This window comes from Limnobaculum parvum (assembly GCF_003096015.2).
Classification (GTDB): domain Bacteria; phylum Pseudomonadota; class Gammaproteobacteria; order Enterobacterales; family Enterobacteriaceae; genus Limnobaculum; species Limnobaculum parvum.
On record NZ_CP029185.2, the window covers coordinates 3,224,604 to 3,307,500 of the forward strand.

General features: G+C 46.8%; 63 protein-coding genes, 2 rRNA genes, 3 pseudogenes and 1 riboswitch (2 of these 69 only partly in view). Of the genes and pseudogenes, 36 read left to right on the forward strand and 32 right to left on the reverse strand.

Features of this window, described 5'->3' with window-relative positions:
• The 7 genes and pseudogenes from yhdP to csrD form a co-directional block, all read right to left on the reverse strand.
• On the reverse strand, positions 1-2,731 hold the 5' portion of the coding sequence (gene yhdP, locus HYN51_RS13480) for an AsmA2 domain-containing protein YhdP (protein ID WP_108900496.1). 1,085 nt of this gene lie to the left of the window's left edge; 2,731 of the gene's 3,816 nt are visible here — the first part of the coding sequence; the start codon lies at positions 2,729-2,731; its stop codon lies off the left edge, out of view.
• Positions 2,732-2,777: 46 nt separating this feature from the next.
• Positions 2,778-4,246: pseudogene (rng, locus tag HYN51_RS13485) on the reverse strand (ribonuclease G).
• Between the two features lie 2 nt (positions 4,247-4,248).
• Positions 4,249-4,839: a Maf family protein gene (locus HYN51_RS13490; RefSeq protein ID WP_108900497.1), complete on the reverse strand. Its 591-nt coding sequence runs from the start codon at positions 4,837-4,839 to the stop codon at positions 4,249-4,251.
• 8 nt (positions 4,840-4,847) lie between these two features.
• Entirely contained in the window at positions 4,848-5,336 is a 489-nt protein-coding gene (gene mreD, locus HYN51_RS13495) for a rod shape-determining protein MreD (protein ID WP_108900498.1), read from the reverse strand.
• Positions 5,336-6,378 (reverse strand): annotated as a pseudogene (gene mreC, locus HYN51_RS13500) (rod shape-determining protein MreC). Before mreC ends, mreD begins: the two are co-directional and overlap by 1 nt.
• A 188-nt stretch (positions 6,379-6,566) precedes the next feature.
• Positions 6,567-7,610: a rod shape-determining protein MreB gene (mreB, locus tag HYN51_RS13505; RefSeq protein ID WP_108900499.1), complete on the reverse strand. Its 1,044-nt coding sequence runs from the start codon at positions 7,608-7,610 to the stop codon at positions 6,567-6,569.
• A 269-nt stretch (positions 7,611-7,879) separates the two neighbouring features.
• On the reverse strand, positions 7,880-9,817 hold the full coding sequence (gene csrD, locus HYN51_RS13510) for an RNase E specificity factor CsrD (RefSeq protein ID WP_108900500.1): 1,938 nt from the start codon (positions 9,815-9,817) through the stop codon (positions 7,880-7,882).
• Positions 9,818-10,184: 367 nt separating this feature from the next.
• Here csrD and acuI point away from each other — a divergent pair, with 367 nt between their 5' ends.
• The 6 genes from acuI (at position 10,185) to accC (ending at position 15,486) form a co-directional block, all read left to right on the forward strand.
• Positions 10,185-11,162, forward strand: coding sequence for an acrylyl-CoA reductase (NADPH) (acuI, locus tag HYN51_RS13515; protein WP_108902074.1), 978 nt, complete (start codon positions 10,185-10,187; stop codon positions 11,160-11,162).
• A gap of 165 nt (positions 11,163-11,327) precedes the next feature.
• Positions 11,328-12,329 carry a protein-methionine-sulfoxide reductase catalytic subunit MsrP gene (gene msrP / locus HYN51_RS13520; protein ID WP_108900501.1) on the forward strand — a complete coding sequence of 334 codons (1,002 nt, stop codon included), beginning with the start codon at positions 11,328-11,330 and terminating at the stop codon, positions 12,327-12,329.
• A 5-nt stretch (positions 12,330-12,334) separates the two neighbouring features.
• Complete coding sequence (gene msrQ / locus HYN51_RS13525) at positions 12,335-12,943, forward strand: protein-methionine-sulfoxide reductase heme-binding subunit MsrQ (RefSeq protein WP_407936352.1); 609 nt, start codon at positions 12,335-12,337, stop codon at positions 12,941-12,943.
• 221 nt (positions 12,944-13,164) lie between these two features.
• Positions 13,165-13,608 carry a type II 3-dehydroquinate dehydratase gene (aroQ, locus tag HYN51_RS13530; protein WP_108900503.1) on the forward strand — a complete coding sequence of 148 codons (444 nt, stop codon included), beginning with the start codon at positions 13,165-13,167 and terminating at the stop codon, positions 13,606-13,608.
• Between the two features lie 40 nt (positions 13,609-13,648).
• On the forward strand, positions 13,649-14,107 hold the full coding sequence (gene accB / locus HYN51_RS13535) for an acetyl-CoA carboxylase biotin carboxyl carrier protein (RefSeq protein WP_108900504.1): 459 nt from the start codon (positions 13,649-13,651) through the stop codon (positions 14,105-14,107).
• Positions 14,108-14,130: 23 nt separating this feature from the next.
• Positions 14,131-15,486: an acetyl-CoA carboxylase biotin carboxylase subunit gene (gene accC, locus HYN51_RS13540; RefSeq protein WP_108902075.1), complete on the forward strand. Its 1,356-nt coding sequence runs from the start codon at positions 14,131-14,133 to the stop codon at positions 15,484-15,486.
• Positions 15,487-15,703: 217 nt separating this feature from the next.
• Here accC and HYN51_RS13545 read toward each other — a convergent pair whose 3' ends face one another.
• Positions 15,704-19,879, reverse strand: coding sequence for an autotransporter outer membrane beta-barrel domain-containing protein (locus tag HYN51_RS13545; protein ID WP_157953048.1), 4,176 nt, complete (start codon positions 19,877-19,879; stop codon positions 15,704-15,706).
• Between the two features lie 631 nt (positions 19,880-20,510).
• On the opposite strand from HYN51_RS13545, the gene HYN51_RS13550 reads away from it, so the two are divergent.
• From HYN51_RS13550 to fis, 5 genes are all read left to right on the forward strand, one after another.
• Positions 20,511-20,756 (forward strand): YhdT family protein, encoded by a 246-nt coding sequence (locus HYN51_RS13550; protein ID WP_108900506.1) that lies wholly within the window; start codon positions 20,511-20,513, stop codon positions 20,754-20,756.
• A complete protein-coding gene (gene panF, locus HYN51_RS13555) occupies positions 20,746-22,194 on the forward strand; it encodes a sodium/pantothenate symporter (RefSeq protein WP_108900507.1) in 1,449 nt (482 codons plus the stop codon). Before HYN51_RS13550 ends, panF begins: the two co-directional genes overlap by 11 nt.
• A gap of 47 nt (positions 22,195-22,241) precedes the next feature.
• A complete protein-coding gene (gene prmA / locus HYN51_RS13560) occupies positions 22,242-23,132 on the forward strand; it encodes a 50S ribosomal protein L11 methyltransferase (protein WP_108900508.1) in 891 nt (296 codons plus the stop codon).
• Between the two features lie 351 nt (positions 23,133-23,483).
• On the forward strand, positions 23,484-24,491 hold the full coding sequence (gene dusB / locus HYN51_RS13565) for a tRNA dihydrouridine synthase DusB (RefSeq protein ID WP_108900509.1): 1,008 nt from the start codon (positions 23,484-23,486) through the stop codon (positions 24,489-24,491).
• On the forward strand, positions 24,473-24,769 hold the full coding sequence (fis, locus tag HYN51_RS13570) for a DNA-binding transcriptional regulator Fis (protein ID WP_029096993.1): 297 nt from the start codon (positions 24,473-24,475) through the stop codon (positions 24,767-24,769). Before dusB ends, fis begins: the two co-directional genes overlap by 19 nt.
• A gap of 226 nt (positions 24,770-24,995) precedes the next feature.
• Here fis and HYN51_RS13575 read toward each other — a convergent pair whose 3' ends face one another.
• On the reverse strand, positions 24,996-25,694 hold the full coding sequence (locus HYN51_RS13575; RefSeq protein ID WP_108900510.1) for an RluA family pseudouridine synthase: 699 nt from the start codon (positions 25,692-25,694) through the stop codon (positions 24,996-24,998).
• Positions 25,695-25,882: 188 nt separating this feature from the next.
• Between HYN51_RS13575 and HYN51_RS13580 the strand changes: the two genes are divergently transcribed.
• Positions 25,883-26,365: a cold-shock protein gene (locus tag HYN51_RS13580; RefSeq protein WP_108900511.1), complete on the forward strand. Its 483-nt coding sequence runs from the start codon at positions 25,883-25,885 to the stop codon at positions 26,363-26,365.
• Positions 26,366-26,620: 255 nt separating this feature from the next.
• On the opposite strand, the gene HYN51_RS13585 is transcribed toward HYN51_RS13580, so the two are convergent.
• Together HYN51_RS13585 and HYN51_RS13590 are read right to left on the reverse strand one after the other, a co-directional pair.
• Positions 26,621-27,988 carry an NCS2 family permease gene (locus HYN51_RS13585; RefSeq protein ID WP_108900512.1) on the reverse strand — a complete coding sequence of 456 codons (1,368 nt, stop codon included), beginning with the start codon at positions 27,986-27,988 and terminating at the stop codon, positions 26,621-26,623.
• Positions 27,989-28,218: 230 nt separating this feature from the next.
• A complete protein-coding gene (locus HYN51_RS13590) occupies positions 28,219-28,545 on the reverse strand; it encodes a 1,4-dihydroxy-2-naphthoate prenyltransferase (protein ID WP_108900513.1) in 327 nt (108 codons plus the stop codon).
• Positions 28,546-28,870: 325 nt separating this feature from the next.
• On the opposite strand from HYN51_RS13590, the gene kdpF reads away from it, so the two are divergent.
• The 6 genes from kdpF to kdpE are packed head-to-tail and all read left to right on the forward strand — an operon-like array spanning position 28,871 to position 36,728.
• Positions 28,871-28,960: a K(+)-transporting ATPase subunit F gene (gene kdpF, locus HYN51_RS16835; protein ID WP_108900514.1), complete on the forward strand. Its 90-nt coding sequence runs from the start codon at positions 28,871-28,873 to the stop codon at positions 28,958-28,960.
• Entirely contained in the window at positions 28,960-30,636 is a 1,677-nt protein-coding gene (kdpA, locus tag HYN51_RS13600) for a potassium-transporting ATPase subunit KdpA (RefSeq protein ID WP_108900515.1), read from the forward strand. Before kdpF ends, kdpA begins: the two co-directional genes overlap by 1 nt.
• A 29-nt stretch (positions 30,637-30,665) precedes the next feature.
• Positions 30,666-32,732, forward strand: coding sequence for a potassium-transporting ATPase subunit KdpB (gene kdpB, locus HYN51_RS13605; protein WP_108900516.1), 2,067 nt, complete (start codon positions 30,666-30,668; stop codon positions 32,730-32,732).
• A 23-nt stretch (positions 32,733-32,755) separates the two neighbouring features.
• Positions 32,756-33,334 carry a potassium-transporting ATPase subunit KdpC gene (gene kdpC, locus HYN51_RS13610; RefSeq protein WP_108900517.1) on the forward strand — a complete coding sequence of 193 codons (579 nt, stop codon included), beginning with the start codon at positions 32,756-32,758 and terminating at the stop codon, positions 33,332-33,334.
• Positions 33,335-33,342: 8 nt separating this feature from the next.
• The gene (gene kdpD, locus HYN51_RS13615; RefSeq protein WP_108900518.1) at positions 33,343-36,042 is read left to right on the forward strand and encodes a two-component system sensor histidine kinase KdpD; all 2,700 of its coding nucleotides are present in this window, start codon (positions 33,343-33,345) and stop codon (positions 36,040-36,042) included.
• Positions 36,039-36,728, forward strand: coding sequence for a two-component system response regulator KdpE (kdpE, locus tag HYN51_RS13620; RefSeq protein WP_108900519.1), 690 nt, complete (start codon positions 36,039-36,041; stop codon positions 36,726-36,728). The genes kdpD and kdpE overlap by 4 nt, the downstream gene beginning before the upstream one ends.
• On the opposite strand, the gene HYN51_RS13625 is transcribed toward kdpE, so the two are convergent.
• Positions 36,718-38,172: an aminotransferase-like domain-containing protein gene (locus HYN51_RS13625; RefSeq protein WP_108900520.1), complete on the reverse strand. Its 1,455-nt coding sequence runs from the start codon at positions 38,170-38,172 to the stop codon at positions 36,718-36,720. The genes kdpE and HYN51_RS13625 overlap by 11 nt on opposite strands.
• A 145-nt stretch (positions 38,173-38,317) precedes the next feature.
• On the opposite strand from HYN51_RS13625, the gene HYN51_RS13630 reads away from it, so the two are divergent.
• Positions 38,318-38,932 carry a LysE family translocator gene (locus HYN51_RS13630; RefSeq protein ID WP_108900521.1) on the forward strand — a complete coding sequence of 205 codons (615 nt, stop codon included), beginning with the start codon at positions 38,318-38,320 and terminating at the stop codon, positions 38,930-38,932.
• Here HYN51_RS13630 and HYN51_RS13635 read toward each other — a convergent pair whose 3' ends face one another.
• A complete protein-coding gene (locus HYN51_RS13635) occupies positions 38,933-39,706 on the reverse strand; it encodes an AraC family transcriptional regulator (protein WP_108900522.1) in 774 nt (257 codons plus the stop codon).
• Positions 39,707-39,836: 130 nt separating this feature from the next.
• Between HYN51_RS13635 and HYN51_RS13640 the strand changes: the two genes are divergently transcribed.
• Together HYN51_RS13640 and HYN51_RS13645 are read left to right on the forward strand one after the other, a co-directional pair.
• Positions 39,837-40,748 carry a DMT family transporter gene (locus HYN51_RS13640; RefSeq protein WP_108900523.1) on the forward strand — a complete coding sequence of 304 codons (912 nt, stop codon included), beginning with the start codon at positions 39,837-39,839 and terminating at the stop codon, positions 40,746-40,748.
• Positions 40,749-40,872: 124 nt separating this feature from the next.
• On the forward strand, positions 40,873-41,202 hold the full coding sequence (locus tag HYN51_RS13645) for a hypothetical protein (protein WP_108900524.1): 330 nt from the start codon (positions 40,873-40,875) through the stop codon (positions 41,200-41,202).
• A 51-nt stretch (positions 41,203-41,253) separates the two neighbouring features.
• Here HYN51_RS13645 and HYN51_RS13650 read toward each other — a convergent pair whose 3' ends face one another.
• Positions 41,254-41,763 (reverse strand): deoxycytidylate deaminase, encoded by a 510-nt coding sequence (locus tag HYN51_RS13650; RefSeq protein WP_108900525.1) that lies wholly within the window; start codon positions 41,761-41,763, stop codon positions 41,254-41,256.
• A 355-nt stretch (positions 41,764-42,118) separates the two neighbouring features.
• Positions 42,119-42,616: a single-stranded DNA-binding protein gene (locus HYN51_RS13655; RefSeq protein WP_108900526.1), complete on the reverse strand. Its 498-nt coding sequence runs from the start codon at positions 42,614-42,616 to the stop codon at positions 42,119-42,121.
• A gap of 554 nt (positions 42,617-43,170) precedes the next feature.
• On the opposite strand from HYN51_RS13655, the gene uvrA reads away from it, so the two are divergent.
• The 3 genes from uvrA (at position 43,171) to HYN51_RS13675 (ending at position 47,708) form a co-directional block, all read left to right on the forward strand.
• Entirely contained in the window at positions 43,171-46,002 is a 2,832-nt protein-coding gene (gene uvrA, locus HYN51_RS13665) for an excinuclease ABC subunit UvrA (protein ID WP_108900527.1), read from the forward strand.
• A 192-nt stretch (positions 46,003-46,194) separates the two neighbouring features.
• Complete coding sequence (locus HYN51_RS13670) at positions 46,195-46,812, forward strand: LemA family protein (RefSeq protein WP_108900528.1); 618 nt, start codon at positions 46,195-46,197, stop codon at positions 46,810-46,812.
• 2 nt (positions 46,813-46,814) lie between these two features.
• Positions 46,815-47,708, forward strand: a complete 894-nt coding sequence (locus HYN51_RS13675) for a TPM domain-containing protein (protein WP_108900529.1) — start codon at positions 46,815-46,817, stop codon at positions 47,706-47,708.
• Between the two features lie 159 nt (positions 47,709-47,867).
• Here HYN51_RS13675 and HYN51_RS13680 read toward each other — a convergent pair whose 3' ends face one another.
• Together HYN51_RS13680 and HYN51_RS13685 are read right to left on the reverse strand one after the other, a co-directional pair.
• On the reverse strand, positions 47,868-48,410 hold the full coding sequence (locus HYN51_RS13680) for a bactofilin family protein (protein ID WP_108900530.1): 543 nt from the start codon (positions 48,408-48,410) through the stop codon (positions 47,868-47,870).
• A 480-nt stretch (positions 48,411-48,890) separates the two neighbouring features.
• Positions 48,891-49,268, reverse strand: coding sequence for an MmcQ/YjbR family DNA-binding protein (locus HYN51_RS13685; RefSeq protein ID WP_108900531.1), 378 nt, complete (start codon positions 49,266-49,268; stop codon positions 48,891-48,893).
• Between the two features lie 564 nt (positions 49,269-49,832).
• Between HYN51_RS13685 and HYN51_RS13690 the strand changes: the two genes are divergently transcribed.
• Entirely contained in the window at positions 49,833-51,149 is a 1,317-nt protein-coding gene (locus HYN51_RS13690; protein WP_108900532.1) for a cation:dicarboxylate symporter family transporter, read from the forward strand.
• A gap of 57 nt (positions 51,150-51,206) precedes the next feature.
• On the opposite strand, the gene alr is transcribed toward HYN51_RS13690, so the two are convergent.
• Entirely contained in the window at positions 51,207-52,283 is a 1,077-nt protein-coding gene (alr, locus tag HYN51_RS13695; RefSeq protein WP_108900533.1) for an alanine racemase, read from the reverse strand.
• Positions 52,284-52,454: 171 nt separating this feature from the next.
• A complete protein-coding gene (gene dnaB / locus HYN51_RS13700; protein ID WP_108900534.1) occupies positions 52,455-53,873 on the reverse strand; it encodes a replicative DNA helicase in 1,419 nt (472 codons plus the stop codon).
• 147 nt (positions 53,874-54,020) lie between these two features.
• On the opposite strand from dnaB, the gene HYN51_RS13705 reads away from it, so the two are divergent.
• From HYN51_RS13705 to HYN51_RS13720, 4 genes are all read left to right on the forward strand, one after another.
• On the forward strand, positions 54,021-55,004 hold the full coding sequence (locus HYN51_RS13705) for a quinone oxidoreductase (protein WP_108900535.1): 984 nt from the start codon (positions 54,021-54,023) through the stop codon (positions 55,002-55,004).
• A gap of 53 nt (positions 55,005-55,057) precedes the next feature.
• Positions 55,058-55,549 (forward strand): YfbM family protein, encoded by a 492-nt coding sequence (locus tag HYN51_RS13710; protein ID WP_108900536.1) that lies wholly within the window; start codon positions 55,058-55,060, stop codon positions 55,547-55,549.
• 147 nt (positions 55,550-55,696) lie between these two features.
• On the forward strand, positions 55,697-56,080 hold the full coding sequence (locus HYN51_RS13715; RefSeq protein ID WP_108900537.1) for a MerR family transcriptional regulator: 384 nt from the start codon (positions 55,697-55,699) through the stop codon (positions 56,078-56,080).
• The gene (locus HYN51_RS13720; protein WP_108900538.1) at positions 56,077-57,048 is read left to right on the forward strand and encodes an aldo/keto reductase; all 972 of its coding nucleotides are present in this window, start codon (positions 56,077-56,079) and stop codon (positions 57,046-57,048) included. Before HYN51_RS13715 ends, HYN51_RS13720 begins: the two co-directional genes overlap by 4 nt.
• A 190-nt stretch (positions 57,049-57,238) precedes the next feature.
• Here HYN51_RS13720 and dusA read toward each other — a convergent pair whose 3' ends face one another.
• Positions 57,239-58,237, reverse strand: coding sequence for a tRNA dihydrouridine(20/20a) synthase DusA (gene dusA / locus HYN51_RS13725; protein WP_108900539.1), 999 nt, complete (start codon positions 58,235-58,237; stop codon positions 57,239-57,241).
• A gap of 210 nt (positions 58,238-58,447) precedes the next feature.
• On the opposite strand from dusA, the gene zur reads away from it, so the two are divergent.
• Positions 58,448-58,897, forward strand: a complete 450-nt coding sequence (gene zur, locus HYN51_RS13730) for a zinc uptake transcriptional repressor Zur (RefSeq protein WP_108900540.1) — start codon at positions 58,448-58,450, stop codon at positions 58,895-58,897.
• Positions 58,898-59,131: 234 nt separating this feature from the next.
• Here the strand turns inward: zur and lexA are convergent, their stop codons facing one another.
• Together lexA and HYN51_RS13740 are read right to left on the reverse strand one after the other, a co-directional pair.
• Complete coding sequence (lexA, locus tag HYN51_RS13735; protein WP_108900541.1) at positions 59,132-59,743, reverse strand: transcriptional repressor LexA; 612 nt, start codon at positions 59,741-59,743, stop codon at positions 59,132-59,134.
• A gap of 88 nt (positions 59,744-59,831) precedes the next feature.
• A complete protein-coding gene (locus HYN51_RS13740) occupies positions 59,832-60,209 on the reverse strand; it encodes a diacylglycerol kinase (protein WP_108900542.1) in 378 nt (125 codons plus the stop codon).
• A 120-nt stretch (positions 60,210-60,329) separates the two neighbouring features.
• On the opposite strand from HYN51_RS13740, the gene plsB reads away from it, so the two are divergent.
• Positions 60,330-62,798 carry a glycerol-3-phosphate 1-O-acyltransferase PlsB gene (gene plsB / locus HYN51_RS13745; protein ID WP_108900543.1) on the forward strand — a complete coding sequence of 823 codons (2,469 nt, stop codon included), beginning with the start codon at positions 60,330-60,332 and terminating at the stop codon, positions 62,796-62,798.
• A gap of 119 nt (positions 62,799-62,917) precedes the next feature.
• On the opposite strand, the gene HYN51_RS13750 is transcribed toward plsB, so the two are convergent.
• The 6 genes from HYN51_RS13750 to HYN51_RS13775 form a co-directional block, all read right to left on the reverse strand.
• Positions 62,918-64,408 carry a tryptophan 7-halogenase gene (locus HYN51_RS13750; protein ID WP_108900544.1) on the reverse strand — a complete coding sequence of 497 codons (1,491 nt, stop codon included), beginning with the start codon at positions 64,406-64,408 and terminating at the stop codon, positions 62,918-62,920.
• Positions 64,409-64,766: 358 nt separating this feature from the next.
• Positions 64,767-65,582 carry a 4-hydroxybenzoate octaprenyltransferase gene (gene ubiA, locus HYN51_RS13755; protein ID WP_230514069.1) on the reverse strand — a complete coding sequence of 272 codons (816 nt, stop codon included), beginning with the start codon at positions 65,580-65,582 and terminating at the stop codon, positions 64,767-64,769.
• Positions 65,583-65,630: 48 nt separating this feature from the next.
• Positions 65,631-66,134, reverse strand: a complete 504-nt coding sequence (gene ubiC, locus HYN51_RS13760) for a chorismate lyase (protein WP_407936353.1) — start codon at positions 66,132-66,134, stop codon at positions 65,631-65,633.
• A gap of 147 nt (positions 66,135-66,281) precedes the next feature.
• On the reverse strand, positions 66,282-66,692 hold the full coding sequence (psiE, locus tag HYN51_RS13765) for a phosphate-starvation-inducible protein PsiE (RefSeq protein WP_108900546.1): 411 nt from the start codon (positions 66,690-66,692) through the stop codon (positions 66,282-66,284).
• A 63-nt stretch (positions 66,693-66,755) separates the two neighbouring features.
• A complete protein-coding gene (gene pgi / locus HYN51_RS13770) occupies positions 66,756-68,399 on the reverse strand; it encodes a glucose-6-phosphate isomerase (protein ID WP_108900547.1) in 1,644 nt (547 codons plus the stop codon).
• 220 nt (positions 68,400-68,619) lie between these two features.
• Positions 68,620-69,525, reverse strand: coding sequence for a LysR family transcriptional regulator (locus HYN51_RS13775; RefSeq protein WP_108900548.1), 906 nt, complete (start codon positions 69,523-69,525; stop codon positions 68,620-68,622).
• 145 nt (positions 69,526-69,670) lie between these two features.
• Here HYN51_RS13775 and HYN51_RS13780 point away from each other — a divergent pair, with 145 nt between their 5' ends.
• From HYN51_RS13780 to HYN51_RS13795, 4 genes are all read left to right on the forward strand, one after another.
• Positions 69,671-70,117 carry a nuclear transport factor 2 family protein gene (locus HYN51_RS13780; protein WP_108900549.1) on the forward strand — a complete coding sequence of 149 codons (447 nt, stop codon included), beginning with the start codon at positions 69,671-69,673 and terminating at the stop codon, positions 70,115-70,117.
• A gap of 26 nt (positions 70,118-70,143) precedes the next feature.
• The gene (locus tag HYN51_RS13785; protein ID WP_108900550.1) at positions 70,144-70,779 is read left to right on the forward strand and encodes an NAD(P)-dependent oxidoreductase; all 636 of its coding nucleotides are present in this window, start codon (positions 70,144-70,146) and stop codon (positions 70,777-70,779) included.
• A gap of 304 nt (positions 70,780-71,083) precedes the next feature.
• Positions 71,084-71,343: riboswitch (Lysine riboswitch) on the forward strand.
• 115 nt (positions 71,344-71,458) lie between these two features.
• On the forward strand, positions 71,459-72,808 hold the full coding sequence (lysC, locus tag HYN51_RS13790; protein ID WP_108900551.1) for a lysine-sensitive aspartokinase 3: 1,350 nt from the start codon (positions 71,459-71,461) through the stop codon (positions 72,806-72,808).
• Between the two features lie 235 nt (positions 72,809-73,043).
• The gene (locus HYN51_RS13795) at positions 73,044-74,498 is read left to right on the forward strand and encodes a DASS family sodium-coupled anion symporter (protein WP_108900552.1); all 1,455 of its coding nucleotides are present in this window, start codon (positions 73,044-73,046) and stop codon (positions 74,496-74,498) included.
• 171 nt (positions 74,499-74,669) lie between these two features.
• Here HYN51_RS13795 and metH read toward each other — a convergent pair whose 3' ends face one another.
• Entirely contained in the window at positions 74,670-78,350 is a 3,681-nt protein-coding gene (metH, locus tag HYN51_RS13800) for a methionine synthase (protein ID WP_108900553.1), read from the reverse strand.
• Positions 78,351-78,453: 103 nt separating this feature from the next.
• On the reverse strand, positions 78,454-79,383 hold the full coding sequence (metA, locus tag HYN51_RS13805; RefSeq protein WP_108900554.1) for a homoserine O-acetyltransferase MetA: 930 nt from the start codon (positions 79,381-79,383) through the stop codon (positions 78,454-78,456).
• A 214-nt stretch (positions 79,384-79,597) separates the two neighbouring features.
• On the opposite strand from metA, the pseudogene HYN51_RS13810 reads away from it, so the two are divergent.
• Positions 79,598-79,894 (forward strand): annotated as a pseudogene (locus HYN51_RS13810) (molybdopterin dinucleotide binding domain-containing protein); the annotation flags it as partial.
• Positions 79,895-80,166: 272 nt separating this feature from the next.
• Here the strand turns inward: HYN51_RS13810 and rrf are convergent.
• Together rrf and HYN51_RS13820 are read right to left on the reverse strand one after the other, a co-directional pair.
• Positions 80,167-80,282: ribosomal RNA gene (gene rrf, locus HYN51_RS13815) — 5S ribosomal RNA — on the reverse strand.
• A 122-nt stretch (positions 80,283-80,404) separates the two neighbouring features.
• Positions 80,405-82,897, reverse strand: a 23S ribosomal RNA gene (locus tag HYN51_RS13820); it runs 413 nt beyond the window's last position.

The following is an 82,897-nucleotide window of genomic DNA, read 5'->3' on the forward strand; positions in this document are numbered from 1 at the left end:
AAATCCAGCGCGGCGGCATGGCAAACTTCCCCGTTTTTCCGCTAGTCTCAGCCAAACTCAGCGAACCAAGAGCCGCCATTAACTTCTCACCATCTAACGCCGGTAGTTGCATATCGAGGCGATCGTCAGAAGAGAGCGCGGGTATTTTTTGGCTATTCATCTGCCAGGCGAGGCGTGTTAACTTGGTTTGATCCTTAGTGAATACCCACTGACTGTTGATTGCCTGATTGCCCGCAATGGTCCCATCCATGCTAAAGCCTTTCAGATCACCACTGGCCTTCAGTTTTACCGGCAGCACCGATCCTGATGACTTATTTAGCGGAGCCGGTAAGCGACTGCTCACTCCTTTCAGGTCACCCGTAAACAACACATCATATTTCGCACTGCCTTTTGGTGGTAACGTGATGGCAACATCACTCTTCCAACTGGCATTACCCGCGACTTCTGAAGCAATCTCTTTTGGCAGCCACGGCAGATTGGCGACCGACCAATTGCCGGTTATGCCAACCTTAACACCATAATCTTTGGCATTTTGTTTAGTGGAAAAATTCAAACCTACTGGCTGATTAAACCACTGGGCAGTTAACGGTTTACTGATCAAATCGCCATTATCAAAACTGAAAGTGCCACTGACATTTTCCATAGTGGAATCAATCGGTTTAATATACAGGCTATTACCTTTCAGGGTAATGTCCCCCTTGGCAAGGGCATTTTTACCATCAAGGGGAATATCCAATTGTAAGCGCCCGCTAACATTACCCCCAACGTCAACCTGCTCCAACGCCGCGCCTACGGATGACTTTAACGGTGAGCCATTCATATAGTCACGAACGTCAGCACCATCCCCTTCCACCTCGGCGGTAATGGCTAACTGATGTTTGGCATAGTCCGCAATTATCGCTTCAATATTGTGACCATTCACTTTTCCCAGCTTCGCCGTTGGTGCATTCATCCATAGCCCGGCATTGATAAAATCCAGATCTATAGTCATATCGGTCAATGGCATCCAGTCAGGCTGGAATTTAAAGGTGGTTTCAGTTAATGGCGCATAAACTTCAAACAGACCATCTTTTTCCGGGTAAGGGAACTTATGGGGATTGCCGGAAAAAATCAGAGTGGCATTATCCGACTTACCGGCAATAATCGCGGAAGAAAGATAATTGACTAAATTGGTACCCATCAGCGGTTCAGGAAAATAACGCCAAGCATTACCAGCATCATACACCCGAATACCCGCCAAAATACTTAACCAAGGATCGCTTCCTTCAGGCTGAAGGTAATCAAACCCACCGTTGGCCCACAAAGATTTGGCCTGAACATCAATGTGGTCACTCCACAAACGAAATTCATTTTGGTTATTCAACCAGTTAAGCGTAGCGTTGGCCTTACTGACTTCTAAAGGAGCACGGAATACGCTGCTATAAGGTAACGTGCTGTTATTCAGAGTAATACTCATCGTTCCTTCGCTAGTACTTCCAGCGATAGTTCCCTGAGTGTGATCACTACCCGGAATTAACTCCCAAGGCTGCCATCGGGCTTCCCGCCACTCGGCCTGAAAGCGAGTCTTTTCCGGCTGCTTTAGCGGAATATCCAGTGCCAAAAGCGGCAAGTTGCCGTGAGGATCCATTTTAAACCAGATGTCCAGAGCATCAGGCGTCAGAAAACTAAAAATAGGCAATAGCGGATTGATATGGTCAAGACTCAGATTTTCCGCCCGAATGCGTAGCTGTTCTTCCCACTTATCACCGCCAGAAGTCATCCCTTCAGGTTGCCAGAACAGGCTGACTCGGCCGGCTGGCCAAACTACACCATCCGTCTTCAGGTTGAGCGATGGCACATCTAAGCGCCAGCCTTTCTCTTGTTGACTCAAATGTACTGATAGCTGGTTAACGTCTAACTGATGCATATTTTCATCGTTATGCCAGTTAGCTCGCCCCTGACTCAGTAGCACATCCCCGCCATCAATCACCCCTTTCTTAATATAAAGCCAAGAAGCCAGGCTGAACTGAGCATTATCGAATCCGGAATTAGATTTAAACCAGTGACTAAGCCACGGCAGCATATTGACGCTATCCGCCTGAAGGTAGACGGTACCGCTATCTAACAGCCCTTCTTCATCTCTGAGGTCGAGGCGAACTTCCAATAAACCACGTGGGCCGTTCTCCGTTGAAACCTGAACGTGTCCTTCTGCCCGGTGGCGGTTGCGACTGTTCAGCCAGGTTAATCTCGGGAGTTCAACCGTGACCCTATCGCCAGACAAGGCTAAAAAAGAGAGTTTGCTATCACGCAAAATAAAGTGGTCAAACTGCTCTAAAAAGATGTTTTCCAGCGTGGTTAAATCAGAAGCACCCTCGCTCTCCTTCGATTGGCCCACCATATAGTCAAGATTGCCGTTCACCTGATAAAAGGTCAGATCTCTAAATTGAAAACGAAAATGCAGCAAGGATTCCCAAACATCAAGGGCGACGGTGACCCGGGAGATATCAATCTTTCCAGCGGAGGTTTCTAATGAGATATTGCGTAAATCGAGCGCGGGGCCAAACATTTCCCATTTACCTTCCATCTGCTCCACTTGGGCAGGAATGCCGGTAAATCGGTTAACGGTATCCAAAATTGGCTGACGATATTCATTAATTCGAGGTAAGGCAAAGCGCAAACCACCGACAACCAGCGTAAGCAGCACTAATAGCAGTATCACTATTTTAAACAGCATGCGGCTCGTTCGCCTCATCCTTCCTCCTCTGGCTACTACACGGGTTTAATATTTCATCTGCCCACTACATCATCACCACATCAAACTGTTCTCTGTTATAAAGTGGTTCTATCTGAATTTTAACCTGTTTCCCAACGAAGAGCTCTACTTCTGCCAAAGAGTATGACTCCTCGCTCTTCAGCGCGTCGCCAACCGCAGGAGAAGCATAAACCAAGAAGCGATCTGCATCGTAAGCGTGGTGTACCCGCACGATTTCACGCAGAATTTCATAACAGACGGTTTCCACTGTTTTCACACGACCGCGACCGCGACAGCTTGGACACTCACCGCACAATACATGTTCCAGACTTTCACGGGTACGCTTGCGGGTCATTTCAACCAACCCTAATGCAGAAAACTCATTGGCGCTGGTTTTAACTCGATCTTTTGACAGTGCTTGTTCAAGAGAATTCAACACCCGGCGACGATGGTCTTCGCTGGTCATATCAATAAAATCAATAATGATAATCCCCCCAAGTTGCGCAATCGTAGCTGACGGGCAATCGCTTGAGTAGCTTCAATATTGGTATTAAAGATGGTTTCATCCAAGTTACGATGACCAACAAATGCACCCGTGTTGATATCGATGGTGGTCATAGCTTCCGTCTGGTCAATGATCAGATAGCCGCCAGACTTTAGCTCTACTTTTCGATCTAATGCCCGTTGAATCTCGTTTTCAACATCGTACAGATCAAAAATTGGCTGTTTGCCAGTATAACGCTCCAGTTTAGAGGTCATCTGCGGCATAAATTCTGCGGTAAACTCCACGAGGGAGTCATAGGTCAAACGAGAATCCACACGAATACGATCCAGTGATTCACCAACAAAATCGCGCAGTACGCGCTGAGTTAGCGCCAGCTCACCGTACAGCATATTTTTAGTGCCGCCGCGGCTTTTACGCTCAATCACTTTACTCCACAGGCGCTTAAGAAAAGCCGCATCCTGTGCCAGCTCTTCATCACTCACACCCTCTGCTGCGGTACGGATAATAAAGCCGCCCATTTCGTCACAATATTCCGCCACAATCAGCTTTAAGCGTTCGCGTTCTTCTTCACTGTCAATACGTTGGGAAACACCTACGTGGGCAGCGCCGGGCATAAATACCAGATAGCGAGAGGGGAGCGTAATATCCGTGGTTAAACGAGCACCTTTGGTACCCAACGGATCTTTAACCACCTGAACCACCAGATCCTGTCCCTGACGTACCAACTCAGTAATGTCACGTACGTGAAACTGCTTTTGTTCATTATCAGCAATACACTCGGTGTGCGGCATAATATCTGATGCATGAAGAAAAGCAGCTTTATCCAGCCCAATATCAATAAAAGCGGCCTGCATTCCCGGCAGTACCCGGCTAACACGACCTTTATAAATATTGCCTACGATACCGCGTTTAGATTCCCGGTCGATGTGAATTTCCTGCAAGATGCCACCATCAATAAAAGCAACTCGCGTTTCAGAGGGTGTGACATTAACTAACAGTTCCGCCGTCATTTTTATTCCTTATTTATGCACCCAGTCTGAGCTGCCAAAAAGGCATCTAGCAGCTCGCGGGTTTCAACCAAAGGTAAACCGACAACGGCATGATAACTACCATGAATTGTCCTAACAAAAGATCCACCAAAACCCTGAATACCGTAGGCACCTGCTTTATCCATCGGTTCGCCGCTGGCGATATAAGCAGCGATATCCTGCTCACTCAGATGACGAAAAATAACTTCAGTGCTAACAGAATAGCACATCACATCTTGTTGATTAGCAAAAGCAATGGCCGTAATCACTCGATGCTGACGACCCGACAGCATCTGCAACATGCACGCTGCATCTTCGGCATCTTTCGGCTTTTCCAGAACCCGCTCATCCAACACTACAATGGTATCAGCACCTAAAACTGGGTAGTCCTTTTCAGCCACCTGAACCCCAGCCAACGCTTTACTTTTTGCCAGACGACAAACATAGTCTAACGGCGTCTCTCCTTGCCGTTGGCACTCTTCAACTTCAGTATTTAAACGCTCAAAGGGGATCTGCAACAGTGTTAATAGCTCACGGCGGCGGGGAGAAGCGGAAGCCAGATAAATGGGTTGCATATGAAATCTCATCGGACAGCAAAGCGCCGACGCACTTTACGCATTAATAAAAATAGCCACGGCCATAATAATCCGTTAATCGCGCTGTTCCACAAAATATCTGGACGAAACGTTACACTATGCACCAGAAATTCAGCCCAAAAGACAATCACACTCATCACTAAAGAGAGCAGCACCACAATCAGCGCCTGCTGCCACAGCGCCATATTACGCAATAGCTGGCTGCGAAAAGCCACCACGTAAGCAATTATGCCTAACGCTAACCCTCTGACCCCCAGCGTAGCGCCGAGGGTTAAATCCCAGATCAAACCTAGAATAAAAGCCGTACCAACGTTAATTCGGTGCGGTAAAGCCATAACCCAATACACCAAAATCAGCATCACCCAAGAAGGTCGAAACTGGTGCAATTCCTCCGGCCACGGCATGGTTTGTAGCACCATGGCCAGCAAGAAAGAGAACCAGATAATCAGGCGACCGGAGCTATTATAACTACTCATCACCGCCCCCGATTAGCGGGCGCAGTTGTTGGTTGCTGTGTCGGCCCTATTGATGGCGTTGGCGGTTGAGCTACAGCACCGGGTACTGCGGACGATGGCGTTGAGTTCGCTGGCGGCACGGGTGGTGTTGTTTCCGGAGGCAGAACTTGAGGCATCATCTGACGCAAGCGCTCTTTTGCTATACGTCTTACTTCTTCCGAAGGCAGCGGCTGAAGCCCGTCACGATCGTTCGGCCACAACAGCAACAAATAACGTAAACGTTGCAATGCAACGGTTGGATGCGCCTGAATCACGGTATTAGCCCGTTGATCGTCAATCGTAACAGAAGAGACTACGGCTACCGGATACCCTTCAGGGAAACGACCGCCAAGACCCGACGTGACAAGAACATCACCCACGCGAATATCGGTATCTCGCGGTAAATATTCCAGTTGCAAATCTTCAGTACAGCCAGTCCCTACAGCAATAACACGAATGTCATTACGCAGAACCTGAATAGGTAAAGAGTGGGAGGTATCACAGATTAGCAAAACCCGACTGGTATTACGGGCAACAGCAACGACCTGTCCAACAACGCCTTTATCGTTAATAACCGGTTGGCCTTCATACACACCGTCTTGGAACCCTTTATCAATAACCACTTGGTAGCTATAAGGATCAGACTCCGTTGAAAGCACCTGAGTAATCATTTTATGTTCATCGCCGCGCAGCGGTGAACCCAGCAGCTCGCGTAATCGGTTATTTTCCTGCCTGAGTTGCCCCAATAGCTGAATGTCGCTGTTTCTCAGCAACAGTTCATTATGTAGCAATTCATTTTCTTTCTGCAGTTCTTCACGGGTAGTAAAGGAATTAGACACACCATCCAAAATGTCACGGGGTCCATTTGCCACAAAAAAGAATGGGCTAACGGCGGTGTCCAGATAACTACGTACTTTTGAAAAATACTTAACCGGCTATCGACAACAATCAGGACGATAGCAAAGATAACGGCCAGAAAAAGACGTAACTGCAGGGATGGCCCCCTGCTAAAAATAGGCTTCATAAATTGCATTATCCTTGTCGACAAGAAGGGGTGCGACCCCTTCTGGCAGGGACAACTTAATTTCTATCTGTGCTTACACTACAGTGACGTTCTGAAAGCAGAACCGCAAAGGCCTCATAATAATGGCCCCTATAACCTGCGGTCTCCCATCGAACGTTCACTGTCAGAGAAAGAGAACAAAAATGAAATTAGTCCTCGCTGAATAAATCACCGCCGTGCATATCGATCATTTCTAACGCTTTACCGCCACCACGGGCAACACACGTTAGAGGATCATCGCCCACAACAACAGGGATACCAGTCTCTTCCATCAGCAAGCGATCTAAATTACGTAACAGCGCACCGCCGCCCGTCAGAACCATTCCGCGCTCAGAAATATCAGAAGCCAATTCTGGAGGACATTGTTCTAATGCCACCATAACAGCACTAACGATACCCGCCAGAGGTTCCTGAAGAGCTTCAAGGATTTCATTTGAATTCAACGTAAATCCGCGCGGCACACCTTCAGCCAAATTACGACCACGGACTTCAATTTCACGGACTTCATCACCAGGATAAGCCGATCCAATTTCATGTTTAATACGTTCAGCAGTCGCTTCACCGATCAGTGAGCCATAGTTACGGCGCACATAGTTGATGATAGCTTCATCAAAACGGTCACCGCCGATACGTACAGAAGAAGAATAAACCACGCCATTCAGGGAAATAACGGCAACTTCAGTGGTACCACCACCGATATCTACCACCATAGAACCCGTTGCTTCAGATACAGGCAAACCTGCACCGATAGCGGCAGCCATTGGTTCTTCAATCAGGAATACTTCACGGGCACCAGCCCCTTGAGCGGATTCACGAATTGCACGACGTTCAACCTGAGTTGCGCCTACTGGCACACAGACCAACACCCGCGGACTTGGGCGCAGAATGCTGTTGCTGTGCACTTGACGAATAAAGTGCTGTAGCATCTTCTCTGTCACAAAGAAGTCTGCAATTACACCGTCCTTCATTGGACGAATCGCAGAGATATATCCAGGGGTACGACCTAACATCTGCTTAGCCTCATGGCCTACAGCAGCAACGCTCTTTTGCGAGCCAACTCGATCCTGACGAATGGCAACCACAGAAGGTTCATTCAATACGATTCCTTGTCCTTTTACATAGATCAGGGTATTTGCGGTACCAAGGTCAATGGACAGGTCATTAGAAAACATGCCACGAAATTTCTTAAACATTCTAGAAAGTAATCCTGAAAGCTGAGGCGGTATATTAATCCGCCTACTTTACCAACCACGAAGGACGGCGACAAGGCACAAAAAAGCGTTCATTTAATGAACGCATCCAACGTGAGCTCAATACGCATGTTTGGCTCAACCTCAACCAAACACACGCCACATAAACTTTTCCACTCGATTTAATGATTTACACGTATTGTTAATACAGGCAAACAGAAACCAATAAGGAGGGAACCCTATTCTACGTGAAAATCACCAATATTTCAGAGTTAATAATGACGATTTTTACCACTATTTTTCTCTTTGGGAGGTGGAATCAACACCGGTGAGGCAAAAAACTCACCCTGACCACCACCAATCCCACGGGAACGCAAGGTTTTCCATTCGGGATGAGTTCTTACACTCGCAGCCATCACCACCACATTAGTACCTTCACAGGCGCTAATAAGACTATCGACAAATAGCTGATTTTCCGGACGTCGATCGATATTACGCACTAGACCAGGATGAAGTTTGATCACTTCAATAGGCATGGTCTTAATATAAATAGTACTGACTACCGTTAATCCCGCCTGAACAATTCCCAAACGGCACCCTAACAGATGCAGTAATCGAATCACCGGACGCAATTGCTCGCTATATTGACAAACATCCGCCTCTGCAAGTTCAAATATAATTCGCTTCCGATACGATTTTTCTTTTTCCAACAGATTATGCCGCAGCCACACCTGAAAAGAGTGTTTTAGCAGGGAGTCGACGGTCACCGATACGGCTATCGTGTCATTCGGCCAACGATCGAGCAAATGCAGTGTTTTACTCAATACTAAACGGTCAAAACGTTCTGTTAAGCCAAATTGCTGTACCAACGGCATAAACTCCGCAGGTTGCAGCTCATCACTGCCATCATGAATACGATATAGTATCTCCCGATGGTTCAATTCACCTTTTACCGTCATCGCCGGCTTGTAATATATATCCGGCCCGCCCTTGTCCAACATCTGTTCTAACAGCGTTCTCCAGCGAACGCTGCCTCTGACAGTATTGGTTACCTGACTGTCATAGATAAACCAACCGTTGCTCCCCTGTAATACCGCCGTGCGGGCAGCCTGTTCGGCATTATCCATAATTTGTTCTGGTGTCTGTCCTACATGGTAAAGACAAATACCGATATGAATCAGAGACTCTTTTTCAATGTTTGATGATACTGGCAACATATCCACTGCATTAACCAGTTGAGCAGCGATAGCATCGGCTTCTTTTAGTGAGCGATGAGGTAACATGACGCTGAAATCATTGTCGAAATAACGAGCCAATAATGCTGCCGGATGGCGCATGATAAAGGTCGATAGCATATTCACCAACATATACAGCAAATCGTCAATCACATCTTTACCATGCTCGATCGCCATCAATTCTAACTCTGGCAAACGAATCATCATGACCACCCCGTGGGCATTAGGCTCTTCAAGCTGGGTCGCCAATTGATTATCAAAAAATAGGCGATTATTAAGTCCAGTTTGCGCATCCTGAGCGGCAAACGATCGAATCAGTTTATCCACCCTGACGCGTTCATTATTCATATTACTCAGCTCAGATAGCAACCGGTTAATCGCAGCGCTGGTATTCACCGGCCACTCTTTTTCATCCGAAACTTCGGCACCTTCCCTCTCTCCGGCTAAAATTCGTTGAGAGCGCTCCTCTAGTAACAGCAAGCCTTTAAACTGCTGCTTGAGCCAGTGAATCCACCAGAACATGATCAACCCAATAAAAACAGTGACCGCAAGAATGGCTAACAGAATGGGTAATGAAAAGAGTGTGCTAAGAATCGGGTTAACATAGAGGATCTGCATGCGATAGCCGGGATGCTGAGGTAACGCCAGATCGGTCTCGCTAAGGGTGTAAAACTTTTCCCAGAAACTGGGACGATTATCACTGATATGGGTATAAATGGTTTTATCTTTTTCGTCTTTAATCGTCAGGTGGCGTACGCTGGTCGCATGCATCACTACGGGAAGCCAACGGTCATAAGCACTTGGGGATTGGTAAATCAACGCCTGATCTACCGTAGTGGCAAGCGCATACCAATGCTTCTCCATTTTCTCCTCACCGACAAAATAGACACTTAACATACTGGTCATCAGTGCCAAAATCATAGTAAGAAAAACTAATAAAGAAATAAAAATAGATAATCTGGCGGTAAATTTCATTCCCATAGTAAATTGTTCTAATATGCTGGAAAGCAGTACAAAATTTGCAGAACAGATGCTCTACATCGCAACTTAACTTGCTGGTATTTTAGCAGACTTTATCAAAAATCGGGACTTAACGTCATATTTTAATAAGATCAACACACTCTTTTACCTACAAAAAGTGATAGTCATTTTCTGCACATGAAGCAATATAGCCGATAACGGCTTGGTTTTATTTCGGTCATCATAGCAAAAATGTCAGCACCTTATCGATTGCCGCTTGGGCAACAAAAGAGAATAATAACGGTAATGACAAGTTGCTCGAAATGAAATAGTGGTTATTTCATTTCCCTCCTTTAACTTTCGGATAAGAGTAAAAACAATGATTAAAGCTCTGGTTCTTGAACAACAAGATGGACAAACACGGGCATCAATCAAAGATGTCACCTCAGAACAATTGCCTGAAGGCAATGTCACCGTTGATATCAATTGGTCCAGTATCAACTATAAAGATGCACTGGCGATTACCGGCAAGGGGAAAATTATCCGTAATTTTCCGATGGTACCCGGCATTGATTTCGCCGGTATCGTTCATAGTAGTGATGATCCACGCTTTTTCCCTGGCCAAAATGTGATACTCACTGGCTGGGGGGTCGGTGAAACCCATTGGGGAGGATTAGCAGAACGGGCTCGTGTTAACGGTGACTGGCTGGTTCCTATGCCTGAAGGGTTAGATCAGCGCAAAGCGATGATTATTGGTACTGCGGGCCTGACCGCTATGCTGTGCGTCATGGCATTAGAAGAAGGTGGAGTTGTACCTGAAAGTGGTGAAGTGCTGGTTACCGGTGCCAGCGGTGGTGTGGGAAGTACCGCCGTTGCGTTATTGCATAAACTGGGTTATCAGGTTTCCGCCGTCAGTGGACGCCAGCACAATGCTGAATATCTGTTATCTCTCGGTGCGAAATACGTGCTGGAAAGAGAGAGTTTTAGTGAAGCCGCTAAACCGCTGGAAAAACAGCGTTGGGCAGGGGCCGTAGATGTTGCAGGCGGAGAACTGCTGGCTAAAATTATCGCGCAGATGAATTATAACGGTACAATTGCTGCTTGCGGTCTGGCGGGTGGATACCAACTGCCAACCACAGTTATGCCATTTATACTGCGTAATGTACGTTTGCAGGGTGTGGATTCCGTCATGATATCGACAGAACGTCGGATTCAAGCATGGAAACGTCTGGCAGAAATACTACCGGAAAACTTCTATCAGTTAGCCACCAGCGAAATTACATTGAAAGATGTACCTGCAACGGCAGATAACTTGCTGTCAGGCAAAGTGACCGGTCGTGTACTGGTGAATATCGCCTGATTCTTCTGTTTAATATTGATACCCCACGTTTTCAGCGTGGGGTCAATCGGGCGATGATCTCTCCTATATAAGAATATTCTCTATCCAATTTCTGGCAAAACATAACGATCGGGACAATGATTTGTCTAATCATCCATAATATCTTTTGTTAGCAGGGCCTCTATCATGGTCAGAAAAACACGCTTAACTGAAAGCTCAGTCACCCCTGAACAACTGTTTCACCAACGTCGCAGAATTTTACAGGCACTGGGTATTAGCGCGGCGGCATTAGCACTACCCCTTAATGCTCAGGCTGAACTACTCTCATGGCTGACCGGTGGAGATAAACCCAAAACGCCGACCGGTAAAGCATTGACATTTACCCCTTCGGCCAACTACCACCCCAATCTACCTTTGACGCCTGAAGAAAAAGTTATTGGATACAATAACTTTTATGAATTTGGTCTGGATAAAGCCGATCCGGCGGCCAATGCCGCAACGCTAAAAACCGAAGGATGGAAAATTCGCATCAGTGGTGAAGTGGCCAAGCCGATAACCCTAGATATGGATGAGATCCTTAAACGCTTTCCGCTGGAGGAGCGTATTTATCGTCTGCGCTGTGTGGAAGCCTGGTCAATGGTGATTCCATGGCTCGGTTTTGAACTGAACAAACTACTCAAATTGGCGGAACCAACCAGTAAAGCGCGCTATGTTGCCTTTCAAACCCTTTACGATCCAGAAAGTATGCCGGGACAAAAGAGCCGCTATATTGGCGGAGGGCTGGACTACCCTTATGTTGAAGGCTTGCGTATGGATGAAGCCATGCATCCGCTAACGTTATTAACCGTCGGGGTATACGGCAAAATGCTGCCAAACCAGAATGGAGCCCCCATTCGGCTAATTGTTCCTTGGAAATATGGTTTCAAAAGTATTAAGTCGATTGTTGAGATCAAACTGGTGGAACAGCAACCACCAACAACCTGGAATTTAAGTGCACCGGATGAATACGGTTTTTATGCCAACGTAAATCCTCAGGTGGATCATCCTCGTTGGTCTCAAGCAACAGAGCGCGTTATTGGCAGTAGCGGTTTGCTGGATGTAAAACGTCAGCCCACACTTTTGTTTAACGGATATGGCGATCAGGTTGCTTCTCTCTATCAAAGCTTAGACTTACGGAGTCACTTTTAGTGAAGATGACGACAGAGAATATAAAATGGTTCAAGCTGATACTGCATCTGCTGGCATTTATTCCTCTGCTATGGCTGATACTCTCCATTAATCAGGGATGGCTGAGTGCCGATGCGGCAAAAGACATTCAACATTACACGGGCAGAATGGCGCTCAAGCTACTACTAGCAACCCTGCTGGTTACACCGTTAGCCCGAATGCTCCATCAACCCATACTGATTCGCTGCCGACGGCTTCTTGGCTTATGGTGCTTTGCTTGGGCAACCTTACATCTGATTTGTTACAGCGTTTTAGAACTGGGTTTAGATATCTCACTATTGCTGCAAGAGCTGATTAAACGTAACTACCTTATTCTGGGTATTATCAGTTGGCTGATATTATTGATAATGACTCTGACTTCAACACAGAACTTCCAGCGAAAATTAGGTTCTAATTGGCAAACTATCCATAATTTTATCTATGTGATAGCAATATTAGCGCCAATACATGCCCTATTATCCACCAAAGTGCTGTCTCTGGAGCTGACAATCTATGCCGCAACCTCGCTGTTGTTGTTGGCATCTCGCTATAAAAAACTCAAAAAATGGTGGGAAAAGTATAAAAGAGGCAAATGATTTTTACCTGCCGAATGCTTATCCGCCAAGGCTTAGCCCGATATGGGCTAAACTATCTTCGCTGATAAGACCAGTAAACAGCTGCTAATTTCGGCGAAATAGTTATAATGGCGCACTTTAATTTGCTCCATTCATACAATTTCACAAGAAGAAGAGTGACAATTGGCTGACATCGAGTTATTTTTACCGATTATTGTTTGATTGCCGGAGATGTCAGCACAATGACGAAGAAAGCGCACATTTTGCTGTTAAATGGCCCTAATCTGAATCTATTAGGGACGCGTGAACCTGATAAATATGGACATACGACCCTGACTGACATCGTAACCAAATTAGAGAATGAAGCCCTGCGCTCAGGCGTGGCATTTTCTCATCTGCAATCAAACGCTGAATACGAGATTATTGATACGATTCATCAAGCTCGTGGCTCAGTCGATTTTATTCTGATTAATCCGGCAGCGTTCACCCATACTAGCGTAGCAATTCGGGATGCGCTGCTGGCCGTCAATATTCCATTTATTGAAATCCACCTGTCTAACGTCCATGCTCGTGAGCCATTCAGACACCATTCTTATCTTTCTGATATTGCAGTGGGTGTGATTTGTGGCCTCGGTGCCGACGGTTATGACTTTGCTCTGCAAGCTGCCCTGCGCCGTTTGCAATAACTTTTTATTCCACGTAACAAGAGAATACGGAATCACACCTATGGATATTCGTAAAATTAAAAAACTGATCGAACTGGTTGAAGAGTCTGGCATCAATGAGCTGGAAATCTCGGAAGGCGAAGAGTCAGTACGTATCAGCCGCGGCCCTGTTGCTGGTAGCTATATGCCAATGCAGCAATATGCTCTACCTCAGGCACCTATTGCTGCTCAGCCAGCACCTGTCTCTGCTGCGCCAGTTGAAGCAACGGCTCCAGCCGCTATCAGCGGTCACATCGTTCGCTCACCAATGGTAGGTACTTTCTACCGTACACCGAGCCCAGATGCAAAAGCGTTTATTGAAGTGGGTCAAACCGTTTCTGTTGGCGATACCTTATGTATCGTTGAAGCGATGAAAATGATGAACCAAATTGAAGCTGATAAATCAGGCGTGGTAAAAGCGATCCTGTTAGAAAGCGGACAGCCGGTAGAATTTGACGAGCCGCTAGTCATCATTGAATAACGAGGCGAGCTATGTCTAAAAAAATGGACAAAATCGAAAAAGTTGTTATCGCGAACCGGGGTGAAATCGCCCTACGTATTTTGCGTGCCTGTAAAGAGCTAGGCATTAAAACGGTAGCGGTTCACTCCAGCGCCGATCGCGATTTAAAACACGTACTGTTGGCAGATGAAACCGTTTGTATCGGCCCTGCTCAGTCAGTCAAAAGCTATCTAAACATCCCTGCGTTAATTGCCGCAGCCGAAATTACCGGTGCCGATGCGATTCACCCGGGATACGGTTTTCTGTCTGAAAACGCAGACTTTGCCGAGCAGGTAGAACGTTCTGGCTTTATCTTTATCGGCCCTAAAGCCGATACCATTCGTATGATGGGTGATAAAGTTTCGGCTATCCACGCCATGAAGAAAGCGGGAGTTCCTTGTGTCCCTGGTTCTGATGGCCCACTGGATGATGATATGGTAAGAAACCGGGGGCTGGCTCAGCGCATCGGTTATCCGGTCATTATCAAAGCATCTGGTGGCGGTGGCGGTCGCGGTATGCGCGTAGTCCGCAGCGACAAAGATCTAGAAGAATCCATTATCATGACGCGTGCTGAAGCAAAAGCTGCTTTCAACAACGACATGGTATACATGGAAAAATTCTTGGAAAACCCACGCCATATCGAAATTCAAATCATGGCGGATGGTCAAGGCCATGCCGTGTATCTGGCAGAACGTGACTGTTCTATGCAACGTCGCCACCAGAAAGTGGTTGAAGAAGCGCCAGCACCGGGTATCACTGAAGAGCTACGTCGCAGCATCGGTGAGCGTTGTACCAAAGCCTGTGTTGAGATCGGCTATCGTGGTGCAGGTACCTTTGAATTCTTGTATGAAAACGGCGAGTTCTATTTCATCGAAATGAACACCCGTATTCAGGTAGAACATCCGGTTACCGAAATGATTACCGGCGTTGACCTGATTAAAGAGCAACTGCGTGTAGCCGATGGTCAAAAACTGTCTATCAAGCAGAAAGATGTTCAGGTACATGGTCATGCCATTGAGTGCCGTATCAACGCGGAAGATCCGAATAACTTCCTGCCATCGCCGGGTAAGATCACCCGTTTCCATGCGCCAGGCGGTTTCGGTATTCGCTGGGAATCCCATATTTATGCCGGTTATAGCGTACCGCCATACTATGATTCCATGATCGGCAAACTGATTGCTTACGGTGAAACCCGTGAAGTCGCGATTTCGCGCATGAAGAATGCGCTGGCTGAGTTGATTATCGATGGCATCAAAACCAACGTTAGTCTGCAACTGCGGATTATGAATGACAGAGGGTTCGAGAAAGGCGGAACCAACATTCACTATCTGGAAAAAATGCTGGGTATTCAGGAAAAGTAATTTCTCTAAAACGGCTTGAAAGATCGGCGATTCTCTCGATGCCGATCCTTCATGTTCGACACGATAACGGCTCCCATAACAGGGAGCCGTTTTTATATTCTACCTACTGATGACCTGCATAGGCCGGGTAAATAGAAGGAAAAACCGACTGGAAGTTCCCAGCCGAAAGCAAAATTCATCTTGACGGCGCTGTCCCGTCAAGAAAGAAAAATGGTGCCTACCACGCGAATGATCCTCCAACTTGCCCGCCATAGCCGTAATAACGATCGCCAGTTTCACCTGTCACTTGTACCCAGAATGACCATTTTTTAGCATGTTCGCCAGCGATGCCCAGTTTAGCTTCGGCAGTATTAGCAGGTTTGTTCCAATCGATGATGTCACCGTTCATCTTAACGCCGTCTTTTGCTGGGGTATGCCACCAGTTGGCTTCAACATAAGGGCGTACGATTAACCCGCCTTCTACATCATACATACCTTGGAGCCGTCCACCCGCACGCGTGATAACACTATTGTCATCGGGAAAGCTTATGCGCGTTCCGCCGGTTTCAGTAAAGGAACTGGCACTGTAGTTTTGGTAGATGGCCTGAAGTTGCGGTTCAAAAGATAAGTGCCAGTTTTGCGACTGGGCAATACCGAAACCGTAACCCGCTTCAAGAGAAGCCGAGAAGGTATTGGCATGATAATTTTCCGATGCCAGACCATTACCGGTTACCGAGTTTGAGAACCAGCCATATTGCAGCCACGTATCCACATAAGGGCCGCTACTCCCTTTGGGATCCTCCATCCAAGTTGCGTAAGCACCAACGCTGCTGCCGTCAACATTCCCGTCGGCCGTCATGGAACTGTTCACACTCGATCGGGAATCGATATCAGCCCGGCCAAAACCGACCATCGCCCCGGTTTTAAAACGCCCCGCCGGCATGATGGAGTCAAACAAATCCACGCCAATTTGAGTGGCGACGGTCGTCGACTCGACAGACAGCGAATCGGAACCGGCTTTCGCCTTGGTTTTATACCCTATCACCCGCGCCCATGCTGCCCGATCGTTGTCTTGCATGGCGCTTAAGCCTTGCCCCTCTCTATCGCGGAAGGTCAACAGAAACATGGATTGAGCCGTTTGTCTGTTATCAATATAAGCACCGCCCTCAGGACGGAAAAACGGTGTTGGGGTGGAATCCGGTGAGGAATTTACGAATGAACTCAAGTACCAATCATTGATATTACCGCCAGTGCCATCAGTGCCGCCACGCAGCAAAGAGTAATCATAAGCGCCGATAGCCAATGTGCCCTGCCCTGCGCGATAACCACTAGAGAGAGGATCCACGATGAAAGCATCACGTCCAGTCTCCGCCCCATTGGTCGTTTCCACGATTCTGATGCCGGTGACGGTAGCCGCACCGGTTCCATTCGTATTTCTGACGATGACCGATGTGGTACCGGATGTGGTACCTCCATTCAGAATGAGCCTATCGGTCTGTGCATTATCCGATGCCAGCTCTGTGTTGATAAGCAATTTGCCGCCGTTGGAGGTCAAACCGTTGGTAACGGTAAGAGTATTTCCGGTGGTCGTACCCGCAAGCTGAATCACCCCGCTATTGGTTAATGAACCGATAGCCAGGTTGGAGACCGGGTCACCGCCATGTCCAGAAAGAGCGTTCAGCGCAGCAATGTTCCCTTGGTTATTGACGGGCCCCATGACGGTACCCGTGCCGGAAAGATAAGCGCCCGAAGCAATATGTACATTGCCTCCGATGAGACTACCCGTCATGGTCGCATCACCTGCAATCAAGGTGCCCGCCGTAATATCCGTTAGACCAGAGAAACCCGACAGTGCCTGATCCACCGTCAGGACAGAGGATCCGCTTTTCTGAACGCTGCCCGACCCGGTGACCGAGGTCGCTAGCTGCCAGTCGCTATTAGCAATAGCGTCGAAAATACCGTTAGCGCTGATTGTCGCACTGCCCAGCGCGGCCTGAGTATCAACATGCATCACTGCTCCGGGGGCTATATCGAATACCCCGCTGAACAGGCCATTGTTACCAGCAATGTATACATTGGCAGCATCCTGAAACCGCACCGTTCCCTCACCAACAAAAGAGGCTAACGAGGTACCGTTTGGAACCGCTGTCCAACCGCTATTAACGGCTGCATTGCTGCCAAAGGTGAATAGACCATCAGCATGGGTAAAGGCAATTTGCTGGGCAGCATCAAAAGCGGCTGCCGCATTGGCAATGATTTCGGTGGCATTACCAATATTCAAGCTTCCGGCAAAACCCGGCTGCGTGCCATTAACATGGAGAGTACTGTCAGCTACGCTAATGGTGCCAGAGCCGAAAAGCGTATTGGCTTCAATACCGCCGCCATAACGGTCACCGCTTACCCGTTGGCTGTCCGTGATAGATAGCGTAGAAGCACCTGAAATGACAATTTGAGCACCAGCCTCCGAGTTAAGGGCACCTACTGATTGTGAACGACCATTCATATCCACAACGGAGTTGGTAAATACGTCAAGATGGGAGCTGAGCCCAAGCACATTCTCCGCCATAAACTGTAGCGTACCGGTACGAGCGAAGGTTGCGCCCGTATAGTCATTCAGCGGATTAGAAAGCGAGACCAGCGCACCAAGGCCTGCCTCGATAGCAAGGTCACCCGTGCCGGTAATTTTTGCCGACATATCGGTGGCTGGGCCGGTCGCGTTGACCGCAGGCGTGAGGATCAGGGCATTAACATCGGTGCCGAACAGATCCAAGGTTTTCAGACCATAACTAATATAGAGCCCGTCGCCATCGCTGCCAGAGGACATACGATAATCGTAAGTACCGATGGCGACAGTCTGGCTATTTTGCTCAATCGGGAGCGTCTGTGCATTGGAAATCGGCAAGCCGTTCTGGTCGATTAATGCGAGCCCACCGCCTGAGCCAATGAGAGAGCCTTGTGCGATGACCAATTTTTTGATGACGGGTGCATCATCCTGCTGAAGCAGTGGCAGTTCAGTATTCACGGTCGGTGAACTGTTGGTAAAGCTGCTTGGGATAAACGCCTGCACCGTGCCAATACCGGAAATATCAAGAGGGCCGGTTGTGGTGATGGTCGTCAGCGCACTCGGGGCTCCGAGGACAGAAGCATCAAACAGGGCCGTCCCCCCGTTGAACGAAAGACCATCAATGGTCTGATTGCCATTACCAACCGTCGTTAGATTCCCACTGTCGATGCGTAACATAGCATGAGTCAGAGCCGCCGTATTAACACCGGAAAGATCAAAACGGCCAAGTCCAAGTGCGACAGTTCCGCTAAAATCCGTACCGGCGGATGGGCTAAAGCTGAATGCGTCCGTTGCCGTAGCCATCACCGCATGCAAAATACCGGTGCCGGTTAGCACATTACCGTAAGCAAAGCCGCCGTTTATTGGCAATAGATTAAGCGTTCCATTTATTTGCGTCGATGCCGGGCCAAGATTACTCTGGGCCGTAACGGCGGCGGAACCACCAGACGCGATATCCCATAGACCGGTGAAAGTACCATTATTACCGGCAATGGCGGCATTAGCCCCTGTAATCCGGTTGGTGCCAGCGCCATTGATATTGCTGGCTAACGTGTCGTTATGACCAGAGACGACCAAGATACCGTCATTGCTTATACTATTGCTAAAAGAGCTGCCGTTGAAGCTCAAATCCAGAACGCCAGCCGCATTGATACCAACAGCACTGGTACCAAGCGATGCTGCATTGGCGGCATTGAGCGTTCCCATTTGTACCGTCGTTGCACCGGTAATAATATTGGTGCCCTGAAGCGTCCAAGTTGAGCCGGCGGCATCCACCATCAGGCTTTCAAAACCGCTTCCCGTGAGCGAACTGACCAGAGTCCCTGTGCTGTTGATACCGCCCTGAAGTAGGAGGGTATTGCCAGAAGCCATCTCAGTTTCAATATCGCCGTTAATAACAGAGGACGTTGCCAGAATAATCGCGTTGTTCGCCCCCGCAAATTTGATAGCCGTACCATCTGTGCCAGTAATAGTACCTGCGTTAATGATTGTTCCCGTATTGGCTGGGCCGAGGGTTTCAATCCCGATATAGCCCGAAATCACAGCGTCAGCACTATTATAGATTTTCATGCCCGTTCCACCGGCATAAATGCCATCATAGAGAGATGACAGACCTATGATCGAGCCGTTGTTAATAATAGTGGTATTATTTGAGAAGTGCAGGTTCAACCCGCGCCCTGCGGTAATCGTACCGTTATTGAGCAACACATTATTATTGCCAAAAATACTAATGGAGGCATTATTATTATTTGCAAGCAACGTTACGCCGGGATTGATAATCAGGCTGCTATTATCCAGCATAGGGTGAGCAATGATGGCACTATTTACTGAACCGGTGAGATTGGAAGTCACAACGAAAACTGTACCAAGCGTGTTATTAAGGTCGCATGTAAAATTACACCCCGCAGACGCGGAGGGAAGGTCTAGAGCAAAGCTGGATGATATTGTTCCTCCCAAAGTAAGAATGATAGCGCCTATTAGCGCCTCAGTTTTTTTCCTAACCATATGCATTTTCCTCTGTTATTCAAGTTACAAAAGAACTCTTTGACTGGCTATCATGCTGAAAGAAATAAATATTCTTCAAATCCAGACAAGTGAGTCGTATTCCGTCTTCTATGAAAGAAGCGTAAGCAGACATCGTTTTGGATGCCGGCTTCAAACCCCCACACTCCCCAAATTTTTTTACACGCGTATACGCCGTTCTAACCCGTTCCATCCTCTACGCCATAAGCGTTATATAAGAAACGGAGTAGCTAAATTTGGAATAGCACCAATGAATGTGTGGTTATTTTTATAGAATAACTGTAGCTCATATATAAATATAAACAGGTGGGATCTCATGATTTTTAGGCAAGACTATAACCAGCGGGGTTTTATCCAGACTCTCCTGCTACACAAAAAAGTCCTAGGCAAACGTATTCGTTTCCGTACAATTCTATCCTCTAGCTCATAACCTCTGACTGTGACCGTGATGGAGTACACATTGGATCCTCGTTTTCTTCAAGCTCATAAAGAAGCGCGCTGGGCAGTGTGGCTAACCATAGCCTACCTGATAGCCTGGACGCTGGCGGCCTATTTGCCAGACTCCCAACAGGGAATAACCGGATTACCTCACTGGTTTGAGATGGCCTGTTTGCTGATTCCTCTGGTTTTTATTCTCTTATGCTGGTGTATGGTGCGCTTTGTTTTCCGGGATATTCCGCTGGAGGATAATAACGATGCAACTTGATATTGTTCTGCCTCTGGTAGCCTATCTGGTGCTGGTGTTTGGGCTGTCGATTTACGCCTATACCAAACGTCAGAAAGGAAATTTTCTTAACGACTATTTCCTTGGCGATCGTTCCATGGGCGGATTTATTCTGGCAATGACCCTGACAGCTACCTATATCAGCGCCAGTTCGTTTATCGGTGGCCCCGGTGCCGCCTATAAGTACGGGCTGGGCTGGGTACTATTAGCCATGATTCAGTTGCCTGCGGTCTGGCTGTCACTCGGGGTATTGGGCAAAAAATTTGCCATTTTGGCCCGGCGTTACAACGCCGTAACCTTGAACGACGTGTTGTATGCCCGTTACAAAAGCAAAACGCTAGTCTGGTTTGCCAGCATCAGTTTGCTGTTAGCCTTTATTGGTGCAATGACGGTGCAGTTTATCGGTGGTGCGCGACTGCTGGAGACCGCCGCGGGAGTACCTTATGACATCGGTCTGTTGATCTTTGGTGTAACCATTGCGTTGTATACTGCTTTCGGTGGTTTCCGCGCCAGCGTATTAAATGATGCGCTGCAAGGGATGGTGATGTTGATTGGCGCCATTCTGCTTCTGATTGCAGTAATCTATGCCGCCGGGGGATTAGGTACCGCAGTAGATAAACTACAACAAATCGATCCTAAGCTGTTATCACCAACCGGAGTCGATGACTTTTTGTCCCTGCCGTTTATGGCGTCCTTCTGGATATTGGTCTGTTTTGGCGTCATTGGCTTACCACACACGGCGGTACGCTGTATTGCCTATAAAGACAGTAAAGCGGTACATCGCGGTATTATCATCGGTACCATCATCGTTGCTATTCTGATGTTCAGCATGCATTTGGCGGGGGCTTTAGGACGGGCTATTTTGCCTGACCTGACGATTCCCGACCAAGTGATCCCAACGCTGATGATAAAAGTTCTACCACCTATGGCCGCCGGTATTTTTCTAGCAGCACCGCTGGCGGCGATTATGTCCACCATTAATGCCCAGTTGCTTCAGTCAGCGGCGACGTTAATCAAAGACCTTTACCTCAGCCTAAAACCAGAACAGGCCAGCAATGAACGCCGTCTGGCGCGCATATCCAGCAGTGTGACCTTTATACTGGGACTGTTACTGATTCTGGCAGCCTGGCGCCCACCGGAAATGATTATCTGGTGGAACCTGTTAGCCTTTGGCGGGTTAGAGGCCGTATTCCTGTGGCCATTAGTCTTAGGTTTATACTGGGAGCGCGCTAATGCTCAGGGAGCGCTGTGCTCAATGGTTTGCGGTGCCGTGTGCTACGCAGTATTGGCCACCTTGAAAATCCAAATTTTTGACCTTCATCCTATCGTTCCGGCCTTAAGCATCGGCATTATTACCTTCCTGATAGGTAATAAACTGGGTGAACGTTCGGTCAGTGCACCGGTAATACCGGCAAAATAAACATTACACAACCGGGATAACTTGCTTATCCCTTAAAGAGAATTGCTATGCCTTGGATACAGCTAAAATTAAATACCACCGGTGATAAAGCGGAAGAGATTGGTGATGCACTGGTTGAGAGCGGTGCGGTTTCTGTCACTTTTCAGGATACCCACGACGTACCGGTTTTTGAGCCGCTACCGGGAGAGACCCGCCTGTGGGGTGATACCGACGTTATTGGCCTGTATGATGCAGAAACAGAGATGAAGCAAGTGGTTGCCATGCTGGAATACAACCCACTATTGGGCAACAGTTTTGTTCATAAAATCGAACAGTTGGAAGATAAAGACTGGGAGCGGGAATGGATGGATAACTTCCACCCAATGCGCTTTGGTGAACGGCTGTGGATCTGCCCAAGCTGGCGCGAAGTTCCTGATGCGAATGCAGTCAATGTGATGCTTGACCCAGGTTTGGCGTTCGGTACCGGTACTCACCCTACCACGGCACTTTGCTTGCAGTGGTTAGACAGCCTAGATCTGGCCGGTAAAACGGTGATCGATTTCGGCTGCGGCTCCGGTATCTTAGCCATCGCCGCCCTTAAATTAGGGGCAGCAAAAGCCATTGGAATTGATATCGATCCACAGGCCATTCAGGCCAGTCGCGATAACGCGCAACGTAACGGTGTCTCTGAACGCTTATCCCTCTATTTAGCGAAGGATCAACCTGAAAACCTGCTGGCCGACGTTGTGGTTGCTAACATCCTTGCTGGCCCGTTGAGAGAACTGGCACCGATTATCAGCCAACTGCCCGTGGTTGGCGGACACTTGGGCCTATCAGGCGTGCTAGCCACGCAAGCGGAAGGGGTGACTCAGGCTTATCAGGCCATGTTCCAACTCGACCCTGTTGCGGAAAAGGAAGAGTGGTGCCGTATCACCGGTGTAAAAACTCACGCTAACTGATTTAATTAAAAATTTAACAGAAGCAAGGGGTTGTCTGGTTACAGGTGACCCCTTCTGCTTTTATTTACTTATAATGCATCCTCCCCAAAATAGAGCTAGAGTAAGTTAATCCTCAGTCAATCGCCACAAAAAGCGTTGGAACACCGTCCTACCGTGCTGAATTATTCCAAACGCCTCTGAAACAGAAATTAAAAATAACTCATTGTTAAATATGAATAATAATTTAATAATCACGGTGAGGTTTTCATTTCTTTGATTTTAGTCGTCGATTGTTCAAAGTTTGTCCTTTCATCTGGTTCAAAAAATGCGTAATATACGCGCCCTTGCAGACATATATGGTCTTCGTTGTCGATGCGCATTGGTAACCTTCAGCTAACAAATCGTTTAATTGCCGCGCCAATGGCGGGAATAACAGATCGTCCTTTTAGAACGATGTGTTATGCGATGGGAGCTGGAATGACCGTTTCGGAAATGCTCTCTTCCAACCCGGAAGTTTGGCGTACCGATAAGTCGAGATTACGCATGGTACACCTTGATGAGCTCGGTATTCGGGCTGTTCAAATCGCCGGATGCGATCCGGAAGATATGGCGGCAGCGGCGCGCATCAATGTGGAAAACGGAGCACAGCTTATTGATATCAATATGGGCTGTCCGGCCAAAAAAGTTAACCGCAAGCTGGCAGGATCTGCACTGTTGCAGTATCCGGAGCTGGTTGGGAAGATCCTTAGTGCTGTGGTGAACGCCGTTGACGTTCCGGTCACATTAAAGATCCGCACCGGCTGGGATCCGGAAAACCGTAACTGTGTTGAAATTGCCCAACTGGCAGAACGCAGTGGTATTCAGGCCATTACCATACATGGACGTACTCGTCGTTGTTTATTCAACGGTGAGGCTGAATATGACAGCATTCGATCGGTTAAGCAGAACGTAGATATTCCGGTTATCGCTAACGGGGATATCACCGACCCGCATAAAGCCAGAACCGTTTTGGACTATACCGGAGCCGATGCTCTGATGATAGGACGAGCGGCTCAGGGAAGACCTTGGATCTTCCGGGAAATCCAGCATTATCTGGACACTGGGGAGCTGTTACCACCAATGCCACTCGGCGAAGTGGAACGCTTGTTAACCTCGCATGTGAGAGAATTGCACGACTTTTATGGTCAGGGCAAAGGACTCCGCATCGCACGTAAGCACGTCTCCTGGTACTTGCAGGAACATGCCCCAAATGACCAGTTTCGGCGCACCTTCAATGCAATCGAGAATGCCAATGAGCAACTGGATGCACTGGGGGCATATTTTGAAATTTTGCCTAAACAGATAGAAGAGCTAACAGAACTATGTTCGAACAACGCGTAAATTCTGACGTATTAACCGTCGCTACCGTAAATTCACAAGACCAGGTCACTCAAAAACCTCTGCGTGATTCGGTTAAACAGGCATTAAAGAACTACTTTGCTCAGCTTAACGGTCAAGACGTTAACGATCTTTATGAACTGGTACTGGCCGAAGTTGAACAACCTCTGTTGGATATGGTTATGCAGTACACTCGCGGTAACCAGACCCGCGCTGCAACCATGATGGGTATCAACCGTGGTACTCTGCGCAAGAAACTAAAAAAATACGGTATGAACTGATACTAGTCAGTTAACTGATTGATAAGAAGGTGCTTATGCTGTTGGATAAGCACCTTTTTTATTAAAAGCGATCTGGCAGAAATTTGCATTTTTAATGCCGCAGTTTAAATTAACATCGACGAATGCCGAACTTTACGATCAAAACCATCCAATTAAACATTTCCGTATGAACTTCAGCACCACGTCAGACGTCTTCATAGCGACGTTATTACGGATACTTTTGCTTTCAGAACGGGCTGGCATGATGGGCTTTGACCCACTCTTCGCTGACGGGGTGAACAAAATGCAGCTCACTGGCGTGCAACATCAGCCGTGGCGTCAATTCGGGGCTTAGTTGTCGGTGCCCGCCATACAGGTCGCAGCCCAAAATAGGGTGACCCAACTGCTGACAGTGAATGCGGAGTTGATGAGTCCGTCCGGTCTCTGGGGTTAACGCTACCCGCGTCAATGGCAGTAACGCCCCGTCTTCCAACTTATGATAAAAGCGCTCAACGACCTGATAGCAAGAACGAGCGGGCTTGCCGTGGATGGCGCAAATTGACATCAGCGGGAACAACGCTGGGTCTTTGGCAATCGCAGCATCTATCACCCCTTCATTGTTGTCCAGATGTCCGCAGAGCAGTGCGCTATACACTTTGGTCACTGTGCGCTGGCTGAACTGTTGGCAGAGGGAAGCATTTATGGCCTTATTACGGGCAATCACCATCAGCCCAGACGTACCAAAATCAAGGCGGTGGACCAGAGTACAGCCGGGGAATATCTGTACCAGACGATGATGCACTGAATCGAGATTTTGCGGATTTTTCCCCGAGAGGCTGAGCAACCCAGCAGGTTTATTGATAAGCACCAGATGATCGTCCTGATAGAGAATCTCTATCTTGTCACGGCACGGCGGGGCAATAAAGGTATCGATAATCTTAGACATCAGGTTACCCAGATGGAGTGTGGGTGCAGATGATAACGAATTTTAAACCGACTGGCGAATCTGGTCATTCCCTACGCATCCCAGAAATTTGTCATCTAGACTTAAACCAAAGACGTAGTCTGCGGAGCAATTGTGCTTTACACTGCGCGTTGCAAAAACTGAGTTAATAAACGATTAAGCAGGCGGTAATGGCGATGAATGGAACGATCACAACGTGGTTTGAAGATAAAGGTTTTGGATTTATCAAAGATGAAAACGGTGATAACCGTTATTTTCATGTGATTAAAGTCGCCAACCCTGAGCTGATTAAGAAAGATGCAGCAGTCACTTTCGAACCCGGCACGAATAACAAAGGTTTGTCAGCTCATTCAGTGAAAGTCGTACCGGAAAGCAAATACATCTATATCGCGGGTGAGCGTCTTAAACTTACATCTATCAAATCTTATCTGGTTTACAGCGAGGAAGTGTCAGCCGATCGCCATATTGATAAAGATAATGTGGTGTTGTCTGTGGGTATACTGATGAATAGTATCAGGCCGAAATCAGCCGTTAAACCTGATGAAATGCGTACGCTGAAAAAACTCGCGATCACCACCTTTCAGGGAACCACGTTAATCTTCTCGGAAGATGAGATAGACGTGGATGCTACGGTGAAGCTGCTCAAGGTCTGAAATAATTCCGACTGCAATAAACCACCCGGTAATGAAATCAGCATAATAGGCGAAAGGGACTAAAAACCCCTTTATCATCTAAAAAACAGAGCACCGCAGGCTATTTGCATCAAAGGAAGAGGAATCTGGAAAGGCAACACTCGGTGCAGATTTGAACACATCGTTCTTACGATCAGAATACCCATTGATGCTGATTAATTAGACTTCGCTGATTTACCCCAGATGCAATAAAACAGCGAAGCCAGTCAAACAGCGTTAGATCGCCCAACCGCCAACGTAGAAAGTGACCAACGCAGCAGCAATTAACACAATACTGATATTCAGCTTTCTCCACTCACCTGAGCAGATACGCCCAATCACCAGCGAGGCGAAGCCCAGCATAATACCGGTTACAATATTGGTAGTTAATACGATAAATACCGCACAAATCAACCCTGCCATCGCATCAACGAAATCGTCAAAGTCCAGACGGGCAACGTTACTCAGCATCAGTAAACCCACATACATTAACGCAGGTGCGGTGGCATAACCCGGTACCAGACCGGCTAACGGAGAGAAAAACAGCAGCAGCAGGAACAGTACACCAACCACCAGCGCCGTTAACCCAGTGCGCCCACCCGCCGCGGTACCGGCAGCTGATTCAATATAGACGGCAGCAGGAGATGCCCCAACCAGACCCGATAACATGCTGCTAACGGAGTCCGTCGTCAGCGCGCGACCACCGTTGATGATCTGCCCCTCTTTATCCAGCAGGTTAGCCTGACCGGCAACAGCACGGATAGTCCCGGTTGCGTCAAACACCGCGGTCATGACTAACGCCAGAATGCTCGGCAGAACCGTCAGTTGAAGGGCGCCCATAATGTCCAGACTGAAAATCAGTGAGGTACCATCTTTTGCCACTAAGGATGGCATCGAGCTCATGCCTTTATAAGTGACCGCCGGATCGAAGATCAAACCTAATACAGAAATCGCAACAATCACCAACAGAATGCCGCCCGGCACTTTCAAACGCTCTAAACCAATAATCACGGCCAAACCAATAAAGGCAATCATCACAGGAAAAGACGAGAAATCACCAAACTGTACCGGTAAACCCGCGCCCGGGTTTTTCACTACTGCACCAATACCGCTGGTCGCAATCATCAGTAGGAAAAGTCCGATACCAATACCGGTACCATGAGCGATACCAATAGGAATATTACGCAGAATCCATGCACGAATACCGGTAGCAGAGATCAGCGTAAACAGTACCCCCATCAGGAACACTGCCCCCAGCACGACAGGAATAGAAAGCCCCTGCCCTAACACCAAGCTAAACGCGGTAAATGCGGTCAGAGAAATAGCACAACCTACCGCCATAGGTAAGTTCGCCCACAGGCCCATGACTAAAGAACCCAACCCCGCAACCAGACAAGTAGCAACAAATACGGTTTCAACCGGAAAACCCGCTTGCCCTAACAGACTCGGAACCACAACGATGGAATAAACCATCGCCAGAAAAGTTGTCAAGCCAGCCAAAACTTCCTGACGGACACTACTGTTCCGAGCAGAAATCTTAAAATAACGGTCAAGAGAACCTTTCTGATCGGAAGAACTCGTGTCCCGATCGTTAACATTCGACATTGGTGATGTCCTCAAAAGGAATAAAAAACAGTATAAATAGTTAAGGCAAACGATTATCTGAGCTTATATACCCCCATTTCAACTTTTATTATCAAATTTTGAGAGATTTTTACGTGGAAGGTAATTTGAGGAAATAAAAACCGCTTATTGTTGCGTTTTTTTATAAAAAAGCAGCAATAAGCGGACTAATAAACGTAGGACGGATAATGACTCTGAATGTTAGCCCAGAGTTAGTGCATCATCGACACACCCAAAAAGAACAGACAAATTAACAAAGGAAGACCTAAAAGTACCAGTTCAATAATTCTGACCACCGGATTAAGCTCCTCACCTTCCGGCAAACGATACAACGCAATGGCATTAGCCAAGACAGCGATAAATGCAATAGAGCCTGCCACAAAAACATCAACCAATACCACGCTTAATGTCCAGCCCAACTCATCACCAGCCAAACCAGATGCAAGCAATTTTTGATGCTGTGACCACTGCCATAGGTATAAGGCAAAAGGAACCAACAGGGATAAGATGCCTAAAATCCAGGAAATGCGTCTTAGCATAGCAAAAACCTTAAATTAGAATAAAAAATGAAATTAACTCAAAAGAAATCAATAATTGCTTAGAATTGGCCCTGTTACTACTGACTCTGAATTCTATGTTGAGAACCCCGCTACTATAACAACTAATAGCCCTTGGGAAATCCCCTGAAATGAGGAATTCGCTCACCACCGCCGCCAAGCCCCTTTCTACATACAGCTAACCTACCGTTATCTTGCTATTTTTATATTATTTTTACGCTTTTCAAATATCTTTTATCAAAATCTTTGCATCCTAACCGCTACCCTTTCTTAAACTACCAATAAATATTCCATTCAGGAAATGATCATGAGCCTAAGCCTTATTGTCGGGGTCATATTTGTTGTACTCCTCCTCGGCTACCTTATTTATGCGCTATTTCATGCGGAGGATTTCTAATGACCATCACTCTGCTACTCACTATCGGCGCATTTCTGGCCATATTAATCATTCTGTCCCTGCCATTAAGCCGCTTACTGGTCCGGCTAATTGACGGAGAGCTCCCTTATAACATCATGCAGATAGAAAAAAAGCTGTGGCGCCTCGGTACCGTTAAGCCGAAAGAGATGACTAAATATCAATATGCTCTCGCCATTGTGGTATTTAATCTCAGCGGGCTTATCTTGCTCTTTGTCTTGCTGATGACTCAAGCATGGCTCCCCCTCAATCCAGAAAAAATGCCCAACCTATCTTGGCATCTCGCGCTGAATACTGCCGTTAGCTTTGTCACTAATACCAACTGGCAGGCCTACAGCGGCGAAAATACCCTTAGCTATTTCAGCCAAATGGTTGGCTTAACGGTGCAAAACTTCTTATCCGCAGCAACCGGCATTGCCGTTGCGCTGGTATTTATCCGCGCCTTTAGCCGCAAATTATCGCCCAGTGTCGGTAATGCCTGGGTCGATTTGACGCGAATTGTTATTTATCTTCTGTTACCGCTCTCTTTGCTGCTGGCGCTATTTTTTGTCAGCCAGGGCGTTCTCCAAAATGTCAGCCCTTACCTTCATCTGACTACATTAGAAGGAGCATCTCAAGTTCTGCCGATGGGGCCAGTTGCTTCACAGGAAGCAATAAAATTATTGGGAACTAACGGCGGTGGATTCTTTGGCGCTAATTCTGCTCACCCATTTGAAAACCCAACCGCACTCAGCAACATGGTACAAATGCTGGCAATACTCCTTATCCCTTGTGCATTGTGTATGGCTTTTGGCCGCGCCGTTGGTGACACCCGCCAAAGTAATGCGCTGCTATGGTGTATGTCGTTAATCTTTATCGTGGCGGTTATTGCAGTTTTTTATGCCGAATTGAATGGCCCTGATTACCTGACGGCCTTAGGATTAAACAACAGCATTAATATGGAGGGGAAAGAGAGCCGTTTTGGTTTAATTGCCTCTGCACTATACGCAGTGGTCACCACGGCAGCTTCATGCGGAGCGGTTAATGCCACGCATGATTCCTTCACCGCACTTGGCGGGATGGTGCCTCTGTGGCTCATGCAAATTGGTGAGGTGATATTTGGCGGCGTTGGTTCAGGACTTTACGGCATGTTGCTGTTTGTTTTGCTGACGGTGTTTGTCTCCGGGTTAATGATTGGCCGTAGCCCCGAGTATTTAGGCAAAAAGATCGAAAGTTTTGAAATAAAAATGACCGCCTTAGCGATACTGGTCACACCAACGCTGGTACTGGTAGGTACTGCACTGGCGGTAAGCGTCGATGCAGGTAAAACTGCGATTCTCAACCCCGGTGCTCACGGTTTTACCGAAATTTTGTATGCCCTATCTTCCGCCGCCAACAATAACGGTAGCGCTTTTGCCGGACTTAGCGTCAATACCCCATTCTATAACCTGCTACTGGCGCTGGTGATGCTAGCGGGCCGTTTTGGCGTCATTGTACCAGTACTCGCCATTGCCGGGTCACTGGCAGAAAAGAAACAGCAACCGACCAGCAGTGGAACATTGCCCACTCACGGCCCCATCTTTATCTGCCTGTTAATTGGCACCATTTTGCTGGTCGGCGCGCTGACTTTTGTTCCAGCACTAGCTCTGGGGCCGGTTGCTGAATATCTTCAGTTTTAATTCCGCAGATAAATCAAAGAGAAATCATTATGACTCGTCAACACAACACATTATTTGCGGCCAAACTGGTACGGCAATCGCTGAAGGAAGCGGTAAAAAAACTGGATCCCCGCATTCAATGGCGTAATCCCGTGATGTTTGTGGTCTATTTGGGTAGCCTGATAGCCACAGTCATCTGGCTGGCGATCCTCGCGGGTGCCGCTGACGGAAATGCCCTCTTTACCGGCAATATTGCCCTATGGCTGTGGTTTACCGTGCTGTTTGCCAATTTGGCTGAAGCGCTGGCTGAAGGCCGTAGCAAAGCACAGGCAGAAAGCCTAAAAGGCGTGAAAAAAACCAGTTGGGCGACCCGATTATCGGAACCTCATCCTGACGCATCTTCTGAACAAGTCACCTCAGAACAATTACAAAAAGGGGATATCGTGCTGGTTAAAGCCGGGGAAACTATTCCCTGTGATGGGGAGATCCTTGAGGGGGGTGCATCCGTTGATGAAAGTGCTATCACCGGTGAGTCTGCCCCGGTGATTCGCGAAGCGGGCGGTGACTTCTCCTCCGTTACCGGAGGTACCCGATTGCTGTCTGACTGGTTAATGATTCGCAGTACCGTCAATCAGGGAGAAACCTTCCTTGATAGAATGATCGCCATGGTTGAGGGCGCAAAACGGCGTAAAACCCCCAATGAAGTCGCACTAAGCATTTTGCTGATTGCATTAACCATCGTATTTTTAGTGGCAACGGTCACTATCCTGCCATTTTCTATCTTCAGCGTTGAAAACAGCCATTCGGGAACGGCGGTTGGGATTATTACCCTGATTGCGCTATTAGTTTGCCTGATCCCTACCACCATTAGCGGTTTACTGTCTGCTATTGGCGTTGCCGGAATGAGCCGAATGCTGGAAGCCAATGTTATCGCCACCAGCGGCCGTGCCGTTGAAGCCGCTGGTGATGTCGATGTTTTACTGCTAGATAAAACCGGAACGATCACGCTGGGGAACCGTCAGGCATCCGAATTTTTACCGGCCCCCGGAGTCAATGAAAAAGCCTTGGCCGATGCCGCCCAGCTCGCCTCACTGGCGGATGAAACACCAGAAGGCCGCAGTATTGTGATACTGGCAAAACAGCGCTTTAATCTGCGTGAACGAGATATCAGCAGCCTGAATGCCTCTTTTATTCCTTTCTCGGCTCAAACCCGAATGAGCGGCGTTAATATTCAAGATAGAAAAATACGCAAAGGCGCCGTTGATGCCATTCGTAACTATATGCAGTCCAATCATGTGGCTTTTCCTGCTGAGGTCAACGAACTGGTAGAGCGAGTGGCTCGTACTGGTGGGACGCCGTTAGTCGTGGCGGATAACCTCACCGTTTTAGGTGTTGTGGCCCTGAAAGATATTGTCAAAGGCGGCATCAAAGAGCGTTTCGCCCAGTTACGACTGATGGGAATAAAAACCGTGATGATCACCGGTGACAATCATCTGACCGCCGGTGCCATTGCCGCAGAAGCCGGTGTAGATGATTTTCTCTCGGAGGCAACGCCAGAGGCGAAATTAGCCCTCATCCGTCAATATCAGGCAGAAGGTCGGTTGGTCGCCATGACCGGAGACGGCACTAACGATGCCCCTGCGCTTGCTCAGGCCGATGTAGCCGTTGCTATGAACTCAGGCACTCAGGCAGCCAAAGAGGCGGGAAACATGGTGGATCTGGACTCAAACCCCACCAAACTGATTGAAGTGGTACACATAGGCAAACAGATGCTAATGACCCGAGGCGCATTGACCACGTTTAGTCTCTCCAATGATGTTGCCAAATATTTTGCCATTATCCCGGCCGCATTTGCGGCCACTTATCCTCAACTTAATATGCTGAATATTATGCATTTGAGTACGCCAACCTCTGCCATTCTCTCTGCGGTGATCTTTAATGCTCTAATTATTATTTTTCTGATTCCGCTGGCATTAAAAGGCGTGAGCTATAAATCAATGACGGCTTCGGCATTGTTACGCCGCAATTTATTTATCTATGGATTTGGCGGTCTGCTGGTTCCGTTTATTGGTATCAAGCTGCTCGATATGTTGTTAACCCTGATTGGTCTGGCATAACGCCTCAAACTGGATACCTGTATATGAACTATTTACGTCCTTCTATCGTACTCTTGTTATTTCTAACACTGGCTACCGGCCTGATTTATCCTCTCGTCGTAACCGGGCTGGCTCACCTGTTTTTCCCTCAACAGGCATACGGTTCGTTAATCACGGTACACAACAAAGTCATCGGCTCTGCCCTGATTGGTCAGACATTCAACCAAGCGGGCTATTTCAGCGGTCGCCCTTCTGCCACCGGTACTGAACCTTACAATCCGCTCTCTTCTGGAGCCAGTAATCTGGCGGGAAGCAATCCGTTGTTGAAACAGCGCATTAGTAACGATATCCAACGATTACAGTTGGCTAACCCCGATGCAAAAATTCCGGTTCCGGCTGAGTTGGTACTGGCGTCCGCCAGTGGATTAGATCCACATATTTCTCCACAAAGCGCCTATTTTCAGGTACCAAGAATCGCATCTATTCGCCATTTCTCACCTGAACAAGTTAGACAATTAATTAAATTGCATACACAAACACCGCTGAGTATTCTCGGTGAACCAGTGGTTAATGTACTCGAGCTGAATGTAGCTCTAGATAACGCAACTCAGGCGGGGCAATAAACATCGTTATGCCTAATAATGAAATCCAGCGGCCCGATCCGGACAAATTACTTGCCCAAGTGAATGAAGATACCCGTGGCAAGTTGAAAATCTTTTTTGGTGCCTGCGCCGGGGTAGGAAAAACCTATGCCATGCTACAGGAAGCACAGCGCCTAAGAGCTCAGGGTCTTGATGTGGTCGCGGGAATTATTGAAACCCACGGCCGTGATGAGACAGCCGCACTGCTGGATGGTTTAGAAACGCTGCCATTAAAGCGAATTCAACTGCGTAGCCACCAGATCAGAGAGTTCGATCTTGATGCCGCCCTTGCCCGCCACCCTGCAGTGATGCTGATTGATGAACTCGCCCATACCAACGCGCCGAGTTCTCGCCACCCTAAACGCTGGCAAGATGTGGAGGAGTTGTTAAATGCAGGCATTGATGTTTTCACTACCATCAATGTGCAGCATCTGGAAAGTTTGAATGATGTGGTTGGGGGGATTACCGGTATTCGAGTACGAGAAACCGTGCCAGACCATATGTTTGATGATGCCACCGACGTTATTCTGGTGGATATTCCACCGGACGATCTGCGCCAGCGCCTGAATGAAGGCAAGGTATATCTGCCCGGACAAGCCGAACGCGCCATTGAGCACTTCTTTCGTAAAGGAAATCTGATCGCCCTGCGAGAGCTGGCGCTGCGCCGAACCGCCGATCGGGTAGATGAACAGATGCAAGCCTACCGAAAATCCGGCGAGAAAGAGCGAGTGTGGCATACCCGAGATGCCATTTTGTTGTGCATCGGCCGTCATTCCGGCAGTGATAAACTGGTGAGAGCCGCCGCTCGACTGGCCGCAAAACTGGGTTGCATTTGGCATGCGGTGTATGTTGAAACACCAAGACTGCATAAAATGGCTAAAAACCAACGGCGTGCAATTCTAATGTCCCTTAAGCTGGCACAAGAGTTAGGCGCAGAGACGACAACCCTCTCCGATCCCAATGAGGAACAGGCTATCTTGCGCTATGCCCGGGAGCATAACCTAGGGAAAATTCTAATCGGACGCCGCAGTGAACAACGTTGGAAACTGCGGGGTAGCTTTGCCGATCGTCTGGGGAAATTAGGGCCAGACCTCGACCTCGTGATTATTGCCGTAGAAGATACCCCTCATCCATCACCTACTAAAGAGAGCGACAGCCGCCCCGCTACGGAAAAATGGCGACTGGAACTGTGCGGTGGTGCCGTTGCCATTCTACTCTGCTCTTTAATTACGCTGTTGGCACAATGGCAGTTGCCTATGTTCGATCTGGCAAACATTGTGATGATCTATTTGCTGGGCGTGGTCATTATTGCTCTGCTTTATGGCCGCTGGCCCTCTGTGTTTGCCACGGTGATCAACGTTGCCAGCTTCGATCTGTTTTTTGTTCAGCCCCGCTGGTCACTGTCAGTCACCGATGCGCAATATATCGTTACTTTCTGTGTCATGCTTTGTGTTGGTCTGGTGATCGGTAACCTCACTTCCGGCGTGCGCTATCAGGCTAAAGTCGCCAGACTGCGTGAACAGCGCGCCCGGCATATGTATGAAATGTCAAAAGTTCTCAGTCAGGCGCTGACCATTGAGGATATTGCTAAAAGTAGCGAACGCTTTATTAACGGCAGTTTTAATGCCAAGAGTGCGTTATTGCTACCGAATAGTAATAACCGGTTGCAGGAAGTGAAGTCAGACAATCAGCCATCGATGACCGTTGATGAATCCATCGCTCACTGGTGTTTTGATAAACGTCTGCCCGCAGGCTCAGGTACCGATACGTTACCCAGCGTTCCTTATCAGTTGCAGCCGTTAATAAGCCAAAATAGAACGCTGGGAGTTTTAGCCATTGAACCCACTAGCCTGAGACAGCTTATGGTGCCGGAGCAACAGCGGCTGCTCCAAACTTACAGCGTACTCATCTCTAACGCCCTTGAACGACTCGACTTGATTCACGCCGCCGAAGAAGCAAAGCTGAGTTCAGAACGAGAACAGTTGCGTAATTCTCTGCTGGCGGCACTATCCCACGATCTGCGAACCCCACTAACCGTGTTGTTAGGGCAAACAGAAATGCTGGCTTCCGATCTGAAAAAAAGCCACCATCCTCACTATCAGCAGGCCGAAAAGATCCGTCAGTACATTTTGAGTACCACTCAATTAGTCAATAACCTGCTGGATATGGCCCGCATCCAATCTGGCGGTTTTACGCTGAAAAAAGAGTGGCAATCACTGGAAGAGATCGTCGGCAGTGCGCTACATACGCTGGAAGGGATACTAGAAGAGAATCAATTGGTTATCCACATTCCCGCAGATTTACCGCTGATTAACTGCGATTCATCTCTGCTTGAGCGTGTTTTTCTTAATTTGCTGGAAAATGCGGTGAAGTATGCGGGGCCTCAAGCCACTATTAGTATCAGTGCCACGATTCAGTCGGAACAACAGGCCATTGAAGTTATCGTGCGAGATAACGGTACCGGTATTATTCACGGGCAAGAGCTAGCAATATTTGATAAGTTTTCCCGGGGCAACAAAGAGTCCGCCATTCATGGTATTGGGCTTGGTCTGGCAATTTGTCAGGCGATTATTCATTTGCATGGTGGTCGTATCCGTGCAGAAAATAATCCCGATGGCGGAGCCTGGTTTTACTTCACTTTACCTCTCGAGCCCCAACCCGAAATCATAACCAGTATGGAAGAATCATGACCCAACCCTCACTATCGATTCTTATCGTAGAAGATGAAAAAGAGATAAGGCGTTTTGTCCGGGCAGCACTGGAGAATGAAAACTGCCGAATTTACGAAAGTGAAACGTTGCAACGCGGACTCATGGAGGCGGCCACCCGTAAACCGGATCTGATCATTCTAGACTTGGGTCTGCCCGATGGTAACGGCCTAGACTTTATTCTCGATCTGCGTCAGTGGAGCTCGGTGCCCATTATTGTGCTTTCTGCTCGTATCGCTGAAGAGGATAAAGTACATGCACTGGATGCAGGTGCTGATGACTATCTGGTAAAGCCTTTTGGTATCAGCGAGCTCATGGCGCGCGTGCGGGTTGCATTACGGCATCGTTCCAATAGCGGTAAAGACGAGCCCATTATCACTTTTTCGAATATCCGCGTTGACTTAATCAATCGCCAAGTGCTGAAAGATGGGGCGGCGATTCATCTGACACCCATCGAATTTCGTCTGCTGGCGGAGCTATTGGCGAATACCGGCAAAGTGCTAACCCAGCGCCAGTTGCTCAACAGCGTTTGGGGGCCTAATAGCGTTGAGCATGGTCATTATTTACGCATCTATATGGGGCATCTGCGGCAGAAGCTGGAGCAGGACCCTGCCCGTCCAAAGCACCTGTTAACTGAAATCAGTGTCGGTTATCGCTTTATGCCTTGATTACTCCGGGCTCCGACGCCATTTCGCAGGCCAATTCTCCTACCCGTTTGATAGCCGCAATATAGTGCTCACTAAAGGTGTAACAATAGGAAAGACGAAATGCATTCGCGTAACGGCCACTGGGTGAAAACAGCATTCCCGGCGTCAGGCTGATATGTTCAGCCAGTGCCGCATGAAATAACTTTACACCATCAACGTTCAACGGAAGCTCCACCCATATGACAAAGCCCCCCGAAGGCTGAGTTGCCCGAGTTCCCTCGGGGAAATAGCGGGCGATCAATCCACGGGCTTCCTGCATCTGAAAGGCATAGCGTTTTCTCAACCCACGTAAATGGTGATCGTACCCACCCGTGGTGAGAAACTGCCCCAGCGTTTCCGCCAGAATAGCCGGTTCAGACATGGATGAGAGCGCTTTTAACCGACGCAATTTTTCTGCAAAACGCCCACCCGACATCCAACCAATGCGAAAATCTGCCGCCAGCGTTTTAGTAAAACTGGTACAAAAGATCACCCAGCCGTCTTTATCAAAAGCCTTGACCGCCGGTAGCGGGTCACCGAAAAACTGTAATTCCGAGTAAAGTCCATCTTCAATCATTGGAACCTGATATTGATTAACCAGCTTCGCTAAACGCTGTCGGGCTTCTATCGGCATACTGCAACCTAGAGGGTTTTGTACACTGGGCATGAGCATCAGAGCATCGATCTTCTTCTCTTTCAGCAGCACCTCAACGGCATCGACCGAGATACCATGCTGTGAATCAGTTGGAATCTCTACGGCATTAAGCCCCAGCATCGCCACCATAGAAATCATATAGAAGTAGGTTGGAGACTCCAGCCCGATACAATCCCCCGGCTTAGTTACCGCGCGAAGGGCCAATTGCAGCGCTTCCAAACAACCGTGGGTCAGAATAATGTCATCTGAGCTAAGGGACATCCCCAACAAAGGCGTTCTGCGAGCAATCTGTTGTCGCAGCCGTAGGCTGCCCGGTGGCAGGCTGTAGGTTCCTATCATATTAGGTCGGGAGCGTACTAATTGATTTAGGATACGGGACAGCTTCTTCGCCGGATAAAACGCTTCACCAACCGGGCAGGCTAAAGAGATGTCAGTAAATTTTGGATTTTGCTGTGCAGCAAAAACCATATCGATCAGATCCAGTACTTCCAACTTAGGAGAAGAGACGGGGGTAACCGGCATCGCGATTTTATTCACTTCCGGCAAACGTGCTCTAACGTAATAGCCCGACTGGGGACGCGCCTCAATAACGCCGCGATCCTCCAAATTCCGGTATGCCGCCAGTACCGTATTAATACTCACATTGCCATTACGCGCCGCATACCGAACAGAGGGTAGTCGATCGCCAGTTTGCAAAATACCACGACGAATTGACTCAATAACGCCATCAGCAACCTGCTGATATAAAGATAAATTATGGCTATCCGTCATGGTTTAACTCCGGGAAAAAGCCTGGATAACTCAATACGCTATCATAACTGTATCCATTAAAATATCAGTTTTCTGTATCTGTTACCTGAGGTATGTCGCCCCTATGATATCGTGACCTACCGTGATGATGAGTACAGAGACCGCTATGATAGATTTAGCCTTAATCAGTTATATCGTTGTGATGAGCATTACCCCTGGCCCGAATAATCTGATGCTGGCAACATCGGGTGTGAACTTTGGCCTTCGCCGCACCATGCCACATTTAATCGGCATCAGCCTCGGCTGTGGCGTGCTATGCCTTTGCATCACGCTCTCATTCAGCATGATTCTAAATAACATGTCATCCATTCGTCTGCCGCTGGCAATGCTTGGCTGTACTTACCTGTTGTGGCTATCTTGGAAGATCTGGCTGGCCGGTAGTCCTGAAGGAAAAACCCATGCTCATCCTATGTCATTGGTAGGTGCCATGCTGTTCCAGTGGGTTAATCCGAAGGCCTGGTTAATGTTGGTCAATGCAGCCATCCTGTTTAGCTCACGGGAGACGAATGTCACTGTGAGTGCTTTACTGCTTTCCGCTGCCTTTATTGTTATTAGTTTTCCCTGTATCTATGTCTGGGCGCTGATGGGAGATAAACTACGCGAAACCCTGCAAATTGACTGGCGATTACGCCTGTTTAACGGCGTGATGGCAGGCTCACTGGCATTGACCGCTTTTTGGCTATTGTGGGATGAATGGCGAACCTTTCAGGCGCTGGCGTAATTATCCACGACGATAACGCTCTGGCGTCGTTCCGGCATTATGTTGAAACATGGCAATAAACGCCGATGCGGAACTGTAACCAACCTCCAGCGCCACCTCTTGTACGGTTTTTCCCTGTTCCAGCAAAGAAATGCCATACAGAAAACGCAAACGCTGCCGCCATTCGCTAAACGACATCCCCAGTTCTTGATTGCAACGGCGAGCCAACGTACGTTCCGTGGTATAGACTCGCTTCGCCCACTGAGCCAACGGAGTATTGTCCGATGGGTTGGCTTCCAATGCCTGTAGAACTGGAGCCAAATATTTATCATCGCTGCCGGGCAACCAAGTATGTTGAACCGGCGCTACCGATAGCTGATCCACCAAAACCCGGCAAAGACGGCGATCCGCATGATTTATCGGTACCATGATATTGCGCTCAAAGCAGGATTCAACAATCGCACTGCAAATTGCCCCCATATTCAACACACAGGGTTGTTCGGGCATCCCGCCACAAAAACGAGCAGCAATATTAATGGAACGAAATCGAGTTGGCCTACGATTGTAGCTGGAGTGTTCCATACCGGCAGGGATCCAGATAGCGAATCCACAAGGCGCTAAGAAACGCTGACCTCCAATATTCAGGGCAAACACCCCTGACTTTACGCAGATGACTTGACCCCAGTGGTGAGAATGAGCAAGAAACTCCGTATTGGCATTCACCTCTTCACTACGAAAAAACAGAATGCTGTCAGGATGCGACTCTGTCGATGCAAAACGCTGTTCTCCGGGCATAGCTCTCCATCGAGTTTAATCGGGATTGTCTGAAAGACGTGAAGAATTGTCTGATTTAAAGTATATCTATCAAACAGGACAGATGTACACTCTGTTGCCTGATAATCTCTGTTTGTGAGTGACGTTCTGTATGGCCTACCTGTTTCCCCTGCTCGCCGTTCTTATTTGGGCAATTAATGCCATCGTCAATAAGCTATCAGCTGGTGCCATAGATCCTGCGGCAATCTCGTTCTATCGCTGGGCATTGGCCATACTTATCATGACGCCCTTTATTCTGCCGGGCGTCATTCGTGGTAGAAAGAGCATCTATCCCTACTGGTGGAAGCTGTTAATTCTCGGCTTTCTGGGGATGGCGCTGTACCAAAGTCTGGCCTACTATGCGGCTTACACCATCAGCGCGTTGACTATTGGTATCTTTGTCTCGCTGATCCCTTTGCTGACGGTATTATTAAGCATCCTTATTTTGAAGACACCGCCAACTCTGGGGGTAATTCTCGGTGGCTTGCTCTCCTTTAGCGGGTTGGTATGGCTGATTAGCGGAGGCAATCCTGCGGGTCTGCTATCTATTGGGGTTGGCAAGGGGGAACTGATGATGCTAACTGCCGCTACGGCCTATGCGCTGTATGGTGTGTTAACTAAACGTTGGTCAATTCCACTGTCGAACTGGCAATCGGTATATATTCAATCCTTCTTTGGCATGATGCTGCTGTTACCTGATTTTCTAATGACCGATGATATTTCACTAAACGCGCATAATATTCCATTGGTGTTGTATGCCGGTATTCCTGCTTCGGTCATTGCCCCTTTCGTATGGGTTCAAGGGGTCATGAAGCTGGGAGCCAGTAAAGCCGCCTTGTTTATGAACCTAACACCGCTGATCACCGCCATTATCGCTATCATCTTTCTGCATGAACCATTACACAGCTACCATATTGTCGGCGGTACAATCTCACTTATCGGCGTTATTCTGGCGCAACGACTGCATATTCCTTTGGGCAAAAGTAAGCCAAAAGTATCTATTGTTGAAGTGGAGAGGAAATAAGATAGGTCAGATATCAACGTTACTTGTTACCGCTGAAATCGGCTATATTCTGTAAATCTGCCATGCAACACATTATAATGAACGGACTAACTCACGCTTTTTAACAAACAGAAACGGATAACCAATGAATTTTCAACTGATGGTTGACGGTGAGGTGTTTTCGGAAGTCAGCGAGCAAATACTGAAGAAAGCCGTCGCCAGTATCTATGATGATGTTGGCAGTTTTATTGTGCTGGAACCACAAACACCGCTGGAGCGTTCGATCTATCTTCAAGCGGCATTAACTGACAACAACTATATGGTTGAAACCCGGTTAGTCTCTGGCGAAGAGTTTTCCCATTATCGTTATACCACCAACGATGTGAACGAAGTGACTGACTTCTTTGTGGCCTATTTTAGGGATAGCAAGATACCGGATTTTAAACGTTGGCATGATGCGACAGGGGAGTTTTAGGTATAAAGGCCGATAATATCGGCCTTTATTGGTATACCAATAAATAATTAATTAGGAGCCGGGTAGCGCGACACCGTTAGCCCAATCAGCTTCGGGATCTTCCATGACCACCTGATGTACCCCGCCAGGAAACTGTGATTGCAACAGTTCATACTGTTCCTGCAACTCCCCTATCGGATGTTTCCAGTCGTGGAGGTAGTAAATGGCCTGAACTTTAGCCTGTAGCATGGACTTAGTGCAGTCAAAGCAAGGACGTAGTGTTGAATAGACTACCGAGCTTTCAACCGGGTTACCAAAACGCGCGGCGGAAATAATGGCATTTTGCTCTGCGTGAACACAGATACAAACATCATAACCAACGCTGGCTTTATAAGCGGCGCGGTCACGACAGCGGACACAGCCCCCATCGATACAGTTTTTTATCCCTTCCGGCGTTCCATTATATCCCGTGGAGATGATGCGGTTATCTTTGACCATCACACCCCCAACCTTACGCCCAAGGCAGTTGGCCTTTTTACGTACGGCAATGGCGATATTCATATAATACTCGTGTCGTTCCATTCGCTTTCTCCTGATGGTGTGAATGGTTGCAGCCGGAATACCCCATGACGACTGACAGTCATGATGAATAAATTACGAATAGGTAGCAATATACCAGTGAATATTCAGCTTTTCTAATCTATCCCCATTGCGTGGATGGGTGCGGTCTTCAATATGGATAAGATTTATCGTCCAATGAAAAGCCCTGTCGAGACAGGGCGTTGGAATTATTTTGCTGAACCTCTATAACGGGTAGTGCCATCCAGAAACTAAGCCGCACTTAAATTAGCTATTTGCTGCCAATACTCAAAAAAAAAAGCCCTGTAAAAACAGAGCTTCTTATCACACCTTTTATAACGATAACCTCAGATAAACCTTAGAACGGAATATCGTCATCAAAATCCATTGGTGGTTCATTCTGCTGCATTGGTGCACTTTGCTGCTGAGCCGGGCGAGATGCCTGAGCCTGTGGCTGCTGCGGTTGACCCCAGCTACCTTGAGCTGACTGACCTTCGCCGCCACCCTGACGGCCACCCAACATTTGCATTACGCCGCCAATATTAACCACAACTTCGGTGGTGTAACGATCTTGACCGCCCTGATCCTGCCACTTACGAGTTTGCAGAGAACCTTCGATATAAACCTGTGAACCTTTACGCAGGTACTCACCCGCGATTTCCGCTAATTTGCCGAAAATAACCACACGGTGCCATTCGGTTTTTTCTTTTTGCTCACCGGTTTGCTTATCACGCCAGCTCTCAGAAGTCGCAATGGTAATATTTGCCACCGCACCACCATTAGGCATATAACGAATTTCCGGGTCTTGGCCCAGATTTCCGACTAGAATTACTTTATTGATGCCTCTGCTGGCCATGTTGATTCTCCTGATGAGTAAAGGTATACAATTTTATCCCTCGATTGTAGCATGGCAACAGGCGAAGGACACAAGCGTTAAAAAATGGAATTCAGCCCACAAACTTTATTACAACAGCAATGAAATTACATTAGCTATTGCATAACGTTTCCCAGTCAATGGCTTATCTGCCACTGTAAAATCAGACATTCAAATTACCGTGCCGCGTTTGGACAATCCCTTATTTAACATCATCAGGGATTTTTAGTGCTCGAGCCAATTCATCCAAATAGCTGCGTTTCATTATTAAGTGGTCAACATCAATTACTGCACAATTTAGCAGATACACTTCCAACGATTTATGACCGATTTCATCACCCCATATCCCAGTAACTTTCCGATACATATGAGTGAGAAGCCGCCAATTACTTGAAAATATTAGTGCTAATTTACCGCTTCACGATTAGAACGCTTTTTGTTCTAAATCACATCATAACACTGTATATCCATTCAGTTTACTTTGTGCGATAATTCGCAGTTCTGCGTCAGAATTAAACACTGTAAGGCTTGTTGAAATGGATAAGATAGAAGTCCGGGGCGCCCGCACCCATAACTTAAAAAATATCAACCTGGTCATGCCGCGCAACAAGCTGATTGTTGTTACCGGGCTGTCTGGCTCAGGTAAGTCATCACTCGCGTTTGATACCCTCTATGCTGAAGGGCAGCGCCGCTACGTCGAATCCTTATCAGCCTATGCCCGTCAGTTCCTGTCGCTGATGGAAAAACCGGATGTAGACCATATTGAAGGTCTTTCCCCGGCAATTTCTATTGAACAGAAATCCACGTCCCATAACCCGCGATCTACCGTGGGTACCATTACTGAAATTCACGATTACCTTCGCCTACTATTTGCCCGCGTGGGAGAGCCTCGTTGTCCAACCCACAATATTACACTGGCAGCCCAAACGGTTAGCCAGATGGTGGACAACGTTCTGACATTGCCAGAAAACACCAAGCTGATGTTGCTGGCCCCGGTCATTAAAGATCGTAAAGGCGAACATATTAAAACGCTGGAAAATTTAGCGTCTCAAGGCTATATCCGTGCACGAATTGATGGCGAGGTTTGCGACCTTTCCGATCCGCCAAAGCTGGAGTTGCAGAAAAAGCACACCATTGAAGTGGTGGTTGACCGTTTTAAAGTGCGTGAAGATATGGCGCAACGACTGGCGGAATCATTTGAAACCGCATTAGCCCTCTCAGGCGGTAGCGCAGTGGTTGCAGATATGGATGATAACAAAGCTGAAGAGATGGTGTTCTCCGCTAACTTTGCCTGCCCGATGTGTGGTTACAGCATGCGTGAGCTGGAACCTCGCCTGTTCTCATTCAACAACCCTGCCGGTGCCTGCCCTACCTGTGATGGGCTAGGGGTACAGCAATATTTTGATCCAGAACGCGTTGTGCAAAACGATGAGCTATCACTGGCTGGTGGTGCCATTCGAGGTTGGGATCGCCGTAGTTTCTACTATTTCCAAATGATTCGTTCACTGTCTGAACACTATAAATTTGATGTAGAAGCGCCGTTTAACAGCCTGCCAGAAAGCGTTAAAAAAGTGATCCTCAACGGTTCAGGCAAAGAAAATATTGAGTTCAAATACGTTAACGATCGTGGGGATACCACCGTCCGTAAGCACCCGTTTGAGGGTGTACTGAATAATATGGAACGCCGTTACAAAGAAACGGAATCCACTGCCGTGCGTGAAGAGCTGGCCAAATTTATCAGCAATCGTTCCTGTACTTCCTGCAACGGTACTCGCCTGAAAGAGGAAGCACGCCACGTATTTGTGGAAAATACGACACTGCCGCAAATTTCTGAGCTCAGCATTGGCGACGCAATGAAGTTCTTTGGTGCCCTTTCGTTACAGGGCCAGCGAGCACAAATTGCAGAAAAAATTCTGAAAGAAATCGGCGAACGTCTGAGCTTTTTGGTCAACGTCGGTTTGAACTATCTTTCCCTCTCTCGTTCAGCAGAAACTCTGTCCGGCGGTGAGGCCCAACGTATCCGACTTGCCAGCCAAATTGGTGCTGGTCTGGTTGGGGTAATGTATGTGCTGGATGAACCGTCCATCGGTTTACACCAGCGCGATAACCAGCGCCTGCTGGATACCTTAATTCATCTGCGTGATCTGGGTAACACCGTCATTGTGGTTGAGCATGATGAAGATGCCATTCGTGAAGCAGACCACGTCATTGATATCGGCCCTGGAGCCGGAGTTCATGGTGGTAACGTGGTTGCAGAAGGCACCATGGAAGACATCATGAAGGTTCCTGAATCACTGACCGGTCAATTCCTGTCAGGTAAACGCAAAATTGAGATCCCGAAACAGCGGGTTCCCGCAGATGCCAATAAAGTACTGAAAGTGATTGGCGCAACAGGAAATAACCTGAAAGACGTTACGCTGACCGTTCCTGTGGGTCTGTTTACCTGTATCACTGGCGTTTCCGGTTCAGGAAAATCTACGCTAATTAACGATACGCTGTATCCCATTGCTCAGCGCCAGCTTAATGGCGCGACCGGTGATGAAGTCGCACCTTACAAAGAGATTACCGGCCTAGAGCACTTCGATAAGGTGATTGATATTGACCAAAGCCCCATCGGACGTACGCCTCGTTCTAACCCAGCAACCTATACCGGCATTTTCACTCCCATCCGTGAGCTGTTTGCCGGTGTGCCTGAGTCTCGCGCTCGTGGCTATAATCCAGGCCGTTTCAGTTTTAACGTTCGCGGTGGTCGCTGTGAAGCCTGTCAGGGTGATGGCGTCATTAAAGTTGAAATGCACTTCCTGCCGGATGTGTATGTTCCTTGCGATCAGTGCAAAGGTAAACGCTATAACCGTGAAACGCTGGAAGTTAAATATAAGGGTAAAAACATCAACGAAGTGCTGGAGATGACGGTCGAAGATGCCAGAGAGTTTTTTGACGTGGTACCCGCGCTATCACGCAAACTGCAAACCTTGATGGATGTTGGCCTTTCCTATATTCGTTTAGGTCAGTCTGCCACGACATTATCCGGCGGTGAGGCCCAACGAGTGAAACTGGCAAAAGAACTTTCCAAACGCGGAACGGGTCAAACCCTGTACATTTTGGATGAACCCACCACCGGTTTGCATTTCGCCGACATTGAACAACTGCTTGTAGTACTTCATCAGCTACGAGATCAGGGCAATACTATCGTGGTCATTGAACATAATTTAGACGTGATTAAAACTGCCGACTGGATCGTCGATTTGGGTCCAGAAGGTGGTAGCGGCGGTGGTCAGATTCTGGTTTCTGGTACGCCAGAAACCGTGGCCCAATGCGCCGAATCGCATACCGCCCGCTTCCTGAAGCCAATTCTGGAAAAAGGCTAAAGGCTTCTCAGAAGGGGGGCATATTCAAGCGTCCCCCCCTTTTATTTACCGTTTTTCTTCAACCGATTTTGTTTGAATATATCAGTCCTTGTCACTATTAAAAGCAGAATAGTATTCAAACTGATTTATAATCATCGTATATTGCCTGCCTTTGCAGGAGCGTTATTTTTGGTATTTAAGGAATAAATATTTATGTCGTTTTCTTCTCATTTCCGCTGGCTGGCTATTTCGTTGCTGGCACTCATGTTAACTGGTTGTAACTACAACGAAATTCAAACTCAGGATGAAAATGTTACGGCCAGTTGGTCTGAAGTTTTGAACCAATATCAGCGCCGTGCTGACTTGATCCCCAATCTGGTTTCAACCGCCAAAGGCTATGCTTCCCACGAAGCTGATGTGTTTAAACAGATTTCCGACGCTCGCTCAAGAATTGGTTCTACAGAACAGAATATGGCGGCGCCAGATAGCGAAGAGGCTATGCGTTCTTTCCAGCAGTCACAGGCTCAACTGGGTAGTGCATTATCGCGCCTGCTGGTTATCAGAGAAAGTTATCCTGACCTGAAAGCCAATGAAATGTTCTCTAACCTGATGACGCAACTGGAAGGAACAGAGAATCGAATCGCCGTTGCCCGCCAGCGTTATATTAAAGCGGTTCAAGATTACAATCTGCAAATTCGCCGCTTCCCTGGGCTGATTACCGCCAAAATATTAGGCTATAAAACCAAGCAAAACTTCCTGCCGGAAAATAGTGAACAAATATCAACGGCACCAAGCGTTGATTTCTCACCTTCAGGCAGCGATCGGAGATAGTTATGCGCCGTCTGGTACTGTTTGGACTGTTTTTTCTGTCACTGCTGGCAAACGCGGCACCGATTGCTGTGCCGCCATTACAGCAACAGATAACAGACCTGACTGCTACGCTGTCAGCAGACAGCGTCCGTACCCTGACTCAGCAAGCTGCAAGTCTGGAGAAAACCACAGGGCATCAGCTTGCTGTATTGATTGTCGACACAACCGGTGATGAAACTATCGAACAGTTTGCCACGCGGGTTTTTGACCAGTGGCAACTGGGTAAGAAAAATGTCGATGATGGCATATTGCTTCTGGTGGCTAAATCCGACCGAACGATGCGAATTGAAGTCGGCTATGGCCTAGAGGGCGATCTGACCGATCTTCAGACCAGTCAGATTATTAACCGTCTTATTATTCCAAGCTTCAAGCAGAACGACTACAACCGAGGAATTGAGCTGGCTGTAGAAGCCATCATCCATCAGCTAACCCCTGAACATAAAGATGACGCTTCTGCTCAACCGACTCATGCACAGACTGAAACGGAACCTCTTGATGAAGGTCGCTCTATTCTGTGGTTGGCCGCTCTGGTAACGCTATCCAGCCTGTATCGTAAACTGAATCTATTGAAGAAGATGTTTGTTACGAGCCTGACGCTAACCATTGGCGTTCTGCTATTTCAACTGCTCGTTAATCACGCGGTTGTTTGGTTGGAACTGCTTTTGTCATTTGGTCTGGGCGCTATCGGTACCTTACTTGCCCCGATGCTATTGAACATATTACTCAGCGGCGGTGGCCGTGGTGGTGGATTTGGCGGCGGCGGTGGATTCGGTGGTGGTGGCGGATTCGGCGGTGGCGGTGGATTCGGTGGCGGCGGCGGTCGTTCAGGCGGCGGCGGGGCATCTGGCCGGTGGTAATTGCTTTAATAATGGGTTGATAAACTAAGCATCAACCCACTTTAATTTTCATCGCTATTCTGCTGCTATTTGCCAGTTACCGAAAAAACAACATCTATGCGTTAAAAGCATTCTATCTGAACTAGGATGCCCACACCGCATCCACGATATAAATTATTATCACTTATTGTCTGAATCATCATCTGATGTGATGATTAACTCGTTCTGAACGTCTAGCTCGTCAATCACTTCTTTAGTAACGCGCGTTAACGGAACTTCTTTTGGTGTCCACTCTTCAGACTGACCAACAAAAACGCCACCACGTTTAATGGCAATATTTTCACAACAGCTGGTGCCACGTAACATACCGTGTTCAAGAATATCGATATTCTCAGCATAACAGCTACCGTGAACCTGCCCGTCAATAATGATTTCTGGTGCGTTCAATTGGCCTTTGACATATCCGGTGTTCATGATGCGGATAGAGCCTTCAGTAATATTGATATTACCGATGATTTTGCCATAAATCTGGATATCGCCACTGTCTTCAATGTCACCAACGAATGAGGCATTTCTGGCGATAATAGTGCAGCGATTACGCACATCAATACTATCTGAATAGACTTTTGACTCACTACCTGAAATCGTACTGGAAATGTTACTGGTTAACGATTGTGACTGAGTGCCTGTCATCTCATATTTAGATGTTTTTTTCCCAAACATAGATATTAATTTCGTCCTTATATTAGTTAAATAGCAAAAGAAAAACAGTATAGATAACGTTGATGAAATAACACCCGACACCAAATAACCAGAGATATACAAAGCGAGGGCACTTATCCATAAGATCAGTACGCTGCATAGAAGAACATCCCTAAGAGGCTGATTATGCCTGCTTCTAGCATTCATGGAACTACATTCCGGTAATAATTGATGGGTAGCAATAGGTGTTAAACTGTTACATAAAAATGCTCGTGCGAGCGCTGGGTCATTTTATGCTTATTTAACCTGAAGTGCACCTGCTGTATTGCGAATTATATAATAGTCACGGTGCTATTAATCGTCATATCTCGTTCTTATATCGGGATTATTCTCTATATTCCCTTGCAATAAATAAATAATTACTTACCAAAAATTCGCTAATGTTGCTTAATTTAGCTAAACAAGTAAATAAATCAAATAGTACAGATGAAAACCTGTTGCTTATTGTATTGCTTTCGAACTTTCTCCTGCCGCTAGAGACTTCTTGACATACGCAGGTAGCAAGGCTCTCACCTCCTGATAGGAAATATCAATCATATTTTTTATCAGCGTGCCTTCCAACGTCCCATCAAGAAACAGCGTATTCCATAACGCCTTATTCAGATGATACCCTGGAATAATATCCTGATACTCGTCCCGTAAACGTTCCGCCAGCGCTGGTGAACACTTAAGTGAGATACAGGGCCTGCCGTTTAAATCACTCAGGATGGCAAATATTTTACCGCCAACCTTAACACGATCGGCTTCCCAAAGTGGTTGATAATCATGAACACTGCCTACTTGAGTTAAACAATATTTAATACAATCTTGCTTATCCATATTAATTTACCACGCTTTTTATCACGTTAATTATTTTTATGATGCTAATTAATCATCTTCATGAATATTACCGATAAAGATAGCATTATCTTCCTTTGTGATGTTTATTCGTGATTCAGTTCAAATAGAAATATAAAAAAACAAGTAAGCTTCGCATATTAAATACAGAATATAATGAGTAAAATTCATATATAATAAGCGATGTTACATAAATTTTTACAACGATGGCTATGTAATAGATAGCAATAAGAAAATTTCTTTGATGCATACCAAAAATAGATTAACAACACATGATTTAAAATGCTTTTTACTTCTTGTATGACGATTATGCTAGTCGGATCATAAAATACAGATACATTTCTTTGCTAAAATAGCGCCACACCTTATAACAGAATAACAAAACCCTATGTGCGGTTATCCGGAAAATATTTAAACCACAAGAATCAATCTTGATGTACAACTCAGCAGAAACGAAAGACTTAACAACCTTCATATTCATTACTCCGGCTCTCGTTTTGCATATTCTTATAAAAAATTCAGGTAAATCAAAATTAAGGCAGCACTATGACAAATCACTCGCATACACTGGAGCACGATAAACCTTTACTCGCAGAACCGACTAAGAAAGCCTTCTGGAAAGGTCTGGGATTCCAGATTGCAGTCAGTATGATCTTGGGGATTTTGGTAGGATTTATTTGGCCAGAGTTTGCCACCAGCCTGAAGCTGCTGGGTGATATTTTTTTACGATTAATTAAAAGTGCCGTAGCGCCATTAATCTTTTTAACAGTATCTCTGGGAATCGGCGCTGCTGGCGATATCAAACAGGTCGGGCGGGTTGGTCTGAGCGCTATCATCTATTTTGAAATTGTCTCGACCATTGCCATTTTATTTGGTTTTGGAATGGGGGAACTGCTCAGCGTTGGTAGCGGCACGGTATTAACCGAAAGCCATGTTAACGCTCAAGCTACCAGCTTGATTCAAGCCTCCCATGCGGCACCAAAATCTTTCGCCCAATTTTTCCTCGAAATATTCCCCGATAGCTTTATGGGCGCTTTTTCCTCTAATAATTTATTACAGGTTCTGGTACTAGCGCTGATGTTTGGCTTCGGTATTCTGCTGCTGAAAGAGAAAGAGCGTTTAGCTGTAGAGAGTGCTCTCAGCTTCATTGCTAAAGCCTTCTTTAAATTTATCCACGTTATTATGCTGTTGGCACCTATCGGTACTTTTGGTGCCATTGCCTATGCGGTAGGCAGTAACGGTGTGGATATGCTGATTAAGCTAACCTATTTGGTATTCGCTTTTTACCTGACGCTGATCCTGTTTATCGTCATTGTACTAGGCGCTGTCTGCCTAATTTTTAAACTTAATCTGCTTGATATTATTAAGTTTATCAAAGAAGAACTCTACATTACTTTCGGAACAGCCTCCTCTGAGAGTGTGCTACCTCGTCTGCTGGAAAAACTACCCAAGTATGGCGCTTCACGCCAGACAGTAGGGCTGGTTTTACCAACCGGCTATGCCTTTAATCTGGATGGAACCTCAATTTATATGTCAATGGGGGTCATCTTCTTGGCGAATGCCTATGGTATCCCACTTAGCATTGAGCAGTTATTTGGCATTCTGTTGATTATGCTATTAACCTCCAAAGGCGCAGCGACGGTTTCCGGCGGAGCCTTCGTCGTATTTGCCGCCACTATTACCACGACCGGACTATTGCCATTAGAAGGTGTTGCCGTGATGTTCGGTGTTTATCGCTTTATGTCGATGGCGCTGGCGGTCACCAACATTATTGGTAACACCGTGGCAACGATTGCAATAGCAAAAATAAACCGGGAATACCACCCGAGTCGGCGGCAAAAGCTGGAAGATGATGAGGATTAATCACGCTAATCAAAAACCATCCGGCACCTTGCCATAGCAGCGTGCCGGGGTGGTCGTTTAGTCAATATATCGAGTTGCTACCCGGGCTGTCAGCTTGGTAATTAACTCGTAAGGAATAATACCGGTATATTTTGCAATGGTTTCTACCGGTAATTCTGGCCCCCAGATAGTCGCTTCATCACCCACTTTATCCGAGGCATCCGGGCCTAAGTCCACCGTGATCATATCCATCGAAACGTGACCAACTAAAGACACATGCCGGCCGTTAATCAACACCGGTGTACCATTTGGTGCATCGCGAGGATAGCCATCACCATAACCAATGGCAATCACGCCTAAACGTGTATCTCGCTCACTGACCCAAGCACCACCATAACCTACCGGCTCACCCGCTTTATGCTCGCGTACCGCAATTAGACTGGCTTTTAACGTCATCGCCGGTTTAAGGCCGAATTTATCCGCAAAAGTATCCGCCAAAGGAGAAACGCCATACATAATAATACCAGGGCGGATCCAATCGCGATGCGCTTCTGGCCAAAGCAAAATACCGCCAGAAGCCGCTAGGCTTTTCAAGCCTGGCTTGTTATGCACAAAAGCATTAAAGCAATCAATTTGCTTACGGGTGGTATCCACGTCAGGTTCATCAGAGCGACTAAAATGACTCATAATATTAACCGGTTGAACCACATTCTCGCAGGCGCTTAAGCGCTGGTAGAATGCATCCGCCTGCTCAGGACGTACACCAAGGCGATGCATACCGGTATCCACTTTCATCCATACGCGTACGGGACGATCGAGATCGCTCTGCTCCAGTGCTTCTAATTGCTCAACACTATGTACTACCGTTTCGATATTATTGACTGCCAGCATTGGTAAGTCTTCGGCGCAGAAAAAACCCTCCAGCAATAAAATCGGTTTAATCACGCCACCAGAGCGCAGCATCAGCGCCTCTTCAATACGGGCAACGCCGAAGCAATCAGAATCAGGCAGAGTGTGAGCGACCTCTAACAGGCCGTGCCCATAGGCATTGGCTTTTATCACGGCAATAATGCGACTTTCAGGAGCTATTTGGCGAATACGTTGTAGATTATGTTTCAATGCGCCGCGGTCAATTACCGCTGTTGCCGAGATCATTTTTAATCCTTAGTTAATACACGATGACAGAGTGGAAACGGCTGCCAAAACCACAGCTCGAACGTTTTCCACGGATAAAGCATTTATTATTATTCTACTTTTATGAAGTGATTGTGAAATCATTTGGTAATCAACCGTCAATAATGTTTTAGGCTAGATGCCTAAAACCGGTTATTCGTCATTAAATTGCGGACCAGCATAGTTATCAAATCGGGACCATTGCCCTTGGAATGTCAAGCGAACCGAACCGATAGGGCCGTTACGCTGCTTACCGAGAATAATCTGTGCGATCCCCTTCTCTTCACTGTTCTCGTTATACACTTCATCACGGTAAATAAACATAATGACGTCCGCATCTTGCTCAATGGAGCCAGATTCACGTAAGTCTGAGTTAACCGGGCGTTTATCGGCCCGTTGTTCCAGACTACGGTTAAGCTGAGACAGTGCCACGACCGGTACCTGTAGCTCTTTTGCCAGTGCTTTCAGTGAACGAGAAATTTCAGCAATTTCCAACGTCCTATTGTCTGAAAGCGCCGGTACGCGCATCAGTTGCAGGTAGTCGATCATAATCATGCTGAGCCCGCCATGTTCGCGGAAAATACGCCGAGCACGGGAACGAACTTCCGTTGGCGTCAGGCCAGAGGAGTCATCAATATACATATTGCGTTTTTCCAGCAAAATACCCATGGTGCTGGAAATTCTGGCCCAGTCTTCATCATCTAACTGACCCGTACGAATTTTGGTTTGGTCTACGCGCGAGAGTGAAGCCAGCATACGCATCATGATCTGTTCGCAAGGCATCTCAAGACTGAAGATAAGCACTGGCTTTTCCTGCATCATGGCTGCGTTCTCACACAGGTTCATAGCGAAGGTGGTTTTACCCATCGAAGGACGCGCGGCAACAATAATTAAATCCGACCGCTGTAAACCGGCGGTTTTCTTATCTAAATCATTAAAGCCAGTAGAAACGCCGGTCACACCGTCATGAGGTCGTTGATACAATTGTTCAATACGGGATACGGTATCCTCCAGAATCTGGTCGATACTTTTTGGCCCTTCATCTTTGTTGGTACGGCTTTCTGCAATCTGGAAAACTCGGGATTCCGCCAGATCCAACAGATCTTCACTGCTGCGCCCCTGAGGGTCATAACCGGCATCGGCAATTTCATTGGCTACCGAGATCATCTCACGGACTACCGCGCGCTCACGAACGATGTCCGCATAAGCACCAATATTGGCCGCACTCGGGGTGTTTTTTGACAGCTCCGCCAGATAGGCGAACCCACCCACCTGATCCAGTACCCCTTTTTGTTCCAACGATTCAGATAGCGTAATCAAATCGATTGGCTTACCCAGCTCCAACAGTCGCTGCATTTCACCAAACACCGTGCGATGGGGTCGACTGTAAAAGTCGTTGGCGGTTACCCTCTCAGACACATTATCCCAGCGCTCGTTATCCAGCATCAGACCACCCAATACGGATTGTTCGGCCTCAAGGGAATGAGGCGGCATTTTCAGCCCTTCCATTTGACGGTCGATAGGCCGTTCGTTACGGGCGTTCTGCTTATTAAAAGGTGTTTTGCCAGCCATGGGAGAATTAGCGATCCGATTACGATTAAAAGATAACAGCTAAGCAGTATACGCGATGATGGCAACCTACCCAACGATCAACATGGCTGCTATGATGAATTTAATCTATGTTGATTAAAAATCATTCATTACCCCGGAGTTTGTATTATGGCTAAACGTATTGAATTTGCTGCAAATGGCGGTCCGGAAGTGCTGAAATATGTTGATTTTCCCCCAAGACAACCAGCCGACAATGAAGTGTTAGTCGCCAACAAAGCTATCGGAATTAACTATATTGATACCTATATTCGTAGCGGCCTGTATCCAACACCGTCTCTCCCCTCAGGATTAGGTACCGAAGCCGCAGGTATCGTAGAAAAAGTGGGTGCCGGAGTAACACACATTAACGTTGGCGATCGGGTGGTCTATGCCCAATCTCCATTAGGGGCTTATAGCGATGTCCACTGCGTAGCGGCGGATAAAGTGGCCAAACTCCCGGATGCTATCTCATTTGAACAGGCGGCGGCTTCCTTCTTGAAAGGGTTAACGGTTTATTATTTACTGCATATGACCTATCAGGTAAAACCGGGAGAAACCATTTTATTTCACGCTGCTGCCGGTGGTGTAGGTAAAATTGCCTGTCAGTGGGCAAAAGCGCTGGGCGTTAAGCTCATCGGTACCGTAGGTTCTGCTGAAAAAGCGGTGCAAGCTAAGAAGGATGGGGCCTGGGCCACGATTAACTATCAGGAAGAGGACATTGCCAAACGTGTTTCAGAACTGACTGACGGTGAAAAAGTGAATGTGGTCTATGACTCAGTGGGTAAATCAACCTGGCTCGCCTCGCTGGATTGTTTGCGTCCACACGGATTGATGGTCAGTTTTGGTAATGCCTCCGGCCCGGTTACCGGTGTGGATTTAGGCATTCTCAATCAAAAAGGCGGGTTATATGTTACTCGACCGTCACTGGGCCACTACATCACCACGAAACAGCTATTACAACATGCGGCGAATGAACTGTTTTCCATGATCGCCAGTGGTGCCATTAATGTGGACGTAGCACCAGAACAGAAATTCCCGCTTAAAGAGGCAGTTCGGGCTCATCAGGCATTGGAAAGCCGAATAACATCAGGGTCCTGTCTGTTAATCCCCTGATGAATAAAGAAGAATAAAGCACAATAATACTGACTAACGAATGGATATCCATAATGGGAATACAAGCCTGCTATATGGCCATTGATGAAGATGGCCTGAACCACCTGATAGATCTTGATGAAGTCGATCTGGTTGATGAACTGGAAGAGCTGGAGGAACACAACGACACGCTGGACATCGGAAAAATGTGGGATGGTCTGCATTTTATATTGACTGGCTGCTCCGCTAGCGAGCCTAGGGAAGATGATCCATTGAGCGATGCCGTTGTTGGTATTCATATACTGGATGAAGAGAACTTTATTGCCGCCATAGGAAATAATGAACTCCCTCCGATAATTACCGCCCTGAAACAGATCGATTTAGTTTGGTTGAAATCCCGATTTGATCCTCAACTATTGAGCGACTCGGAGATCTATCCTGATATCTGGACTTCAGAACCTAAAGATTCGCTGTATGCTGAATTAGAGCAGGCATTAAAAGAACTGATAAGTTTTTACCAGCGCTGTCTGGATAATAATATGCATGTTGTTGTAAGTATTTACTAATTTCCCTCAGGGTATGGTGCTGAAGCATGCCGTACCCTTCCTCTTGTTTTTCCTGTCGGAAAATAGCTAACAAAAAATGATTCTGCTTGACTTAGAGTGCACTCTAGCCCTTAAGGTGATTCCTCTTATCCGTAAAAGGCGTGTTATATGAAAATTGGCACACTGGCGAAAAAGACCGGCTTATCTCCCCATACGCTTCGATATTACGAACGTATCGGGTTGCTCCCGGTAGTTTATCGGGATAGCAGCGGACAAAGAAATTATGACCAACGAGTACTGGATCGCATTGAGTTTCTCAGCAAATTGAGAACCACAGGTATGCCTCTGCGCGATATGCAGCAGTATGCCGAGATGGTGAGTCAGGGTGATAGCACTGCCGATCTACGTCGACAGTTGCTGGAACATCACCGTCAACAAGTTCAAGACCGACTAGCTGAATTGCAAAGTTGTCTGCTAGTGATTGATAAGAAAATTGATGGCTACTGCAACAGCAGTTACATGATTACTGATACAACAGGAGATCCCAAATGAAATACGTCCGTTTTGGTTCTACAGGCATCAAAGTTTCCCCTATCTGTCTAGGCTGTATGACATATGGCAGCCCAGAATGGCGGGAATGGGTATTAGATGAAAATGGTACCCGGCCCTTTATCAAAAAAGCATTGGACCTCGGCATCAACTTTTTTGATACCGCAGATATGTATTCCCTTGGCGCCAGCGAAGACGTTTTAGGTAAAACGCTGTTGAAGATGGTTCCCCGAGACGATGTGGTTATCGCCACCAAAGTGTTTAACCCAATGAGCGATAACCCTAACGATCGAGGCCTGTCCCGTAAGCATATTCTGAAAAGTATTGATGCCTCACTGAAGCGCCTAGGAACCGACTATATCGATCTGTATATCATCCATCGTTTCGATCCTGAAACCTCAATTGAAGAAACCGTTGAAGCGCTAGATACCGTCGTACGCTCCGGCAAAGCCAGATACATCGGCGCATCTTCAATGCATGCCTGGCAGTTTATGCGGATGTTATCCCTACAAGAGCAGCATGGGCTGGCCAAATTCGTCTCAATGCAGAATCACTACAACCTGATATATCGCGAAGAAGAGCGAGAAATGTTGCCTTTGTGCGAAGAGATGGGAATTGCCGTCACACCGTGGTCGCCACTGGCGCGCGGCGTATTAACTGGATCCAGAAAGAATCAAACTATTCGGGCAACCACCGATACGCCAGCACATCATTGGTACAACCATCAGGCAGAAGAAGATGCCATCGTTAGCGCGGTAGAACAGGTCGCCACCGCCCGCGGCGTTCCTCCTGCACAGATAGCATTGGCTTGGGTAAGGCACCGTAAAGTGGTGACATCCCCAATTATTGGTGCATCTAAACCGCACCATCTGGATGATGCCGTCGCTGCCCTGTCATTAACGTTGAGTGATGAAGAGGTGGCGAGACTGGAAGCACCATACCGCCCAAGAAATCTGGCGGGACACGAGTAAGTCGTTCCGTGATAAAACCAAAAAAAACGTAATAGTTGCATTAAAGATGGTTTTCCGGCCGGGCTCAATGATGACATACGCATAATTGTCATTACGGCCGGAATATCCATTGATGCCCGTTGAGTAAGTCAGTCCGCAGTCTAAGGGACTCTGTCATAGAAGCTTTTTACTATTTGGATTTAGAACAAACTTAACTGGATTTCTCCGTCACCATCGCCAGTGCCTGTCGCAATACTTCAACATCCGCTCCGGCTTTATGCGCATTCTCACTTAAATGCCGGCGGAACTGACGCGCGCCGGGGATCCCTTGAAACAGTCCCAGCATATGGCGGGTGATATGTCCTAAATAAGTGCCTTTAGAGAGCTCCTGCTCAATGTAAGGATACATCGCCTCAATTACCGCAGCGGCCTGAGGGATTTCCCGTTCGATACCAAAGAGTTCACTATCAACTCGCGCTAGTATCCCCGGGTTCTGATAGGCTTCACGCCCCATCATCACGCCATCAACATGTTGCAGATGAACCTTCGCTTCTTCCAACGTTTTAATGCCACCGTTAATGGCAACGGTCAAATGAGGGAACTCTTGCTTAACCAAATAGACTCGAGAGTAATCCAGCGGTGGAATCTCCCGATTCTCTTTTGGACTTAAACCTGATAACCAGGCTTTGCGCGCATGAAGCGTGAAGTTATCACAACCGCCCCGCTCTGAAACAACGGAAATAAAACGCTGCAAAAACTCATAGTTATCAGAGTCATCAATCCCAATTCGTGTTTTTACCGTTACCGGTATGGAAACCGCCTGCTTCATTGCACTGACACATTCAGCCACCAGTTCAGGTTCCGCCATTAGGCAAGCGCCAAAACGTCCGTTTTGCACCCGATCGGAAGGACAGCCAGCATTCAGGTTAATCTCGCTATAGCCCAATTCTTCCGCGCGCTTAGCGCATTCCGCCAGCGCCTGAGGTTCACTCCCCCCTAGCTGCAACGCAACCGGCTGCTCTTGCCGGCTGTATGCCAGATAATCTCCCTTGCCAAACAGGATCGCGCCGGTAGTGACCATTTCGGTATACAGCAGCGTTTGCCCGCTTAATAAGCGGTGGAAATAGCGACAATGGCGATCGGTCCAGTCGAGCATCGGGGCAACGGAAAAGCGCTGCATGGGGTATTGTATTGATTTATCAGAATTCATAAAGAAATTAGCGGCTACCAGATAGTTTTCTTGATCGACGAACGCGATACCAGCATGGGGTTCGGCGGGATGATTACCGACATTTTACCATAGAAACGGCAACTGTTGTTATCGCCCTTCCCACGATTATTCGGTTGAGGGATATGCTATCGGCGTTCTTTATTAAGCATGGTAGAATCATTATCAGGATTGTGAATAACAGAGATACCAATGAAATCAGCCAATATTGAGTCTATGCTGACAAAAGCCCAAAAGCTGTGCGATCAGCGAGCAGTGCGTTTAACTCCTCAGCGTTGTCTGGTGTTACGCCTAATGGCGGAACAAAAGAATGCTATCAGCGCCTATGACTTATTAGATCTGCTGCGTGTCGCTGAACCTCAAGCCAAACCCCCTACGGTCTATCGCGCACTCGACTTTTTACTTGAGCAGGGCTTTATTCATAAAATCGAATCCACCAATAGCTATGTAGTTTGCCATCATGTAGGTGAGCCGCTGCACACTTCTGCATTGTTCATTTGTGATAGCTGTGGATTAGTGACCGAGCATCACGCAGAAGGTATAGATCAACGATTGAAAGAACTGGCGGAAAAAAGTCACTTCACGATTCAGCATAGCGTACTGGAAACTCATGGTATTTGTTCACAATGTGCTAATAAATAATACATTAACTATTAATCCATTTTAATTATCCTTTCTATTTCACCTCCTTAAAAATAGAAATAATATTTGCTTTGTGCTCGATCGGAAGGCCATTTGGACTTAACGTCGGTGCGTATTGAGCCTCGCTCAAAGGGACAGAAAATCAAAAAGCGCCCTAAGGCGCTTTTTGATTTTCTGCTATATTCGCTATCCGTTTTCACATCAGCCAATATCTAATTTTTGGATATTGCTTAATTACATCCAGTCGCCGTTACGAATAACACCCACTGCAAGCCCTTCAATGGTTAGGCTCTGCTCACGCAGATCAACCACTATGGGTGAAAACTCTTCATTTTCAGGCAGTAACTCAACAACATTACCTTGTTTTTTCAGACGCTTAACCGTGACTTCATCATCAATACGTGCAACCACCACTTGGCCGTTACGTACATCCTGAGTTTTATGCACCGCAAGCAGATCGCCATCCATAATACCAATATCTTTCATTGACATGCCGCTAACGCGCAGTAAAAAGTCAGCGTGCGGCCTGAACAGCGCCGGATCGATCTGATAATGACTTTCCACATGTTCCTGAGCCAGTAAAGGTTCACCTGCGGCGACTCGACCAATTAACGGGAGGCCTACATCTTCCGTTTCCAGCAGCAGACGAATCCCCCTAGATGCCCCATTAATGATCTCAATCACCCCTTTACGAGCTAAAGCTTTCAAATGTTCTTCTGCCGCATTGGGTGACTTAAACCCTAAGGTTTGGGCAATCTCTGCACGAGTCGGCGGCATCCCTGACTGATTGATATGATCGCGAATCAGGTCATAAATTTGTTGCTGTCTAGCGGTTAATGCTTTCATTTTTCGATTCCCTTACCCTGTTTTTTTATACAGTTATGCTGTGAGTATATACAGGTATCCGCTAGATGAAAACCTTCATATTTCATATTTACGAGATATATCGAGAAAAATGACTCCAAAGCACAGAAACCCAGACAAACAGCGCCAGTAATATCATAATCAGTACAGCCGCAGATCCCATGTCCTTCGCCCGACCCGAAAGCTCATGGTGTTCGGTACCTATACGGTCAACGACCGCTTCAATCGCACTATTGATAATTTCAAAACCCACAATCAATACCACCGAACCAATCAGCAAGATTCGTTCAACGAGGGTGACATCCAACCAACTGGCGAGAATAATGGCCACCAGCAGCAGCACAATTTCCTGACGAAAAGCAGCTTCATTTTTCCAGGCGGCCTGTAAGCCACCCCATGAATATCCTGCTGCTTTAATGATACGAGTAAGCCCTGTCACTTGGTTCATTCATCAATCCTCAAAAAAATTCTGCCCAATTTTAGCAATAATCATTCATCACATCATCACAGATCGCGCCGAGTTCTGGTATTCTGGCGACTCGTTATCTATATGAGGCTCGAAATATTTATGTCTGGTTGGCGTAAACTTTACTATAAGCTATTGAATATACCTATAAAAATGCTGGTTCGTAGCAAGTGTATTCCTTCTGATCCCATTGCTGAACTGGGATTAGATACCACACGCCCAATATTGTATGTCCTGCCCTATAACTCAAAAGCAGACCTGTTAACCCTACGTGGACAGTGTTTGGCTCAGGAATTACCCGACCCATTAGAACCTTATGAGATTGATGGTCAGCTACTGCCCCGTTATGTTTTTATTCATGAAGGCCCACGGGTTTTCAGCTATTACGCCCCAAAAGAAGAGTCAATAAAGCTATTTCACGATTATCTGGACCTGCACCGCAATCATCCCGATCTGGATATCCAGATGATTCCAGTCTCCGTGATGTTTGGTCGCTCTCCTGGTCGCGAAGGTCATGAAAGCCATGACGCTCCTCGCCTTCAACTGTTTAACGGAATTCAGAAATTTTTCGTGGTGTTGTGGTTAGGCCGCGACAGTTTTGTACGCTTTTCCCAAACTGTTTCATTACGTTATATGGCGAATGAGCACGGTACCGATAAGACCATAGCCCAAAAGCTGGCTCGCGTTGCCCGTATGCACTTTGCCAGACAGCGCCTTGCCGCAACCGGACCAAAGTTGCCGATGCGTCAGGATCTGTTCAATAAATTACTGACCTCAAAAGCCATTGAAAAAGCGGTTGAGGAAGAGGCTGCATCAAAGAAGATATCGCTGACTAAAGCCAAACAAAACGCCGTCGAGATGATGGAAGAGATTGCAGCTAACTTTACCTATGAAACGCTGCGAGTCACTGATCGGGTGCTCAGTTGGACATGGAACCGACTTTATCAAGGTATCCATGTCCATAACGCCGAACGCGTTCGTCAGTTAGCACAGGATGGTCATGGTATTGTCTATGCACCAAGCCATCGTAGTCATATGGACTATCTTCTGCTCTCCTATGTGCTCTATCATCAAGGACTGGTACCACCGCACATTGCTGCCGGTATCAACCTCAACTTCTGGCCAGCGGGTCCTATTTTCCGTCGGCTGGGAGCATTCTTTATTCGCCGAACGTTTAAAGGCAACAAGCTTTACTCTACGGTGTTCCGTGAATACTTGGGCGAATTATTCAGCCGTGGTTATTCCGTTGAATACTTTGTTGAAGGTGGGCGTTCACGTACAGGCCGATTGCTGGAACCGAAAACCGGTACGCTTTCAATGACCATTCAGGCGATGCTGCGCGGCGGCAACCGCCCTATCACTGTTGTACCCGTGTACATCGGTTATGAGCACGTGATGGAAGTGGGTACTTACGCCAATGAACTCCGTGGCGCGACCAAAGAGAAAGAGAACCTCTGGCAGGTAATACGTACCATGCGTAAGTTACGTAATTTGGGATTAGGCTATGTGAACTTTGGTGAACCCATCCCCTTAATGACCTACCTGAACCAAAATGTACCAAACTGGAGAGAGTCTATCGATCCGATAGAAACCCCAAGACCAAACTGGTTAACACCGACTGTCAATCAAATTGCTAGCAAGCTGATGGTTAACATTAATAAAGCAGCCGCAGCTAACGCTATGAACCTATGTTGTACTGCATTATTGGCGTCTCGCCAACGGGCCCTAACCCGCGAGCAACTGCTGGAACAACTTGATTGCTATACCCAGCTACTACGCAATGTACCTTATGCTAAAGACGCGACCGTTCCATCCAGCACGCCAGAACAGATGCTGGAACATGCGCTGAAAATGAGTAAGTTTGAGGTAGAGAAAGACAACGCCGGTGAGATCATCATATTAGCGCGTGAACAAGCGGTTCTGATGACCTATTACCGTAATAACATTCATCATATGCTCGTTCTGCCATCGCTTATCGCCAGCATTGTAATGCACCACGATGGGATCTCCCGCCAGCAGATTATTGGTCAGGTTTCGCTGATCTATCCACTGCTACGTGAAGAGCTGTTTATGCACTACAGTGACGAAAAGCTACCTGTGGTAATAGATACCTTGATCGATGAACTGGAACGCCAGAATCTTATCCGCCAGCAGGCAGATGGTTTACTGGTGCTGACGCCTTCCCGTATTCGTACGCTACAGTTACTAGCCGCTGGCGTCAGAGAAACACTACAGCGCTATACCATTACACTTTCGTTGCTACGCAATAACCCAAGTATTAACCGCGGTATGCTGGAGAAGGAGAGTCGCTTGCTGGCTCAACGTCTCTCTGTTTTACACGGTATCAATGCGCCAGAATTTTTTGATAAGGCAGTTTTCTCTACGTTGGTGGCAACACTGCGTACTGAAGGATATATCAATGATGTGGGTGATGCCGTGCCGGAAAACATGCAGACCATGTATGACATGTTGACTCGCCTGATGACGCCAGAAGTAAAACTAACCATTGAAAGCGTCACTGTTGCACCATCAGAAAACGAAACGCCAACAGAGCAAGTAACCAGCCTCTGATAAAGGGGCTGTACCGGTGCCGATTCAACTCAACGGGCACCCAGTTCACCGTCTGAATGAGTGCCACAAAAAAGCCTGCTAATCAGCAGGCTTTTTTTCGTTCTATAGATAAGGCAATATTACCAGCCCTTCTCTTGGACCTTCTTAACGAAATCCAGCGCTTTCTGTTGCTTATCTTTAGACAACCACAGTAAGTCCATACCTGCTGCACTTACCGGTACCAGCCCTAAAGGAACCGCAACCGACATCCAGTTAACCGGATGGAAGATACCGCCCCAGCCATTGATAGCGTAGTTTTCTACGTCAATCAGGTGAGGTGTACGTTCCTGAATGCATTTTCTGAATTCAGCATAACGATCCGTCATTGGCGATTTATTGACTTCTTGCCACAGCGGGGTATCGTTGCGAGTACAGTCATAGTGCATACGCAGGAAGTCACGAATACCGTGCCATGACGCCAGATTAGCTTCGTTATATTCACGAATACTGTTCTCAGAGATGATGCCTTGGCTTGATACCAGCACGCGCTCAAAGTTACGTAACTGTTCGATCATCTGACCAATTGAAGTTGCTTCCAACGGCTCAACAAAACCGGAAGAGAGGCCCAGAGACATAACGTTCTTAATCCACACTTGCTCATAGCAGCCTGGATCGAAGCGAATCGTTTTATGAGGCTCAATTTCAAATCCGAGATACTTCTGAATCTCATCAATGGCGTCGGCTTCACTTTTATGTTTGCTGCTGAATACATAACCAGCACCAACGCGCGTAGATAGAGGAATCTGCCACATCCAACCAGCATCCATAGTGATTGCCCGAGTAATCAGCATTGGATTTTTATTTGGATGAGGCATATAGAATGGAATTGCGCTATCCATCAACAGATAGTCTTTAAAGGTCTGCCAACGGGCACCAGGCATTTTTGCCATTACCTGACGAGTCAGGCCACTGGAGTCGATCAGGAAGTCGAGCTCAACTTCACCTTTCTCAGTGATGAGCTTGGTAACCAGTCCTTCTTCATTACGAACGAAATCTTTAACCAGTACATCTTCATGAACCACACCACGAGACAGTGCCACTTTCTTCATGTATTTGGCAATTTTGTAACTGTCGAAGTGGAAAGAAGTCACCAGATCGGTACGATCTTCGTCTACTGCCTTAATCGCCTCTTCCATTGATGCATTATTTTTAATCAGTTGGAAACCGCGAATCCATGACTCTAGCGGTACACCCTGATTAATTAATGCAGAATAATATGGCAGGAAACCACCCTCAACCCACTGGGCGCCTTCACCGCGAGCAGAGGTAAACAGATGGTAGAATTTATCATCAGCTTTACCCGTACGCCAACCTTCATAACTGAAACCCCACTTAAAAGTAGCATCGGTCTCTGCCATAAACTCTTTTATGTCGATCTGGTTACGCAGTAGCGCATCATGAATATTCAGCAGTCCACCTTCACCAACGCCAACAATACCAATCTGGCTGGATTCAATAACCCGAACTTCCACATTAGCACTAAAAATACGGCGTAACGTCAGCGCTGCAAACCATCCTGCTGTTCCACCACCGAGAATAACGATGCGCTTTGGCGTTCTCAAATTTAACATCAGTAACCTCTTTCATTTTATGTTTGATACAACTGTTATGATGAGTCGATACTTTAAACAACTCGCCTAATGACTGTTATTTTAAGCTATCTATGTTCTACAAAAGAAATAAGAATAAGCAATAAATCAAAATGAAAAACTAACTTATTTGCGATATAAGAACATAAATAGCGAAAGAAAGAATAAAGCAATATTTCCTTAGCTTGCTAACGGGGAAACTCGAGGAGGGAATAGCATAATATGTTGTCTTATATTACGTACGTTCATCCCTGAACCCACTGTTAACACCGGCTTGCATGCTAACAGCGTTTAATATTTAGATACATATCATAAATCAAATTTTTACCAGTTAAGACAATTAGGTGCTCACCAAGAACCCGATAAAAATCATCAAACCAACATAATTATTATTCATAAATGCCCGGAAGCATTTATCTCTTTCTCTCAGAGAAATAAGATTCTGTTGATAAATAAATAGCACACTGGCTAATAACAGAAACCAGTAAAAAGAAGAGGCTAAATTATTTAAATAACCTATCCAGCATAATATGAGTACGGTCCCTAATTGAAGCAGGCCAATAATCAGTTTGTCATAACGCCCAAAAAGAATAGCGGTTGATTTAATTCCGATTTTCAAATCATCATTACGATCGACCATGGCATATTGCGTATCGTATGCTACGGTCCAGCATATATTGGCAAGTAATAGCAACCAGCAGCTAAGTGGTAATGCATCACTGACAGCGGCATAAGCCATCGGTATTGACCAGCCAAATGCCATTCCCAAAATGACCTGAGGCAAATGGGTAAACCGTTTCATAAAGGGATAAATCCAGGCCAGGATCACTGCTGCAACAGAAAGTAAAATCGTCAACCGGTTTAGTGTTAAAACTAATAAGAATGAGATAGTCACTAGCGACAAAAACAGCACCTTACTTTCTTTCTCTGTTACGGTGCCGCTTGGTAGCGGACGGTTACGGGTACGTTCAACATGTCCGTCAAAATGACGATCGGCAAAATCATTAATCACACAGCCAGCCGCACGCATCAGAAATACACCGATGATAAAGATAATCAGAATATAAACGTTCGGCGTTTCCTTCCCAGCAAGCCAGAGCGCCCAAAGCGTAGGCCAGAGCAACAACAAAGCCCCGATGGGTTTATTGATACGCATCAAACGGCAGTAAGCCAGCCATTTGCCTTCAGTCACATTTTCCCCCAATTAATATAACGGTGATGACGGTAGAAAAATCTCCGTCAATAGCAGAGGTTTACCCGACAGACGCAAGCGGGAACGCCGCCCCCACAAACTATCGTGTAAAGATACCTGAATATAATCCCGCTCAAGTGCGGTCTGACTGAACAGATAATGCCCCAGTGGGGTATCGCCCAGTCCAATCAGCCTTTGTTCCGGGCCACTGAGAGTCATTTCTGGAATAACGGTACGCGCCCATATCCACGGAATAGTATCACCAAACAAAAAGACTTCACGCACCCAGTAGCGTGTATCTATAGGTAATTCCTGTTGCTCTTTGCCGAGTGAAGAGGCAGAAACATATCCTTCAAATAAGGGTTTGACCGTCACGTTGCGGCAAAAGCGCTCGCAGCGGCTAGTCATGGAATTTTCTTCCAATAGCCACTCTGCTACAGGTTTACTTAACGAATTATTTTGCGCCGAATACCAATCTCGTGTTTTCCAATTTGGTATCAATAGCGCTTCACTCATCATCGTAACACCCTAAAATAGTAAAGCCAGCGAACTAAAAAACCATAAAAATGGAGGGCATTGTAACGTAAAATAGCCCTCTGCAAACAGCGAAGGTTTTATTCCTGAACTATTTTTTAACATTACGTCAATAAAATTGATGAATTTTTACTCACGCTTTAATCGATCGGTATTAGCCAAGTAAAGTGCCACAACTAAAACCAAAATTGCGCCAGAATAGATAAAAGTATCCATTGGATCTTTATGGTCAACAATGATCAAGCGGATGATGGCCGTAATACCAATGTAGATAAAGTAGCGGAGAGGAAAGTGATAGCCTGACTGAAAATACTTAATGATCAAGGCAATAAATTCAAAGTAGAGAAAATAGATAACAATGCCTTCAATCAATAAGTAGCTGGATGATTGAGAGGTATTAACAAACAGCATCTGAATCAGGGCATAAGTCTCTTTACCAAGAAACACGATCAGAATTACCGCCAGCAATAGCAGGCCAAAATTCAGAACCGTTTGCAGTATGCGTGCTACCAGTGCCGCACGTTTAATATTTTCCAGCATGGTTCTCCCCTGTTTTTGCAATTGAGCAGGGGTAATCCCCCCTGCTCATGTGGCTCTGGCTGTTTAACGCCACTGCTTAAAGGTATTAATTAATCCATTGGTAGAAGAGTCATGGCTGGACACCGCCTGACTGTCGGCCAACTCCGGCAGGATACGGTTAGCAAGCTGCTTGCCCAGTTCAACACCCCACTGATCAAAGCTGAAGATATTCATGATGACACCCTGTGTGAAAATCTTGTGTTCATACAGGGCAATCAGCGCCCCCAGACTATATGGGGTAATCTCTTTCAATAAAATGGAGTTGGTTGGGCGATTGCCCTCAAAAACTTTAAAAGGAACAATCTGTTCAAAATCTTCTGGCTTCTGACCTGACTTAATAAATTCAGCCCGTACTTCTTCAGCACCTTTACCGAAAGCTAGCGCTTCTGTCTGGGCAAAGAAGTTAGATAGCAGTTTTGAGTGATGATCGCCTAATGGGTTATGGCTGTGGGCTGGCGCAATAAAATCACATGGGATCAGCTTGGTTCCCTGATGAATCAACTGATAGAAAGCATGCTGCCCATTAGTGCCCGGTTCGCCCCAAATGATAGGACCCGTTTGATAGCTCACCGCTTTACCGTTACGGTCAACATATTTACCATTAGACTCCATATTTCCCTGTTGGAAATAGGCGGCAAAACGGTGCATATACTGATCGTAAGGCAGAATAGCCTCCGTCTCTGCACCATAAAAGTTGTTATACCATAGACCAATCAGAGCCAATGTTACCGGTAGGTTTTTCTCCACTGGTATATCTGCAAAGTGACGGTCCATAGCGTGCGCACCGCTAAGTAACTTCTCAAAATTATCAAAACCAACAGAAAGTGCAATCGACAGGCCAATAGCAGACCACAGTGAATAACGCCCACCAACCCAGTCCCAAAACTCAAACATATTGGCGGTATCAATACCAAACTCAGCCACCGCTTTAGCATTGGTGGAAAGTGCCGCAAAGTGTTTAGCCACATCAGCCGGTTTCCCCGCACTCAGGAACCAGTCACGAGCCGTATGGGCGTTAGTCATGGTTTCTTGAGTTGTGAAGGTTTTGGAGGCAATCAGAAACAGCGTGGTTTCAGGATTTAACGTTTTAATGGTTTCCGCAATATGGGTAGCATCAACATTAGAGACAAAATGCATATTCAGGTGATTTTTATAGGGACGCAGCGCCTCTGTCACCATATAAGGTCCTAAATCTGAACCACCAATACCGACATTGACCACATCAGTAATGGCTTTACCGGTAAAACCTTTCCATTCACCGCTGATGATGCGAGCACAGAAAGATTTCATTTTAGCTAATACTGCATTCACCTCAGGCATCACATCTTTGCCATCAACCAGAATCGGGGTATTAGATCGATTGCGTAATGCAACATGAAGTACCGCACGATCTTCGGTACGGTTAATCTTCTCACCGCTGAACATCGATTTTATCGCGCCGGAAAGGTCGGACTCTTTTGCCAGATTGCGCAGAAGCGCCAATGTTGTCTCGGTGATACGGTTTTTGGAGTAATCAATCAACATCTGATTATCAAATGTCGATGAAAAATGTTCAAAACGCTGCTTATCCTGCATAAATAGATCACTAATAGTGACCTTTTTCATCTCATCAAAATGCTTTTCAAGTGCCTGCCACGCTACCGTTTCCATGGGATTAATACTTTTCATCATTGGGCCCTTATACATGAAATCAAGACAAAGATTAGGTTGTTTATACCCTGTCAGCCTGTAGTTAATTAATGTCACAAAGCTAATGTCGCTAAGATAACTATCATCCATTACCAACTAGACATTTTCTATTATCATCGCTGACAGGATTCAGCAAAATATTTTCTCTCTAAATTATAGGCATAAATACAGATCGTATACCTATTATTACTATTGGCAATTATTTCCAAAAGTTGTCTGACTTAAACCGTTCATCCAGAAAGGTTAACAACGTGCGTAATGCCGCTGACATATAGCTGCGTGACGTATAGATGGCATAGATGGTCATTGGCTCCACCTCATACTTAGTCAGGATAGCCTCAAGCCGCCCACTGGACAGCTCATTTCTGACTAAATAGGATGGTAACAGCGTAATACCAACGCCAGCTATTGATGCATCCTTTAGTGCCAGCGCTTCATTAGCACTGATACGCCCTTTTACCGGGATTTTAATCAGTTCACCGCTCTCTTCGGTTGAGCGGTAAGTCCAAGTATGAGCACCAAACTTGGCATGAGTCAGACAAACATGTCGTGATAAGTCTTCAGGTCTCTGAGGGCGTCCCATCTTATCCAGATAGTTCGGTGAAGCGCAGGTGACAGAATAGCAGGTTCCCAACGGACGAGCGATTATCCCCTGTTCCAGCGTATTGGTAATGCGGATAGCTAAATCAATACGCTCATCCACTAGGTTCACCGCGCGATCCAGCAATTGGATATCGATAGTTACCTGAGGATAAAGTAAAGAATACTCGGCAATCAAATTAGCCAGATAGGACTGACTAAAAGACTGGCTGCAGGTGATGCGTAATGTTCCCTTAGGAACAGAAGCGTGATCATGGCGTGCCGCCATCATTTTTTCCTGAATTTGCAGCATCTGACGACAGTCAATGAGTGCCAACTCTCCAGCAGAGGTCAAACTAAGGCTCCGAGTGGAACGATGTAACACCCGTATACCTAGCCAACGTTCCAGTTCAGCCAGATAGCGGGAAGCCTTCGCTCGGGATAACCCCAATCGCTCAGCCGCTGCCGTCAGGCTCCCACGATCTACTGATTCAACAAACACCTGCATGGCGGTTAATCGATCCATTTATTCGCTCAATTTATGCAATAGTTTGTCATTGAATACTCTATTTTTAAAACAATAGAAAGCGATTAAAGTTTTCCCTGTGCGATTCTACACATTGAATCACCAACCTAATGCTTATCGACAATACTCTGGAGCCCTATCATAAATGAGAACAAAACTACTTTTTAGCCTGCTGTTACTCGCTCTGCCGTTTACTGGTTATGCAAAAACTGATAGCCAGCAAACGTTAAACAAACAAACGGTGATTGAGTTTTATCAACTGGCGATCAACAAAAAAGATGCTGAAGCCGCAGTGAAATATTTAGGACCAACTTACACTCAACATAACCCTCTAGCACAAGATGGCATTGAAGGATTGAAGAACTACATTGCCTATCTGAAGAAGGAACGTCCTCAAACGCATAATGAAATCAAACAAGTTTTTACTGATGGCGACTACGTGATACTACACGTCAAGAGTACTCAATATCCTGATGATATAGGACTGGCTATCATCGATATTTTTAAACTGAAAGATGAAAAAATCATTGAGCATTGGGATGTTATACAACCAATCCCAACAGCAGCAGCCAACAATAATGGCATGTTTTGAACCCTATTCTGACAGGAAAAAGCATAATGAAAATTGCAATTATTGGTGCCAGCGGTAAAGCCGGACAAAAAATCTTGGCGGAAGCCCTGAGCAGAAAACATCAGGTTACAGCCATTGTCCGTAACGCAGGCAAAATAAGTGATCAATCAGTCGCGGTACTGGAAAAGGATATTTTTGATCTGACCGCCGCTGATTTAAAACCTTTTGACACAGTAGTGGATGCATTCAATGCTTCAGCCGGCCATGAAGACCTGCACCAAAGCTCGCTGGTTCATCTGAGAAAAATTCTCTCTGACAACCCAAATACCCGTTTGCTAGTGGTCGGTGGTGCCAGCAGCTTATATCTTGATGAACAGCTAACGCAGCGCCTTATTGACTCCCCAGATTTTCCTGACGCATACAGAGCAACAGCCAGCAACATGGGAGAGGCATTCCTAGCGTTGAAGAAAGCAAACGACATCAACTGGACCTATATCAGCCCATCGGCCATGTTTGTTCCCGAGGGTAAACGCACCGGCAGTTATAATATCGGCAGCGAGCGATTAATGGTTAATAGTACCGGAGAGAGCACCATCAGCTATGCTGACTATGCCATTGCCATGCTGGATGAGATCGAACAAGGCAAGCATATTCGTCAACGTTTTACCGTCGTCGAAAAATAAAACCCTCGTCAGATATCACCAACTCTCTAATGAGCCGATAGCAAATTGATATCGGCTCACTTTCACCACAGTTTGTCATCACGTTAATTTATTGGTTAAAAAATAATTATTATAAAAATAAGCTAAAACTTAGCGTCTAATATCGAAAAATGAGTTACCTATAACGTATTCCCCTCCTGTATAAAAGCAAAACCAAGCAAACCTCGGCTCTTCTGTTAAAGAAATAAAAAACAAACACATAAACACCATTGACACTGACTCGATAACCCGCTATTTCTTAAAGCCTACTTGTGTATCCCATACACAAGCCAGAAGAGGCGCGTCGTTCAGGTAAAGTGTTTGAGGATCCGGAATCCAGCAAAAACACTCTAGGGGATACGACGCCGAGGCAGCGCTCAAACCGGACAACAGCGCTGTCGACCACAAGGGCTGAATCCCTTGGGTTGTCACCAATGTTACCCGCAGACATATTGTGGGAATAAGGGTCTTTAACGTGGAATTATCGTGCAGGAAGTTTCAGCACAATCACTTAAGACTCTGGCAAGGTGGGGCGCTTCTGGGTGTATCGTAGTGTTTCCCTCCTACGTCTGCTCCCTGTTTACCGCGCTTCCTTTGTGCCAAGGCTGATGAATTTAAGGGCTATCAATTAGCTCCACCTGACACGAGGAATTATTGAGTTATGTCTAATATTGTTGTTGCTAAATTTGGTGGTACCAGCGTTGCTGACAGCATCGCGATGAATAGTTCTGCCGATGTTGTGCTCTCAAATCCCGAAGTAAAAGTCGTGGTATTATCGGCTTCAGCCGGCGTTACTAACCTGCTAGTTGCTCTGGCTGAAGGTTGTAATCTGGATCTTCGTACAGAAAAGATTGAGCAGATACGCCACATCCAGTATCAAATTCTTAATACCCTGCCTGATTCAGAGGTGGTGCGTGAAGAAATCGACCGCATGCTGGAAAATATCACTACCCTTTCTGAAGCGGCCAGTCTGGCAACCTCAGCAGCGTTAACCGATGAGCTCGTTAGCCACGGCGAACTGATGTCTACCCTGCTGTTTGTTGAGCTGCTAAGAAGTAGAAACGTCAATGCTGAGTGGTTTGATGTACGTAACGTAATGAAAACCAACGATCGCTTTGGCAAAGCAGAACCTGACGTTCAAGCACTGTGCGCGTTGAGCGAGCAGCACCTGCAACCGCGTCTGGCAAATGCTCTAGTCATCACACAAGGGTTTATCGGCAGTGAATCTCGCGGACGCACCACCACATTAGGACGAGGTGGTAGTGACTATACCGCCGCGCTGCTGGGCGAAGCGCTAAATGCGAAGCGCGTTGATATCTGGACGGATGTTCCCGGTATTTATACCACTGACCCTCGGGTTGTTCCTAATGCCAAGCGTATTGATGAAATCGGCTTTGAAGAAGCGGCCGAAATGGCAACCTTCGGCGCGAAAATTCTGCATCCTGCAACGTTGATCCCAGCAGTACGCAGAGATATTCCCGTGTTTGTGGGTTCAAGTAAAGATGTGGCTGCGGGTGGTACCTTGGTGTGCAACAAAACCAACCAGCCTCCGCTTTTCCGGGCGTTGGCACTGCGCCGTAAGCAAACATTGTTAACATTGCATAGCCTCAATATGTTACATGCTCGTGGCTTTCTGGCGGAAATATTTAATATTCTGGCTAGCCATAATATCTCTGTAGATTTAATCACTACGTCAGAAGTCAGTATCGCTCTGACGCTAGATACAGCAGGATCATCTACTTGTGGCACCAGCCTTCTCACCAGTGCATTATTAACGGAACTATCGGCATTATGTCGAGTGGAAGTTGAAGAGAATCTGGCATTAGTCGCCCTGATTGGTAACGAACTGGCAAAAGCCCGTGGCGTAGGAAAAGAAGTATTTGGCGTGCTGGAACCCTTTAATATCCGAATGATTTCTTACGGAGCAAGTAGCCATAACCTGTGTCTTCTGGTACCGGGAGATGATGCTGAACACGTGGTTAAAACACTACACCATAACTTGTTTGAATAACGTTATATGATGGTCCATTTTATCAATAATCATTTCTAAAAAAGAGGCTTAGGCCTCTTTTTTATTGCCCAGAATACTAAATATTTGGTATTGAATTATTTAATAATATATTATTACGCGATGTAATAAATAAAATAGTATTCTATTTATACAATAGTTTTTCCGATAGTTTCCTTTATTTTCTTAATTTCAACGTATGGACATTTACTTCTCTGATATAGAGTAGGGATAGCTTGTGAAAGAAAAAACATCTTCTCCGGTCAATTGGTTACCGTTGATTATTATAGTTATTTGTGCCGCTATTCTCTGGAATATTACCCCGCCAGAGGGTTTAACCCTTCCGGCATGGCACTCCGCCATTGTTTTTGTGGCAACCATTGCTTGTATTGTGGCTAAAGTGTTGCCAATTGGTGCCGTTGGACTGATTGGTATTACTGTTTTTGCGCTAACCTATGCATCAGGTGCGACTACCGCGGTTGAATCTATTACAACCGCATTGAGCGATTTGAACAGCTCTCTAATCTGGCTGATTGTCGTCGCCTTCATGATTGCCAGAGGTTTTATTAAAACCGGGCTCGGAAGACGTATTGCATTACAAATGATCCGCCTGTTAGGTAAAAGAACGTTAGGTCTAGCTTATGGGCTGGCTGTTGCCGATCTCATTCTTTCCCCTGCTATGCCAAGCAATACCGCACGCTGCGGTGGCGTTATCTATCCTATCGCGGACTCTCTGGCTCGTAGTTTTAACTCCAATCCTGAAGATCAATCTCGCAATAAAATCGGTACGTTCCTGATTACCTGTATTGGTAATGTGAATGACGTAACGGCAGCCATGTTTATGACCGCCTATACCGGCAACCTGCTGGCGGTGAAACTGGCCGCGAATGCGGATGTTCACTTAACTTGGGGTAGCTGGTTTGTCGCGGCAATCGTCCCTTGTCTGGCTTCGCTAATTATTGTTCCGCTATTGGTTTACTGGCTGACCAAACCTGAAATCAAACATACCCCAGATGCGCCTATTCTCGCTAAAACCGAGCTGGAGAAAATGGGTAAAATGAGCCGCAGTGAGTGGATTATGACCGCCACTGTCGTACTGTTACTGATTCTGTGGATTTTTGGCGATAAGTTGGGTGTTGACCCGACAGCGGCCTCTTTCGTTGGCCTTTCATTCTTACTGTTGACCGGGGTTCTCACTTGGGAAGATGTGAAAAGTGAAAAAGGCGCCTGGGACACTCTGATATGGTTTGCTGCGCTATTAATGATGGCTAACCAATTAAAAAAACTTGGCTTTACCACTTGGTTTGGTAACCTGATTGGCGATCACATTGGCACCGCTATGGGGGATAGCAGTTGGATTTTAATCCTGTTGCTGCTTAACGCTGCCTATTTTTACACTCACTACTTCTTCGCCAGTGGGAATGCTCAAATAGCGGCTTTATACGCGGTCTTCCTTAGCGTTGGTATTAATCTGCATATTCCTGCCTTACCTATGGCACTCATGTTAGCCTTTACTAGCAGCCTGTATTGCTCTCTGACACAATACTCCCACGCCCGTGGTCCAATTCTGTTTGGTGCCGGATATGTTCCTACCGGAACGTGGTGGAGAGTTGGTTTTGTGGTCAGTATTGTCAATCAGGCAATTTTCCTGACACTCGGCTTGATTTGGTGGAAAACGTTAGGGCTGTATTAATACATTAATACTTTCAGAAATTAGCATTAATAGAGGCCATATTTTATTAATATGGCCTCTATTATTTATACAGTGCCTGCTTTTCTTTTCTCAAGTACGTCAGAGATCAATATACTTTCCACCATAGTGACAGTAAAAATCATATTTTTTATTGGCTAAATCAATGTGTTATTAATCAGCATCATATCCCAAATTTGGCGCCAACCAACGTTCCACCGCGGTTAGGCTTAAATTCTTACGTACGGCATAATCTTCGGCTTGATCGCGCTGAATTTGAGCAACAGCAAAATACTTACTTTCTGGGTGGCTGAAATACCAGCCAGATACTGATGCGCCAGGCCACATAGCATAAGACTCTGTCAGCTTCATGCCTATTTTCTCTTCAACATTCAGCAATTGCCAAATAGCTGCTTTTTCAGTGTGTTCGGGGCAAGCAGCATAACCAGGGGCCGGTCGAATACCCTGATAATTTTCCCTAATTAACTCTTCATTCGTCAGGTTTTCACCCTTGGCATATCCCCAGATGTCTTTACGTACTTGCTCATGGAGATATTCAGCAAACCCCTCGGCCAGACGGTCTGCCAGAGCTTTAATCATGATCTTATTATAATCATCATGTGCAGCGTCATAAGCATCCGCCAAAGTATCCTCTTCCAAACCGCCAGTTACCGCGAATGCTCCCAAATAATCCGCTTTTCCACTTTGCTTTGGTGCAACAAAGTCTGCCAAGCAATAGTTAGGAAAATCCGTTTTTTCGGTCTGCTGACGAAGATGATGACTGACATTAATAACCTGCTGGCGAGTTTCATCAGCATAAATCTCAACATCATCACCAACCCGATTGGCCGGAAAAATTCCCATAATGCCTTTTGGGGTTAGTGAACAATTTTGAGAAAGTTTATCCAGCAGCTCATTGGCATCATCAAACAAACGTTTAGCCTCTTCACCAACAACGTCATCCTCCAGAATGCGCGGGTATTTTCCCGCCAGCGACCAAGTCATAAAGAATGGTGTCCAATCAATATAATTTCTTAAGGTCTCAATAGAGACTTCTACTTGGCGAACCCCCAAATGTTTAGCGACCGGAGGAGTATAATTATCCCAATCGCACTCCCACCCGTTATCTCTAGCAGCCTGCAAGCTAACGGGGGCTGTTCTCGGCTTTTTCCGTGCATGCTGAATCCTGACGGTTTCATACTCTTTACGGGTACGCTCAACAAAACCCTCCCGCTGTATATTGGAAAGCAACGCAGAACAGACACCTACGCTACGAGAAGCATTTTGCACATAGACCGTTGGGCCACTGTAGTTTTGCTCAATTTTAACCGCCGTATGAGCTTTCGAAGTGGTCGCACCGCCAATCAACAGTGGCAGAGAGAACCCCTGACGTTCCATCTCTTTAGCCACATTGACCATCTCATCCAGAGAAGGAGTAATCAGGCCAGAGAGACCAATAATATCCACATTCTCTTCTCTGGCGGTTTTTAAAATCTTTTCGGTTGGTACCATGACGCCTAAATCGATAATTTCATAGTTGTTACATTGCAATACCACACCAACAATGTTCTTACCGATATCGTGAACATCCCCTTTCACCGTCGCCAGTAATATTTTACCGGCAGCTGATCCTTGTTGTTTGCTGGCTTCAATGTAGGGTTCCAGATACGCTACCGCTTGCTTCATGACTCGCGCTGATTTTACGACCTGCGGCAAAAACATTTTACCTTCACCAAATAGATCGCCGACGATATTCATACCGCTCATCAGCGGCCCTTCAATCACTTCTAACGGTAAATCAACCTGCTGTCGGGCTTCTTCAGTATCTATCTCAATAAACTCAGTGATACCTTTAACCAAAGCGTATTCCAGTCGTTTTGTAACCGGCCAACCGCGCCATTCCGCCTGCTGTTTATCTGCTTCTGCATCTCCTGCACTACCCCGATATTTTTCTGCCAACGTCAGTAGACGTTCAGTACCATCAGCACGGCGATTGAGAATGACATCTTCTACTGCATCTTTTAGCTCCGCGGGTAAATCGTCATAAATGGCCAGTTGTCCTGCATTCACAATTCCCATATCCATGCCATTCTTGATGGCATGATAAAGGAACACCGCATGAATCGCTTCGCGAACGGGGTCATTACCCCTGAATGAGAAAGAAACATTAGAAACACCGCCGGAAATCAGTGCATGCGGCAATTCTGCCTTAATATCACCGCAGGCCTGAATGAAATCCACCGCATAGTTATTATGTTCTTCAATACCCGTGGCAACGGCAAAAATGTTAGGGTCAAAAATGATGTCTTCTGCCGGAAAACCAACCACCTCAGTCAAAATACGGTAAGCACGACGACATATCTCAATTTTACGCGCTCGAGTATCTGCCTGCCCATCTTCATCAAATGCCATCACTACCATTGCAGCACCATAGCGGCGAACCAGACGAGCCTGCTGAATAAACTTTTCTTCCCCTTCCTTCATGGAGATCGAGTTAACAATGCCCTTCCCCTGAATACACTTCAGACCTTTCTCGATAACGTCCCACTTAGAAGAATCAATCATAATCGGAACGCGAGCGATATCGGGTTCCCCAGCAATCAAACTGAGAAAGCGAACCATCGCTGCCTCAGCATCCAGCATGCCTTCATCCATATTGATATCAATAATCTGTGCACCGCTCTCCACCTGCTGCAGTGCAACTTCTAATGCTTCGTTATATTTTTCTTCTTTAATTAATTTCTTGAAACGGGCTGAACCAGTCACGTTGGTACGTTCACCCACATTAACGAACAGGCTATGCGCATCGATCGCCAGCGGTTCTAGGCCGGATAAGCGGCAAGCTACCGGAATTTCGGGTAGTGGGCGAGGAGTTATACTCTCCAATACCTTGCTGATGGCGGCAATATGGGCCGGAGTCGTTCCACAACATCCCCCGACAATATTAACAAATCCTGATTTAGCCCATTCTTCAATCTGAACCGCCATATCATCAGGCCCAAGATCATACTCACCAAATGCATTCGGCAGGCCTGCGTTAGGGTGAACTGAAACAAAATATTCAGAAATCCGTGAAAGCTCTGCAACATACTGGCGTAACTCATCTGGCCCCAATGCACAATTAAGACCAAAAGAGAGTGGTCTGACGTGACGTAATGAATTATAGAAAGCTTCTGTCGTCTGGCCTGACAATGTACGACCAGAGGCATCGGTAATGGTGCCGGATATCATCACCGGTAATTCGACGCCGAGTTCTTCAAAAATATCTTCCACTGCGAAAATAGCGGCTTTGGCATTCAAGGTATCAAAAATCGTCTCAATCATAATGATATCGACGCCCCCCTGAATTAATGCTCTGGTCGATTCTCTATATGCTTCTACTAATTGGTCAAAGGTAACGTTACGAAAAGCAGGATCGTTCACATTCGGTGATATAGAGGCGGTTCGATTGGTTGGCCCTAAAATACCCGCAACGTAACGTGGTTTATGTGGTGTTTTTGCCGTCCATTCATCAGCGCATAATCTAGCTAAACGGGCTCCTTCATAGTTAATCTCCGCAGAGAGTGACTCCATATGGTAATCAGCCATCGCAATAGATGTGGCATTGAAGGTATTGGTTTCAAGAATGTCAGCGCCAGCTTCAAGATAGGCATTATGAATGGCTGAGATCACCTCTGGTTTGGTCAATATCAGAAGGTCATTATTTCCTTTAAGGTCGCTTTTCCAGTCAGAAAAACGTGCTCCTCGATAGTCTTCCTCATCCAGCTTATAACTTTGGATCATGGTTCCCATTCCGCCGTCCAGAACCAGAATTCGTTTAATAAGCTGCTGATGTAGTTGTTCTGTCTTGGTCATCACATTTATCTCATTAATAAAGCGTTATGCCAGTGTGGTGGCATCAATTTTAAATCATATCGTTATAGGCTGAATTCGCCTGATATGCACAGATTATAAAAAACTAGTCCAATGTAGGATTCATCTGACGCAGATCGAATGGTGTTCTCTGATAGACAAAATAATTCAACCAATTATTAAACAATAAATAACCATGACTTCTCCAGGATGCCACCGGCACTCGTTCAGGATTATCTTCAGGGAAGTAGTTCTCAGGAATGGTAGGCTCCAGTCCGGCATCACGATCGCGGAAATACTCGGCAGACAAGGTTCCTGCATCATATTCTGGATGACCCGTAGCAAAAGCAAAGCGACGATCTTTACTGGCGAATAGATAAGCGCCAGTTTGCTCCGATTCGGCATATATTTCTAGATCGGCTTGCTGACGAATGATGTCTGATGGAAAACAGGCATAACGAGAATGCGGGGCTAAAAAGCGGTCATCAAAACCACGAGCTAAGGGTGCCAGTGGCGCAACTACGCTATGCCAATATACGCCTGACAGCTTCTCACCCATGGTCAATTTAGGAATGCCATAGAGAATATTTAGTGCTGCCTGCACAGCCCAACAAACAAAAAGGGTCGATGTCACATGAGCTTTAGCCCAACGGGTTATTTTCTCTATCTGAGTCCAGTAGGCAACATCTTTAAATTCAACCAGCCCGAGTGGCGCTCCGGTAACAATCAGCCCATCAAAGTTCTGATCTTGAATATCTTCAAAATTACAGTAGAAATTATTGAGATGCTCTGTTGGGGTATTTTTTGACTCATGGCAGTCAATTCTCAATAACTGAATATCCAACTGTAATGGCGAGTTAGATAGCAGACGCAGAAACTGATTTTCAGTTTCAATCTTCTTTGGCATTAGGTTAAGGATAAGAATTTTAAGCGGACGAATATCCTGATGGCTGGCGCGAGTCGTCGTCATCACAAACACATTCTCATCGCGTAAAACATTAACGGCAGGGAGTTCATCAGGTATACGAATTGGCATTGCTTGATCCTTAAATATCCATTTATACGTTTATACATTTAGACTTCTATACTGCTAAAGATAGCGTCTTTTTTATGCCCTGTCGAGAGGATAAAAGTATTTGGTTATATAAAATCCATCACATGAGAATTGAATTGAAAGCAAAAAGTTATTTATTGCAGATAGATAAAATTTTTAGGGGTAAAAGCTAGAATTGTTATATTCAGATGGAATGTTGGGCATTCGCGACCAACAATTGGTTTGGATCTCTTCTCGCCGGGGTAAAGTCATCAGCCGAGCTGCCGTTAGCGATCGTACGAATAAAGGCGCCGTTTATATGACCTACCAATGGTGGATTGGTGCCTGTAACAAGCTAACGCTGGATGAGCTGGACCCAATATCCAGAACGCCAGAGTTCAAACATTGTGCCGTTAAGCTCGAGGCAATTACCGATCAAAATTGGGCGGAAAGCTATGTGCAGAAAGAGTACACCGCGTTAAAAAGTCGGTTACGTCAGGCAGCAGAAGTCTAACGACTGATATTGTATGGATAAGGGCTGATTTCTCGGCCCTTTTTCTTGATCTTTTGCCCCTTCTATAAAGCAAAAAACCTCAGCCTGTCGACTGAGGTTCTTCTTAATAAAGCTTGGTAGTTTATGAACGACGCCGTCATTCGCCCTTCGGGCCAACGCTTTGCGTTGCTCAAACCTGTTTCGCCAGTTTATCCTACGCTCTCGAGTAACGAACGGTATCTGCACCAAAGCAAAAAACCCCCAGCTTTCGCTGAGGGTTTCTCTAATTTAAAGCCTGGCAGTTCCCTACTCTCGCATGGGGAAGCCCCACACTACCATCGGCGCTACGGCGTTTCACTTCTGAGTTCGGCATGGGGTCAGGTGGGACCACCGCGCTATCGCCGCCAGGCATATTCCGTTTCATGAACCGTTGCACTACGATATCGCTATCCCGCACAACCATCCATTCCAATCCTGAACATTCGCTGAAATTTAAATTCGTCTCTCTCATCAAAACACCTTCGGTGTTGTAAGGTTAAGTCTCACGGTTCATTAGTATCGGTTAGCTCAACGTATCGCTACGCTTACACACCCGACCTATCAACGTCATAGTCTTTAACGTTCCTTCAGTGGACTCAAGGTCCAAGGGAAGACTCATCTCGAGGCAAGTTTCCCGCTTAGATGCTTTCAGCGGTTATCTTTTCCGCACGTAGCTACCGGGCAATGCCATTGGCATGACAACCCGAACACCAGTGGTGCGTTCACTCCGGTCCTCTCGTACTAGGAGCAACCCCTCTCAATCTTCCAACGCCCACGGCAGATAGGGACCGAACTGTCTCACGACGTTCTAAACCCAGCTCGCGTACCACTTTAAACGGCGAACAGCCGTACCCTTGGGACCTACTTCAGCCCCAGGATGTGATGAGCCGACATCGAGGTGCCAAACACCGCCGTCGATATGAACTCTTGGGCGGTATCAGCCTGTTATCCCCGGAGTACCTTTTATCCGTTGAGCGATGGCCCTTCCATTCAGAACCACCGGATCACTATGACCTACTTTCGTACCTGCTCGAGCCGTCACTCTCGCAGTCAAGCTAGCTTATGCCATTGCACTAACCTCACGATGTCCGACCGTGATTAGCTAACCTTCGTGCTCCTCCGTTACTCTTTGGGAGGAGACCGCCCCAGTCAAACTACCCACCAGACACTGTCCTCAACCCGGATAACGGGTCAAAGTTAGAACATCAAACATTAAAGGGTGGTATTTCAAGGTTGGCTCCACGCAGACTGGCGTCCACGCTTCTAAGCCTCCCACCTATCCTACACATCAAGGCTCAATGTTCAGTGTCAAGCTATAGTAAAGGTTCACGGGGTCTTTCCGTCTTGCCGCGGGTACACAGCATCTTCACTGCGAGTTCAATTTCACTGAGTCTCGGGTGGAGACAGCCTGGCCATCATTACGCCATTCGTGCAGGTCGGAACTTACCCGACAAGGAATTTCGCTACCTTAGGACCGTTATAGTTACGGCCGCCGTTTACTGGGGCTTCGATCAAGAGCTTCGCTTACGCTAACCCCATCAATTAACCTTCCAGCACCGGGCAGGCGTCACACCGTATACGTCCACTTTCGTGTTTGCACAGTGCTGTGTTTTTAATAAACAGTTGCAGCCAGCTGGTATCTTCGACTGACTTCAGCTCCGAGAGCAAGTCTCTTCACCTAACGTCAGCGTGCCTTCTCCCGAAGTTACGGCACCATTTTGCCTAGTTCCTTCACCCGAGTTCTCTCAAGCGCCTGAGTATTCTCTACCTGACCACCTGTGTCGGTTTGGGGTACGATTTAATGTTACCTGGAGCTTAGAGGCTTTTCCTGGAAGCAGGGCATCAACTACTTCACCACCGTAGTGGCTCGTCATCACGCCTCAGTGTTAATAGTCAACCGGATTTACCTAATCGACCCACCTACACGCTTAAACCGGGACAACCGTCGCCCGGATAGCCTAGCCTTCTTCGTCCCCCCTTCGCAGTAACACCAAGTACAGGAATATTAACCTGTTTCCCATCGACTACGCCTTTCGGCCTCGCCTTAGGGGTCGACTCACCCTGCCCCGATTAACGTTGGACAGGAACCCTTGGTCTTCCGGCGAGCGGGCTTTTCACCCGCTTTATCGTTACTTATGTCAGCATTCGCACTTCTGATACCTCCACCAGACCTCACAGTCCAGCTTCACAGGCTTACAGAACGCTCCCCTACCCAACAATACTTTCATATCGCTGCCGCAGCTTCGGTGCATGGTTTAGCCCCGTTACATCTTCCGCGCAGGCCGACTCGACCAGTGAGCTATTACGCTTTCTTTAAATGATGGCTGCTTCTAAGCCAACATCCTGGCTGTCTATGCCTTCCCACATCGTTTCCCACTTAACCATGACTTTGGGACCTTAGCTGGCGGTCTGGGTTGTTTCCCTCTTCACGACGGACGTTAGCACCCGCCGTGTGTCTCCCGTGATAACATTCTTCGGTATTCGGAGTTTGCATCGAGTTGGTAATCCGGGATGGACCCCTAGTCGAAACAGTGCTCTACCCCCGAAGATGAGTTCACGAGGCGCTACCTAAATAGCTTTCGGGGAGAACCAGCTATCTCCCGGTTTGATTGGCCTTTCACCCCCAGCCACAAGTCATCCGCTAATTTTTCAACATTAGTCGGTTCGGTCCTCCAGTTAGTGTTACCCAACCTTCAACCTGCCCATGGCTAGATCACCGGGTTTCGGGTCTATACCTTGCAACTTGACGCCCAGTTAAGACTCGGTTTCCCTACGGCTCCCCTATTCGGTTAACCTTGCTACAAAATATAAGTCGCTGACCCATTATACAAAAGGTACGCAGTCACCCAACAAAGTAGGCTCCCACTGCTTGTACGTACACGGTTTCAGGTTCTATTTCACTCCCCTCGCCGGGGTTCTTTTCGCCTTTCCCTCACGGTACTGGTTCACTATCGGTCAGTCAGGAGTATTTAGCCTTGGAGGATG

Bases quoted from the DNA above. Each gene is read 5' to 3' on its own strand.
- HYN51_RS13490 (WP_108900497.1), bottom strand. From the start codon at position 4,839: ATGCAACCCATTTATCTGGCTTCCGCTTCTCCCCGCCGCCGTGAGCTA.
- mreD (WP_108900498.1), bottom strand. From the start codon at position 5,336: ATGAGTAGTTATAATAGCTCCGGTCGCCTGATTATCTGGTTCTCTTTC.
- mreB (WP_108900499.1), bottom strand. From the start codon at position 7,610: ATGTTTAAGAAATTTCGTGGCATGTTTTCTAATGACCTGTCCATTGAC.
- csrD (WP_108900500.1), bottom strand. From the start codon at position 9,817: ATGAAATTTACCGCCAGATTATCTATTTTTATTTCTTTATTAGTTTTT.
- msrP (WP_108900501.1), top strand. From the start codon at position 11,328: ATGGTCAGAAAAACACGCTTAACTGAAAGCTCAGTCACCCCTGAACAA.
- msrQ (WP_407936352.1), top strand. From the start codon at position 12,335: ATGACGACAGAGAATATAAAATGGTTCAAGCTGATACTGCATCTGCTG.
- aroQ (WP_108900503.1), top strand. From the start codon at position 13,165: ATGACGAAGAAAGCGCACATTTTGCTGTTAAATGGCCCTAATCTGAAT.
- accB (WP_108900504.1), top strand. From the start codon at position 13,649: ATGGATATTCGTAAAATTAAAAAACTGATCGAACTGGTTGAAGAGTCT.
- accC (WP_108902075.1), top strand. From the start codon at position 14,131: ATGGACAAAATCGAAAAAGTTGTTATCGCGAACCGGGGTGAAATCGCC.
- panF (WP_108900507.1), top strand. From the start codon at position 20,746: ATGCAACTTGATATTGTTCTGCCTCTGGTAGCCTATCTGGTGCTGGTG.
- prmA (WP_108900508.1), top strand. From the start codon at position 22,242: ATGCCTTGGATACAGCTAAAATTAAATACCACCGGTGATAAAGCGGAA.
- dusB (WP_108900509.1), top strand. From the start codon at position 23,484: ATGCGCATTGGTAACCTTCAGCTAACAAATCGTTTAATTGCCGCGCCA.
- fis (WP_029096993.1), top strand. From the start codon at position 24,473: ATGTTCGAACAACGCGTAAATTCTGACGTATTAACCGTCGCTACCGTA.
- HYN51_RS13575 (WP_108900510.1), bottom strand. From the start codon at position 25,694: ATGTCTAAGATTATCGATACCTTTATTGCCCCGCCGTGCCGTGACAAG.
- HYN51_RS13580 (WP_108900511.1), top strand. From the start codon at position 25,883: ATGGCGATGAATGGAACGATCACAACGTGGTTTGAAGATAAAGGTTTT.
- HYN51_RS13585 (WP_108900512.1), bottom strand. From the start codon at position 27,988: ATGTCGAATGTTAACGATCGGGACACGAGTTCTTCCGATCAGAAAGGT.
- HYN51_RS13590 (WP_108900513.1), bottom strand. From the start codon at position 28,545: ATGCTAAGACGCATTTCCTGGATTTTAGGCATCTTATCCCTGTTGGTT.
- kdpF (WP_108900514.1), top strand. From the start codon at position 28,871: ATGAGCCTAAGCCTTATTGTCGGGGTCATATTTGTTGTACTCCTCCTC.
- kdpA (WP_108900515.1), top strand. From the start codon at position 28,960: ATGACCATCACTCTGCTACTCACTATCGGCGCATTTCTGGCCATATTA.
- kdpB (WP_108900516.1), top strand. From the start codon at position 30,666: ATGACTCGTCAACACAACACATTATTTGCGGCCAAACTGGTACGGCAA.
- kdpC (WP_108900517.1), top strand. From the start codon at position 32,756: ATGAACTATTTACGTCCTTCTATCGTACTCTTGTTATTTCTAACACTG.
- kdpD (WP_108900518.1), top strand. From the start codon at position 33,343: ATGCCTAATAATGAAATCCAGCGGCCCGATCCGGACAAATTACTTGCC.
- kdpE (WP_108900519.1), top strand. From the start codon at position 36,039: ATGACCCAACCCTCACTATCGATTCTTATCGTAGAAGATGAAAAAGAG.
- HYN51_RS13625 (WP_108900520.1), bottom strand. From the start codon at position 38,172: ATGACGGATAGCCATAATTTATCTTTATATCAGCAGGTTGCTGATGGC.
- HYN51_RS13630 (WP_108900521.1), top strand. From the start codon at position 38,318: ATGATAGATTTAGCCTTAATCAGTTATATCGTTGTGATGAGCATTACC.
- HYN51_RS13635 (WP_108900522.1), bottom strand. From the start codon at position 39,706: ATGCCCGGAGAACAGCGTTTTGCATCGACAGAGTCGCATCCTGACAGC.
- HYN51_RS13640 (WP_108900523.1), top strand. From the start codon at position 39,837: ATGGCCTACCTGTTTCCCCTGCTCGCCGTTCTTATTTGGGCAATTAAT.
- HYN51_RS13645 (WP_108900524.1), top strand. From the start codon at position 40,873: ATGAATTTTCAACTGATGGTTGACGGTGAGGTGTTTTCGGAAGTCAGC.
- HYN51_RS13650 (WP_108900525.1), bottom strand. From the start codon at position 41,763: ATGGAACGACACGAGTATTATATGAATATCGCCATTGCCGTACGTAAA.
- HYN51_RS13655 (WP_108900526.1), bottom strand. From the start codon at position 42,616: ATGGCCAGCAGAGGCATCAATAAAGTAATTCTAGTCGGAAATCTGGGC.
- uvrA (WP_108900527.1), top strand. From the start codon at position 43,171: ATGGATAAGATAGAAGTCCGGGGCGCCCGCACCCATAACTTAAAAAAT.
- HYN51_RS13670 (WP_108900528.1), top strand. From the start codon at position 46,195: ATGTCGTTTTCTTCTCATTTCCGCTGGCTGGCTATTTCGTTGCTGGCA.
- HYN51_RS13675 (WP_108900529.1), top strand. From the start codon at position 46,815: ATGCGCCGTCTGGTACTGTTTGGACTGTTTTTTCTGTCACTGCTGGCA.
- HYN51_RS13680 (WP_108900530.1), bottom strand. From the start codon at position 48,410: ATGTTTGGGAAAAAAACATCTAAATATGAGATGACAGGCACTCAGTCA.
- HYN51_RS13685 (WP_108900531.1), bottom strand. From the start codon at position 49,268: ATGGATAAGCAAGATTGTATTAAATATTGTTTAACTCAAGTAGGCAGT.
- HYN51_RS13690 (WP_108900532.1), top strand. From the start codon at position 49,833: ATGACAAATCACTCGCATACACTGGAGCACGATAAACCTTTACTCGCA.
- alr (WP_108900533.1), bottom strand. From the start codon at position 52,283: ATGATCTCGGCAACAGCGGTAATTGACCGCGGCGCATTGAAACATAAT.
- dnaB (WP_108900534.1), bottom strand. From the start codon at position 53,873: ATGGCTGGCAAAACACCTTTTAATAAGCAGAACGCCCGTAACGAACGG.
- HYN51_RS13705 (WP_108900535.1), top strand. From the start codon at position 54,021: ATGGCTAAACGTATTGAATTTGCTGCAAATGGCGGTCCGGAAGTGCTG.
- HYN51_RS13710 (WP_108900536.1), top strand. From the start codon at position 55,058: ATGGGAATACAAGCCTGCTATATGGCCATTGATGAAGATGGCCTGAAC.
- HYN51_RS13715 (WP_108900537.1), top strand. From the start codon at position 55,697: ATGAAAATTGGCACACTGGCGAAAAAGACCGGCTTATCTCCCCATACG.
- HYN51_RS13720 (WP_108900538.1), top strand. From the start codon at position 56,077: ATGAAATACGTCCGTTTTGGTTCTACAGGCATCAAAGTTTCCCCTATC.
- dusA (WP_108900539.1), bottom strand. From the start codon at position 58,237: ATGAATTCTGATAAATCAATACAATACCCCATGCAGCGCTTTTCCGTT.
- zur (WP_108900540.1), top strand. From the start codon at position 58,448: ATGAAATCAGCCAATATTGAGTCTATGCTGACAAAAGCCCAAAAGCTG.
- lexA (WP_108900541.1), bottom strand. From the start codon at position 59,743: ATGAAAGCATTAACCGCTAGACAGCAACAAATTTATGACCTGATTCGC.
- HYN51_RS13740 (WP_108900542.1), bottom strand. From the start codon at position 60,209: ATGAACCAAGTGACAGGGCTTACTCGTATCATTAAAGCAGCAGGATAT.
- plsB (WP_108900543.1), top strand. From the start codon at position 60,330: ATGTCTGGTTGGCGTAAACTTTACTATAAGCTATTGAATATACCTATA.
- HYN51_RS13750 (WP_108900544.1), bottom strand. From the start codon at position 64,408: ATGTTAAATTTGAGAACGCCAAAGCGCATCGTTATTCTCGGTGGTGGA.
- ubiA (WP_230514069.1), bottom strand. From the start codon at position 65,582: ATGCGTATCAATAAACCCATCGGGGCTTTGTTGTTGCTCTGGCCTACG.
- ubiC (WP_407936353.1), bottom strand. From the start codon at position 66,134: ATGAGTGAAGCGCTATTGATACCAAATTGGAAAACACGAGATTGGTAT.
- psiE (WP_108900546.1), bottom strand. From the start codon at position 66,692: ATGCTGGAAAATATTAAACGTGCGGCACTGGTAGCACGCATACTGCAA.
- pgi (WP_108900547.1), bottom strand. From the start codon at position 68,399: ATGAAAAGTATTAATCCCATGGAAACGGTAGCGTGGCAGGCACTTGAA.
- HYN51_RS13775 (WP_108900548.1), bottom strand. From the start codon at position 69,525: ATGGATCGATTAACCGCCATGCAGGTGTTTGTTGAATCAGTAGATCGT.
- HYN51_RS13780 (WP_108900549.1), top strand. From the start codon at position 69,671: ATGAGAACAAAACTACTTTTTAGCCTGCTGTTACTCGCTCTGCCGTTT.
- HYN51_RS13785 (WP_108900550.1), top strand. From the start codon at position 70,144: ATGAAAATTGCAATTATTGGTGCCAGCGGTAAAGCCGGACAAAAAATC.
- lysC (WP_108900551.1), top strand. From the start codon at position 71,459: ATGTCTAATATTGTTGTTGCTAAATTTGGTGGTACCAGCGTTGCTGAC.
- metH (WP_108900553.1), bottom strand. From the start codon at position 78,350: ATGACCAAGACAGAACAACTACATCAGCAGCTTATTAAACGAATTCTG.
- metA (WP_108900554.1), bottom strand. From the start codon at position 79,383: ATGCCAATTCGTATACCTGATGAACTCCCTGCCGTTAATGTTTTACGC.